The sequence below is a fragment of the Enterococcus sp. DIV1090 genome (assembly GCF_050537975.1).
Classification (GTDB): Bacteria; Bacillota; Bacilli; order Lactobacillales; family Enterococcaceae; genus Enterococcus; species Enterococcus faecalis.
On record NZ_CP172917.1, the window covers coordinates 2740857 to 2852500 of the forward strand.

92 protein-coding genes and 1 riboswitch (2 of these 93 cut by a window edge) are annotated in these 111644 nt (G+C 38.4%); of the genes, 27 read left to right on the forward strand and 65 right to left on the reverse strand.

What is annotated here, in order from left to right; genetic code table 11:
• The 4 genes from IGL48_RS13330 to IGL48_RS13345 form a co-directional block, all read right to left on the reverse strand.
• A protein-coding gene (locus tag IGL48_RS13330) for a MetQ/NlpA family ABC transporter substrate-binding protein (RefSeq protein WP_430601653.1) crosses the window boundary here: on the reverse strand, positions 1-683 show its 5' portion. 136 nt of this gene lie to the left of the window's left edge; only the first 683 of its 819 coding nucleotides appear in the window; its start codon is at positions 681-683; its stop codon lies off the left edge, out of view.
• A gap of 12 nt (positions 684-695) precedes the next feature.
• A complete protein-coding gene (locus IGL48_RS13335) occupies positions 696-1367 on the reverse strand; it encodes a methionine ABC transporter permease (protein WP_002354825.1) in 672 nt (223 codons plus the stop codon).
• Positions 1364-2086 carry a methionine ABC transporter ATP-binding protein gene (locus IGL48_RS13340; protein ID WP_002354824.1) on the reverse strand — a complete coding sequence of 241 codons (723 nt, stop codon included), beginning with the start codon at positions 2084-2086 and terminating at the stop codon, positions 1364-1366. The genes IGL48_RS13335 and IGL48_RS13340 overlap by 4 nt, the downstream gene beginning before the upstream one ends.
• Before the next feature lie 361 nt (positions 2087-2447).
• Entirely contained in the window at positions 2448-2846 is a 399-nt protein-coding gene (locus tag IGL48_RS13345; protein ID WP_048949543.1) for an OsmC family protein, read from the reverse strand.
• 200 nt (positions 2847-3046) lie between these two features.
• Here IGL48_RS13345 and rpsN point away from each other — a divergent pair, with 200 nt between their 5' ends.
• From rpsN to IGL48_RS13370, 5 genes are all read left to right on the forward strand, one after another.
• Positions 3047-3316 (forward strand): 30S ribosomal protein S14, encoded by a 270-nt coding sequence (gene rpsN / locus IGL48_RS13350; RefSeq protein ID WP_010824279.1) that lies wholly within the window; start codon positions 3047-3049, stop codon positions 3314-3316.
• Between the two features lie 110 nt (positions 3317-3426).
• On the forward strand, positions 3427-3576 hold the full coding sequence (gene rpmG / locus IGL48_RS13355; RefSeq protein WP_002354818.1) for a 50S ribosomal protein L33: 150 nt from the start codon (positions 3427-3429) through the stop codon (positions 3574-3576).
• A 15-nt stretch (positions 3577-3591) separates the two neighbouring features.
• A complete protein-coding gene (locus IGL48_RS13360; protein ID WP_010824280.1) occupies positions 3592-4566 on the forward strand; it encodes a CobW family GTP-binding protein in 975 nt (324 codons plus the stop codon).
• A gap of 34 nt (positions 4567-4600) precedes the next feature.
• On the forward strand, positions 4601-4723 hold the full coding sequence (locus tag IGL48_RS13365; RefSeq protein ID WP_002383181.1) for a putative metal homeostasis protein: 123 nt from the start codon (positions 4601-4603) through the stop codon (positions 4721-4723).
• A gap of 20 nt (positions 4724-4743) precedes the next feature.
• Complete coding sequence (locus IGL48_RS13370; protein WP_002389398.1) at positions 4744-6279, forward strand: zinc ABC transporter substrate-binding protein AdcA; 1536 nt, start codon at positions 4744-4746, stop codon at positions 6277-6279.
• 57 nt (positions 6280-6336) lie between these two features.
• On the opposite strand, the gene IGL48_RS13375 is transcribed toward IGL48_RS13370, so the two are convergent.
• The 3 genes from IGL48_RS13375 to IGL48_RS13385 all read right to left on the reverse strand — a co-directional run bounded on the left by IGL48_RS13375 (position 6337) and on the right by IGL48_RS13385 (position 9197).
• A complete protein-coding gene (locus IGL48_RS13375; protein ID WP_002413934.1) occupies positions 6337-7311 on the reverse strand; it encodes a tRNA dihydrouridine synthase in 975 nt (324 codons plus the stop codon).
• 187 nt (positions 7312-7498) lie between these two features.
• The gene (locus IGL48_RS13380) at positions 7499-8269 is read right to left on the reverse strand and encodes an ABC transporter permease (RefSeq protein WP_002354811.1); all 771 of its coding nucleotides are present in this window, start codon (positions 8267-8269) and stop codon (positions 7499-7501) included.
• The gene (locus IGL48_RS13385) at positions 8262-9197 is read right to left on the reverse strand and encodes an ABC transporter ATP-binding protein (protein ID WP_002354809.1); all 936 of its coding nucleotides are present in this window, start codon (positions 9195-9197) and stop codon (positions 8262-8264) included. The genes IGL48_RS13380 and IGL48_RS13385 overlap by 8 nt, the downstream gene beginning before the upstream one ends.
• Before the next feature lie 257 nt (positions 9198-9454).
• Between IGL48_RS13385 and IGL48_RS13390 the strand changes: the two genes are divergently transcribed.
• The 5 genes from IGL48_RS13390 (at position 9455) to IGL48_RS13410 (ending at position 14701) form a co-directional block, all read left to right on the forward strand.
• On the forward strand, positions 9455-9874 hold the full coding sequence (locus IGL48_RS13390; RefSeq protein WP_002354802.1) for a PTS sugar transporter subunit IIA: 420 nt from the start codon (positions 9455-9457) through the stop codon (positions 9872-9874).
• Between the two features lie 12 nt (positions 9875-9886).
• Positions 9887-10378, forward strand: coding sequence for a PTS system mannose/fructose/N-acetylgalactosamine-transporter subunit IIB (locus IGL48_RS13395; protein WP_002354800.1), 492 nt, complete (start codon positions 9887-9889; stop codon positions 10376-10378).
• Between the two features lie 16 nt (positions 10379-10394).
• Positions 10395-11210, forward strand: a complete 816-nt coding sequence (locus tag IGL48_RS13400) for a PTS mannose/fructose/sorbose/N-acetylgalactosamine transporter subunit IIC (protein WP_002365419.1) — start codon at positions 10395-10397, stop codon at positions 11208-11210.
• Positions 11207-12034: a PTS system mannose/fructose/sorbose family transporter subunit IID gene (locus IGL48_RS13405; RefSeq protein WP_002360964.1), complete on the forward strand. Its 828-nt coding sequence runs from the start codon at positions 11207-11209 to the stop codon at positions 12032-12034. Before IGL48_RS13400 ends, IGL48_RS13405 begins: the two co-directional genes overlap by 4 nt.
• A 147-nt stretch (positions 12035-12181) precedes the next feature.
• Positions 12182-14701 (forward strand): sigma 54-interacting transcriptional regulator, encoded by a 2520-nt coding sequence (locus tag IGL48_RS13410; RefSeq protein WP_002396798.1) that lies wholly within the window; start codon positions 12182-12184, stop codon positions 14699-14701.
• 43 nt (positions 14702-14744) lie between these two features.
• On the opposite strand, the gene IGL48_RS13415 is transcribed toward IGL48_RS13410, so the two are convergent.
• The 3 genes from IGL48_RS13415 to IGL48_RS13425 all read right to left on the reverse strand — a co-directional run bounded on the left by IGL48_RS13415 (position 14745) and on the right by IGL48_RS13425 (position 22363).
• A complete protein-coding gene (locus IGL48_RS13415) occupies positions 14745-17621 on the reverse strand; it encodes a DUF3427 domain-containing protein (protein ID WP_162780805.1) in 2877 nt (958 codons plus the stop codon).
• Positions 17614-18030: a (deoxy)nucleoside triphosphate pyrophosphohydrolase gene (locus tag IGL48_RS13420; RefSeq protein ID WP_010830702.1), complete on the reverse strand. Its 417-nt coding sequence runs from the start codon at positions 18028-18030 to the stop codon at positions 17614-17616. The genes IGL48_RS13415 and IGL48_RS13420 overlap by 8 nt, the downstream gene beginning before the upstream one ends.
• A 691-nt stretch (positions 18031-18721) precedes the next feature.
• Entirely contained in the window at positions 18722-22363 is a 3642-nt protein-coding gene (locus IGL48_RS13425; protein WP_010830703.1) for a hypothetical protein, read from the reverse strand.
• 250 nt (positions 22364-22613) lie between these two features.
• On the opposite strand from IGL48_RS13425, the gene IGL48_RS13430 reads away from it, so the two are divergent.
• Positions 22614-23558 carry a helix-turn-helix domain-containing protein gene (locus tag IGL48_RS13430; protein ID WP_010820350.1) on the forward strand — a complete coding sequence of 315 codons (945 nt, stop codon included), beginning with the start codon at positions 22614-22616 and terminating at the stop codon, positions 23556-23558.
• Complete coding sequence (locus IGL48_RS13435) at positions 23558-23728, forward strand: type I toxin-antitoxin system Fst family toxin (protein ID WP_174089884.1); 171 nt, start codon at positions 23558-23560, stop codon at positions 23726-23728. The genes IGL48_RS13430 and IGL48_RS13435 overlap by 1 nt, the downstream gene beginning before the upstream one ends.
• Before the next feature lie 286 nt (positions 23729-24014).
• Here IGL48_RS13435 and IGL48_RS13440 read toward each other — a convergent pair whose 3' ends face one another.
• Positions 24015-24254 (reverse strand): helix-turn-helix domain-containing protein, encoded by a 240-nt coding sequence (locus IGL48_RS13440; protein ID WP_373419330.1) that lies wholly within the window; start codon positions 24252-24254, stop codon positions 24015-24017.
• 100 nt (positions 24255-24354) lie between these two features.
• Here IGL48_RS13440 and IGL48_RS13445 point away from each other — a divergent pair, with 100 nt between their 5' ends.
• On the forward strand, positions 24355-24576 hold the full coding sequence (locus IGL48_RS13445) for a helix-turn-helix transcriptional regulator (RefSeq protein ID WP_002419650.1): 222 nt from the start codon (positions 24355-24357) through the stop codon (positions 24574-24576).
• Between the two features lie 694 nt (positions 24577-25270).
• On the opposite strand, the gene IGL48_RS13450 is transcribed toward IGL48_RS13445, so the two are convergent.
• From IGL48_RS13450 to IGL48_RS13485, 8 genes are all read right to left on the reverse strand, one after another.
• The gene (locus IGL48_RS13450; protein ID WP_048949546.1) at positions 25271-26392 is read right to left on the reverse strand and encodes an Abi family protein; all 1122 of its coding nucleotides are present in this window, start codon (positions 26390-26392) and stop codon (positions 25271-25273) included.
• Positions 26393-26441: 49 nt separating this feature from the next.
• Positions 26442-28058 carry a type I restriction-modification system subunit M gene (locus IGL48_RS13455; protein ID WP_048949547.1) on the reverse strand — a complete coding sequence of 539 codons (1617 nt, stop codon included), beginning with the start codon at positions 28056-28058 and terminating at the stop codon, positions 26442-26444.
• 15 nt (positions 28059-28073) lie between these two features.
• Positions 28074-29267, reverse strand: coding sequence for a restriction endonuclease subunit S (locus tag IGL48_RS13460; protein WP_048949548.1), 1194 nt, complete (start codon positions 29265-29267; stop codon positions 28074-28076).
• A complete protein-coding gene (gene rhuM / locus IGL48_RS13465; RefSeq protein ID WP_048949549.1) occupies positions 29264-30265 on the reverse strand; it encodes a RhuM family protein in 1002 nt (333 codons plus the stop codon). Before rhuM ends, IGL48_RS13460 begins: the two co-directional genes overlap by 4 nt.
• A gap of 6 nt (positions 30266-30271) precedes the next feature.
• Positions 30272-33346, reverse strand: a complete 3075-nt coding sequence (locus IGL48_RS13470) for a type I restriction endonuclease subunit R (protein ID WP_202518466.1) — start codon at positions 33344-33346, stop codon at positions 30272-30274.
• Between the two features lie 3 nt (positions 33347-33349).
• The gene (locus tag IGL48_RS13475) at positions 33350-33928 is read right to left on the reverse strand and encodes a restriction endonuclease subunit S (protein WP_048949550.1); all 579 of its coding nucleotides are present in this window, start codon (positions 33926-33928) and stop codon (positions 33350-33352) included.
• A gap of 184 nt (positions 33929-34112) precedes the next feature.
• The gene (locus tag IGL48_RS13480; RefSeq protein ID WP_048949551.1) at positions 34113-34733 is read right to left on the reverse strand and encodes a hypothetical protein; all 621 of its coding nucleotides are present in this window, start codon (positions 34731-34733) and stop codon (positions 34113-34115) included.
• A 134-nt stretch (positions 34734-34867) separates the two neighbouring features.
• A complete protein-coding gene (locus tag IGL48_RS13485; protein ID WP_002287739.1) occupies positions 34868-35113 on the reverse strand; it encodes a helix-turn-helix domain-containing protein in 246 nt (81 codons plus the stop codon).
• Positions 35114-35217: 104 nt separating this feature from the next.
• Here IGL48_RS13485 and IGL48_RS13490 point away from each other — a divergent pair, with 104 nt between their 5' ends.
• Positions 35218-35991 (forward strand): hypothetical protein, encoded by a 774-nt coding sequence (locus IGL48_RS13490; RefSeq protein ID WP_048949552.1) that lies wholly within the window; start codon positions 35218-35220, stop codon positions 35989-35991.
• A 49-nt stretch (positions 35992-36040) separates the two neighbouring features.
• Here IGL48_RS13490 and IGL48_RS13495 read toward each other — a convergent pair whose 3' ends face one another.
• From IGL48_RS13495 to IGL48_RS13545, 11 genes are all read right to left on the reverse strand, one after another.
• Positions 36041-36355 (reverse strand): hypothetical protein, encoded by a 315-nt coding sequence (locus IGL48_RS13495; protein ID WP_048949553.1) that lies wholly within the window; start codon positions 36353-36355, stop codon positions 36041-36043.
• Positions 36356-36492: 137 nt separating this feature from the next.
• A complete protein-coding gene (locus IGL48_RS13500) occupies positions 36493-36987 on the reverse strand; it encodes a hypothetical protein (protein WP_048949554.1) in 495 nt (164 codons plus the stop codon).
• 17 nt (positions 36988-37004) lie between these two features.
• Entirely contained in the window at positions 37005-37283 is a 279-nt protein-coding gene (locus tag IGL48_RS13505) for a hypothetical protein (RefSeq protein WP_231411023.1), read from the reverse strand.
• A 214-nt stretch (positions 37284-37497) separates the two neighbouring features.
• Positions 37498-38889 carry a relaxase/mobilization nuclease domain-containing protein gene (locus IGL48_RS13510; RefSeq protein WP_048949555.1) on the reverse strand — a complete coding sequence of 464 codons (1392 nt, stop codon included), beginning with the start codon at positions 38887-38889 and terminating at the stop codon, positions 37498-37500.
• Positions 38874-39485, reverse strand: a complete 612-nt coding sequence (locus IGL48_RS13515) for a plasmid mobilization protein (RefSeq protein ID WP_048949556.1) — start codon at positions 39483-39485, stop codon at positions 38874-38876. The genes IGL48_RS13510 and IGL48_RS13515 overlap by 16 nt, the downstream gene beginning before the upstream one ends.
• A gap of 3 nt (positions 39486-39488) precedes the next feature.
• Positions 39489-39683, reverse strand: a complete 195-nt coding sequence (locus tag IGL48_RS13520) for a hypothetical protein (RefSeq protein WP_048949557.1) — start codon at positions 39681-39683, stop codon at positions 39489-39491.
• Between the two features lie 13 nt (positions 39684-39696).
• On the reverse strand, positions 39697-42474 hold the full coding sequence (locus IGL48_RS13525; protein WP_202518467.1) for a pLS20_p028 family conjugation system transmembrane protein: 2778 nt from the start codon (positions 42472-42474) through the stop codon (positions 39697-39699).
• Positions 42461-42679, reverse strand: a complete 219-nt coding sequence (locus IGL48_RS13530) for a hypothetical protein (RefSeq protein WP_002341653.1) — start codon at positions 42677-42679, stop codon at positions 42461-42463. Before IGL48_RS13530 ends, IGL48_RS13525 begins: the two co-directional genes overlap by 14 nt.
• Before the next feature lies 1 nt (position 42680).
• A complete protein-coding gene (locus tag IGL48_RS13535) occupies positions 42681-43685 on the reverse strand; it encodes a replication initiator protein A (RefSeq protein ID WP_048949299.1) in 1005 nt (334 codons plus the stop codon).
• Between the two features lie 158 nt (positions 43686-43843).
• Positions 43844-44122, reverse strand: coding sequence for a hypothetical protein (locus IGL48_RS13540; protein WP_002318019.1), 279 nt, complete (start codon positions 44120-44122; stop codon positions 43844-43846).
• Positions 44123-44173: 51 nt separating this feature from the next.
• Positions 44174-44374, reverse strand: a complete 201-nt coding sequence (locus IGL48_RS13545) for a helix-turn-helix domain-containing protein (RefSeq protein ID WP_048949300.1) — start codon at positions 44372-44374, stop codon at positions 44174-44176.
• Between the two features lie 74 nt (positions 44375-44448).
• Between IGL48_RS13545 and IGL48_RS13550 the strand changes: the two genes are divergently transcribed.
• Positions 44449-45099 carry a helix-turn-helix transcriptional regulator gene (locus tag IGL48_RS13550; RefSeq protein ID WP_048949301.1) on the forward strand — a complete coding sequence of 217 codons (651 nt, stop codon included), beginning with the start codon at positions 44449-44451 and terminating at the stop codon, positions 45097-45099.
• Between the two features lie 54 nt (positions 45100-45153).
• Complete coding sequence (locus IGL48_RS13555) at positions 45154-46323, forward strand: site-specific integrase (protein ID WP_048949302.1); 1170 nt, start codon at positions 45154-45156, stop codon at positions 46321-46323.
• 88 nt (positions 46324-46411) lie between these two features.
• Here the strand turns inward: IGL48_RS13555 and rpsI are convergent, their stop codons facing one another.
• The 5 genes from rpsI to IGL48_RS13580 form a co-directional block, all read right to left on the reverse strand.
• The gene (gene rpsI, locus IGL48_RS13560) at positions 46412-46804 is read right to left on the reverse strand and encodes a 30S ribosomal protein S9 (protein ID WP_002354786.1); all 393 of its coding nucleotides are present in this window, start codon (positions 46802-46804) and stop codon (positions 46412-46414) included.
• Positions 46805-46817: 13 nt separating this feature from the next.
• A complete protein-coding gene (rplM, locus tag IGL48_RS13565) occupies positions 46818-47246 on the reverse strand; it encodes a 50S ribosomal protein L13 (protein ID WP_048670019.1) in 429 nt (142 codons plus the stop codon).
• Positions 47247-47482: 236 nt separating this feature from the next.
• Positions 47483-47950: a Dps family protein gene (locus IGL48_RS13570; RefSeq protein ID WP_002354782.1), complete on the reverse strand. Its 468-nt coding sequence runs from the start codon at positions 47948-47950 to the stop codon at positions 47483-47485.
• 127 nt (positions 47951-48077) lie between these two features.
• Positions 48078-48797: a DUF5105 domain-containing protein gene (locus IGL48_RS13575; RefSeq protein WP_048949303.1), complete on the reverse strand. Its 720-nt coding sequence runs from the start codon at positions 48795-48797 to the stop codon at positions 48078-48080.
• Between the two features lie 83 nt (positions 48798-48880).
• Complete coding sequence (locus tag IGL48_RS13580; protein ID WP_048949304.1) at positions 48881-50401, reverse strand: gluconokinase; 1521 nt, start codon at positions 50399-50401, stop codon at positions 48881-48883.
• 108 nt (positions 50402-50509) lie between these two features.
• Here IGL48_RS13580 and IGL48_RS13585 point away from each other — a divergent pair, with 108 nt between their 5' ends.
• The gene (locus IGL48_RS13585; RefSeq protein WP_048949305.1) at positions 50510-51202 is read left to right on the forward strand and encodes a prepilin peptidase; all 693 of its coding nucleotides are present in this window, start codon (positions 50510-50512) and stop codon (positions 51200-51202) included.
• 48 nt (positions 51203-51250) lie between these two features.
• Here the strand turns inward: IGL48_RS13585 and rpoC are convergent, their stop codons facing one another.
• The 3 genes from rpoC to IGL48_RS13600 all read right to left on the reverse strand — a co-directional run bounded on the left by rpoC (position 51251) and on the right by IGL48_RS13600 (position 59318).
• On the reverse strand, positions 51251-54904 hold the full coding sequence (rpoC, locus tag IGL48_RS13590; protein ID WP_002354777.1) for a DNA-directed RNA polymerase subunit beta': 3654 nt from the start codon (positions 54902-54904) through the stop codon (positions 51251-51253).
• 166 nt (positions 54905-55070) lie between these two features.
• Positions 55071-58685, reverse strand: a complete 3615-nt coding sequence (gene rpoB, locus IGL48_RS13595) for a DNA-directed RNA polymerase subunit beta (RefSeq protein ID WP_010712913.1) — start codon at positions 58683-58685, stop codon at positions 55071-55073.
• A 417-nt stretch (positions 58686-59102) separates the two neighbouring features.
• Positions 59103-59318, reverse strand: coding sequence for a zinc ribbon domain-containing protein (locus IGL48_RS13600; protein WP_002354768.1), 216 nt, complete (start codon positions 59316-59318; stop codon positions 59103-59105).
• 138 nt (positions 59319-59456) lie between these two features.
• Between IGL48_RS13600 and IGL48_RS13605 the strand changes: the two genes are divergently transcribed.
• A complete protein-coding gene (locus tag IGL48_RS13605) occupies positions 59457-60449 on the forward strand; it encodes a biotin--[acetyl-CoA-carboxylase] ligase (protein ID WP_048949306.1) in 993 nt (330 codons plus the stop codon).
• Positions 60450-60712: 263 nt separating this feature from the next.
• Here the strand turns inward: IGL48_RS13605 and IGL48_RS13610 are convergent, their stop codons facing one another.
• Positions 60713-61351 (reverse strand): lytic polysaccharide monooxygenase, encoded by a 639-nt coding sequence (locus IGL48_RS13610; protein ID WP_002375448.1) that lies wholly within the window; start codon positions 61349-61351, stop codon positions 60713-60715.
• A gap of 426 nt (positions 61352-61777) precedes the next feature.
• Positions 61778-61944: riboswitch (M-box (ykoK) riboswitch) on the forward strand.
• A 91-nt stretch (positions 61945-62035) separates the two neighbouring features.
• On the opposite strand from IGL48_RS13610, the gene IGL48_RS13615 reads away from it, so the two are divergent.
• Positions 62036-63652, forward strand: a complete 1617-nt coding sequence (locus tag IGL48_RS13615; protein WP_010824297.1) for a phosphatase PAP2/LCP family protein — start codon at positions 62036-62038, stop codon at positions 63650-63652.
• Between the two features lie 557 nt (positions 63653-64209).
• Positions 64210-64353, forward strand: a complete 144-nt coding sequence (pepG1, locus tag IGL48_RS13620; RefSeq protein ID WP_277813408.1) for a type I toxin-antitoxin system toxin PepG1 — start codon at positions 64210-64212, stop codon at positions 64351-64353.
• 189 nt (positions 64354-64542) lie between these two features.
• On the opposite strand, the gene IGL48_RS13625 is transcribed toward pepG1, so the two are convergent.
• The gene (locus IGL48_RS13625; protein WP_025190648.1) at positions 64543-68511 is read right to left on the reverse strand and encodes a WxL domain-containing protein; all 3969 of its coding nucleotides are present in this window, start codon (positions 68509-68511) and stop codon (positions 64543-64545) included.
• Between the two features lie 384 nt (positions 68512-68895).
• On the opposite strand from IGL48_RS13625, the gene IGL48_RS13630 reads away from it, so the two are divergent.
• Positions 68896-69039 carry a putative holin-like toxin gene (locus IGL48_RS13630; protein ID WP_002396786.1) on the forward strand — a complete coding sequence of 48 codons (144 nt, stop codon included), beginning with the start codon at positions 68896-68898 and terminating at the stop codon, positions 69037-69039.
• 193 nt (positions 69040-69232) lie between these two features.
• On the opposite strand, the gene IGL48_RS13635 is transcribed toward IGL48_RS13630, so the two are convergent.
• From IGL48_RS13635 to pplA, 6 genes are all read right to left on the reverse strand, one after another.
• Positions 69233-72292 (reverse strand): WxL domain-containing protein, encoded by a 3060-nt coding sequence (locus IGL48_RS13635; RefSeq protein WP_048949307.1) that lies wholly within the window; start codon positions 72290-72292, stop codon positions 69233-69235.
• A 211-nt stretch (positions 72293-72503) separates the two neighbouring features.
• Positions 72504-77318: a WxL domain-containing protein gene (locus IGL48_RS13640; protein WP_428831487.1), complete on the reverse strand. Its 4815-nt coding sequence runs from the start codon at positions 77316-77318 to the stop codon at positions 72504-72506.
• The gene (locus tag IGL48_RS13645; protein ID WP_002368511.1) at positions 77305-77667 is read right to left on the reverse strand and encodes an LPXTG cell wall anchor domain-containing protein; all 363 of its coding nucleotides are present in this window, start codon (positions 77665-77667) and stop codon (positions 77305-77307) included. Before IGL48_RS13645 ends, IGL48_RS13640 begins: the two co-directional genes overlap by 14 nt.
• A gap of 387 nt (positions 77668-78054) precedes the next feature.
• A complete protein-coding gene (gene menA / locus IGL48_RS13650) occupies positions 78055-79002 on the reverse strand; it encodes a 1,4-dihydroxy-2-naphthoate polyprenyltransferase (RefSeq protein WP_048949641.1) in 948 nt (315 codons plus the stop codon).
• Between the two features lie 13 nt (positions 79003-79015).
• The gene (locus tag IGL48_RS13655) at positions 79016-80083 is read right to left on the reverse strand and encodes an FAD:protein FMN transferase (protein ID WP_002354751.1); all 1068 of its coding nucleotides are present in this window, start codon (positions 80081-80083) and stop codon (positions 79016-79018) included.
• Positions 80084-80337: 254 nt separating this feature from the next.
• Positions 80338-81267 (reverse strand): extracellular electron transfer flavoprotein PplA, encoded by a 930-nt coding sequence (gene pplA / locus IGL48_RS13660; RefSeq protein ID WP_002368513.1) that lies wholly within the window; start codon positions 81265-81267, stop codon positions 80338-80340.
• A 277-nt stretch (positions 81268-81544) separates the two neighbouring features.
• On the opposite strand from pplA, the gene IGL48_RS13665 reads away from it, so the two are divergent.
• The 5 genes from IGL48_RS13665 to IGL48_RS13685 all read left to right on the forward strand — a co-directional run bounded on the left by IGL48_RS13665 (position 81545) and on the right by IGL48_RS13685 (position 87901).
• Positions 81545-83491: an NAD(P)/FAD-dependent oxidoreductase gene (locus tag IGL48_RS13665; RefSeq protein ID WP_048949642.1), complete on the forward strand. Its 1947-nt coding sequence runs from the start codon at positions 81545-81547 to the stop codon at positions 83489-83491.
• A 581-nt stretch (positions 83492-84072) separates the two neighbouring features.
• A complete protein-coding gene (locus IGL48_RS13670) occupies positions 84073-84495 on the forward strand; it encodes a NusG domain II-containing protein (protein WP_002358956.1) in 423 nt (140 codons plus the stop codon).
• Between the two features lie 11 nt (positions 84496-84506).
• On the forward strand, positions 84507-85064 hold the full coding sequence (locus IGL48_RS13675; protein WP_002354743.1) for a Gx transporter family protein: 558 nt from the start codon (positions 84507-84509) through the stop codon (positions 85062-85064).
• Positions 85065-85101: 37 nt separating this feature from the next.
• A complete protein-coding gene (locus IGL48_RS13680) occupies positions 85102-86088 on the forward strand; it encodes a polyprenyl synthetase family protein (protein WP_048949643.1) in 987 nt (328 codons plus the stop codon).
• Between the two features lie 766 nt (positions 86089-86854).
• Entirely contained in the window at positions 86855-87901 is a 1047-nt protein-coding gene (locus IGL48_RS13685) for a serine hydrolase domain-containing protein (RefSeq protein ID WP_010824306.1), read from the forward strand.
• An 859-nt stretch (positions 87902-88760) separates the two neighbouring features.
• Here IGL48_RS13685 and IGL48_RS13690 read toward each other — a convergent pair.
• The 19 genes from IGL48_RS13690 to IGL48_RS13780 form a co-directional block, all read right to left on the reverse strand.
• Positions 88761-90809 (reverse strand): hypothetical protein, encoded by a 2049-nt coding sequence (locus IGL48_RS13690; RefSeq protein WP_080349200.1) that lies wholly within the window; start codon positions 90807-90809, stop codon positions 88761-88763.
• Positions 90810-91261: 452 nt separating this feature from the next.
• Positions 91262-92053, reverse strand: coding sequence for a dihydropteroate synthase (gene folP / locus IGL48_RS13695; protein WP_010824308.1), 792 nt, complete (start codon positions 92051-92053; stop codon positions 91262-91264).
• The gene (locus IGL48_RS13700) at positions 92046-92639 is read right to left on the reverse strand and encodes a non-canonical purine NTP pyrophosphatase (protein WP_010824309.1); all 594 of its coding nucleotides are present in this window, start codon (positions 92637-92639) and stop codon (positions 92046-92048) included. Before IGL48_RS13700 ends, folP begins: the two co-directional genes overlap by 8 nt.
• A 3-nt stretch (positions 92640-92642) precedes the next feature.
• Entirely contained in the window at positions 92643-93212 is a 570-nt protein-coding gene (folE, locus tag IGL48_RS13705; RefSeq protein ID WP_002383148.1) for a GTP cyclohydrolase I FolE, read from the reverse strand.
• Complete coding sequence (gene folK / locus IGL48_RS13710; RefSeq protein ID WP_002378871.1) at positions 93206-93691, reverse strand: 2-amino-4-hydroxy-6-hydroxymethyldihydropteridine diphosphokinase; 486 nt, start codon at positions 93689-93691, stop codon at positions 93206-93208. Before folK ends, folE begins: the two co-directional genes overlap by 7 nt.
• The gene (gene folB, locus IGL48_RS13715; protein ID WP_010824310.1) at positions 93692-94054 is read right to left on the reverse strand and encodes a dihydroneopterin aldolase; all 363 of its coding nucleotides are present in this window, start codon (positions 94052-94054) and stop codon (positions 93692-93694) included.
• Positions 94055-94250: 196 nt separating this feature from the next.
• On the reverse strand, positions 94251-95600 hold the full coding sequence (gor, locus tag IGL48_RS13720) for a glutathione-disulfide reductase (protein ID WP_002354732.1): 1350 nt from the start codon (positions 95598-95600) through the stop codon (positions 94251-94253).
• Between the two features lie 86 nt (positions 95601-95686).
• A complete protein-coding gene (locus IGL48_RS13725) occupies positions 95687-96085 on the reverse strand; it encodes a hypothetical protein (protein WP_048949419.1) in 399 nt (132 codons plus the stop codon).
• Positions 96086-96159: 74 nt separating this feature from the next.
• The gene (locus tag IGL48_RS13730) at positions 96160-97713 is read right to left on the reverse strand and encodes a hydantoinase/oxoprolinase N-terminal domain-containing protein (RefSeq protein WP_002360919.1); all 1554 of its coding nucleotides are present in this window, start codon (positions 97711-97713) and stop codon (positions 96160-96162) included.
• Complete coding sequence (locus IGL48_RS13735; RefSeq protein ID WP_002354727.1) at positions 97714-98808, reverse strand: DUF917 domain-containing protein; 1095 nt, start codon at positions 98806-98808, stop codon at positions 97714-97716.
• Between the two features lie 19 nt (positions 98809-98827).
• Entirely contained in the window at positions 98828-100102 is a 1275-nt protein-coding gene (locus IGL48_RS13740) for a cytosine permease (RefSeq protein WP_025190651.1), read from the reverse strand.
• A gap of 134 nt (positions 100103-100236) precedes the next feature.
• Positions 100237-101799, reverse strand: coding sequence for a PucR family transcriptional regulator (locus tag IGL48_RS13745; RefSeq protein WP_010824313.1), 1563 nt, complete (start codon positions 101797-101799; stop codon positions 100237-100239).
• A 23-nt stretch (positions 101800-101822) separates the two neighbouring features.
• Complete coding sequence (locus IGL48_RS13750) at positions 101823-103070, reverse strand: peptidase U32 family protein (protein WP_048949418.1); 1248 nt, start codon at positions 103068-103070, stop codon at positions 101823-101825.
• A gap of 27 nt (positions 103071-103097) precedes the next feature.
• The gene (locus IGL48_RS13755; protein WP_048949417.1) at positions 103098-104018 is read right to left on the reverse strand and encodes a peptidase U32 family protein; all 921 of its coding nucleotides are present in this window, start codon (positions 104016-104018) and stop codon (positions 103098-103100) included.
• 181 nt (positions 104019-104199) lie between these two features.
• Complete coding sequence (locus IGL48_RS13760) at positions 104200-105234, reverse strand: FUSC family protein (RefSeq protein WP_002354721.1); 1035 nt, start codon at positions 105232-105234, stop codon at positions 104200-104202.
• Positions 105235-105451: 217 nt separating this feature from the next.
• Positions 105452-107947, reverse strand: coding sequence for an ATP-dependent Clp protease ATP-binding subunit (locus IGL48_RS13765; protein ID WP_002378875.1), 2496 nt, complete (start codon positions 107945-107947; stop codon positions 105452-105454).
• Positions 107948-107949: 2 nt separating this feature from the next.
• Positions 107950-108417: a CtsR family transcriptional regulator gene (locus tag IGL48_RS13770; protein WP_002354715.1), complete on the reverse strand. Its 468-nt coding sequence runs from the start codon at positions 108415-108417 to the stop codon at positions 107950-107952.
• 304 nt (positions 108418-108721) lie between these two features.
• Entirely contained in the window at positions 108722-109951 is a 1230-nt protein-coding gene (locus IGL48_RS13775; RefSeq protein ID WP_048949381.1) for an aminotransferase class I/II-fold pyridoxal phosphate-dependent enzyme, read from the reverse strand.
• Positions 109929-111236 (reverse strand): PTS sugar transporter subunit IIC, encoded by a 1308-nt coding sequence (locus IGL48_RS13780; protein ID WP_010821977.1) that lies wholly within the window; start codon positions 111234-111236, stop codon positions 109929-109931. The genes IGL48_RS13775 and IGL48_RS13780 overlap by 23 nt, the downstream gene beginning before the upstream one ends.
• Before the next feature lie 145 nt (positions 111237-111381).
• Here IGL48_RS13780 and IGL48_RS13785 point away from each other — a divergent pair, with 145 nt between their 5' ends.
• Positions 111382-111644, forward strand: partial view of a MurR/RpiR family transcriptional regulator gene (locus IGL48_RS13785; protein WP_002354705.1) — the 5' portion only. The gene runs 595 nt beyond the window's last position; 263 of the gene's 858 nt are visible here — the first part of the coding sequence; its start codon is at positions 111382-111384; its stop codon lies beyond the right edge, outside the window.

The window sequence follows — 111644 nt, forward strand, 5'->3', positions numbered from 1 at the left end:
TAATGTTTACTTGCTTCTTCATCTTCTAACAAAATCGCATCTTTCGTTGTTAAACCAGCAGGTTCTAAGTAGGCTGGGTAGCAGAACACCATAGCGATGTCTTTTTCATCATAGGCTTTAGCTAAATTCAGTAAATCAATGCTTTCAAAAGTGATGTTTTTAGGATTTTCCACGACATCTGCCACCGTGCCGTTAAAGCCGACACCTTCTTTTAATTTAATCACGCCGTTTGCATTTAAAATTGCTAAAGCACGACCTTCATTGGTTGGATCGCTAGGAATCCCCACTTTGGCATTTTCAGGTAAATCTTTCGCATCTTGGTATTCTTTTGAATAGAAACCACCAGCAAAATAATAAATCGGTTGCACAGCCACTAAATCAGCTTTTTTCTCTTTGTTAAACATTTCCATGAAAGGTTGATGTTGCGCAAAATTAGCATCCGCTTCGTCATGTTGCACGGCATCGTTGTAGGCAACATTGTCGCTCACTTCCATAATGTTAATTTTGTACCCTTTTTTCTCAGCTTCTTTCTTGGCAATCTCCAAGATATCTTTTGAAGATTCCAATTGCACGGCAACGGTAATCTCCTTGTCTTCTTTCTGGTCTGCTTGTTTATTTCCCCCACAGGCAGCTAAAATAACTGTTGCAATAACAGCGAATGTTGCTAAATAAAACTTCTTCATTCTTTTGTCCTCCTACTTTCTTTTGTCTAGTTTTTGGGCAATGAAGTTCCCAAGCATTTGTAAAATGAAGACCAGTGCAATCATAATCACAATGGCAACATACATAATACCGTATTCATACCGTTGATAGCCGACACGAACTGCAAAATCGCCAATCCCGCCGCCACCAACAACACCCATCACCGTGGAATATGAAACCATACTCACTGTCGTGGTTGTGTAAGCAAGGACCAATCCGCTACGTGCTTCCACCAATAAAAAGTGCCAAATGTATTGGACTTTCGAGGTACCTAACGAATTAGCTAAAAAATAAATTTCTTCTGGAACATCCAACAGCACTTGTTCAACCAAGCGAGCAAAAATCGCGATCGCAACAATACTCAATGGCACAGATGAAGGAATTGGGCCAAACGCCTTTCCTAAAACAGAACGAGTAACTGGAATCAACGCAATCACAAATAATAAATAAGGAAACGAGCGAATAACAGTTACAATGAAATTTAAAACCCAGTACAGCCAAGGTTGATGCCCTTTGACTTTCGGATTAGCCAAAAATAGTCCTAAGCCTAAAGGCAAGCCAACAAGCAAACAGATAGCCATCGAAATCGACATCATAATCCCTGTTTCTTTTAAACCAATCAGCATAGATGGCCAATATTCGGCAAAGGTTTCTGAAAAAGTCATGGGCGCAAACTCCTTTCCACTTTTTCTAAATAGGAAAGTGGTTCTTCCTCATATTGCTGAGGATTATTCAGAAATTCGCCAATTAACTGACCTTTTTCCATCACTAAGATACGATTACATAAGCGCTTCACGGTTTCTAATTCGTGACTGACAAAGAAAATAGTCGGTCGGAATTCCTGATGCGTCTTATGTAATAGTCGAACGACACTTTCTGTATTTTCTTCATCTAATGAACTCGTTGCCTCGTCACATAATAACCATTTTGGATTACGGCTCAACGCTCGAGCAATAGAGACACGCTGTTTTTCCCCACCAGAAAGCTGAGCAGGATACGCTTCTGCCTTATGGGCCATATCAACAAACGTTAATAAACGCTCAATTTTTTCAGGCTGTTTCTCTTTTAAAAGTTTCAAAGGCAACGCAACATTATCATAAATTTTCAAATTTTCTAACAAATTGTAATGCTGAAACACCATCCCCATTTGTTGTTGCTGCTGGCGAACTTCTTTTTTAGAGAAGGTTTGAACATTTCTACCATCAATACGAATCTCCCCTTCACTCGGTTGTTCCATTAAATTCAACAAACGTAACAACGTGGACTTGCCAGAGCCACTTTTCCCAACAATCCCAACGATTTCTCCTGGTTGGACAGAAAAGTGAATATTTTTTAACGCGTGTGTCTCTTGATAGACTTTCGACACATTCACTAACTCAATCATGATTACCTCCTAAAGGCCGACAAACAAACTATAACAACTAAAAAAACTGTATAACAATTAAAGTAATTCTGTGAAACGATTTAAAAAAACTATTACGAATTAAAAAATAACACACGTTTCGAAAAACAGCGTTATATCAGAGATGTAACTACTTACATCATCTACTAAAACAGAAAAAAAAGCAACCTTTTTATTTGTGAAAAAAACACTATCTGTTTTTTGTCTGTATTATTTTGTACAAATGAATTAAAAATTTCCTGTTTCTACAGCTATTTCCCCACGCTCCTCTAAAAAAAGACATTCTCAGAAACGAGGCATCCAAAAAAGGAAAAGCGCTCGTAACGATAATGTCTCTAATAGTTTACTTTTGAAAGACAACTGTTTCTTCGACAGTAATTCTTTCAGCCAATGATTGAATCACTGGACAGTTTGGGGAGACAAGCTTCAAACACCGTGTCGCCCGTTCTTGAAAGGCTTCTGGAACAGTCACATAAAAGAGAATCGTCACCTGTTTTAATGGTTGTGCGCGTCTCTCTACTTCTCTTGAATACGTGACTTCTATTTTTTCAAACTCAAAGGGAATGTGCGAATTTTCCAAAACGGATTGATACACGTATCCCCCACAAGCGCCAATTGCCGAAACGAGCATTTGAACTGGCGAATATCCCTCTTCTTTTGCTAACACCCAGCGCGCTGTTTTCGTTTGTAATTCAAATTTTTCCACACCACGAATAATCGTCAAACGTTCTACCATTGCCATCTTCACTCCTTTTTACTCTTTCTTAAAAGATACTACAAAACAGCGCTAAAACAAACATTTCTAACTTCTCAACTTAGCAAGTCCTAAAAAAAACGAAATTCTCACTTGACAAACAACGCAACACCTGATAATATACTTCCGTTCAAATCGTAACCATTACGATTTAGATTTTATAAATCCAAAAAGAAAGGAAGTGCCTTATGGCTAAAAAATCAAAAATTACTAAAGCAAAAAAACAACAAGCAATGATTGCAAAATATGCGCCTATTCGCCAAGCCTTAAAAGAAGCTGGCGATTATGAAGGTCTTAGCAAATTGCCAAAAGATGCTCATCCAAGTCGCTTAAAACTCCGTGATCAAACAGATGGGCGCCCACGTGGCTACATGCGTAAATTTGGCATGTCGCGGATTCGTTTCCGTGAATTGGCTCACCAAGGCTTGATTCCTGGCGTCAAAAAAGCAAGCTGGTAACTCATTATTTCGATAAAGACAACTAGCGAGGACAGTCGCATTTGGGCTGACCTCGCAGCCCCCTTTATCTTTTATACGCAATTAAAAAAATCAAATTGGAGGACGGCACTATGCGCCAAACCATTACGTTAGCTTGCGCTGAAACTGGCGAGCGCCTTTACTTAACAAGTAAAAACAAACGAAATACACCAGAAAAATTACAGCTGAAAAAATATTCACCAAAACTACGGCGCCGCGCACTTTTCACTGAAGTCAAATAACAGGAGGAAAACTTGATGGGCATTCCAATCACCATTGTTTCTGGCTTTTTAGGCGCAGGAAAAACAACCTTAATTAACCATGCGCTTGCGCAGTCACCGTTTCCTAAAGAAGAAATTATTATTATTGAAAATGAATTTGGTCAAACAGGCGTTGACCACGCATTACTTTTACAAACCACGGAACGAATTATTCAATTAAATAACGGTTGCATGTGTTGCAGCTTACGAGGAGATCTTCTTGCCTCTTTATCAGCAATCTTAGAAGTGTACAAAGAAGAACAACAAACCGTTGCCCAAGTCATTTTAGAAACAACGGGCATTGCTGATCCGCAACCAATCATTCAAACAATTTTAACGACCCCGCACATCAAAAATCATTTCTATATAGACAGTCTCTTAACGGTCGTTGATGGGCATCATTGGCAACAGCAACTTCAAGAAGCCGAAGCCATCAAACAACTGGCCTTAGCAGATCGCCTCTTTTTTTCTGTCAAGGAACCAGCAGACAGCACTCAGCTACCAACGTTCCAAGAAACCCTTCGTACCATTAATCCTTTTGCTGATATTTTATCCTTTCAAGCCAACGAGCCTCTTTTGGCTAGTGACTTTTTTCAATTAAATAAGTTTACAGCAACACTTACAGAACACGAAATGACTCATTCCCCGCATGAGCACGCCCACGAGCATCATCACCATACCTTTCACTCCCTCACGCTAACGGCGTCCTCAGCCCTCAACGAACCTCTTTTCACTCGTTGGCTTGATTGGTTAATGTATACGCATCAGGAAAAGTTATACCGTTTCAAAGGGATTCTCGCCTTACAGGAGCATGACTTGGCCATTGCCATGCAAGGCGTCAACCAGCAAGTGGCCTTTCAAATGACGAATCAACCCCCTCAAGAAACGACAATTGTTCTGATTGGCAAAGAATTAGAGACAAAAAAAATTCAAGAAACCTTTCAAACCCTCAACAAAATAGCTACTCCGTAAATTATTTTTTTACGAAATGGAGGTCCTATATATAATGGAAAAAACTGACTTATCTAGCGCTTATCGTCGACTGAAAAGTCCCAACATCAAAACACGAAAACGCGCACTTAAAATCATTAAAGAACATAAGCGCAATAAACAAAAGAAAATTGCGTAATTCACTAAAGGAGCACACCTATGAAAAAATTTACTCTTCCCCTGTTAGCCGCCTTATCGCTAATCCTTTTCGGCGCTTGCGGCAAAACAAACACCTCTGATAAAACCGCTGACGGCAAAGAAAAACTATCCATTGTCACGACTTTTTATCCTATGTACGATTTCACTAAAAATATTGTAGGCGATGAAGGAGACGTCAAATTGTTAATCCCTGCTGGTTCTGAACCTCACGATTATGAACCATCCGCCAAAGATATGGCTACCATCCATGATGCGGATGTTTTCGTTTACCACAATGAAAATATGGAATCTTGGGTACCCAAAGCTGCTAAAGGCTGGAAAAAAGGAGCCCCGAACGTCATTAAAGGTACCGAAAACATGGTCTTACTTCCTGGCAGTGACGAAGACGGACACGACCATGACCACGAACATGGCGAAGAAGGGCACCACCATGAATTAGATCCGCATACTTGGGTTTCGCCCCATCGTGCCATCCAAGAAGTCACAAACATCAAAGAACAATTAGTCAAACTTTACCCTAAAAAAGCCAAAACATTTGAAACAAACGCAGAAAAATACTTAACAAAATTAACAGCCTTAGACAAAGAGTTCCAAACAGCTTTGAAAGACGCTAAGCAAAAAAGTTTTGTTACCCAACATGCTGCATTTGGTTATCTTGCCTTAGATTACGGCTTAAAACAAGTGCCAATAGCTGGTTTAACACCTGAACAAGAGCCAACTGCAGGGCGTTTGGCAGAGTTGAAAAAATATGTCACAGACAATCAAATTCGCTATATTTATTTTGAAAAAAATGCCAACGATAAAATTGCTAAAACGTTAGCTGACGAAGCAAATGTTCAATTGGAAGTCCTAAACCCGCTAGAAAGTTTGACACAAAAACAAATGGACAATGGCGAAGATTATCTTTCTGTAATGAAAGAAAACTTAACTGCTTTGAAAAAAACAACAGATACAGCTGGGAAAGAGGTTCAGCCAGAAACCTCTGAAAAAACAGAAAAAACCGTGGCTAACGGCTATTTCAAAGACAGTGAGGTGGCTGAGAGAACACTGGCAGATTACGCTGGAAATTGGCAATCCGTCTATCCTTTATTAAAAGATGGCACATTAGACCAAGTCTTCGATTACAAAGCGAAACTGAAAAAAGATAAAACACCAGCCGAATACAAAACCTACTATGATGCCGGCTATCAAACCGATGTCGACCACATCAACATCACTGATTCCACCATCGAGTTTCTGGTCGATGGCAAACCACAAAAATTCACCTATAAAGCAGCCGGTTATAAAATTTTAAACTATGCAAAAGGCAACCGTGGCGTCCGTTTCCTTTTTGAAACAGACGATGCCAATGCTGGGCGGTTTAAATACGTCCAATTTAGCGACCACAACATCGCACCAACGAAAGCCGCTCATTTCCACATCTTCTTCGGCGGCGATAGCCAAGAAAGTCTGTTCAATGAAATGGACAACTGGCCAACGTATTATCCAAGCGACTTAAGCAAACAAGAAATTGCCCAAGAAATGATTGCGCATTAAGCATTCAAAAGAGAGGAGATAGCATTAGCTAAAATGCTACCTCCTCTCTTTTTTTATTTAGTCAAGCACACCATGTTCTGCTTCAAACGTCGCTAACAACTGGCGCACTTCATCCGTTGATTTTGTATTCATTAATTGTGCTCTTAAATCACTGGCACCTGGAAAGCCTTTGACATAAATTTTGAAGAAGCGATGCAGCCCAACGATGGAGCGAGGCACCAATTCTGCATACTTGTCTTGCAAATCCAATTGTAAACGTAACAAGCCCAGTAATTCTTGTGGCGTATGTGTTTTGGGTTCTTTTTCAAAGGCATAAGGATTTTTAAAAATCCCCCGACCAATCATGATGCCATCTACACCATATTGTTCTGCTAATTCTAGGCCCTTTTGACGATCGGGAATATCCCCATTAATCGTAATTGTCGTTTGCGGTGCGACACGGTCCCGAATAGCCATAATTTGCGGAATGACCTCCCAATGGGCATCCACTTTACTCATCTCTTTTCGTGTTCGCAAATGAATGGATAGATTCGCAATGTCTTGCTCTAATAAATGCGTGATCCACGCCTCCATTTCCGCCATTTCAGTAAACCCAATGCGTGTTTTGACACTAACAGGTAAGCCACCTGCTTTGGCGGCGTCAATCAATTCAGCCGCGACTTCTGGGCGCAAAATTAATCCGCTGCCTTTTCCACGCTCAGCCACGTTGGGCACAGGACAGCCCATATTTATGTCTAATCCTTGAAAGCCCATCTCCGCTACACCGATACTCATTTCACGGAAAAATTCCGGTTTATCCCCCCAAATATGTGCCACCATTGGCTGTTCATCTTCTGTAAAAACGAGGCGCCCGCGCACACTGTCTTTTCCTTCAGGATGACAATAACTATCTGAATTAGTAAACTCTGTAAAAAACACATCTGGTGCCCCAGCTTCTTTCACGACATGACGAAAGACCACATCAGTGACGTCTTCCATTGGTGCTAAAACAAAAAAGGGCTTTGGCAATGTTGCCCAAAAATTCTTGCTCATCTTCATATACTCCGTTTCTGATTTTTTCTTTATTTTCAACGACAACTTGTCGACATATTCTGGTGCGAAACATTGCTATTATACAGGGAAATACACGAAGAATCAAAAAAGCATACTTAGAAACAAGAAAACTGTCTGAATCTGCTCGCTAGAATGAGTGATTCAGACAGTTTAATCTTTTTACGGCTTAACTACGTAAGCCACGCCCTGTTTCTACAAGGTACCAACAAATGCCATATAAAACGACAATAAATAAGATTAAAATGGTCATAGAAATACCAATTGGCACATCTTGAACCCCTAGGAAACCGTAGCGGAACCCAGAAATCATGTAAACAATCGGATTAACTTTTGAGACAGCTTGCCAAAATGGCGGCAACATGGAAATGGCATAGAAAACCCCACCCAAATAGGTTAAAGGCTGTAACACAAAGGTCGGCACAATCGATACATCATCATAGGATTGCGCAAAAATACCATTTAACAAACCAGCTAAAGAAAAAAGAATCGCTGTCATCAATAAAGTCATGATGACCATCAGCCAAGAAACAACGTGCAATGGCACAAAAAATAGAGAAATGATGGTGACTAACGCACCGACCAAAATACTACGACCAACGCCACCAATCACAAATCCCCAAATAATCACATGAGTGGGAACTGGCGCCACGAGAATTTCTTCGATATTTTTCTGGAATTTTTGTGAGAAAAAGGAAGATGAAACATTGGCGTACGAGCTTGTAATGGCTGACATCATAATTAAACCTGGCACGATAAATTCCATATAAGAAAAACCGCCCATGTCGCCAATTCGCCCGCCAATCATTTTCCCAAAAATCACAAAATACAAGGACGTCGTAATCACTGGCGGTACCAGTGTTTGGACCCAAATCCGTAAATAACGGTTGGTTTCCTTTACAGCTAAACTTTTTAAAGCAGTAAAATACAGACTAAACATGTTGATCCTCCCTTTGGTACGTATCCTCGGTAATCTTCAAGAAGAGCTCTTCCAAACGGTTGGACTTATTCCGCATTGACAATACTTTGATTCCTTGTTGACTTAGCTGTTCAAACAAGTGATTGACTCCTTGGTTTCGTTCCACTTCCACCGCTAACGTTAACTCGTCCTCAAATACGCTTTGATAGCCTTCAATAACTGGCGCCTGCGTATAAGGTGCTAAATCAAAAATAAACGTTTCAAATTGTAATTTTGCTAACAAGTGCTTCATGCTGGTGTTTTCAATCAATTCACCAGACTGAATAATCCCAATGTTGCGACACAACATCTCAGCTTCTTCTAAGTAATGGGTCGTCAAAATAATCGTGGTTCCCTGCGCATTTAACTCTTGTAAAAAGGCCCACATTTCACGACGCAATTCAATATCGACACCTGCAGTCGGTTCATCTAAAATCAATAACTTCGGCTCATGCATCAGCGCGCGAGCAATCATTAACCGACGTTTCATTCCGCCAGAAAGCATCCGAGCCCGCTCGTTCCGTTTTTCCCATAAGTTGGATTGTTTTAAATATTTTTCACTCCGTTTCATGGCTTCTTTACGAGACACCCCATAATAGCCCGCTTGATTGACCACAATCTGTTGGACCGTTTCAAACGGATTGAAGTTAAACTCCTGCGGCACTAACCCAATCTGTTGCTTCGCCCGCACCATTTCCGTATCTAAATCATACCCAAAAATTTTGACTTTCCCCGAAGTCTTATTAACTAACGAGGTCACAATCCCAATCGTCGTTGATTTTCCTGCGCCATTCGGTCCCAAAAGAGCATAAAAATCGCCTTCTTCGACTGTTAAATCAATCCCCCGCAACGCTTCAACACCTGAAGCGTACACTTTGCGTAAATCTTGTATCACAAGAGCATCAGTCATTCGTAACTCTCCTTAATGTATAAATATTCATGAGTATTATTGTAACACTTCTCGATAAAAACGGGGGTTATTTTGATTAAATTTCACAGTTTTGCTTAGCTATTTTTCAACAACAAACTAGCCAACGATTAACGTGTTTATTTTGACTCGAAACTGTTTAAACAGTTTCGAGAGCGTTAAAACCCTTTCAAATAAAGGATTTAGAGTTCTCTTTTTTTGGCATAGAACTTGCTTTATATAAAAGTGAGGTGAAAAGAATGAAAAGAAAATTTTTAATTGCTAGTCACGGAAACTTAGCGAAAGGCTTCCAAAGTTCCTTGGATATTCTCGCAGACAAAGGAAAAGAGCTGGCGGTCATCAATGCCTATGTGACTCCTGAGGACTACACGCCAATTATTCAAACGTTTCTTCAGTCCCTAGGCGCAGAAGAACAAGCTATTATTTTAACAGATTTATATGGTGGTAGTGTCAATCAAAAAATTGTTCAAGAAGTCATGACGACAAAACCAGACAATGTTTTTATCATTTCCAATGCCAACTTAGCCATTGCCTTGTCGCTGATTTTCTTAAAAGAAGGCGAAAAGCTAACCAAAGAAGATATTCAAGCAGCAATTGCTGAAGCACAAATTCAATTCGTTGAATTAAACCCATCAAATGAAGAAGAGAATTTTTTTTAGGAGGAAATTAAAATGATTACACAAGTACGAGTAGACGACAGATTAATTCACGGCCAAGTAGCCGTAGTTTGGACCAAAGAATTGAATGCCCCCTTATTAGTTGTAGCGAATGATGAAGCAGCCAAAAACGAAGTAATGCAAATGACGTTAAAAATGGCGGTCCCTAATGGCATGAAACTATTAATTCGCTCAGTTGATGATGCGATTGATGTCTTCAATGATCCTCGTGGCAAAGACAAACGAATTTTTGTAATTGTGAACAGTGTAGCGGATGCTACTAAAATTGCGAAAAACGTGACAGATATTGAAAGTGTGAATGTTGCCAACGCTGGCCGCTTTGATAAATCAGATCCAGCCACCAAAACAATGGTTTTCCCAAGTGTCCAATTAAACCCTGAAGAGTTAGAAGCTGCCAAAGAATTAGCCAGTTTGACTCACGTGGAAAGCTATAACCAAGTCCTGCCAACCAACTCAAAATTAAGTTTAAAACAAGCCGTCAATTAAAAGGAGGAAATGAACAATGCTTATGCATGCAACAATGGCAGCCTTAGCTGTATTTATCTGTTTTGCTGGGAATTATTTAACTGGTCAAAGTATGATGGAACGTCCCTTAGTCGTTGGATTAGTCACAGGAATTTTAATGGGCGACATGAAAACAGGGGTTCTAATGGGGGCCTCTTTAGAAGCAATTTTCTTAGGAAATGTTAATATCGGTGGTGTTATCGCCGCGGAACCTGTAACTGCGACTACTTTAGCCACAACGTTTGCAATTATTTCAAATGTCGAACAAAAAGCCGCCATGACGTTAGCCGTACCAATTGGGATGTTAGCCGCTTTCGTGGTGATGTTTTTAAAAAATGTCTTTATGAATATCTTTGCTCCTTCTCTTGACAAAGCAGCACGTGAAGGCAACCAAAAAATGGTTGTGACACTGCATTACGGAACGTGGATTATTTATTATTTAATCATCGCTTCGATTTCATTTATCGGAATTTTAGCAGGAAGCGGGCCAGTAAATCTGTTTGTTGAAAGCATTCCACAAAATTTGATGAACGGCTTAAGCGCAGCTGGCGGACTTTTACCTGCCGTTGGGTTTGCTATGTTAATGAAACTATTATGGGATAATAAATTAGCCGTCTTTTACATTTTAGGCTTTGTTTTAACCGCGTACCTACAATTACCAGCCGTTGCGGTGGCGGTCATCGGGACAGTAATTTGTGTCGTGAGTGCCCAACGGGATGTAGAATTCCGCGACATTCTAAAAAGAAAACCTGCGGCGTCTTCTGCGGTTGAAGGCAGCGCGAAAGAAATCGAAGAGGAGGACTTTTTCGCATGAAGTTAAAAGAGAATTTATCTAAAGAAGAGAAAAAAATGATGCGCTCTGTTTTCTGGCGTTCTTGGACGATGAACGCTAGCCGGACAGGAGCTACACAATACCACGCAGTGGGTGTCATGTACACTTTACTCCCAGTTATCAATCGTTTTTATAAAACCAAGGAAGAACGGGCCGAGGCATTGGTGCGTCACACCACTTGGTTCAATGCAACCATGCATATCAATAACTTCATCATGGGGCTCGTCGCTTCGATGGAAAAACAAAACAGTGAAGACGAAAATTTTGATGCTAGCTCTATTACAGCAGTTAAAGCCTCACTAATGGGGCCACTTTCAGGCATCGGTGATTCCTTCTTCTGGGGCATCTTGCGTGTCATTGCTGCTGGGATTGGGATTTCATTAGCCAGCACCGGTTCGCCATTAGGGGCGATTGTCTTCTTACTTTTATACAACGTCCCTGCGTTCTTAATTCACTATTATGCGTTGTATAGCGGCTACTCAATCGGTGAAAGTTTTATCCAAAAAATGTACGAATCAGGCGGAATGAAGATACTCACAAAAGTATCAAGTATGCTAGGCTTAATGATGATGGGCAGTATGACTGCTTCAAATGTAAAATTCAAAACGATTCTTGAAGTTTCCGTTAAAGGAAGCGAAGACGTAGTTAAAATCCAAGACTATTTGGATCAACTATTCGTCGGTATCGTACCATTAGCCGTGACGTTACTTGCTTTCTGGCTATTACGCAAAAAAGTCAATGTTAACGTGGTGATGTTTGGTATCATGTTCTTAGGCATCTTGCTAGGATTACTAGGCATCTGTTAAAATTGAAACAATAAACATTTAATTATTAAACACTTAGAGCCTGAGACAAAAATCCAAAGTGATTTTTATCTCAGGCTTAAAAGCTGATAAACGGCGGGAACAGAAGCAACCCCTGTCCCGACCTCTCTTTTGGAAGGACGATGAATCATGCGCTTGGAGACCTACCAACACTTAGTTGATATTTTAGAAACCAGCAACACCCCGATGAGCACACAAGAAATTGCCACAAAAATTCAATTAAGCCGCTCGGTAACCAGCTTATACTTAAATAAATTATTGGAAAAAGGTGAAGTCCAACAAACGGGAAAAAAACCCGTTTATTGGCAATTAACCCGTGCAACAACCCCCACGACCGATGTGTTTCGACAATACATCGGTAGCCAAGGCAGCGCCAAAAAAGCCATTGAACAATGCAAAGCCGCTATGTTGTATCCCCCATTGGGTATGCCTTTATTAATCCATGGAGCCAGTGGCGTCGGCAAAAGCTTTTTGGCAAAACTGATTTATGAGTATCTGAAAAATGAACAAATCATTGGCCTGGAAAAATTCTATACCTTTAACTGTGCCGATTATGCCAACAATCCCGAATTGCTATCATCCATTCTCTTCGGCCATACCAAAGGCGCATTTACTGGAGCTGAATCAGAAAAGCAAGGACTCTTGGCCCAAGCCAATAATTCTGTACTCTTTTTAGATGAAGTACATCGATTATCCAATGAAAACCAAGAAAAACTCTTTCAGTTTATGGATACAGGGACCTTCCGCCCCATTGGTGAAGAAGGAAAAATGGTCCACTCCAAGGTCCGGCTACTATTTGCGACCACCGAAAACCCGAAAAAAGTCTTATTACCAACCTTTTATCGCCGAATTTCCGTAATCGTCTCACTTCCGAACTTCAAAGAGCGCCCCATTCGAGAACGGATTGCGATTTTAAAAAACTTATTCCACCGAGAAGCGAAACGAATGACCAAAGACATCAACGTGGACGAAGAAATCTTTACGGCATTATTAGAAAATGACGAACCTGGTAACGTGGGAAGTTTATCCAACAAAGTGCAGCTCCTTTGCGCGTCGCAATTACGAAAAACTTTGCCCAATCAACCTGTCGTCATTGGCGATGCGACTCAACCAATGATTGCGATTCCTTTAGACAAAGAAGTGTTGGAAGAAGACACACTTTCTTCCGATATTTTCGCAACATTTGAAGCCTTATTTACAAAAGAAAAAACACTGGCCCACTTAAAAACTGAACTGACACAATTCATTAAATATTGTTTAGACGATGAAATAACCTTGGAAAATGATTACTTTTTACAAAACCTAGTCACGGAAGTCCAAACCAAAAACAAACTAATTATTAACCAACCTGAACAAACTGAAAAACCGATGAAAGATGTTGCCAAATTGCTGAAAATTTTACCGCCAACATTTAACGAAACAGTGCTCCTTCCAGTCCAAACACAGTTAAAAGAACACTATCCGCGAACGGTTTCCCTCGTGAAAAACTTAGTCAGTCCGCTGCCAGAAGAATACCGTTTCTTGACAGAGGTACTCTTATCTGTATTACTTAGCGGAGAAATTTCTGAAACGATTCCTTACCAAGCGCTCCTCGTGGCGCATGGTGAATCGACTGCCACAAGTATTCAAGCCGTTGCCAACAAATTATGTGGTACCTATATTTTCGATGCGATTAACATGCCCTTAACCTCTTCCGTCCGAGATATCGTCGCCGAAGTTAAAGACTGGCTTTCTCAGCGGGACACATCACAAGGCGTCATTATGCTCGTCGATATGGGTTCCCTGACACAACTTTATAAAAGTTTGAAACCGCAAATTCTTGGAGAACTTTTGGTGATCAATAACCTGACCACTGCCTATGCGTTGGAAATTGGTCATCAATTAATGAACGAACAACTTTTCTATGGTATTGCTAAAACCGCTGAAAAAAAATTTAAAACCGATGTACAGTACTTTGAAGGCTTTTCAGTGGAAAAAAATATCATTGTCTCTAGTATTTCAGGTCTGGATATTGCCAAGCAAATCAAACAAATCTGTCAAAAATACCTGTATACTGATATTAAAGTCATTACTCTAAAATACAAAGATTTGGTAAACACGTTAGACATTGCCAACGCCGAAGAAAATTATTTAAAAGAAACCTCGCTCATTTTGACGACGTCTTACTTAGACAACCATACGAATGTTGCTAGCGTGAATCTCTTAGACATGTTAGACGAAGATGCAGGAACACAGTTGATGGAACCTTTCCAAAACTTGATGCATCCCAATAACATTGATAGCATGATTAACGAATTTGTTCACTTCTTCTCGAAAGAAGGCTTGTCAGAAAAACTAGAATTTCTAAATCCTGACGTCATTATTAAACAAGTCGAAAACGTTACAAAAAACATTGAAAAACGCTTCGACCTCACACTCAGCGGCAAAATGAAATTTAACTTAATGATGCACAACGCGCTCATGGTAGAGCGGACAATGCTCGGCGTTGAAGACTATGAAATCCCTGCTAACCTCGAGGAACTAACCATTAACCAAAAACCATTTTTCCAAAATGCTAAAAACATTTTCTATACTCTAGAACAGTTTTATCGAATAGAAATTTCCAACTGGGAACTCTATGTGATTTATGAAATTTTGTCTTCTCGGTGAGAAGGGATGGGAAAAGCCACTTTCCTCTGGAAAGTGGCTTTTTTTAGTTTGTGTTCTGCGTTAAAAATTCATACATATTAGGTTCTACAGGTGTTTCTAAGGTAAAGTCTAGTTTAACGACGCTTTTTTTCTTACCCTCTTTGTCTTGTTTTTCGACTTGTTGGATAGTTTCTTGAAGAGGGGCTACTTCGCCTAGATAATAGAAATCTGTTTCGTTCTCTTTTTGATTATATTTCCGTTTCACAAATAAATGAAATTTATATTCCCCAGGATTCCGCAAAAGTTGAACTTCTGGCGAGCGTAGATTTCTAGGCGCTTTTGTATACCAATGGAATGTTCGTTCATCAATAAATTCATCCTCATAAGCAATACGTGCAGCTTTAAAATCTTTGCCTTTATCCAAAGTTACAAAAATAGCAAAATGATTATTACTGTTTGTATAGCCACCAATACTTTGTTCATTTTGATTAAAGTTCATATTTAATAATCGTAAAACATCTTTACGACGATATTTTTTGTATAAATTTAACGGTTGGGATAAATCATACTCCATAGATTTGTTAATCCCTGTATGGATTACATCTAACATCAAATTGATGAAATAAGAATTCTTTTTAAACTCTCTGAATTTTTCTGTTATTTGTAAACAATTTTCTTTCATCTTAAACATTTGTGATAACAAATAACGTTTTCTAATTGTTGATTCGTAAAAAGATAAATCTAAGACTTTAACAACAGATGCTAGAGTATCTGTCGTATACGTCAGGTTAAACGTATCAAACAGCGCTGTGATTTCCTCTAAAGATAACTGTTCTTTATCTGTCATTAAAAATTCTTCAATAACATAAAGTTCATGCGGGCGAATTCCTGATAGCAATTCTACAGAAACAAATTTTAGTGCACTGTTTTCTTCTTCACTTAATTTAGCTTCTGCTTCCCCAATCCTCTCCAAGAAATTATAGTATGTTTTTTCTTTACCTATAATCAACAATGGATCCACGCCATCTAACACTTGAAAATCATTCAGGTAAGGAACCCTATTCAACCGATTTTTCAACTTAAAATAACTAGCTTTTAGTTCTGACATCGCATCTAATTTAGCTTGATCAATTGATTTAAAGATACGTTCACGAGCAACTTTTTCAAAATTAATTGAAGATAAACCACTGATATACGTCACATCAATTGTATCGCGACGTAAACTATTCTTAGTTTGAGAACTATCTCCAGATAAAGCCATAGGAATCATATAGTTATTTTTATAATTACCAATAAAATCAATTACCGTAACAAATTCTTTTGATGGGTCTTTTCTTAGCCCCCGACCTAATTGCTGAATAAAAATAATACTAGATTGCGTATTTCGCAGCATAATTACTTGATTTACTTTAGGGATATCAATACCTTCATTAAAAATATCAACCGTGAATATATAATGAATCTCTCCCGTATCTAAACGCTTAATTTCCTTTTCTCTTTTATCAAAATTATGGTCACCAGATAAATAAGCACTCGGAATTCCACGATCGTTAAACATCTCTGCTAACTGCCTTGCTTCGTCTTTACGACTACAAAACACCAAGCCTCGAGGACTATCTCCCGAATAACCATAATAGTTAATTTTTTTTATTAAAAAATCAACTCGTTCTTCCTGTAGCAAACGTTTTAAATCGGTTGTTTCATCAATGATTTCACCATCTTTTTCATAATCAGTTACGCCAAAATAATAAAATGGACAAAGCAGTTCTGCTTCTAAAGCGGCTTGCAAACGTATTTCATACGCTACATTATAATCAAATAGCTCAAAGATATTAAAATTATCTGTTCTTTCAGGTGTAGCCGTCATCCCCAATAAAAACTTGGGATTGAAAAATTCAATGGCTTTAATATAAGATTTCGCTCCAGCTTTATGGACTTCATCAATCAAAATATAGTCAAACGCTTCTTTTCCTAAACGCTCTTGATATTCACTTTTAGATACTGTTTGAATTGTTCCAAATAGATATTTTGCATCAAAATTCTTAGAATTCCCTGATAAAACACCATAATCATCATCTTTTCCACCTAAAATCAATTTGAATGATTCTAATGCTTTCATTAAAATTAGCTCACTATGAACAATAAATAATACACGTTTAGGATTGAATTGCTGCACATCAAATGCTGCTAAATACGTTTTCCCTGTACCAGTCGCAGAAACAATCATTCCCTTAGTTGCGCCCGTTTCTCTAAGCGATTTTAAACTTCTAAGCGCTTCTTTCTGCATAGAGTTCGGCAAAATATATTGCGTATCTAAACACTCGTTTTCAGAAACATCTTGTACTAACATCTTTCTATTAACAATAGGATGATAATTTTTTTCAAATGCTTCGACCCATTCTAGGGTTAACGACTGTGCCTCATGCCATTCTTGAATGAGATGCTTTTGAATAGAAGAAACCATCTCGCCATTCTCTCTTGAAGTTAATCTAACATTCCACTCATAGTTAAGTTTCAAAGCAGACATTGTTAGGTTTGAACTACCAATAACGAAGCTTTGATAATCCTCCATCTCAAATAAATATCCTTTTGAATGAAAACCTTCTTTTTTAGAAACTCGTACTTCTACATTTGGAATATTCAACAATGCTCGAAATACGTGTGGATCATTAAAATTTAAGTATGTTGATGTTAAAATTTTTCCAGAGATTCCACGCAAAGCCAGATCAGCCAGTTGTGTTTTTATTGCATTTAAGCCACTAGGTGTTATAAATGCAACGGCTATAAAAAAAGTCTTACAGCTTTTCAAATCTTTACTCAATGTATTCAATAAATAATCATGTTTTTTGGGATTGTTAACAATAAATTTAGGTGTAAGTTCGTCACCTAGAGCTTCCTTATTAATAAATGCCTTTTGTAACGCCAATTCTAAATTATCCATTTTGTTCAGTTCCCACACCTTTTTCTACTAATTTTTCCACAGTAGGAATATCAGCAGGCGCCCACTCAAGTTGGTTTAATTCATTTGGCGTTAGCCATTTAATTTGTAGATGTTCTGTCAACTGAGGTTCACCTGATTCTAAATAACAGATAAATGTAGTTAAATTAACGAAACCAAAATCATACTCATATCGACAAAAAGCATACTCTTCCTTGACGATCGTTACTTCTATTTTTAATTCTTCTTGCAATTCACGTTCAAGCGCTTGAACTTCCGTCTCACCATTCTCGATTTTTCCACCAGGAAATTCCCAAAGATTTGCTAATGCACGTTCAGGTCCTCTTTGACAACACAAAACTTTCCCGTTCTCCACTATGATTGCTCCTACTACGCGAATTTCTTTTTTCATATATTTTAACCCTCTAATCTAATTGATTTTGTTAGTTTTATTATATTTAGGATCGCATAAATAAGCTAGGGTTGCAATATTAGTGGCGTAAATTTCATTTATTATATTTGTTTTTTTTGATTTACTATACTTTAATTACTTAATAACTCTTCAGTTTAAACATACTAATCTCTCCAAAAACCGCAACTTACTCTCTCCAAAACGCAAGAGAGAAAAAGTTAATAAAGAAATATCTCCCAAAAACGTATGATGAATTCAAAGAAAAAAGAAATAGCGGCGATCAAAATGAGGAAATCAACTAAAAAGAAATGTATCATTTGCGTAAGTGCGTTATTCGGAATGAGGATACTTGCTGAAATCGGAATCAATTATTCTCTTGGTAAGCGAACATGTTCGCAACGACTCCAAATAATTAACGTTTTGAGAACTGTGAAGCTTTACGGGCTTTTTTAAGATCTGATTTTGTGACAGAGATTTTGAAATAGTTGAAGAATCCTTTAACAGCAATAGATTAAACAATTTTTCAAAATGAATTTCAGCACATTTTAAGACCATCATACCTCAAGACGAACCCAAAAATATGCGTGAATCAGAACAATAATAAAATAAAAATCAGAAGATATATTTCACGTTTTTATCGTTCATTTTTAGTAACTAAAACAGAGATTTAAAGAGTATCATATCTATATATTTATCTCAAATAGTCCGACAGAAGTTCTTTTTCTTTTTGTTTTCTAAGTGAATCTATCCTTGTTGTAATAACTAAAGCATGTGAAATATATTTTATACCTTCAAAAATATCAAGCAAGCTATTCAAGAAATTAATTTCTTTATCCAATAAAGGAACTAAACTACCTGTCCAACTATGTGTACGCATGGTTAAATATAATTTTTCAAAAAAAGGAGCGTCAATATCTTTATCTTTGAGCAATTCGAATAACTGTAGTAATACCTCATCATCAAATATTTCAAGAGACAGATTGTACAAATTAACCAATCTATTCTCATCCTCAGTATCAAGCACTTCTGCTTTTACAAACTCTAAAGCACGTTCAGTATTTGCTTTGAATATTCCTTCCAAATATGGGTCTACTCCAACATAAATCACACGATTTTCTCGGATTAAAAAGTCTAAATACTTTCTAATCCCATCCTCTGCAACTTCGGATGTCCATATGCGCTCTAATTGAGCATCATATTTGGCAAAACTTAAACTTCCTCTTAAAGCATTTAGTTTCACAAGAAATAAATAAATAAAATTAATATCTTGCTCTTCTAATAAACTCTTGAAAATTTCTCCTGATTTATCAACTTCTTCACTACCTAAAATATCTAAATATATTTCTTTTAAATCTTTGTAGCCCACTATATTTATAATTCTTTTTGCAATATCTTCAAAAACATAATCAGGTATGAAAAATCGTCCCAATATTTTTCCTTCTCCAAGCTTATTCCTTAAAACATCTAAAATAGCTCTATCTTTTTCAATATAATTTTCAAAAGATAAAATATTAAAAGTATTTATTTTCTCATAATTTTTAAGTTCCTTTAAAAATAAGATAAGCTCTTGTATCCTATCTTTATTAATACTTTTACATGTTAACAGATTGGAAAGATACCATCTTTCATCAAGTTCTTTTTCAATGCTACTTAAAATATTTTTACCTTCTTCAAATGATAACTTTTCCATGTAAAAGTTAAAGTTGTAATACGAGAGAACGAAATCACTATTCAATAGAACTGTTAACATTTTCACTTTATCTTCTACGTTCAATTTTAAGTACAATAAAAGTAGTGATTCTTCCAACTCATATTTATTTAGTAATTCATCTGACTGGTATTCCGCAAGTACATTAAACAACCATAACCAGTCATTAGAATGTTCGCCAAAAACTTCACTAAGATTTTTTATTCTTAATTTTTGAATCTTTTCATAGTCAAATTCCTCTGCCATATAATCTAGCCCATTAGATGAAAATATCTCATAAATTTTTTGCCTAATTGATGGTTCATATTCAAAGAATGGCTGAGATTTCAGTTTTAGCTTCTTTGCTTCTGAATTCAATTTGAATACTATCGCTTCTTGTCTAACACCTGGCTTACTCAAATCTTTAAAAAAAAGATTTTCTATACATTTTAAATCCGAACTAACTGTTTCTAAAAAACAGTTCTCCACTTCATAGACTGGATAATTAAATAATAGTTTATCTATATGGTTATTAACTTCTACATATTCCAAATTAAAAATTTCAAAGAGCATATAAAATATTTTTGTATGAAGTTCAATTAGGTAATCTCCATCAACTAATCTGTAGTGCCTAAAGCCCCCTGCTTGACCATAAGAAATTAACTTTTCCCCAGAAAACTCTAAAAATTTTTCAGCAATATTAACAATTAGCAATGCTGTCAACTCATTAATAGTTTCTTGTTTTGAGAAAATTTCAAAAATACAAAATCTTTTTTCTAGATAAGAATTCCGATCCTCTTCAATATCAAAATTCGATTTGATCGCTGAAAAAACTTCATAAACTTTATCCTGTCTCCTTTTTAAGTATTCCATAAGAAGTATACCAGCATCATTAAATCTTTCACCGCTTGACAATGAACAAAGAATCTCAATAATCGGATCATCGACTCGATTATTTCTTTTTTTCTCTTCAAATTCTTTTTGAGATATTTGATACTCACTAGGGTTAGCAGATTGTATCTTCTCGTTAACGTAGGCAAGTGCTTCAATAGGTATTAATACCCCGTATTGTGTTAGAAAACGTTCTTTATCCACATCTATAATACCTTCATTATAGACATACTTTATCTCAGCTGTTAAGTAATCTATCCAGTCATTTGAGGATTTAAAATTATTAACAAGTACAAGCATCTCAACAATCTCTTTTGCATTTTCAGGGAACAAACTGATGAAAAAGTCTCTTACTTTAAAAACTTTGTTATCTGCAATAAAATCTATTATCACAAAATCAGACAAACTTTGGTCACTGATCTTAGCCGCTTTATCTTGAAATATGTCACATAACTCTTTATCGTGTAATTGCCTTATTGCAAGTAAAAAGCTATCAAAATCTATTTTAAAAAATTTCAGCAATTCTCCCAAAGATTCTTTATCAGTCAAATTCAACTTATGTTTAAAACTCAAAATAAACAAACTGATTTTCTCATTTGGAGAAAGAGAATTTTCTTTGATAATTTGATTATAATAACTACCTAATACCTCTTTTTCATTATCAATAAATTCATACTTTTTTTCTTTCGTCATAATAGCTGCAATTACTGCTATTCTAGGATTATTATGAGATAATTTCATTATTTTTCTCAAGTTACTAGTAGAAACTTTATTTATACTGTTGATTAGTAACTCAATCTGTTTATCACTCATTAAAGTCACTTTTTGTATTTTTGTTTTAAAAGACTTTAACTGATTAATAATTCCTGAAAGTGCATAGTCTCTTACAGTAATAATAATTTTCAACTTCTGTTCATACTCTTCTAATCTCAACAAATTAACAATTGCATCGAAATTAGTGATCGTATTGGCATCATCTAAAAATAAGTAATTTACTTTATTGCTATCTAATGCATCCTTAACATCTTGATAAACAGGCATACTATTGCTTTTAACACAAATCACATTACTATTTAAAGGCAATCTTTTGCATATCTCAATAGCTAGCTTCGTTTTTCCCGTTCCAGATACTCCGGATAGTAAAAGAATCTGATAATCATTTAGGCCTTCTACCAATTCTTCAATTGTTTGTGTTTCATCAATATAAGAGGTATTTAGAGGAGCATTAGTTTTACTTTTATCATGAACGGAAATAAATTGTTCTATATTCCAAACTTGCTCCGTTGATTCTATTATTCCAAGAAATTCCTTTGTAATATCTTGATATTTAAACTGAAGAAGGTCGTGGGATAATGTGTCTATACCAATGAGAGTTAGCTCTATTGAACCAGCCAACTCTCTGAGCTCTTTATCTTTTGCTACAGTTAAATTAGAAGAGGTGTGACAACAAATTATTTCTTGAATATCTTTTTTGCTAATTTTTGTTTTTTCAATTGCTTCTTTAATATCTATCTCTAACTTAGCTGTAGAGTCTGCTCTCGTACCATACATAACTAAAACGTATCTATTAATTTGATTATCAAAGAAGTATGTATCAGGTATTCCTTTTGTAGTCTTATCAGTCCCCTCCATAGAACCTAGAGATACGATATTTCCCCAACTTCTTTTACGATAAAGATAACTATCACATAATTTTTGAAATTTCCCTCCCTCTAGTTGTTTGATTTCATTTTGAATTCTATTCAACCTTGACATTTTCCCCCTCCTAATCTATCCACATCAAAACTGCTACTGGAATAGCTCATAGTACTTCGTTTGTAACAACTTTCTATACCATTATATATTTTATTGTGTACTTTCCCTATAAAATATAGTTTATCATATTTTCATTGAACAGAAACCTTATAACATCAACTAAAAATTTGATTCATTTTACAGTTTGCCTACTTAAGTTACAGTTTTAATTTTTTTCTTCTTTTGCTAAACTCATTTTGAGGTGATGAATATGTATAAAAATAGACTGAAAGATTTAATGCTAGAAAGAAATATTAGTAACCACAAACTAGCAAAAGAAACTGCAATATCTCGGCAAGCTATTAGTAAGATTAAAAACAATGAATTTCATGATATTTCCGTTAATGTATTAACTGAGTTGTTAGAATATTTTGACGTATCTTTTGATGAATTTGGAACAATATATACCCGTGAAGAGTGCTTACAAGCATTCCTACCTAATAAAGGTTTTAATCATGAAAATTTGGATCTATTAGAATCTTTACTTTCTAAAAACCTTCATATTTCATGCAAGTATCATCCTTATTCGTCAAAACAATGCTTGAATATTTATTCCAAAGGATATTTCAAAAAGTTTTCTTTTTCAGGAAATATGCGAATCAATACTACTTTATATGGATTAACATTTGAGATAACAGATTTTGATTTATATAAAAAAAGTGAAAATTTTCACTTTGATGATTTCTATAATTTCTATAAAAAATTCATTATTCAACTAGAGAACTATGCTTTAATATTAGGATTTACTCAAATAGTTATAAATATCAACTCTTATACGGACAAAGATTTACAAACATACTTAGAGCCTAGAGCAGTAAATTTAAAAGATTTACAGTTTTTAGTAAATAATTACAAATATTCTAATAGAGAAAATGAATTAATTAAAACATCAATCATTAAGAATCGAGGTTACATAGAACATAGCAGCAATAATTCCTATCAAAAAATAAAATCTGAAAAAGAGAGAATAAACAATTATGTAGACTGCCTAAACCAGTTGACATTTTTTGAAAAAGAACAAAAACGTATTTCTATGTTTTCAGAAGGAAATATATATTCCAACCACGATACAAAAAAATTTATCAAACAACTAAATACAGAAATTATCCCCAAAGAAAAGCTCGAAAAGGATGTCAAAAGACGATGGGGGTGGTGATGTTCTCATTTTCTTTCATCTTTCTCTATGCTATACTAATCTCGGCAACTTGCCCCCAAGGGGGGTGTGTAATATTGGATGAGCTTCTATCGTTAGTCATTGCGCCTATATTTGTAGGTATTGTTATTAAACTTTTTTCTCACTGGTTAGATGAGAACGACAATGACTAAAAGCAGGTTGCCTTCTAACTCACACATTCGTCGTCGCAACGAATGTAAAGAAAAACCACTCTATTCGCCGTAGAGTGGTTTTTGTGTAATATTGATAAAGCGACTATCGTTTCGCACCATCATAGTACCAAAAATAGAGTGAAAAAGCAACAAGCCTATTTCATTAAACGTTTCAATAATATTTTACCATATTCTTTAATATACCTTGGAGGTAAGAAAAACAGCTTGCTACTCTTCTCATTTAATACAAAGCTATAAGTAAATATATTAATATAATCTATATTTTTTAGTCAAGTCTTCGTAATTTTATAACCTTGGATATATCATCAATCTCCAAAGCATCTGCAATACGTTCAATGTGTTCCAAATAGATTCTTTTTCGCTTGCCATTCGCAAGATTACTGAGATTAGATGGTTCAATACCTGATAATCTCGCTAGTTCTCTCAGAGACATATTTCTTTCAGCTAGTAAGTCATTGATCAATACTTCTACTTTAACCGATGTTTTTTCTTGACTCATAGTCATTTTCTCCTTTCTAACTGTTGTCTATATAAACATCGTATAGTAAACTATTTTTATAGCGTTGTTCGTATAGACATGCACTTTATAAAAAAGGAGTGTATTTATGAGTAAAGTAGAAAAAGAAAATTTCGTCAGTTCTATCCATGTATACAGAGCAATTCATCGTATGACTCAACAAGAACTTGCAGAAAAGGTCGGTGTTTCGAGACAAACCATTCTTCAATTAGAAAAAAATCGCTATAATCCTTCTTTATTATTAGCTTTTAGGATTGCTAAATTTTTCCATGTGAGGATTGAGGATATATTCGTTGTTAATGAAAGTTAAATAGAAAAATATATAAGTGAACAAAATTAGAAAATTAACTAAAAAGAAATTTATCCTCTGCATAAGTGTATTTTTAGGAGGCGTATAATTTTGAAATCAGGATCAGTCATTTTATTGGTAATAAGGATAAGTGTGTAATCAGTCTATAAGACTTGTATACTGGTCTATAGCAGAAATAACACTGTAATTACTACAACAAAAAAAGACACTTTCTCGCAACGAGAAAGTGTCTTTCAAAATGATAATTGAGTGGCACTCGATTTCCAAGGAAATCTTCGTCCCAGATTTTTTTCGTAAGCGAACACGTTCGCAACGACTCCAAATAATTAACGTTTTGAGAACTGTGAAGCTTTACGGGCTTTCTTAAGACCTGGTTAAACAAACTTTTGTTTTATAATGTTTTACAGAGAAAGAAATCGTGTAAAATCAGCATTTAATGATTCATATAATTCTACTTAGTTAAATAAAGTTATATCCTGTCATTACCTCAAATCATTACCACAACTTGGCGAGTTGGCTGATTGAAGAATATTCTGTGCCAAATAAAAAAAATGATGCCAAAAATAAGTACACTACTCAATACTTATTTTCAACATCATTAATCCTAAAATAGCTTCGCTTTTACCCGTTACTATCTACCCTTTCGGAAGGGGTATTTCATCTGACTAAAGAATAGCATCCAAGATACCAATAGTCAAGTAATTAATTTACCATACTCCATTACAATTTTTTCAAAAAAGTGGAAAACTTCTACAAGTTCATGATTCTTTTCGTACATTTTACCATTAACTTTTATGCGATCAAGTAAATCAGATAGAGCCTCAAAGTTTGTTGTTTTCAACTTTTGTGTTTGAACATATTTTTCGTGAAGATATATAGTAGCCACAATATCATTCATTTTCATATTGGTGAGTGCTCTGGCGATTAGTTCAGAATCAAGACCCGCATTGGTTGCAAACTGTGTTAATTGAATAACAGGCCTTCTTTTCTTCAAGTTGCTGTCAGCTCTACCAAATTGATAAGGTTCAACAATATTATAAATAAGAGGTCTACTATGTGCAGAGGCATTTCTGACATTCGTAACATATTTTAATAATTTTTGAGCTGTTTTTAATCCTAGATATCCAAAATGTTCTTCTTCAAAATAGAAGGTGATAAATCTCTCTAAATTTCCTAGGGTCATAACTTCTAATAAAGCCCAAATTGAAATCTTATCATGATGATGATTATAAAAATCAAAATCATATCCGAACTTCCCTTTCACTTTATCTAGAATCTTTTCAGAAGCTTGTGTATATTCAGACAAGATTTCTTCGTTTGTTTTAGTATTACCTTTTTTTCTTTGACTATCAATAAATTTATTTTGCATATACATATCGTAATCTTCAACAATTTTATATCCATCTTCGGTTAATGAATTAGTGATTGAACTTATTATCAAAGTTTTCAAAGAATGTTCAAGTTCAAAAATCATTCTACTCAAAATCATTCTTAAATACATATCAATCTTTGCTAAATCAGCTAATTTTACAAATGATAAATCTATATACTTTCCATTTATATCTTTTTCAAAATTCTTACGGTATGCGGTTACCTTAAAATAATACGTTCGATTTAATAAAATATCCTGAACAATACTTTCATCCGATTCAGAAATTTCTATTCCTTTAAATCTAGCATATTTAATTTGATCCGTAATTGAAAAAATTTCCTTGTTTTTAGCTTTTTTACAAAGATCTTTAATTTCTTCTGATAATTCTTCAGAGACTTGATTAACTCTCTCTTCTTCTTCTAACTGCAACTTTAATTTAGCCAATTTGTCGCTTTTAATAAAAACACACCTCCTTTATCTCTTTATTTTTATACTATCTTCCCAACATCTCCATAAACTTCCGCAATTCTTCTTGCGCTTCATCTGTTGTCCCGTGCAATTCACCTAGCATTTCAAATAATTTATCTGTCGATTTTTCTATCTCTTGCTTCACATCTGCTAATTCTTGTGCAAGGTGTGGTAATGGAGTCACTTCTTCTTCCTCAAACGTGTCTACATATCTTGGAATGTTTAGGTTATAATCATTCTCTTTAATTTCGTCTAAAGTTGCTACATGTGCATATTTTTCAACATCTTCACGTTTTTCATAGGTTTCAATAATTTTGTCAATGTTTTCTGGTGATAATTTATTCTGATTTTTCCCTTTGACAAATTCACTAGAAGCATCAATAAATAGAATATCTTTTGTTCTCCTAGATTCTCTTCCTTTGAATACCAACACAGCAGTTGGAATACTTGTCCCATAAAATAGATTTGCCGGCAATCCGATAACAGTGTCTAACAAGTTATTATCAATGATATTTTTCCGGATTCTCCCTTCAGAAGCTCCTCGGAATAGTACACCATGAGGCAATACAATCGCCATCGTTCCAGTTTTATCTAAGTGATACAGGCCATGTAGCACAAACGCATAGTCTGCTTTAGAAGCGGGTGCTACGCCATAACCTTTAAACCGTGTGTCTTTTTCTCGATCCACATTCTTTATATCCCACTTAGCAGAATATGGCGGATTAGCCACTACAGCATCAAATTTTAATGGAATTTGCATACCATCTTTTTCTGCGAATGGCCAGTCTGCATCAAGGGTATCACCACGTTTCAAATTCATATTTCGATAATTAATACCATGCATCATCAGATTCATACGAGCTAAGTTATAGGTTGTCGTATTCAACTCTTGCCCATAGAAATCAACACTGCCTTGCTTATTGCCATCGGGTAGTTCATTTTTCACTGTCAGCAGCAACGAGCCTGATCCCATTGCTGGATCATAAACTCGAAATTGAGTATCATCCGCTTTCGCATCTTTGGTTACAATCTTTGCTAGTACTTGGCTTACTTCATGTGGGGTATAAAATTCTCCACCTTTTTTCCCTGCATTGGCAGCAAATTGACCAATTAAGTATTCATACACATCACCCAGGATATCGTGACCAGAATCATCTTTAAAGGTAAAATCGTTCACCATCAAAACAACATCATTCAAGGCTTTTGCTCGTTCATTCGTATTTGATCCTAACCGAGTATCTCCAAGATTAATGTCCGAAAAAACATTGGCAAAATCATCTTCGGCAACTGGATTCCGTTTCGCATTCAAATTGAACGAATCAAGCATATCCTGAAAGTCACTCGCTTTGATTTGGTGGTTTTCAATCTTTGATACTAACTGTTCCCAAGTATATTCCGGAGCAATCGCATAACCGATTCCTCGACTGATTTCTTCCAAGTAATCTTCTTTTTCTTCAGAGTCAGTGACTTCGTAGTACTCGTCTAACCCATTTTTTTCTAAATACTCGTCTTGATTTTCTGATAAGTAGCGGTAGAACATAAATGGTAAAATATAATTTTTATACTCACTTGCATCCATTGTTCCACGTAATTTATTGGCCATTGCCCATAATTTTGCTGTAATCTCACTTGCATTACTCATTAATTTTCTCTCCTTTTAGACAAACATTTTTTGTAGCAATGTTTTTTTCATTTCTTTTAGTGAATCCAACTCACGCTGATGAAGAGCGATAGCGTTGTCGAGGTGTTTGAAGAAGTTCCCTATTTGAGCTTGCTCTTTTTCATTAGGAAATTTTGCTATGATATTTTTAAACTTTTTTAGTGATAGAACGTGTTGCCCAGTTCCTTCTGCTTGAATAGATAACTGACGTTGAATTCCATTATTAATTCGTTTCAAGAAAAAATCGGGGTTAGCAGATTTCAAAGTAAAAACAGGGTAAAAATAGCTAATAATCCCCTTATCAACAATATCGTTTCGATTAAATACAAAAATATTGTTATCGCTTCGACTACGATAGGTAAAATAACCTCTAGGTAACACAAAATATCCAACATTGTTATCTGTAGTTACCTGTCGATTTGCAAAATAGTCTTCCTGAAAAACTATACCTCTTTGTTGTGAGGAAGTTAGTACGGGAAATTGATTTTGTACAGTAGTTTTTTCAACGTAATCTATTACATAATCACCCAACTTACGCTGTTCCCAAGCGTCAGTAAATCCAGCAAAACGAATTTCTGGTTTATCTTCACCTGTTTTAGGAAACATTTTTTTTAAATAAGTTTGTTTTGTTTGCTCTAACAGATCAAGCTCACGCTGATGAAGGGTGATGGTCGTGTCAAGGCTCTCAAAAAAGGTAGAAATTTGCTTTTGTTCTTCAATACTAGGAACCATTACTTTAACTGATTTTAGCGTTGGAAATTTCAAATTCCATGTATCAGATGTTAAGCCTTGTGAGTTTCTCTTGAACGTTTGAATCATGTCATATCGCTTGAAATCATACGCAAAGAACTTCGAGTCAATATCTTTTTTTGGAATGATAACTGTGTATGCAGGGCTTAGAATGCCATTATAAGGGGAATATCCGCTTGCACCTTGCCACATTCTCATTGAGTTGTATGCAATATCACCAACTTCAACTTTCTTGTAATTTGACTTGTCATCACTGGAATTATCTTTTCTATCAAGTTCGCTTGCCTTTACAACTCCTGAATTAATAGTGACCGAGATAAGCTCTCCTTCGCCACTACGTTCTGACCGTTCAGAGAACACCTCCCCAACCTTACGCTCTTCCCAATCTCCCTCGTATCCGTCAAATCGAATTTCAGGTTCTTTTGTTATTTCATTGCTCATTTTAACTCTCCTTCGATCTTCGTTATCTCCTTATCAAAATCAGAAACGATATGCTGATGTTTATTGAACTCCTTGTACTCATCAACCGCTTTTCTCTTAGCTGCTTTACTGCTAATTTTTCCGTTTCCATCAAGAATTTGATAGCGATTAAATGTTAGAAATTCATCTATGCTTTTGGCAAAATCTTCCATACCTAAAAGTGTTTCATCTTCCAATAATCGCTCAACATAATCAAAATAAGAAGATACGTTCCGTTCAAGACTGCGAATTTGTTTTTCTGATAAATAATTTTTAGCAACTGATACATCTGACTGTAGGATTCTTCCATCTGGAGAGTTTTTCCAAGTCGTCAGTCCCATGTTCTCTTTTGTTTTATCTGCACCATTAAAAACAATCTCCGCAGCTGTTTTTCCAGTAATAGCATAGTGAAATTTATTTTGTACAGTGGCATAAAACTGCTTCGTAATTTCAGAGTTTTTGTCATAATCATAAGAGATTTCTGCAAATACATCAGTAATTTGTTGCCAAATTCTTCGTTCACTGGCACGAATTGAGCGAACCGTTTCTAATAACTCTCGGAAGTAATCCTTTCCAAAAGCATTCTCACCTTGTTTCATTCGCTCTACGTCAATTTTGAAGCCCTTTTGAATATAGTCTTTCAGAATATCTGTTGCCCAGATTCGAAATTTTGTTGCTTTTTGAGAATTAACTCGGTAACCAATAGAAATAATCGCATCGAGATTATAATATTTGACCTTATTTGTTTGTGTTTTTCCATCTATTGCGCCATGTTGAGTGGTATTTTCCAAAATGGAAACAACCACTTCTTCATCTAATTCACCAGACTCAAATATATTTTTTAAATGCTTGCTAATTGCTGGTACCCCAACATCAAAAAGTTGTGAAATCGTCTTTTGCGTCGCCCAAATTGTCTCTTCTCGAATAAGCACTTCGACTTTATCACTATCTTCATAAATTAAAAACTGAATTTCATTCAATAGAACTTACTCCCCTTTCTTAGTCTCGTCCGCCATCTGATAGAAAGCTTTCCGAAATTCAATTCGATACTTAACCCATGAAAGATTCGCCACTTCCGCTGCTGCGATTTCTTTATAATCTGTTCGTGCATCGTTCATCATTGCTGTTAGTTCACCTTGTTTGTCCATATCTTCTTGACCAACTCGATGCCGTGAAATTAATTTGGCTAAATCTTTTGGCTTCACACTATTATCCAATCCCCATGTGCGAACAAATTCTGTATATAGTTTGATATTGCTATCTTTTTGAGATTGTTCCATCGCTTGATTCATTTCTTCAACATCTCTAGGAGCCGGATACTTATCAAAGATGAATTCCTTCGTAAAGATCTTGGAAACAAAATTACGAACTTTCGTAATCTCCTTATCGCTATCCGATTTTGCAATTTCAACATCGATCTCATTTTTTGTCAGCTCAGCTTGATCCATTTTATCTTCATGAACCTCATCTGCCATTCGTGCGATCAATTCAATCAGATAATCATAATTGATCGTCACATCGTGAATATGCGTCATCTCTAAATTGACTTGCGATATATCGATATTTTCGATTTGGGCTCGGCGTTCACGCAACTCGTTAGCAAGTACCGTTGTCAGCATGACCTCTTGATCCTCTGTAATTCCTAAGCGGTCATAGAACAGTTCCGGTTCATCATAAACAGAAACAGGATTTTTTTCATCGTCCTCCGTGAATTGCTTCAGTTGATTTAGTAATCGATTGTACTCCTGTAATCCTTCAAATACTTCCTCTTGCGCTTTTTCACTTGGAGGTAATTGAATAAAATTATCTGTTAGTTCAGCTAATTTCTGAATCACTTCTTTGGTTTCTGATTCGATTTTACTAAATGATTTCGATAAAATCCCCGACTCTTCATTGTCTTTTTTTAATTCATCTAGCGATAGTTGCTCTGCTGCTGAATCTCGATTTGAATAAATAGCAAAAGACTTATTCATTTCGTATTCATTTTGGATGGGCCAACGATAATTAACAATATTTCCTTGTGGCTTTGCATCCCTATCATGGATTCTATTCGTACGTGAATATGCTTGAATTAGATTGCCACCTTTTAACGTACGATCAATGTACAATGTATTAAGCTCCGGTGCATCAAAACCTGTTAATAGTTGATCCACGACAATGACTAGATCCAAATAATTTCCATCGTCAGCTGTTTTGTTCAAACGTCTAGCTAAATCTTCTGTATATGATTTAACTGTCGTCATATCAAAAGCAGTACCAAACAATCTATTATAAGATTGAATTGCTCGGTGAAGATTTTCATTTGTTTTTAGCTGATGACTACTATTTGATGTATCCATCGAAAAACTAATGGCAACTTTTATCTGATCCTCAATTGACCGTTTATTATTTTCTTCCATAAATTTATCAAAATATTCCATTGCTCGAGGAGTACTAGCACGATTTCCCCCTACATGTACTGTAAATAACGCATTGTATTTCCGATTATTAGAGCGTTCTTTCCAGTTATCAAAAATATCTTCAACAACGAGTTCTACATGCTCGGGACTATGATCATACACACTGCCACGAAGATTGTCGTCAATATCTTCTTCTGTAGGATCTGCTGGTGCTTCAATCGTCTCCTTAAACTCCACTTTGAATCCCAAAACGTTTTTATCAGCGATAGCTTCTTTAATCGTATAAGCATGTAATAAGTCACCAAAAATTTCTCGCGTTTCTGGAAACTTAGGTGTACCTGTATAACCAACCCAAGCAGAGTTAGGCAAGGCTTTTCGAATAGATTCTAGCATCCCTTCATTTTTAGTCCCATCACCTGTTGAACGATGTGCTTCATCAACAATAAATAATACATTCTCAGTTAATGGTTGAAAGCTGTCTCTTGTTACATATCGAGACATTTTTTGAATACTTGTTACTATGATGTTTTTATCACTTTTTTTGGTAAGTTTACGGTGCAAGTCAGAAATATTGGCAGTATCACTTACAACACCAGTTTTCCCTTCAAATCCAGCGATTGGATCATATGCTCTATAGGCATCTGCTGTCTGGTTTGTCAATGCAATTCGGTCTACCAAGAAAATAACCTTGTCTACATTTGATAAGCGACTCGCTAACCATGCCGTTTTAAAACTTGTAATCGTTTTTCCTGAACCTGTCGTATGCCAAATATAGCCTAGCTTGCCCTCGTCATGCTTAAAATCAAATTTCCTAACTTTATCAAGGACCCGTTTTGTTGCATAGACTTGATACGGACGCATGACTTTGATACTTTCTTTGTTCTTTGTACCATCCAACACCATATATCGAGTAGATAAATCATGGGCCATGGGAATAGACAATACTTTATCTGCAAACAGTTTCCATGAACGTACTGGATGAGCTGTTTCTTCATCTTGCCAATTGAAAGCAAATGCACGATTGAAATTTTGTAATGTAGTATTTGCCATGTAACGAATATCAAACGGGGTCATCGCAATGAGTATCTGTAAGGTAGAAAAAATCCCACTAAATTGTTTCTCAGCAATATATTGTTCCATTTGATTTAAAGCTTCTGTCGCATTATGTAGCGCCTTTTTCAACTCAATTTGAATAATCGGTAACCCATTAATCAAAAGCGTAATATCAAACCGACGATTGGGCTTACCATCAACAACTTTTGGACGTTGAATTTGATTAACGACTTGATAGACTGTATTTCCGCCGCCAACTTGGGCTTGATCAAAAACGGTCAAAAAAACATGCTTTCCGTTATCAAGATCAACTTCAATTTCTGATACACCATTTACACCATATAAAAATTGTCCAGCTTGATAAGGCGTATTAATATTGGTAATAATTTTTTTCACTTGATTGAACTCTGTTGCAGATAACGGTTCATCTAGCCGAGCTTGATTATTTTGTTCTAGAATTTTTTTGAAGTTATTCCATAATTGTTCTGTTGTTTTAATTTCAGCTTTATATTCCCATTGTTTTACGCCACCGATTCTTGTTAGATAATCCACAACTTCTTGCTCGAACCTTAATTCAGATTGACTTTTTATGCCGAATTGCTTTTTCATAATCTATTCCTCCAAACTTTTTTCTAACATAGAATTTGTAAATTGCTCTAACAAGCGAGTATATATACTTAACTTACTTTGTAATTTCAATGATTCAGTGTAAATTCCCCCTATTTTTCTTTGTTCTTCTATCAGAGGTAGCGGAATAACAAGTTGTTCCAGAGACTGTTTTGTTAACCTTAAAACTGGACCTGTTCCTTGAAGACCTCGATCTTTTTGACGTTGAATATCTTTATGATTGTTAAATAAGTAAAGAAAATAGCGCTTGTCTAGCAAATCGCTTTTAAACTCTACTTTTGTAAAATTTAGAGACAGAACTTTACCAACATTCTGTCCACTTACCATTGTTGCCCGTTGAAGTGAGTTACTAATAACAACATCGCATTTATCTAAAGATACTTCTTGATCAAATAAATAGTTTACTCTTTCCTCTTGAGTCGCTTCATTATAATACTTATGATCTTCTTCAAATGAAGCTTGATCGTAATAATCAATTTCTTGATTGCCAAACTGTTTTTCAGCTCTTGATTGATTAATTCCTTGAACAAAGGTTACAAACTCAGAAAGCTTTCTTATTTCCATATATACTTCCTCCTACAAGATAATTCAGACACTCTTTCATTATTTTTCGAAATAACTTTATATTTCCTTGCGGTTTCTACGTTTTTTATAATAACCCCTGTACAACAGCTTGTCAACGGAAATATTAACATATTACAAAAAATGCTTATTGGAAAACTCCAATAAGCATTACATTTAAAATAAACTAAAATCTATGTGAATAATAATCCATAATAGGAATTTCTTTTTCAATCAGGTAGTTTCCTATGCCGCACTCAATATCACTTCTTGATAATTTTGATGGAATATTTTTCAGAGGAAATATTAGTACGAAACTTTCATCCCATTCCAGCCCCAATTTGTGAGCTAAGATACCTGAAGTGTTATGCTGCCAATGATTTTTATCCGTTACAGCATCATAGTCAGTGCTATTGGGAATTTCAAAATTAATATCGTTACTTACTGCAACAACACCTAATAGTCCTTCTTTTGTAAACTTCATCCATACTATATCACTAACAGACTTTAATTTTGCTTCTTTTTTTATGTCTCGATAAAAAAGGACATTATCAAGATCTCCTTCTTCAAGATATCTCATAGGGTTTTCAATTGGGCTAATCCCAATCTCCTTTAAAAAGCTATTTGTATACTCGATAATCAAATTTAGACATTTTTGTTTGCCTGATAACCCTAGATAACTACTAGAATACATTTCTACCTGTTCTCTAGCTCTGTCTAATCTAAATGAACTATCATAATGTACTGATGATTTTTTTCCTATTAAATTTTGATTATATATACAATTATAAATTTTAGTATCAAACATTTATATTATTTCCTTTCAAAGGTCACACAAGAGTATACCCTATCGTTACATATCCCATTCATTATTATACCAGTATTTCTTCGTGACACATAAGGGTGTACCATAATAATTTCAAACGAAATGACTACAAGTAGTCATTGAAGCAAATCTTCATAAGACACCTGTAGAATATCTTTGATGGCTTTCAATTGATCCAACTTAATGTGTTGGCGGCCACCTTCAATCTTAACCAACGTTTCCCTAGTTATAGCAATTTTACGAAGCTGTAGGTCTCTAATCAGCTCGGTTTGACCAATTCCTTTTTCTAATCGGACTCGTCTAATATTGCTACCGATTACATTTTCTTTATCAATAATTTTTTCCTCTTTCAAGAATAGCACACCTTTTGGACTAAAATTAGTCCTTTTTCTTATTAATCTTAAAGATTCGGTATGCTACAATGGGACTAGTATTAGTCCATATTCAATTTTAAGGAGGAATTTTTTTGAAGAAATTTGCAATCATTCTAACTTGCGCTTTACTCATCGGAACTATAAGCGGGTGTACCACTTCTGACACAAGTTCTACAAGTACGGAAACTAGTACAACAACCTCAGAAAAGAATTACCCAATACATTTTTTTCCGGTTCCAGATGGATTTGAAGCTTATTATCATGATAAAAAACTAGATGTTCCTTTATCAGAAACTGAATCTACTGAAAAGATTTTGCCAATTGAAATTGAAAGAAATCAAGACGATATAAAACTAAAAGCTGATCTTCCCTTACTGAACAGCACACAAATTGATAGACATGAAAATATTAAAGTTAATATTGAAAAAGGAGCGTTAGCACAACTTTATACTGAAAAAGTTGAACAATTTTTTGAGGCTGGTGCCAATAAAGACTTTTCAAAAATAAGCGATTATTCGGATAGCTTTTTTAATGAGACCCAAGATGAAATCACGAACTCAACTTTTATGGCTGAAGATATGTACAATATGAAGTTGAAAAAAATAAAGTCGTATGATCATCCATTAAATCTAACATTAAATAAAGGGATACTCTCTTTTGTATTAGCAGGTTACGTTGACTATGAATATACAGCAGATTATTTGGAGACGCCCCTTCAACACGATAATAACGATATTAATTTTAGATTCGTCTACGATTCAAAAAGTCAAACATGGTTAGTTGATCAATTGAGCACGATAAATACAAGCTTTCAGGAATTACCCAAACCTGAAAATGAAGCTGATTTGGTCATTAAAACATTCTAAAAAAGAAGCGCTGAAAGGATAAATTTTCCTTCAACGCTTCTTTTTTAATTCAATTTGCAATATTACTTGAACGAATAATCTGATTTCTAAAGGATTGAAAAACCTCTTGTGGTTGATAATAGTCTGTATCTATTCCAAATATTTCTGAGAACAAATCATTGAATTTTTCCACTGGAATGATAATGTTACCAGCTTTCTCTTGGCTGTTTTCTTTTATTCCTGCTTCTAATTCAAATAAATCTAGTGACGAACTAAAATCATAAATCGTATCATATTGAACAAAAAAATCATGAAACAGTTGCTCGAATATCTCTTTCTTAATCACGATTGTTTCAATCGGAACCAATTTATTTTCATCAATCATTCTTCAAATTCACTCACTTTCATTTTCAAAAAATCGTAAAATTGATATAGATTCTTTGTCTCTAATCACTCGTGATATTATCTTGACAGTCCTACATCTAATTCGATTAAAGTATAAAGCTACTTTCAAATAAAAGATTACAAAGTAAATGGCAAGCCAACAAAATAACCATCTGCTTCACGTATTACGATTTGATAATTCTGGATTTCGCTCGGAAGTTCATAATAATAATTAACAGTTTCTGCTTTACCACTTTCAATATATTCTGGATTATTCAATATCATAGCATACTCATAAAGCTCTTCACCATTTTTATTTTCAATCGACCATTGTTGTGGACGTATCGGATTTTCTGTATCATTTTTAAGTGTATAGGTCACTTGTAATACACGATCATGTTGCGCAAATTCATTTCTTTTTTCAGTCAATTCAATATTTTTAAATGTTAGTTCAACCCCATCCGCCTGATAAGTTTCACCTAATTTTAAATCTTTTGTTACAATTTTTATTGGTTTTTCTTCTGGAAAATATCTGTCTTTAATTGTTAGATAGCTTCCAAAAAGAATCAACCCTAGTAGCAATAAAAGAATTCCTTTAACGAGCCACTGCAACGGGAAGTACACTTTAAGCATCTTTTTTCTCCTCCGTTTTACATTTGTTTTTTTAGGGAATACGATAACTTTTGATCAATTTCATCCAACTTTCCCACCACAATTGATTCTATTTCTGAAATTTTTTGTTCAATTCCTTTGCTTTCAGGATTACTTAATTTTACATTTGAATGGTTAGCTAGCACTGGTAAATTTGATACCATCACACGAAACATATTGGCTTTTGTTCCGAAAATTCCTTTGTTCTGTTCGTAAAAACTGTCAAAAATTGTTTTAGTTTCCTTTGAACAATACACTTTAATATATGGATCAGACATGTGTTTTTACTCCTTTTCTTTTTTATTTAGGGAGTCTGTAGGGAGCTTGCTCCCTCAGAGGTTTTCCCCATCTAACTTGCCAGAAAGTAGCCCTGCGTAAGCAAGGGCGGATTGACTGGCAAGTAGATGGGTAGCTGGCGTATGCCCTCAAAACCGCCTCTTTCCAACTCCCTACGTATCGATGGGAAACTGGAAAGTCTACTGACGAATTCCTTTAGAAACCCATCTCAAAATCTCGTTGTCTTTTTTGCTGATTTTCAATCATTTGTTGCGTAAATTCATAATCTTTTTTTGCACGATACATTTTCACATCGTCATTTATTATGCGACTAATTTGATAGTGAATCTGTTTAGCAGAAGGTGTATGAGAACAATTTTTAAACCCCTCTGCCGGTAGAAGTAATTCTTTTTGATCTGTCTTTTTAATAGCTATTTTTTTATTTTTAGTACTACGTAAACTTCGAGGATTCACATCAATATGAAGTTTAATCGTATATTCTTGATCATCTTCCAAGCTTATTGTGCTAGCATAATGCTTATCTACTTCCCGTAAGAATTCATCATATTTAATGAATTGTTTATCACCATCACGATTGCTAAATTGCTTTTGTGCAATGTGATCCAATTCAACAAACGGTACATTTAATTCCCCAGTTTTATAATCAACGCCACTAGCTAAAGCCATTATCTGTTCTGTGTCTAGTTCAACAAAATTATTCTGATGTGTTTCTTCTAAATTATTCTCAAGTCGTTCATAAACAGATTCAAATGAATATCTTTTTCCTAATTTTCTCGCACTAAAAGTACGTTCAACATACTGACTTTTTTCTTTTCGAGATTGTTTATCTCTACCCAAACTTATGAGCTCATCTCTACGCTCATAGAAATTTACATCATCTTTGTAAAGAACATATCCAAGCTTGTTATTTGTTTTTGAAAATTGATAAACTTCAATATTGTATTCCTTTGCCAAGTGATCCGAAAAATGTTCAAAAGAATTGACTTCTCGATTTTTCAACGTGGCTTCAATTGCATTTTGCACAAATTCTTGATAATTAATTTTTCCACTTTTCAACTTACTTGGATCATTTGAATAGAGATTCGTTCTCTTTTCTAAATTCTCATAGTACTCATTGTCCACAGGTTCGAGCCCATTTTTAATGAGTACCTCATCGTTAATTTTTCGCAATCGTTCTAAATCTTTAGGGTCAATACGCAATCTTTTATTTGTATCCATATCAAAATTATTTATGACAAGATGGCTGTGAAAATGATCTTTATCATTGTGACTTGCAACAATGATTTGCGAATTTGGAAAAGCTTTTTCTGCAAACTCAATAGATATTTCGTGCATTTTTTCAATACTTAATTCTTTAGAAATGCTCTTATCAAACGAGTGAATGACATGCCAGGCCTGCGCTATATCTTTTGATTTATTCATCTTAGTTCGTACTAAATTCATTTCTTCTAGTGCTTCCTCACTGTCATCACTACAATTTATTCCTGATACTGCAACGCATTTTTCCTTTTTTGAAGGATTTGCTGCATACTGCAACAACGAAGCTAGATTTTTTTTGCGACCTTTCGATGTTATAGTAGCTCCCAAATTTGTTTCACCTCACCTTTTAAGCCTGCAATAATTTGAATCGATTGAATTAAATTCCGGTCAACTTTTTGAAAATACTCTTCTTTAGTATCAGGCCTAGTTTGTTTCCCTACCCAGTATTCAAAATATTCTTTTTCTGCTTCTGATAGTTTCATGTAAGAAATAGCATTGCGATTCGACTCTAAAAAAATGTTATTCGGATTAGTATTTGCAATTTTTTTTGCTATGCTATTTGCAATTTCATCTTTAAAAATGTCATAACGAGTGCTGTCAAAACTAAAACTTACACTCTTTTCTTTTTTGTTTTCAGATTGTTCTTTAAAATATTTCGCAATAATATTTAATGCCTTAACAGCTTGATTCAAATTGTTGCCAACTTGATTTAACTGTTTGTTTAAAGCTACTCTATCATCTTCAGCAAATAGCGGTGGCTCATATTTGAGTCCTTTTAGTCGTTCACGACAAACATCGGATCTAGAAATTCCTCTTTGTTTAGCAATCAATGTCAATTCAAGATAAGTCTTCTTATCAACTCGAAAATTCAAAGCTTCACTATGTTTGCGATTTTTTTCATATACCTTTTGCTTTTCATTCACTGTTTACAACTCCTTTTTTGATAGAGAGCAGTTTTTTAGACTGCTCTCTATTGCACTTTTCAGCTTTAATTCTTCTTGAATCATCAATTCAATATAATTTGCGACAGTGATTTTTTCATTTATTGTGTTGCTGATTGTCTCACACAACTCGTCAAGCATTGAAAAATCATTTGTACTTAGCTGTAGGATTAATTGCAATGCACTCACCTCTTTATTTTTTGAAAAGACTATCGAAAAGTGGGTTCGGTTTATCTGAAATATCCTGAAACAATGGATTATTTTCATAGGTAAATCGTGGCCGTTTTTTCTCTTTCACTTCTTGTTCAATAATCACTTTTTCATTAGGTCTTTCTTTTCGCTCTTCGATAATATTTATTTTTTGTGTTTTATCACTCTGTTTAGCTTCTGTTCTTGTTTCGTATACATCTACTGTTCTCGGTTGACTTACTCCACTACTTTGTACGTTTTCTCGTACATCTATTGTCTTATTTCTACCTTGACTACTTGTAGTATTCTGTAAGTTTTCCCGAACATCTACTGTTCTCGACTGACTTACTCCACTACTTTGTACGTTTTCTCGCACATCAATTGTCTTATTCCCACCTTGACTACTTGTAGTATTCTGTAAGTTTTCCCGAACATCTACTGTTCTCGGCTGACTTACTCCACTACTTTGTACGTTTTCTCGCACATCAATTGTCTTATTCCCACCTTGACTACTTGTAGTATTCTGTAAGTTTTCCCGAACATCTACTGTTCTCGGCTGACTTACTCCACTACTTTGTACGTTTTCTCGTACATCTATTGTCTTGTTTCCACCTTGACTACTTGTAGTATTCTGTAAGTTTTCCCGAACATCTACTGTTCTCGGCTGACTTACTCCACTACTTTGTACGTTTTCTCGCACATCAATTGTCTTGTTTCCACCTTGACTACTTGTAGTATTCTGTAAGTTTTCCCAAACATCTACTGACTTCGTACTGTTCAAACCGCTATTTGAAAGATTCTCACGAACTTGCATATCTTTAAGGCCTGTATTATCGTTTCTACGCCCTTCTGTTCGTTGCTTAATCATTTCCTCACGGCTAAGTGATTCAGGAGTATATTTGGCTTTCTGACGCTTCTGCTGAATAAATTCTTCTCGTGCTTTGTTTGTGTCACCTTCGCTTGCTTTAATAATTCGTTGTTTCAAATCTTGTTGCATTTGAGATTGCATGTTTGAAGCATTTTGTTTCATGCGTTCTGAACTTGAAATGACTCTATCTGTATCAGGCGTTTTTGCACCGTCTTTACGTTGTGATAGTCTCGTTGGAACAGAAGTATCATATCGACCTTTGTCATTTTCATTATCTGAAGCTGATATAGGCTTACTATTTTTCTTGATTGCTGATACCGTACCATCATCTAACCCTTCTTTAAATCCTTTACCGATACCTTCAGCTACACCACGAACACCTTTGAGTGGCTTCGTTGCCGTGTCAGTAGCTTTAGACACTCCGTCAGAAGCAAGACCTGATAATCCTCTCTCACGAGCATATCCAAGCGCTTTACCTGTTTTACTTGCCTGTTGTGAAAGCGACTGACCAAAGTTTCGTTCAAGCTTTCTACCTTCTCCTTCACCTTGATCACTTCCACCATTATTTTTTCCGCCTTTAGCACGATTCATACCTCCTGCTCCTTTTCGGAAGAGCATAGCACCCATGCCAAACGCTGAAGCAAGTTGTCCGTAGCCTTCTTTTAGTCCAATATCAACACCAAAGTATCTCATGACTGTTCCACTACCCTTTATCAGCACAATAACGGCACAAATATAAGCAATTGTTTTTATAAAAATATTTGTTGATATTCCTTCGCCAGCATTTAGAAAATTAATGAACATAGCGAACATTGATAACCCAAACCCTTGAAAACCGACTGTTAAATAGCACTGGAAAATATCCGACAGCACGAGTTTTGAGCGCTGACCCGTTTCTAAGTCTGTAGCAAATACTAAAATCCCAAGCACACGTTTAAATGCCAATTCCAAAATTGCGGTAATAATCACAAAAGCGCTAAAAATATAGGCTATTGCTAAAGCAATAAGTCCGATTGAAATCCCCCACAAATTCGCTTGATAGCGATAATATCCCGACTTTAACCCGTCTGAAAATGTAGATAAGAAGTTATCATCAAATTTCGTTGCAACAAATCCATTATCGGAATTTTCAACTAATTCATAGCGCAAATTATCAGCAGTTGCGTTTTCTTTTTCCATTTTTTTAAGTACATTATCTGTCAATACTTGTGTAAGATCCGTTTTCCAGAAATTTTTCTTTGTTAAATTATTCCGATCATTTGTTTTATCAATTCTTGAATATTGATCTGTCTTATTGATATAAGCTAAATCAGTAACCCCTTGTTCAATCAGCGACCACGGTACTCCCTCATCAGAATTTGTAATCGTAGTCGTATCATTATAAAAAGTTTTAGAAAACTCTATTCCGCTATGAATTAAGGTTGGCATTAAAAGAATCAATGCAATCGACATTACAACATTCATTCCAACTGATTTTAGATCAACCGTTCCTTTACCAGTCACCATTTTATATCCAATGATTATTAGCGAAAGTACCATCAAGCCAATAACAACAGTATTTAATACTGACTGATAAACTTTATTCAATCCGGTACTTTCTACAAAGCTAAACAAATCTAAAACCCCAGGAATCATATTTTGAATGCCATCTACAATTGCAAACATCAATTTTATAACAGACCACCCTATCCAAAATCCAAACTGACTGTAAAAATTTCCGTTATATTTTTTTAAATACGGTTGATAAATAGGATTATTCAAAAATTCAGTTTGACTTTCCGTATCATCGAACCAATTAAAAATGCTTGCATGAGCAACATTACCGATGAAAATAACGATAAACATTAAAGCAAGTAAGCTCAGAGCTAACCAGTTTATTTTCCTACCAGCAATCTTTTTTTTAATTATTTTCATTGTTACCTCCCTCAGCCCATTTTTTTAGGCTCTCAGAAAGCTTCTGAGCCATTTTTTTATTAAGGATGATGTGAGTTATGTAATCATCATTAACAGCCCTTAAATCGAGAACAATAGTATTTGAGCAGATACTCTCGATTAACTCAAGAGTATCTGTGTTTTGATCAAGACAGTGAATCTTATCTACTAGATGATTTTCAATCATTTTAAATTCCCTCTTTTTTTTGTAGCTTGATTAGTTCTAACGCTTTATTTTTTAGAGAAGTAAAGATATAATTATTTTTTTGTTTGATACGATGATCTGTTTTTGCTCTTCGTATCAAGTCACGTAAAGTCATTGCTAGCTGTTCTCTAACATGATCTACAAAATACTTGTTATCACAAATTTCATAGATAATTTTCAGTTGAACTTTTTGTTCTTTTTCAGCAGATTTAATTGCATAATTGAATTTTTTGTACCAGTTGGCGAATTGACGATAATCACTATTGCTAGCCAGTTTTAAGCAATTCACAATACTTTCTCCCCATATTTTTTTAAGAAGATTTTCTTCAATAAATGTTTCAATCAATTCTTCATCTAATTTATTATTTTTAGTTGAAAGTGATTCAAGAAGATCATCATTATGTGATTCTTTAAAATCTTTAAAATCTTTAGAAGAATGATTAAGTTCTTGTAAAAAAATTTCACCTGGAAGCGGGAATGACTTATCAGCAAAGAATGTTGATTTGCCGGTAAGTGTATTTTTTCCACCTGGGCTGCAATGTTGATTTGTCGGTAAGTGTAAATTTTCTTCCATGCACTTTTTTTTGTAGAAATCTCCTTCGCTGAATTCGGGTTTCAATAAATAATAAAAATTTGGATTATTCTTCCCAGTTTTTTTGTTAAATCCATTTTTTTTTATCGTAATTAATTTATATTCCTCTAGCTCTCTCAATGCACTTATTACCGTTTTCTTTGTTAAACAAGATTTTTCAGCTATTTTTTCTATAGCAAAAATCAAAAAAATTCTTCCTTTGCTGTCAACTTTTGAATTCTCTAGAGAATATTCATTTTGCTTTTTCAAATACATATAAACTTTTTTTGTACTTTGTTTCATCTTCTTATATTTTTTATGTTTATCTAAAAAAATCGGATACTTCAAGTATTTTTCAGCATATACGTCATCTTTTGAGTATGCATACTGAGCAATTAACTTATCTATTTCTTCCATTTATTCCTATTCCTCTTCTTTCTAATAAATGTTAAAATGTAGTCAAATAAAGTTTTCTCAGAACTTTATTATTGAGTGTTCCCCCGATCTACAAACTGACGGGAATACTCTTTTTAATTTTGTCTACTTCATTATTATTCAAAAAATCACCTCGTTTTTTAAATTTGATGACTCAATATCCATTTTTTGCATTCTTCTTTTGAAAACAACTCCATTTTTTCTAGTAAAATGACTGGCAATCCCATTCTTTTAAATTTCAAAAAAGTTGTATATGATACATTCAAATATTTAGCCATCTCTTTTCCTTTTAAAAATGGTCTTTCTAATCCAGTATCAATTCTTGCTTGATCAATAGCTTCTTTTGTCATTTCAAAAACATAATTTTTCAATTGATTCGTTTGTTGTTTATCTAACATTACTGTAATTCCTGCATCCATTATTTTTCTCCTCTCAATTTCTATTTCTTCAATCAGCCAAGTTGTATTTATTTAGATTTTCAAATCATCAAGTAACCAATTTACCAACTTTTGATAAGTAGATGCTCTAATACTTTCTTTGCTCCCATTTTCGATTTTGACATATGTTTTCCGATTTATACCTATCAATTTTGCTGCATCGTTTTTATTAAGTATAAGATCGGCTCTATGTCTTCTTAAGCTTCTAATGAATTGATCATTAAGAGTTATCATTCAGCTCCTCCTTTCAAATTATTCACTTTGTGGTTTTTATCTTAAAAAGCACATATTAAACCACGAAACGAGTAATGTCAATAAAAAAATTACTCAATTTGTGGTTTTTATGCTATAATAATTTGGAATTTAATATAGGAGGCGTTACTTTGAATAGAATAAAATTTTATATTGATTCCAGTAAAAAGACCATTAAACAAATTAGTACAGAAACTGGTATTAACTATACAACTCTTACGAACTATTACCGTGGTGAGCGAAACCCTAGAAATACTGAAACATGGAATATCCTTGCTGATTATTTCCATGTTCCTGTAAGTTATTTGATGGGATTAGACGAAACAAATTCCGTAGAGCAACCTAATCTTGATAGAATAAAAACTGATCGTTTAGAAAAAAAGGACAAAATAGTCAAGAATATTGCCAATCTTGACTCAGATTATTTTACTGAATTATCTAATCTATACTTTTCCATGACTTCTTTACTTGAAGTCAAACTTCAAGAAGATGACTCTGACTTTCTTTTTTTAAAAAGTATTCTAGAGGACTCCTTTGAATACACGATTCTATTTGCCAAACAAAAGAAGTTTATTGATAAAGCTTTAAACTTAAATATCGATGAAAGAAAAGAGTTAGAATCTGAGTTATTTGGCAACTTAACCCAAGTACAGGTTAACAATCTAAAAAGAGAGATAACAGCTCGATTAATATCAAAACTTCAATAAAACTAATTATTCAATCAGCCAACTCGCCAAGTTATCAGATTGGAGAGATTAGTTATGTCAATACAAAAGTACACAACAAAAAGCGGTGCACGATATAGTGTCCGCTTGTATGTTCGCAAAGATGAAAATGGAAAGCAAGAATACTATGTAAAAAAAGGGTTTAAAACTGAAAAAGAAGCCAAGTTACACGAAGCAAGGAAAAAGGTCGAGATTGAAGATACCGGCGGCTATCATAAACCTTCTAATGACTTGTTTAGAACAGTTTATGAAGAATGGTTGCCTTCTTATAGGAATCGTGTACAAGAAACGACATATCAACGTACAAAAGACCTTTTTCGCTTGCATATACTACCAAAATTCGGGGATAGGTCCATTTCTAAGATTACTCCTGTTCACTGTCAGAATGCAGTCAATGATTGGGCTGTAAAATTCACGAATATCAAACAGCTTAAGTCCTACAGCTCTCAAATATTTGAGTATGCCATTTTTGCAGAGCTATTACATCGAAATCCTATGGCAAATACAAATCTACCAAAGCGGGAAAAGGAAGAAAATGAAAATTACTTTTCATTAGAAGAACTAAAAGCTTTTTGGGATATTCTCAATAAAGAAGAGCCTTTAAAACATATTTTAATCTTCCAACTTTTGATCACTACTGGTATACGTAAAGGAGAGCTAGCTGCTCTTCATTGGTCTGACATTAATTTTGAAGAACAGCTAATGCATGTTAGAAAGAGCTATGCAACTATTCGAAATGAAGAGAAGAATGCAAGAAGAAAAACTGTCAGGATTCAAAAAAATACAAAAAATATGTCTTCCGAACGAATATTACCAATTGATGCACAAACTATTGAAATGTTAAAACTCTGGAAAAAAGAACAAGCTCGAGAGCTTCTGCGGTTTGGCATAAATACAAATACAAAAAATCAACTTATCTTTACCTATGTAAATGCAGACGGTGACATTAATCAACCTTTGCATGCGGACTATTCAAATAATATATTGAAACGTTTAGAGAAGAAGTATAAATTTAAGCACGTTACTATTCATGGATTACGGCACACTCACGCTACTCTTCTACTAGAAGGTGGAGCAAGTATCAAAGAAACACAAGATCGATTGGGTCATAAAAATGCTGAAACTACCCTTAACACTTATTCTCATGTTACTGAAAAAGCTCAACGAAATGCGTTAGAAAAATTCATTGCTTACACTGGTTTATAATATTGTCATTACCTTTTTCATTACCACAACGAAAAAAAGCACCTTCCAAAAACTTGGAAAGTGCTTGAAATCGTTGATATAACAACGATTAACGTTTTGAGAACTGTGAAGCTTTACGGGCTTTTTTAAGACCTGGTTTTTTACGTTCAACCATACGTGCGTCACGAGTAAGTAACCCAGCGCGTTTTAAAGCAGAACGGAAGTCAGGATCTACTTGTAACAATGCACGAGCGATTCCGTGACGGATAGCTCCTGATTGTCCAGCATAGCCACCACCGTTTACGTTTACGATTACATCGTAAGCGCCTTTTGTTTCAGTTACGCCAAATGGTTGGTTGATAACTTCACGCAAGTCAGCATGTGGAATATATTCTTCTACGTCTTTTTTGTTTACAGTAATTTTACCAGTACCTGGTACTAAGCGTACGCGGGCAACTGCATTTTTACGACGGCCTGTGCCGCTATATTGTACTTGTGCCAATGAATTTCCCTCCTTAAATTAAGTTCGTGATATCTAATACTTCTGGTTGTTGTGCAGCATGTGGATGCTCAGCTCCACCGTATACGTTCAATTTAGTAAATTGTTTACGTCCTAAAGTGTTTTTAGGTAGCATACCTTTTACAGAAGTTTCGATAAGACGGCGAGAGTTTTTGTCGCGTAATTCACCAGCTGTCACTGATTTTAATCCTCCAGGATACATTGAGTGACGGTAGTAAATTTTGTCTGTAGCTTTTTTACCTGTTAATTTTACTTTATCAGCGTTAATTACGATTACGAAATCTCCAGTATCCACATGTGGTGTGAATGTTGGTTTATTTTTACCACGTAGTACAGAAGCAACAACTGCTGATAGACGTCCTAAAGGAACATCTGTTGCATCTACTACGTACCATTTACGTTCTACTTCGCCAGCTTTGGCCATATATGTTGTACGCACGTTTCTTTCCTCCAATTTTGTTTTCGATGTTTGACATACACTTGAGTTTCCGGGGCTCATTGTGGGGCAAACAATACCATTTAATATTTTACCTTCAATCACTGATAAAGTCAATGTTTTTCTGCGCTTTCAGAAAATAGATTTTCACTTATTTTTTTGTGCCTTTTAAACAGAAAAAAACCGCCAACGTCAACGTCAGCGGCTTTGGGAGTTGTTTTAAATTATGCGTCAATACCAGGCGCTTTGCCAAGTTTGGCTTGTAACATCCAAATATTTTTTTCGATGTCTGTTTTGTTTGCGATGAAAATGTCTTGTGTGCAGTCGTCGCCTTCTTCACCAGAAACTTCGATTCCTTTTGCGTAAAGGTCTGCTAAATAACGGTAGCCTGCTACTAATTTTTCCATACGTTCTGGAATGGTGCGGTCCCAGTTACCAATTTCATCTTCAATTTTTGTATTTTCTGCGAATTCACGCAATGTTGAGAATGGAGAGCCGTCCAATGTGATTAAACGTTCTGAAACAACATCTAATTGCTCATTGATTTGATCCATGTATTCATCCATTTGTGGGTGAAGTGTTAAAAATTCAGGTCCACGCATATACCAATGTGTTTGATGAATTACCACGGAAAATTGGCTTAAATCTGCAACGAGTTGGTTCAAAATTTCTTTTGTTTTTTCAAATTTCATTCTTTGTCATCCTCCTAAATATTATTTCTACACTCTTAGTGTAATATGAATTGTGAAAAAAGTACACTGAAAACCTTTCTTTTTTAAAATTATTATCAAATTATAATAATTACAATTAAGAATCTAATTAATTTCCTGAAATCGCTGTTTTTTCATCCGCAGTGACGACTTTTTGTTCCGCTTGAGTGAGGATCGTGTCGAGTGCCTCTGTCAACTCGTCAGTATCTTCTTTTCCTGTGACGAAAGCTAAAAAAAACTGATTCAGTCTCAGTTGCTCCGCTGCTGGCAAGTACCATTGTCCTTCTACTTGCTTAACTGTTAATGGCAGTTCAACTGGCTCATGGCTGACATTGATTTGTTGGATTTCTTTTTTTAAAACGGCTAACGTGTGCTGCATGTCTAGCGCTTGTGTTGCCTGTTGCGTTTGCTGAAGAAGAGCAGTGGTTGTATCTTCAATCGCCGTCACAAAATCTAAGCCCTTAATCTGAAAAGTGATTGTCGCTTGCCTATTCAATTCTTTCGTGGCTACTAGTTGATATGACGCTTTTTTCTTCACTTGAGCCAGTAATTCTGCGCTAAGCTTCTGGGCTTCAGTCTCGGTGACTTCAGCGTTCATTTCTTTTAAGCTATTGAAAAACTGCTTCTGGAACTGTTGACGGCTCGTCTGCAAATGCTCCGCTAAGACTTTCGGTTCACGAAAAGTTTGAGAGAATGTCTCTGGCTTTTCTTGATAAATAAAGTAATCTACCAACTGTTGCGCTGCTTTTTCGCCGGAACGAGACGGTGCACTGCAGCTTGCTAACGCCCCAATGAATAACAGAAATAGTGGTAGTAGCTGCTTCTTCATTCCTCATCCTCATTTCCTCAAGTCTTCGTCTCTCTTCTAGTTAAGCAACTTCTCAGCCATTTGTCAAAGCTATTTACTATCAATTATTTGCGGAATTCTGCTAATTTTTGATAACTTTGTGCTAAAACTTGTTGGGTTTCTTGAAAAACAGGATACAGTTCTTGATAAACTAGCAATTGATCCGCTCGTGGCGTGACCGCTTCATGAATCAGCACCTGTTGCGCCGCTGCTTGTAAATTTGGTAACTGCCCTAAGCCTTGCCAGCCTAGCAAAACAGCGCCTAATGCCGAAGCTTCGGTGCTATCAGTGAACGATAACGTTTCTCCCAGCACATCAGCCATGATTTGACGGAACACAGGGGAATCAGCAAAGCCGCCTGTCGCCCGAATCTCCTGAACGGGTCCACCGAGTTGTTTCAAATCCTCTAAAATAGTTTTTAAATTGAAACAGATGCCTTCCACCACCGCTCGAGCTAAATGTCCGGCATGGTGATTTTTGCGCAAGCCAATAAAACTTGCGCTCGCCTCTGCATTCCACAGCGGTGCTCGTTCACCAAGCAAATAAGGATGAAACAGTAAGCCATTTGCCCCAGCTGGCACGGTTGCAATTTTGGCCATAATTGGGTCATAGAGATTGGTCCCGTTTTGGATACCTTGCTGACGTTCTTCTGCAAAAATCGTTTGGCTCGCCCAATCTAACGCAACTGCACCATTACTACTTGCGCCACCAATCACCCAGTGCTGTTCATCTAGAGCAAAACAAAACGTTTCACCTTGCGGATGCAAAAAAGGTTCCTCGACAATATACCGAAGTGCGCCGCTCGTACCAACGGTCAAAGTCGCTACACCCATTCCTAGCGCTCCCAAACCTAAATTAGACAATGGACCATCCGCGCCACCAAGAACTAAAACCGTTTCCTCCTCAACACCAAGCATCTCTTGCCAAGAAGGCGCTAATGCTGGAAAAATGAACGTTGACGGGGCAACTTTTGGCAACTGTTCCTCCTCAATAGATAAATACGCTAAAATCGACGATTCCCATTGCCGCGTGTGAATATTAAATAAACCCATCCCTGAAGCACTACTATAATCTGTCCAGTATTCGCCAAAGAAACGGTAAAAAATGTAGTCCTTAATCCCAATAAACTTGGCCGCGCTCTGCGCAACGGCTGGCTGATTTTCCTGCAGCCAGCGAATCTTGTACAAAGGCGCCATTGGATGAACTGGCATGCCTGTCAATTGATAAAACAATTGGGCCGCTGGCGTTTCTTTTAACGCTTCCGCATAATCAGATGCTCGTGTGTCAGCCCAAGTAATCACTTGGGTCAATGGGCATCCTTGCGCATCCATGGCAATTAAGCCATGCATCGCTGAAGCAAAAGAAATGAGCCCAATTGGTTGATTCTTCACTTGTTGTGTGACGGTTCGAATACAGTTCACCACAGCTTGGAACAGCGTCTCTGGGTCTTGCTCCGCCATTCCTTCAGTCTCTTGAATTAATGGATAACGCACATAGCTAGAAGCTACAACTGTGCCATTTGCTTGAAAAGCCACTGCTTTGGCTTGCGTAGTGCCAACGTCGACACCAATCGCTAATTTTTCCATTTGATTCCCTCATTTCTTGTTTCTTTTATTATTCCTAACAAAAAAAGATTTGTCTAGTCAAACGAAAAAGTTTAAAAAAAGCGTAGTTTATTTTTAAGGAGGTAACCTATGTTTTTCTTGAGTCTCTTTTTGATTGGTGCCTGTTTCGGTTCTTTTTTATGCTTAGTGGCGGAGCGCTTACCAGTAGGGCGTTCTCTGTGGTGGCCCCCTTCCCACTGTCAAGGTTGCCACCAGCCTCTACAACTCTATGAATTAATTCCAGTTGTTTCGATTTTGCTGCAGCGCTTTCGTTGTCGAAAGTGTCAACAGCCAGTGGCTAAGAGTTATCTTTTAGCAGAACTTGTCATGGGCGGGTTAACCGCAAGCTGTTTTTCAGCTGGCCTGACGATTGATGCTTTGATTCTCTGGTGGTGGCTGACGAGTGCTTTCACATTATCCTTGATTGATTACTGGTATTTAGTGGTTGAACCGAAGATTCTTTATCCGAGTTTTTTTGTGCTTTGCTTGCTGAAAATGGCGGGTCAGCATTCGTTTTACTTACTGACTGGTCTTTTTTGTTTTTGTTTTTTCCGAGCCGTCTTATATTATTTTCCGGAAGCCATGGGGCGGGGGGATCTTTTGTTACTGGGTTTGTGGGGCTGTTTTTTACAGGTACCTCAGTTGCTGATGCTACTATTTTTTGCCAGTAGTTATGGCCTAATCTATGGCTACAGCTGTAAATTTTTGGGGTATCCAGTTGAACAGACACTTCCCTTTGTCCCCTTTTTAAGTTTAGGCTTACTCACAATCAGTTGGTTATAGCAAATAAAAAAAGCCGTAAGGAGCATGCTCCTTACGGCTTTTTAGGGTTTATTTATTGATGTTTTTCATCGCATCTTCAGCAGCCATTTGTGCTTCAATGTCTGAAATACTATAAACGTTTTCGCTAGCTACGCCAACTTCTTTTGGTTCCATGTTACGGTAACGAGCCATACCAGTACCAGCTGGGATGATTTTACCAATGATAACATTTTCTTTCAATCCAAGTAATGGATCTTTTTTGCCACGGATAGCAGCATCTGTTAACACGCGTGTTGTTTCTTGGAAGGATGCAGCAGATAAGAAGCTGTTTGTTTCCAATGACGCTTTGGTAATACCAAGTAAGACTGGACGACTAGTAGCAGGGACGCCACCAGCAACTAATGTGTCGTAGTTACGGTCTTTAAATTCTGCGATGTCCATTAATGTTCCTGGAAGGATTTCAGTGTCACCTGGATCCATTACGCGGATTTTACGTAACATTTGACGAACCATTACTTCGATATGTTTGTCGCCGATTTCTACCCCTTGCATACGGTAAACACGTTGTACTTCACGTAATAGGTAGTTTTCAACAGATAAAACATCACGAACTTGTAATAATTGTTTTGGATCAATTGAACCTTCTGTCAACGGTGCACCACGGTGGATGATGTCGCCTTCAGCAACTTTCATACGTGCAGTGTAAGGGACAGTATAGGTACGTGTATCTGTTTTTCCTTTGATGGTTACTTCTTTTTGACGTGTGGCAGGATCTTCAGAAATATCGATAACTTCACCGGTTACTTCTGTAATCACTGCTTGCCCTTTCGGATTACGTGCTTCAAAGATTTCTTGGATACGAGGTAAACCTTGAGTGATATCGTCACCGGCAACCCCACCGGTATGGAACGTACGCATGGTTAACTGTGTACCAGGTTCCCCGATTGATTGAGCGGCGATTGTACCAACTGCTTCTCCGACTTCAACGTCAGAACCAGTTGCCAAGTTACGTCCGTAACAGTGCTTACATACACCATGTTTTGTGTTACATGTAAAGACAGAACGGATGGTTACTTTTTCAATACCAGCGTCCACGATTTCTCTTGCAAGATCTTCAGTGATTAATTGATCCGCACCAATGATGATTGCACCAGTTTCTGGATGAACAACTGATTTACGTGTATAACGACCTAATAGACGTTCGTCTAATGGTTCGATAATTTCGTTACCTTCACGAATGGCTTCGATTTCAAGACCACGGTCAGTGCCACAGTCGTCTTCACGAATGATTACGTCTTGGGCAACGTCAACTAAACGACGTGTTAAGTAACCTGAATCGGCTGTCTTCAAGGCCGTATCGGTCATCCCTTTACGAGCTCCGTGAGTTGAAATAAACATTTCTAAGACAGAAAGTCCTTCACGGAAGTTTGAGATGATTGGTAATTCCATGATTCGTCCATTCGGAGCGGCCATCAAACCACGCATACCAGCTAACTGTGTAAAGTTGGAGATGTTACCACGGGCTCCAGAGTCAGACATCATGAAGATTGGGTTACGAGCTTCCATACTTTCGATCAGTTTTTGTTGGATTTCATCTTTGGCACCGTTCCAAACGCCGATTACACGTTCATAACGTTCGTCATCAGTAATTAAACCACGACGGAATTGTTTAGTAATTGTTTCAACTTGTTTGTGGGCAGCATCAATGATTGCTTGTTTTTCATGAAGAACCATGATATCGGCAATCCCTACCGTCATCCCAGCATAAGTTGAGTGTTTGTAACCTAAGTCTTTCATGCGGTCAAGCATTTTAGAGGTTTCCGTAATGTGGAATCTCTTGAAGACTTCAGCAATGATATTTCCAAGATTTTTCTTCTTGAATGGTAAAACTAATTCTTGCTCTTTAATGTGTGCAGGAATGTCTGTACCAGCTTCTACGAAGTATTTATCTGGTGTTTGAACAGTTAAGTTATAGTCTGTTGGTTCGTTCAAGTAAGGGAACTCAACAGGCATGATTTCGTTAAAGATGATCTTACCAACTGTGGTGATTAAGATTCGTTCTTTTTGCCAATCAGTAAATGGTTTGTCACCTAAAAGTGTTGTTTGAACCCCAATACGTGAGTGTAAATGCACGTAGCCATTTTGCCATGCTAAAACAGCTTCGTTCATGTCGCGGAAGATCATGCCTTCCCCTTCACGGCCTTCTTCTTCCATTGTTAGGTAGTAGTTACCTAAGACCATATCTTGAGATGGTGTAACAACTGGCTTACCATCTTTCGGGTTCAAGATATTTTGGGCAGCAAGCATTAACATACGAGCTTCTGCTTGTGCTTCTTCATTTAGAGGCACGTGAACCGCCATTTGGTCTCCATCGAAATCGGCATTGTAGGCTTCACACACTAATGGGTGAAGACGAATCGCACGACCTTCAACAAGAACAGGTTCGAAAGCTTGGATCCCTAATCTATGCAACGTAGGTGCCCGGTTAAGTAAAACTGGGTGTTCTTGGATAACTTCTTCTAAGATATCCCAAACTTCATCTTCGCCACGTTCGATTTTACGTTTCGCATTTTTAATGTTTGTCGCAATTTCACGTTGTACTAATTCACGCATTACAAATGGTTTGAATAATTCAATCGCCATTTCTTTTGGTAAACCACATTGGTACATTTTTAAGAACGGACCAACGACGATTACGGAACGACCAGAATAGTCAACACGTTTACCTAGTAAGTTTTGACGGAAACGACCTTGTTTCCCTTTCAACATGTGAGAAAGAGATTTCAATGGACGGTTACCTGGTCCAGTAACTGGACGGCCACGACGACCATTATCGATTAAAGCATCGACCGCTTCTTGTAACATCCGTTTTTCGTTTTGAACGATGATGCTTGGCGCATTTAAGTCTAATAAACGTTTTAGACGGTTGTTACGGTTGATAACACGGCGGTATAAGTCGTTTAAGTCACTTGTTGCAAAACGACCACCTTCCAATTGAACCATCGGACGTAAATCTGGTGGAATAACTGGGATAACATCCATTACCATCCAGCTTGGTTGGTTACCAGAGGCACGGAAGGCTTCTAAGATGTCTAAACGACGGATGGCACGTGTCCGTTTTTGACCAGAAGCTGTTTTCAATTCTTCTTTTAATTGCGCAACTTCGCCATCTAAATCGACGTTATCTAATAATTGTTTCACGGCTTCGGCACCCATAGCAGCTTTGAAGGCTTGGCCATATTGTTCACGTTTTTCACGATATTCGCGTTCCGTTAACAATTGTTTTTTCTCTAATGTTGTGTCACCTGGTTCGATGACAACGTATGAAGCAAAATAAATGACTTCTTCCAATGCACGAGGGCTCATGTCTAAAACAAGACCCATCCGAGATGGAATTCCTTTAAAGTACCAGATATGTGAAACTGGTGCGGCTAATTCAATATGTCCCATACGTTCACGACGTACTTTTGAACGAGTGACTTCAACGCCACAACGGTCACAGACAATACCTTTATAACGGATACGTTTATATTTACCACAAGCACATTCCCAGTCTTTGGTTGGACCAAAAATGCGTTCACAGAATAACCCTTCACGTTCGGGTTTTAATGTACGGTAGTTAATTGTTTCGGGTTTTTTAACTTCCCCATAAGACCAACTTCTGATCTTTTCTGGTGAAGCAAGCCCTATTTGCATACTTTCGAATTTATTTACATCGATCAAAAGGAATTCCCTCCATTTCCTTATTTAGAGAAGCTGAGTCAGCAACTTGTTAGCAAATGGCAAGCATCACTTGAAAGAAGGTCTGACGACACTTGGAACAAGTAATGGCTTGCGCAGTTGCAACAAAGTCGCAGTTGAATCAACTCATCAGAGTGGTAGCGACAAATTAGTCTCTGTCTTCGGCTGTTTCAATTTCTTGAACAACGTCTTGTGCTTCTTCTTTCACGACTGATTCTGCTTCTTTTTCCAGCTGTTTCGCTGATTGTTGTTCCGCAAATTTGGTTAGTGCGTCAACGGTGATTAAATCATCATCGTCATCGTCCATATCGCGTAACTCAATCTCAGCTTCCTCAATGTCCAAGACACGCATGTCTAAACCAAGTGATTGTAATTCTTTCACTAATACTCGGAATGATTCAGGCACACCTGGTTTTGGAATTGGTTCACCTTTAACGATGGCTTCGTATGTTTTCACACGTCCGACAACGTCATCAGATTTGTAAGTTAAGATTTCTTGTAATGTGTAAGCAGCACCGTAAGCTTCCAGTGCCCAAACTTCCATTTCCCCGAAACGTTGTCCACCGAATTGAGCTTTACCACCCAACGGTTGTTGCGTAACAAGAGAGTAAGGTCCGATTGAACGAGCATGCAATTTGTCATCAACCATGTGGGCTAATTTAATCATATACATGACACCAACGGAAATACGGTTATCAAATGGTTCACCTGTACGTCCATCGTAAAGAACTGTTTTAGCATCGCTAGCCATACCAGCTTCACGAACAGTTTCCCAAACGTCTTCATCGGTTGCCCCATCGAAAACAGGTGTTGCGACGTGAATACCTAATTGGCGAGCAGCCATACCTAAGTGTAATTCAAGTACTTGTCCGATATTCATACGAGAAGGTACCCCTAATGGGTTCAACATGATATCAACAGGTGTTCCGTCAGGTAAGAATGGCATATCTTCTTCCGGCATAATACGGGAAACAACCCCTTTATTTCCGTGACGTCCCGCCATTTTATCTCCTTCGTGAATTTTACGTTTTTGAACGATATAGACACGAACTAACATGTTGACACCTGGTGATAATTCATCGCCAGCTTCACGAGTAAAGATTTTCACATCATGAACGATACCGCCGCCACCGTGAGGTACACGGAGAGACGTGTCACGAACTTCGCGGGCTTTTTCCCCGAAGATTGCGTGTAATAAACGTTCTTCTGCAGATAATTCTGTGACCCCTTTAGGTGTGACTTTACCAACTAGTAAGTCGCCATCTTGAACTTCAGCACCAATGCGGATAATCCCCATTTCGTCTAAGTCTTTCAATGCGTCTTCCCCAACGTTTGGAATTTCACGGGTAATTTCTTCAGGTCCTAATTTTGTATCACGTGCTTCTGATTCATATTCTTCAATATGCACAGAAGTGTAAACATCGTCTTTAACTAAACGACGGCTCATGATAATGGCATCCTCGTAGTTGTAACCTTCCCATGTCATGAAGGCAACTAAGACGTTTTGCCCTAAAGCCATTTCGCCTTCTTCCATAGAAGGTCCATCCGCTAAAGTATCGCCTTTTTCAACTTTTTCACCTAAGTGAACAATTGGGCGTTGGTTGTAGCTTGTTCCTGAGTTAGAACGACGGAATTTTGTAACCATATATTTGTCTAATGCGCCATTGTCGCGGCGAACGCGAATTTCTTTTGCATCGACGAATTCTACGACACCGTCATGTTTACATAGTAAAGCAGCACCTGAGTCATGGGCTGATTTATATTCCATCCCTGTACCTACCCACGGAGAGCGTGGTTGAATTAACGGCACCGCTTGACGCTGCATGTTGGCACCCATCAAGGCACGGTTGGAGTCATCGTTTTCTAAGAAAGGAATACATGCTGTTGCGACTGCGACTACTTGTTTTGGTGAAACGTCCATGTAGTCAACTTTGTCTACGGCAACTTCTAAGTTTTCACTTTGTAGACGCGCCATAACAACATCATTGGCAAATGTGCCATCTTCATTTAAAACTGAGTTCGCTTGCGCTACGATATAATGGTCTTCGATGTCTGCTGTTAAGTAATCTACTTGATCAGTAACACGGCCTGTCGCACGATCAACACGGCGATAAGGCGTTTCGATGAAACCAAATTTATTCACTTTCGCATAACTAGATAAGCTATTGATCAACCCGATATTTGGTCCCTCAGGCGTTTCAATTGGACACATACGACCATAGTGAGAGTAGTGAACGTCACGAACTTCATAACCGGCACGGTCACGAGTCAAACCACCAGGCCCTAAGGCTGATAGACGACGTTTATGGGTTAACTCACCTAATGGGTTTGTTTGGTCCATGAACTGTGATAACTGTGAAGAACCAAAGAATTCTTTGATACTTGCTACCACTGGACGGATGTTAATTAATTGTTGTGGTGTCAATGTTTCTGTGTCTTGAATAGACATTCTTTCACGAACCACACGTTCCATACGGGCTAAACCAATACGGAATTGGTTTTGTAATAATTCGCCTACTGAACGAATACGACGATTACCTAAGTGGTCGATGTCATCGACATTACCGATATCTTCCATTAAGTTGAAGAAGTAGCTCATTGAAGCAACGATATCTGCTGGACGAACTGTTTTTACGCTGTCGTCTGGATAGCCGTTACCAATCACATTTACGATACGTTCAGGATCTTTTGGTGAAAGAACTTGAATCACTTGGATTGTCATTGGTTCAGTTACTACCGCATCTTCACTTGGATAGTAAGTTACGCTGTTTAAGCCGTTGTCAATGTATTCGCCTAATGTTTCCATGATTTGGTGTGTTAAAACCGTGCCTTTTTCGACAATGATTTCACCAGTTTCTGGATCAACTAGCGTTTCAGCTAAGGTTAAGTTTAAGAGACGTGTTTTTAAGTCTAATTTTTTGTTAACTTTGTAGCGACCAACGTTTGCCAAATCATAACGTTTTGGATCAAAGAAACGTGCAGTTAACAAGCTACGTGAGCTATCTGCTGTTTTTGGTTCGCCTGGGCGAAGACGTTCATAAATGTCTTTCAAGCCTTCTTCTGTACGAGAATCACTTGCATTTTTGTGTAAATCTTTTTCAATTGTGTTGCGTAAGCTTTCGCTGTCGCCGAAAATTTCGAAGATGGTATCATCTGAACCGAAACCTAAAGCACGAACTAACACAGTTAAAGGAATTTTACGTGTGCGGTCAATCCGAACATAAGAAATGTCTTTCGCATCTGTTTCCATTTCTAACCATGCACCACGGTTAGGAATGACTGTTGAGCCAAAACCTTCTTTGCCGTTTTTGTCCACTTTTCCATGGAAATAAACACCTGGAGAACGAACTAATTGGGAAACGATAACACGTTCTGCCCCGTTGATGATGAAGGTACCCATTTCTGTCATTAATGGGAAATCGCCGAAGAATACTTCTTGGGATTTAATTTCACCTGTTTCACGGTTGGTTAAACGTAATGTTACATGTAATGGCGCAGAATAGTTGGCATCATGTGCGCGGGCTTCTTCTACTGTGTACTTTGGTTCTTTTAATTCATAGTCAACAAATTCTAAGGATAAGTTTCCTTGGAAATCATCAATTGGTAAAATGTCTTCAAACATTTCACGAAGTCCCTCATCTAAAAACCATTGATAAGAGTCTGTTTGGATTTCAATTAAATTTGGTAATTCCAATACTTCACTGATACGTGCGAAACTTCTACGTTCGCGATGCTTTCCGTATTTTACTACGTGTCCAGCCAAGCTCTTCACCCCTCTAGTTATAAGTCTATCAAAACACCGATCCGAAAAATTACATTTACGTTACATATATTAAATATATGTAACAAAAAGCATTTTTTGCAGTTTTTAAGCAAAAAAAAACCAAAAATAGAACATGCTTCCGAAAAATTTTCTGGCGTTTCTACTTTTGTTTTCCTATAAAAAACCGGAACGGACAATATTTCGCTCCTGCTTCGTCACTTTCAGATAGTTTTTGCTCTATAGATTCTACTACCTTTGTCTAGAAAAGTCAAGGGTTTCTTTAAGGTTTTCTTTTTCATAAAAAGGAGTTTTTTTATAAAGGGTTTTAATGAAAAAATGCGTAATAAATAATTACGCATTTTCCCCTATCTTCCTCTTCACACAAAAAAACGAATGCAAAGATGCATTCGTTTTTGACTAACCGCCACCTAATAAAAAGTCTAGGACATTCATGCCGCCGCTTGTTTGACTGCGGTAAAGTTCGGTGTAGCCGCATTGGGTACAGCTAATTGTAATAAATTTTTTATTTTGAACATCAAAAATTTTCGCAAAGTTCCCACCTGTTGCTTGAAATTGGTCCGACACATAGTGCATGTTGCCACATTTCTCACAAACATATTGTTGCTTTTCCATTCCCCTCACTCCTTCTCAATAAAACAAGTATAGCAAACGCCTGCTTCATTTTCCTCCATCCTAAGATGGATTTTTTCACTAGTTGACCAAGCCTTTTCCTTTCCGCTACAATAAGCATAACGAATCGGAGGAAAAAATATGTCGACAAAAAGCCAAGTCCTAACTTTATTGATGAAACAAACGCCCGCATTCCTTTCCGGCGAAGAGATGGCACAACGTCTGTCCTTATCTCGCACAGCTATTTGGAAAGCGATTAATGAATTGAAAAAAGATGGCTATCAAATTACTAGCGTGCAAAATAAGGGGTATCGCCTTGAAAAATCAGATGTCCTTTCTGCAGAAGGCATTCAGTTGGCATTATGGCCACAAACACCGCCTTTAACAATTACCGTCCTAGAAACATCTGAATCTACCATGACCGATGCTAAGCGGGCGATTTTAGACCAGACGCCCGACAATACTTTGATTGTTGCTGACATGCAAGAAATGCCGCGGGGCAGGTTCGGCCGACCATTTTTCGCTACGCCAAGTAAAGGGATTTACATGAGCATGGTGCTTCAACCGAACCAAAATTTTGAAGAAATCGCCCAATATACTGTGATTATGGCCGTAGCGGTCGCTCGAGCAATGGATGCTCTGGCAGGCGTTCAAACAGAAATTAAATGGGTCAACGATCTTTATTTAAACGGCAAAAAAGTTTGCGGGATTTTGTCGGAAGCCATGAGCAATGTGGAAACAGGGCAGATTTCTAATGTTATCATCGGCATGGGGATTAATTTTTCAATTACAGAAACCGAATTTCCTGAGGACATTCGGCAGAAAGTGACTTCCCTTTTTCCAGATGGTGAACCGACGGCGACGCGAAATGAATTAGTCGCCAACATTTGGAATCATTTTTACCAGATTTTAGACGAACGTTCAACGAAAGACTTTTTAGAAGAATACCGTCAACGCTCCTTTGTGATTGGCAAAGACGTCGCTTTTACCCAAAACGGGCAAGACTTCCGCGGCGTTGCGACAACCATTAATGGAAATGGCGAATTGATTGTCCAGTTGCCTGATGGCACGGCCAAAACGTTGTCTTCTGGGGAAATTAGTTTGGACCAGATTGGTGAATGGCGTCGAGGTTAAGTGGGGAAATTTAGAAAAAAGCAAGTGGGACATCAGTCGTTTTGACTGATGTCCCACTTGCTTCTTCTGAAGATAATCAGCTGAACAAAAGCAGCCCCTTCGGAAATAAGCCGAAATTGACTTTCTCACACAAGTGTTCGGCATATCTTAATCCTTCCAAGTGTTGAGAATCACGAAGAACGTAGTGATTCGATGATGAACAGAACCTACTTGGTTCTTGGCGCTAAGCACTTTTGTCTCAGCCACATTATCTTGATACCTGATTATTGAACATTAACATCTATCGCTTGATAAAATGAATTAATCGTGTCATTGATATCCCAAACGGCATAAATAACATGGTATCCTTTCCTATCAGCGGGAATATTTATTCTGTGTGTTTCTGTATCATTGACCATAAATCCTTGACCAGGAGGTAAATCTTGACCGATTGGTTGCCCTACTATGCCAATCAGTTCCATTTCGTCCATCGTTAATGGTGCATTAGGATTCCATCCAGGTTTCGTCATATAGTATCTAAAACGATTGGTCTTATGTTTTGCCGTCATCACCCATTTAAAATTATTCTCTCCTGTTGTTATATTACTTTTTACCCAACGAGTGGCTGTTTGTTCATCTAGTTTGGAATAGCTTGCTAAGCCAGCTGAAGGCAACCTTCCATTTAATTGACCCGTGTCTAATAATTTAGTTGGCGCTTCAATTCCTTGGGGTGTCGTGATAATTTCTGGCTGTGAGCTGTCTTGACCAGGTCCCCATCCAAATCCGTTTGCTTCCGCATTTTTGACTCGACTGACTGGGCTATCAACATAGCCGTGTGCATAACTCTGCTGTGCATCTCCTAAAGCAAAAACACTGATCATCGTTGCGCCTACTGCAATTATAAATAACATCATTTTTTTCATGTATATCGCTCCCTTATAAGCAAAACCCTTCAAAAAACATGTAATCTTAATCAACTGAAACATAAAATCTCCACAACATCATTTTTACTTTTTCGATAGCGACCATCAACTTTGTGCACAATTATTGTCGACATATTTATTTTAAATGAACTAGCAATTCAATAGCAACTGTCCGCCTTTTTTACTGAAAAAAACTTATAGCACTCTTATAAAAAATGTTTGTTTTTTAATTTATCATTATTGAACACCAACTATTTATAGCGGTTAACCGAGAACAGCCTTGTACACTTTTTTAAGAATGCTCAAGTACTGTTTTTTTAACTGCTTCACTTCCCCACACCTTTAAATTTATTTAAAAAACAATAAATTTTCTTAAACTTCATTGTGAGAACCGCTGCATAAATTCTATACTTCTAGCGTTAGATAAAATAACCTTGTTAGGTGAGGCTCCTATCCAAACATAGGCTATTGCGCAGAAATGTCGAAAGACACCAATGTGTAAAACAGGAATGGTCGAATTAAGGCTCTTCTAAAAATAGCTAAGAGAAATCTTTACGTTGGATAGTGCTAAAGCTCAGACGATGAGAACCGATTGGCTTGCTGTGTCCTGTTTAGTCGCAAGCGCTTATTTACAATCGATGCTGGCTTAGTCTACTCTTTCAAGGGAAAAAGAAAGGGATTCTCATGCAAACATCGAATAAAAAATTTCCACTTTATGCCCTAACAACGCTTGGTTTTACTTTCCTCACTTTGTTAGTGGCGGCTAGTCCAAATTGGTTTCAACAAATGGACGAAGCTATCTATCACATCAAATGGCAATTAAATGCCCCACTTTTAACAGCGGTCAATCTGTTAGCAAAAACAGCCACGATTGGACCAATGCTGCTATTCTTCTTATTATTGATGGTATACCTTTTACGCAAAAAAGAAAAAATCCTAGCCTTTTGGGCTGTCAGTAACCTATTAGCTGTCGGCTTTTTAGGGAGCGTTTTTAAACATGTGGTGGGTCGGGCTCGACCAAACCTAGGCGCTTTAGCTGATCGAAGCTCTGCTAGCTTTCCCAGCGGACATTCATTGTTAGCAATGGCGCTGGTCTGTACGATTTTGATCATTTTGGCCTATCTTCATGTCGAAAAAACCAAAGGCATCAAAATTTTCTTACTCACTTATTTAGTTTTGATTGTGTTAGGTCGCTTAATCTTACGCGTTCATTATCCTAGTGATGTCATCGCTGGGATGCTCCTAAGTTATAGCTGGATCAACTTTTCATTTCAAATTGTTCAACGTTATTTGCCGACACCTGAACCAGAGGAAGCAGAAGTACCGACACAACGCCGGCGCCGCCATTCTCGTAAAAGAAAAAGTTTATTCGTGGTCTTCAGTTTAACCCTTTTATTTTTAGGCACACTTTCTGTTTCGGCTTACGGCGTCAGCATGTATCGCAATTTGCAAAAAACGGCGAATACCATGTATAAACCAAGAAAATCTTCCACGAAGAGTCCCGATTTAGCCAAAGGGGAACCGGTTAGTTTCTTAATTATGGGAATTGCGAATGACTCAAAACGCAAAACCGATTACCGCTCCAACGCCCTAATGGTGGTCACAGTGAATAATCAATTACAAAAAACTACCATCACTAGCATCCCACGTGACTACTATGTGGAAATGGCTGGCACCAATGGCGAATACAATAAAATCAATGCGGCCCACGTTTTCGGTGGTGCCGATATGCAAATTAAAACGGTTGAAAATGTCTTGCACATCCCAATCAATCATTACTTTTCAATTGATATGGATGCTATGAAGGACCTTGGCGATGCGGTGGGCGGCGTCACTGTTGACAATGCCTTTGCTTTTGACGCTGAAGGGATTCATTATCCGAAAGGCAAACAGCATTTAGGTGGCTGGGAAGCTTTACAATACGCGCGCATGCGTTACGAAGACCCCGAAGGCGACTATGGTCGTCAACGCCGCCAACGAGAAGTTTTAATCGAATTAACCAACAAGCTACTTTCTTTTAACAGCTTGCTAAAATATCAAGAAATTCTGGACGTAATCGGCGAACATGGTGAAACCGACTTGTCCTTTGACCAAATGATGGCAATGCTAAAAAAATACACCCCCGCACTAAAAACGATTGAAACCGATCAATTAAAAGGCTACGATTACACTGGCGATGGCGTGACAGGTATTGAAGGTATTTCTTATCAACTTGTGGAAGAGAGTGAACGTCAACGTGTCGAAAATGCCATCAAAGAACAAATGAACCTCTCTACGAAAGACACTGAACAATCACAATAACGACTAAAAAACAGCGCCCCTTAATGAAAGGGGCGCTGCTTAACTTTGGCTAGTTAGACGGTCATTTCAAAATGTAAAAATTTTGTCACCGTTAGTAACGGCTCTACATCAGAGAGGTATGTTACAGCATATCTCTCTTTTCATTGCTATTATAGCACAATTACCTAAAAAATATATTGGAAACTAATTATTTTTTGTTTTACATAGTATACTCTAAGCGTAGAGAAGTTATGGCGGCGGCAAGCGCACAGGAACATGCGCTTTGCAACAAGAATCGCAACGTTAATCTTCGGAATCCTAAAAGCTGTTAAAGAAGACAAGAAAAAATAACCGTCTACTTTGACCAAGTACGGTTATTTTTAAATAATCCAAAAGGTCACCGTCTTAAACCGCTCTACACTAGAGAGGTATGTTGGCGCATACCTCTCTTTTCATTATTATTATAGCACACTTTCCTAAAAAAATATATTGTAAACTAATTATTTTTTAGCCCCACATAATGTATGTGTAGAGAAGTTATGGCGGTGGCTATCCAATCTGAAAGAGAGGTGATGCGTATGCACGTATTTCCGAAATTCACAGAAAGGAGAGGCCTTTTGTCAGCATATGAAACAATTCAGACAATTCTTGGGTTTGGTATGTTTACCATTGCTTTGATTGCGCTGATTGTGAAATTGCTTAAAAATGACAAGAAAAAATAACCGTCTACTTTGACCAAGCACGGTTATTTTTAAATAATAAAATTGGTCACCGTCTTAAACGGCTCTACATCAGAGAGATATGTTGGAAGCATATCTCTCTTTTCTTTATCATTATAGCACAACAACCCTAAAAAGACCATCAATAAAAAATGCCTGAGCCTCCTATTTCAAGGCTCGGGCATTTTTATTTTAGGGACCAGTCACCAAATTCCAAGTGACCGCAGCATTGTACTGTTGTCCTTTGGTTCCTTGGTTGGCTGGTACTTCTAATTTAATGTTCTCAAACGTAAAATCCAGTTGGTAGACGTCACTACCTGTGAACTGTTGGTTTGCGACAACACTGGTTGCCACATTATTCGCCGTTAAGCTCAAAGAACTAGTCTTACCAACTGCTTTGATTTGTTCGGTTGCTTCGTTATAATTTGTAAAACTTGAAACATTCGCTGGACCTAACAATAAACGAGTCGCTGTTGGCAGACTATCTGTGGTTGCTTTCGGTTGAGATAGTTGCGCTGTCATCTGCCAATTCGGTTGATTTTTCTTAATTCGCAAGTAAGGATTGCGTGTACCATTTTCGTAGTAATCGGCCGCTTTTTTCAAGCCTGATTGTTGCGTTTTACTAGCAATATTCATTTTTCCAAAATCAAAGGTTGGCACGCTGATAAAGCCTTCTGTTGGTGTAATTGTTCCTTGGGTTGTATCTGTCAGACGTACCGCATCCGCGGCGCTCACTGTCGCAAAATTTCCTGTAACATCAAGGGTTGCCGTCAAGCGTTGGTCTGATGTTCCTGAAATTTTGGTGCCAACAAGCGTCACGTTGGCTGTTTGACCTGCCGGTATTTCAAGACCTGTTAAGCTGATTCCTTCAGACCAAGTAGTCGCCGTTACTGGATAAATTTTCGGTGCTTGTCCGTCCAATTGGACAGAAAGTGACGTCGGCGTACCAATTCCTGCAGGCCAAGTAGTCGCTGATTTCACTGTCAGCGTTTTAAGTGGTGCCAGGCTAGTATTTTTCAGTGTTGCCACCCAATCTACACTATCGTCATTATTCACGACACGGTTGGTGCTGGTCAAAGTTAAAGCAGCAGTCGGCGTTTCTTCTTCATAGACCGCCGTCATATCGTCATTATCATCAAAATCCACCAAATAATTAGGAGTAGCCGTTGTTTTTAAGGTCGTTGGCTTGGTGGTTCCTTTATACCAACCAACAAACTTATAGGTTTTTGCCCCAGCCGCATAAACGCTTGGTAAAGCTTTTGAAGCAGTATAAGTAAAAGGATCACTGGTGACTGTGACTTGATTCCCTTGCGTAAATCCTTGAGGTGGCGTGATTTTTGCGCCAGATTTATCTACAAAGTTTTCAGTCACTCGGCGATTGGTCGCATAGTAATAGATTGGCTTATTAGGATACATTTCTACGCCTGTTGGTGCCACGCTACTTCGAATTAACGTAGCTTTGTACAAACTAGAGAAACTTTGTGTAGGCTCTTCTTTCCAATGAAACTCAATTATTTTGTATTGATTGGCTTTGACTTTCGAAGCAGAAAAGTAAGGTGGTTGTGCCCCCTCAACATACAGATTACCACTAAACATATTCTCAACACGCCCTGCAACTGGATAATCTAGTCCTTGGTAGTTGGCAGGTTTGGTAAAAGAAATTTCTTGGTATTGTCTTGGAATCGTAATCAATGAATTTTTTGTTCCATAGAAATTCATCTGGGGAGTCAATACATATTCCTTTTGCGGGATCGTCAAAGTTTTAACGTTGCCTGTACTGTCGACAGCTGAAACATTACTTAAAACCGTACTCAGCCCATCGATTGTTTCAACAATATCCGTAGTCACCTGAAACCCTGTCGGCTGAAGCAATTGCCCATCTTCCCCAACAAAACCAAATGTCACCGCATTTCCGCCGTATTTAATTTCTTCGTAAACAACGGTTAAATCATCGTTATCATCGAAAGTTGTATCATACTCAGGCGTTCGACTCGTTTCCAATACCTTAGGTTTGGTTTTGCCTTTATACCAGCCTTTAAATCGGTATGCTTTATTGTTTAAAAAATAACTAAACGGCAATTCCTTTGCCAATTTAAAATGATAAGTATCACTGTCAATCACCGTTTGATTCCCTTGCGTGAAGCCTGTAGGCATCGGTACCTCAGCACCTGCTTCATTAACATAGTGTTCAGTGACGCGGCGGTTTTCTAAGAAATAGTACATCGTGTTATCGGTCGTGAAATAAGCTGGATAAATCTCGGTCGTCGCCATGTTTAAAGTTGCACTAAATCCCGTGTTGGTAACGTCAGGTTGCCAACTACTTCTGTACATACGATAGCTATGAGGCGTCGGTAAATTATATAAACTATAGCGAGTGCCATCCGTTGTTATCCGTTCATCTGCCTGACCACTAATATGCCTTAACAGCGTTGTCGCCAAAGGATAGGCGGTCGTTGAGCCAGTGTAGAATGAACCAGGTGTGACTGTTGGAATTTTATAGCGCTTGGGAATAGTCAACCGAAAATCGGTTACCCCAGAAGAAGCAACTTTAATTTTAGGTACATAGGTTAGTGTTTGGCTAGGAACGGTTAACTGTTTTAAATTGCCTACATTAGCGCCTGTAATAGCCCCCACCTTCTGGACCACCTTATCCTCGACAGTTGTTAAGTTCGCCTGAATGTCTACATTCGTTGGCGCAACAAGCGCCCCTTTTTCATCAACAAAGCCAAACTTATAGGTAACTTCTGGAATAGTAGTGGTCATTTCTTTCACTTCATCATAAAAAACATATAAATTGTCGGCACCATCGTAAGTGACATCAAACTCTGGCGTCAATGAGGTTTCTAACTTAACGGCTTTCGGATCCGCTGGTCTTGCAGGCCCTTTATACCAGCCTTTAAACTGGAAATGACGATTCCCAGAACTAAAGAATTCTGGAAAAGCTTTTGGCGCTTTATAGTGAAAATTTTCTGAATCAACTACTGTTTTTGAAAGACTGGCATTATACCCTGGAGGATACGCTGGTAAGCCATTCGGGGTCATGTCATTATAATAAATGTTAACCCGTTTGTTAGGCACATAATAGTAAATGTGATCATCCGTAGTCAGATAAGCTGGTGTGCCGCCTGCAGTAGCCATGTTAAAGCCACGCGCAAACATATTTCCCGCTGGATCATTGTCCCAACTAGCACGAGAAAAGACAAACTGGTTAGGGATACCTGATACAAACATATTCAGCCTCGCGCCTGTGGTTTCCTCATTCGATACTTCTCCTGTAACATTCACCTGTTTCGTCACTGCCATTGGATAGATTTGTCCAGTGTAATTCGCACTGGGCGTGATTTTCGGAACATTATAGAACCGCGGCAAAGTAATCTTTTCATTTTGGATGCCGGAAAAATCATAACTCTTTATGGCTGTATCCCCAGACAAAGCTACTTTCGGCACCGTCAATTGCTTCGTGGTTCCCACATTATTAGTGGCCACGGCCCCGACTTTCGTCAAAGCGCCTTGCATAGTAAACTTCATAATATCCCCAGTAATCGAAACTTTCGCTGGATCAATAAAACGACCACTTTCATCTAAAAACGACATTTTGTACGTCTTCTCTGGAATATCGAATGTCTGCACTGCTCGCTGCGCACGCAGTGATTCTGGTGTATTAACTATTATTGGACTCGTCACTGACGCTTCAACTTGCCCGACTACTTGTTCAGTCTGTTCTGGTAGCTCTTCATCAGCTGGCGGTACGCCTACTTCCGTATCTGCCTCTGGAAAAGAAACGGGCGCCCGTCCTTGAACCCCCTCTGACGGGACTACTGTTTGGCGGTCCTCCCCTTGAACATCTGGGGCCGCCATGGTTTCAGCAATTGCTGGGATGCCATTTAATGAACTGATTAGTAAAGAACCACACAAAGCGATTGCAAATAAACGGTTTCTTTTTTGATTCATGCCATTCTCCTTTTTTATGTAACTTTTTATTGTTATTTTTATTGTCCTATGTATGATTTTTTGTATGATTTTCATTTTATCAAAAAAAGGCCCCACTGAAATTTTAAATTTTGATACGACAACTTGATATTTCCAATGATTCCTTTTATACCAAGGAGGAGCCACTGTTTTTTGGTAAAAAACAGCCTGGAAATCAGTGGAATTCACCATTTTCTCTCTAATTTCCGCTGATTTTTCTTGATATTTATTGAAAAAAACTCAAAATGTTAGTAATCAGAACTAACATTTTGAGCTTTTCTTCTCTATTCTTAACAATTAGGGAACAGGAAAATCTTTTAAAGCTGAAAAATGACAAGAAAAAATAACCGTCTACTTTGACCAAGTACGGTTATTTTTAAATAATAACGGGTCACCGTCTTAAACGGCTCTACACTAGAGAGGTATGTTACAGCATATCTCTCTTTTCATTGCTATTATAGCACAATTACCTAAAAAAACATATTGGAAACTAATTATTTTTTAGCCCTACATGGTATAATAAAATTGTAGAGAAGTTATGGCGGCGGCTATCCAATCTGAAAGGTGGTGGTGCTTATGAATGTAAGTACTAAAATCTATGAAAGGAGAGGCCTTTTGTCTATCGCAGAAGCTTTAGCTCTGATGATTAGTTTCGGTTCTTTTATCGCAACGTTAATCTTCGGAATCCTAGAGGCTGTTAAAGAAGACAATAAAAAATAACCGTCAACTTTAGCGAGCACGGTTATTTTTTATAAATCACTAAAAATCGCTACCGTCTTAAACGGCTCTACACTAGAGAGGTATGTTACAGCATATCTCTCTTTTCAATGCTATTATAGCACAACGACCATCAAAAGACCATCAATAAAAATGCCCGAGCCTTAGAAAAATAAGAGGCTCGGGCATTTTTATTTTAGGGGCCAGTCACTAAATTCCACGTGACGGCGGCTTGGTATTGTTGGCCTGCCATGCCTTGGTTGGCTGGCACTTCTAGTTTGATGTTAGCAAACGTGAAGTCCAGTTGGTAGACGTCACTGCCTGTGAACTGTTGGTTTGCGACCACCGCTGTTGCGGTATTGTCGGCGGTTAAAGTCACGGTGCTGGTCTTGCCAAGTGGTGTCCTGGTTTCTGTTGGTTGGTTGTAATCGGTAAAGCTGGCAGCAGCGGCCGTTCCTAGCAACAAGCGGGTCGTTGTTGGCAAGCTGTCTGTGGCTGATTTTGGTTGCGATAGCTGGGCCGTTAAACTCCAATTGGCTTGGCTAGTATTCAGGCGTAAATAAGGGTTGCGAGTGCCATTGCCGTAGTAATCGGCGGCCTTCTTCAAACCATATTGTTGCTTACTTCCTGAAATTGCTAGTTTACCAAAATCAAATGTTGGCGTACTAATAAAGCCGTCGCCGTCAGGGCTCGTAATTTCTTGGTCTAAGTCTTTAATACGGACCGTATCTTTGGCAGTTAAGCTGCCAAAGTTGCCCGTTACTTCAACATCAGCGGTTAAAACTTGACCAGGTTGACCGGTCACGGTGGTTCCTAATATGTTCATTTTTAATTGACCGCCAGCTGGTAAAGGCTGATCCAACGTGATGGACACTCCTGCACCGGTCGTCCATTGTTCTTTGGTGACAGGAAAAGCTTTGGTGTTTTGACCCGTTCCTTGTACAAATATCGTGTTGGGCGCGCCGATGCCAGCCGCCCAAGTTGCCGTTGGCTTGATTTTAATGGTGGTTAACGGCGCTTCGCCTGTGTTCTTCAGTAGCGCCTCCCAGTAATCCATTGTGGCGCCATTTTCGATTATGTCAACAGCGCCTGTTAACGTTAGTTCCGCGGTGGGAATCGCTTCTTGGTACACAGCAGTCATGTCGTCCTCATCATTAAAAGTTGGTGTAAAACTTGGGGTCGTTGTCGTCTTTAATGTTGCTGGCTTGCTTTTGCCTTTAAACCACCCTTGGAAGATATAGGTTTTTTCACCAGCTTGGTAGATCTTCGGCAAAGCTTTTGTGGCGGTGTAGACATAGTTTTCACTGTCCATCACCAGCTGGTTTCCTTGTGTAAAGCCAGTTGGTGGCGTGATTTTTGCACCACCATCATCTACAAAATGTTCAGTGACCCGCCGATTTTCTAAGTAATAATAAATGGTGCCATCGGGGGTCGATAAATTATAGTTGCCCCCAGCAGTTCCTGAATAGATACTCATTGAGTAAAGTGTCTTCGTGGGGTCCCACGTCCAGTAAGAACGGCGGGCAGTATAGCGCGTAGCACTTTTTTGGGTCAAGTTATACGCAGTGGTTCCCACTAAACTACTAACAATATTGTCGGGGTTTTCGATGCCACGGCGCACTTCATTTGGCACTGGATACTTGGTTTTATCCCCGGTATACGTAGTAGTTGGTTTAATCGAAATCGTCTGGTAATACTTAGGAATTTCAACACTCACTTCTTGCGGGCCATAAGTTACGATTGTCCCATCGTCTGGGCGTGTGTAGACTTTTTGCGGGATGGCTAATTTCTTTAATTGACTTGCTGGCATATCGATTCCATCAATTGTGGGAAAAGTCGTCATTTCCCCTGTGGCTCCGTCACTTTCACCCATGGTCGCACTTAGCTTAAACTTGGCGGGATTAATCAAGTTTCCTTGCTCATCAACATAGCCGAACAAAGCTTCTCTCGCTGGCAACGTATAGGTTTTCATCACTGCTTCTTCATAGACCACATGCAAATCGTCATTGTCATCATAGGTCACCGCATAACTAGGCGTTTTGGTGGTTTCCAACGTGCTAGGTTTCGCATTCCCTTTGTACCAACCTTTAAATAAATACGTCTTCCCATCACTGCCTGTGTAACGCTCAGGCAAGGTGCCTTCTTGGGTAAAAGTAAAATCCTCCCCCGTCACAATGGTTTTCTTATCCTGCGTAAAACCTTCTGGCGCAGGAATCGCCCCGCCTGCGGGATTCTCAAATTTTTCCGTGACACGCCGCTTGGTTAAATAATAATACACAGGACCCGCTGTTCCTCGTCTTTGGTGCGAACTAGTTGGACCGCCGACATCTCCATAAAAATAGGTCAGTGCATACGTAACGCCTCCTGGTGCCGTAGCTACCGTATATTTAAACGTCTTTTTAGGACCAAACGTCAGCTTATTGGGCATTTTTTCATTGGTTAACTCTAATTCCGTCTCCGCATTGGCGCCCACATAGTTCGTCACTTTGCCCCCAACGTTCGCAAAAACCGTTGGCACTGGATATTGCGTAATGTCTCCTGTATAAAACGTACTTGGTCGAATGTCCAGGCTTTGATACTCCTTAGGAATAGTAAACGACACTTCAGAAACGCCATAAATATTACTTGGATTCTGGTTATTTGTATCATATTTAAAAGCTGGTGACGTTGGAATAGACAGTAACTTTCCGCCATTCACAGTGGTAGGCTCAAGGGGGGTTCGTTGTAATTTCTCTTCATAAAACGAAAACGAAGAAAGATTGACCGCCATCGTAATTCGGTCGGGATCAAACAACGTCCCGTCTTCCTCCACAAAGAAAAAGGGAATCTCGCGCCCTTCCACAGAAGAATAACCAATCGCTCGAGAAGCAATTCTTGCCGTTTCCTGCGGCGGCACTGTTTTCGCTTCACTAGCGACCGTTGCCTGTGACTCTTCGGTTGTTTGTGTCGTCTGGCTCGCTTCGTCACTAGACTGAGATGTTGCTACTCCTTGCTCCGTCGCCTCAGTAATCGTTTCCGCTAACACAGTCACACCAACCACTGAATCCATGAACAAAGAACAACTTAACCCAACAACTAGCCATCTTTTCCAATTTACTCGCTTCATCTTGCTCCTTCTTTCTATGTAAAAATTCAATCTATAGTCTCTATAAAGTCCTTTCTTAATCAGTATCCTGTTATTATCGATACTGATAACTAGCATTTTTTTATTTATTTTACCAAAGAACACACCGCTTGAAATTTCAAATTTTGACATATTGAGTGCCGTTTTTTAGTGATTCCTATCCTTTCAAGGCTGAACGCCTCTGTTCCCTTTGAAAACAAGTGTTATTTTAGCGAAAATCAAGGATTTAAACGCTCTTTTGATGAACTCCAACTGATTTTTCCTTAATATTTAAGCAAAAAAGCTCAAAATGTTAGTAATAACCACTAACATTTTGAGCTTTTCTCATGATAACTTAACTATTTTAAGGACCTGTAACTAGGTTCCATGTAACTGCGGCCTTGTATTGTTGCCCTTTAACACCTTGATTGGCTGGCACTTCAAGTTTGACATTATTGAAGGTGAAGTCCAACTGATAAACATTACTACCTGTGAATTGCTTGTTGGCAATAATACTCGTCGCCGTGTTGTTGGCTGTTAAGCTAATGGCACTCGTGGTACCGACCGTATTTTTCAACTCGGTTGGTTGATTGTAATTGGTGAAGCTAGAGACAGGTGCCGCCCCTAATAATAAGCGGGTCGCTGTAGGCAAGCTGTCTGTCGCTGATTTCGGTTGCGACAGTTGCGCCGTTAAGCTCCAATTGGGTTGCGTTTTCTTAATCCGCAGATACGGATTGCGGGTACCGTTACCGTAGTAATCCGCGGCTTGTTTCAAGCTGTGTTGTTGCTTACTTCCTGCAACGCCCACTTGACCGAAATCAAAGGTTGGTACACTGATGAAGCCTTCGGTCGTTGGTGTGACTACTTCTTGATCATTTGGACGAATTCTCACGAAGTTATCCACTGTACTATCTTTAATACCACCAAATACTACAACTTCTGCTTTCAAAACAGTGTTTGGTTTCCCTGTTGCGCGAGTTGTGAAAGCAATTGAAACTTTTTTGCCGATAGGAACGGCATTTGGTAAAGAAACCCCCTCTGTCCAAAGTGTACTATTTACTGGGATTGATTTTGTTGTTTCTCCTTCTGGTGTCACTTCCATGAAGGTTGGGATCGTCAGACCAGCTGACCAATTGGGCCCTTTTTTCAAGGTAAGATTCTGTAAGGGTGCTTTGCTAGTATTCGTGATTGTTGTTGTCCAGATTACATTGGTATTCGAATCGATCACTTCTTTTGGTCGAGTTAATGTGACACTAGCCGTTGGTATTTCTTCCTTATACATGGCGGTCATATCGTCATTGCCATCAAAGGTCGCATTGAACGTTGGTGTTGTGATTTTGTTCAACGTACTTGGCTTGGTTTTCCCTTTGTACCACCCTTGGAAAGTATAGACTTTGCCACCTGTAGTATACGTCGCTGGTAAAGCTTTTGCCGCTGTGTACTTGAAGGTGTTACTGTTCATTGGTACTTGGTTGCCTTGGGTGAAACCTGTTGGTGCAGTGATTTTGGCACCATTGGCATCCACGAAGTTTTCGGTAACTTGTTTCCGTGTGACTTTGTAGACAAGTTTTGACTTATCCGCAGGATTGGCGTTAAAAAGTAACATTATTAAAAGATCGCTACCGTCCGCTGCACCACTATATCCTAAGTGCATGAGAAAAAGTCTATCATTTGCATTAGAAAAATAGGTGCCATCTGACTTAAAATTAAGCAAATTAAGAGATTCTTTGCTAAGGTCAACCCTTAGTGGTGCTACATTTGGGTCGAAGATTAGCGAACTATCTCTCGTGTACGTATATCTGGAAGATTTCAAGTTACTACTTTGTGCTGTGTCTAATTGAATGCTATCAACATATTTTAATTGTTGGTTGATAGTTAATTTATCAACATTAAACTGTAACCTATTGGTGACACTAATTGGATTGCCATTATTATACTTTTTCAATAACTCTTGGGATAATGGGATACTACCGTTGTTAACACTTAGTGTATATTGCCCATTGCCATTATTTTTTGAGGTCACGTCATATAAATTATTAATTACATTGTCACTCGTACTTTGTACATAATACTTACCACTAAAAGTTAACGCCGGTGTGAAAGCACCGCCTTTTTCATTCACAAAGTCCATATTAATTGATGGATACACTGTTGTAACTGTTTCTTCTTCATACACCACATTCAAATCATCATTGTCATCGTAGGTCACTTGATAACTTGGCGCTTTGGTAGTTGTCAATGTGTTGAGTGTGGACTTGCCTTTGTACCAGCCTTTGAACTTGTAGGTCTTACCGCCTGTTGTGTAGGTGTCTGGTAAGGTACCTGCTTGTTTGAAGGTGTATGGGTCACTGGTAATTGCCGTTTGTTTGCCTTGGGTGAAACCTGTTGGCGGTGTGATTTTGGCACCGCTTGTGTCTACGAAGTTTTCGGTGACACGGCGATTTTCTAAGAAGTAGTACATAGTATCATTTGTGGTGTAGTAATTTGGTACGTTTACTTCCGTATTTGCACTAGTTAAAATCGAAGCAAATCGTGTTGCTGTCTTATCCTCGAACCAGTTCGTATAATACAGTTGATACTCGTTAGCTTTTGTGGTGGCATATAAACTGTAATATTTTCCATCTTTTTCTATTCGTGTGTCAGCTAACGTACTGTCTACATAACGCATTCTTCTCGTTGCCACTGGGTAAGCAGTACTAGAGCCTGTATAGTATGTCCCTGGTGTCACTGTTGGTAACTTATATTGTTTCGGAACCGTTAAGCGGAAATTCGTTGCTCCTGAGAAAGCAGGATTAACCGTTGGTGTATATGTTAGTTGTTGGCTCGGAATCGTTAACTGTTTCAAGTTACCATTGTTCACGCCGCTAGCTGTGCCGACTTGTTTCGGCGTGCCATTCATGACAGTTGTTAAATTGGTTGTCATGTTAAAATTCGTTGGTGCGACTAAGGCACCTTTTTCATCGACAAAACCAAATTTATACGTAACGGCTGGAATCGTGGTAGTCTTTTCTTTTGTTTCTTCATACACCACATTCAAATCGTCATTATCATCATAGGTTACCCCATAACTTGGCGCTTTCGTCGTTTTCAAGGGCTCAGTTTTGGTTTTCCCTTTGTACCAACCTTTGAACTTGTAGGTCTTACCGCCTGTTGTGTAGGTGTCTGGTAAGGTACCTGCTTGTTTGAAGGTGTATGGGTCACTGGTAATTGCCGTTTGTTTGCCTTGGGTGAAACCTGTTGGCGGTGTGATTTTGGCACCGCTTGTGTCTACGAAGTTTTCGGTGACACGGCGGTTGGTTAAGTGATAGTATGCTGGGCTTCCAAAAGTGTAATAGTGTGTAACTCCAGACAATATATTAGAACTGTTAATTTCTCTTGATAGCACCCTAACTCTTGTAACTTTACCATTACTCTGGCTATTGACTGATTCTGTTAGCGTAAAGCTTTTATCTGCTCTCTGTGTTAATGTTAAATCACTGATTACTGCTTTTTCAGACCTGTCTACATTTCCAATAGGCATAACCTCAGTTATCACTGGCAATGGATAATTTGGATTGATTTTCCCTGTCTTATCGTAGAGATTTAACGATTGATAATATCTTGGTAGTTTAATTGAAAAATTAGCATAACCATTCCCATTCCATCCTGTTTCAGTAGGACGAGGTATATACGCGGCAGGAAGTGTCACATTTTTTAAGTTGCCTACCGTTGTGGCACTTTGATTGGTTACAATTGTATCTTCAGAAATTGTATCGGTCGGTAATCCGCCCGATCCCCTAAAAGATTGGCTCTTATAATCATACGTAATCTTAATATCAGCAGGGTTCACTAATTGGCCTGCTTCGTTCACAAAACCAAATTGATACGTGACTTCTGGAAAGTTTATTTCCTCATACACCACATTCAAATCATCATTGTCATCATAGGTTACCCCATAACTTGGCGCTTTCGTCGTTTTCAAAGGCTCGGTTTTAGTTTTACCTTTGTACCAGCCTTTGAACTTGTAGGTCTTACCACCTGTTGTGTAGGTGTCAGGTAAGGTGCCTGCTTGTTTGAAAATGTATGGGTCGCTGGTAATCGCCGTCTGTTTGCCTTGCGTGAAACCTGTTGGTGGTGTAATTTTAGCACCGTTTGTGTCTACGAAGTTTTCGGTGACTTTTCTAAAGTCTACTGTTACAGTAGGTAAGCCAGTTGTATGAGGAGTATATGTTGCAACATTAGTAGATGGGGTTGCTCCTCCCGTAACCGTTAGAAAATAATATAACTGGTTTTCACCAACAGTTATCGTTGGATTCTTTGCATTCAACTGATAATGTGTAGCATCTAGTCTCTGCGCTTCTGCTTTATATTGTGTAGCATTTAATACTATTGGAGCTACATTCCATAACATTCTCATCTGACTTGTAGAAAAGTCTACATTGTTAACATACCGAGGAACTTCAAGAATACTATCTTTCAAATAATAAGATTTCGTTCGCACTCGCCCCGCCGTCGTAGATTTTTCTGGAGTAATGGTTACTCCTGGAATATCAATGTTAAATCCATTAGTATGCTTCGATACTAATGGTTGTTTGTCAACATTTTGTTCAGTAACGGGATTGTTGTAATCTTGCTCCCTTAACGCTAGTTTAGCCGATAAATTAAAATCATTTATATTAAGTGGTTCTTTACCACTTGAATTGATCATAATCTCAATTAAGCCACTTGGAAAGGTGATACTAGTTCCCAAAGGATAACTTTTATTGTACGTTAAAGTTAGTAACTGAGGTAATAATTCTGCCAACGGAAGAGATTTCTCTCCAAGCCCACTCACTGGCGTAGGCGCCAATAACGGATTCGGCTGAACCACTTCCGAAGTTGCTGTTTCTGCTTGTTCCACTTCTGCTTGCGGTTCTTCTTTCTGCGCTTCTTTTACTTCTGTTTCTGCTTGTTTCTCTGCGTCTTTCGTTGCTTCTTCCTGACTCGTGTCAGCTGTTACTTGACTATTTTCCGTACTGGCTTTCGTTGTTTCTTCCTTCACGCTACTGGCTGGCGTCTCTTCCTTGGCACTACTTTCGGCGGTCGGACTACTTTCAATCGTCACGGTTTCCGCAACTGCCGTCACACCAGAAAAGGCGTTAATCACTAAAGAACTACACAAGCCAATGGTTGCTAATCGTTGCCACTTAGTTTGCTTCATGTCGTCCCTTCTTTCTATGTACGATTCCCGCCAAGCCAATTAAGGCGAAGCCGAGAATGCTCAAATTTGCCTGACTCTTGCTCCCTGTACGAGGGAGCGTTGAGCCAGTTGTGGTGGTCTGTGTCGAACCACCACTTCGTTGATCTCCTTGCGGAGGACCAGCTGGTTCCTTGGGATCAGCAGCTGGCGCATCTGTTTTCGGTGGGGGATCTTTAGGAGCGGGTGTTCTCGGATTTTGGTAAAATTCAATCCCCACCGAACTAGAACCACCATCAGACGCTTCAACATTTATAAAAAAACTAGGAGAAGATAGTAGACACACAATCATTAAATAACGCTTTTTTTTCATTGAAAAACCTCCTTTTAACTCGCTAGCCTTTCTTGCCCTTTTATACAAGAAAGACAAAACAACCTTTTGTTACTCCTCTATAATAACAAAGAAACCCCCAGCAGAAATTGACGATTTTTTCGCACCCCATGCGAAAATTTTGAAGATTCCTATTCTGACAAGGGTTACAACAGCTGTTATTTAATAATCGGCTCAAAAAAAGGGCGATTTCGGCAATTTTTTACCAAAATCCCCTGACAAAATTTTAAGATTCTGCTCTTTTTAACAAGAAAAGCTCAAAATGTTAGCAACGAATACTAACATTTTGAGCTTTGTTTGATTGTTTTGACGCAGGCCTCTGAAAAAAAACAGTATTTTTTTCGCTCAGCCCGCTATTTTTCCGCAAGACTAACCAAGTAAGGCGCTAATGAATAGCCCTAAGGCATAGGACCCATTGAAAACCAGTAAGTTTTTAATGGAATGGCGGAAACTTTTCGGCTGCGGCAATTCTTGTTTAAACGTTTGAATATTTTTCCAAATGACAGGCAAAGTGGCAAACGTAATTAACACAGGCCATTGATAAATACCACTAATGAAGCCGAATAAAATCACCAGATAACCAGCTAGCGCTAACACTTGAAACAGCACAATCCCTGCTGGGCGCCCGATATAATAGACTAATGTATAACGGTGGTTCTCAATATCCGTGTCTAAGTCCCGTAAATTGTTGGCGAGCATGATGTTAGCAATCGAACAGACCAAGGGCAAGGACGCCACGACAATCGCAAGCACCGCCCAGAGATTGCCGTCTAAGCGAAAGGCGCCGCTAGCAAAATCGACCGTTAAGTAAAAAGGCGGATTGGTGACGACGTTCAAGTAAACGGTTAAGACGAAGATGCCTAAGCCCATCGTGAAGCCACTGAAAATTTCCCCCAAGGGCATGCGGGATAACGGAATCGGTCCATACGTGTAGAAAATACCGATGAAGCAGCAAATTCCTCCTAACACAAGGAAGAGCCAACCGGTTTGAACCGTCAAGTACGCACCCACAACGGCAGTGAAGGCAATCATGGCGAAAATCATGTTGCGAACTAGTTGTGGTGAAACGCCTGATTGTCCGATAATATTTTCTTCATATTTGTAGACGTCCGATTTGGCTTTTTTGAAGTCCATGTAATTATTAATGGCGGTGGTGGCCATATCAAAGACCACCATGCCAATGAAGAAAACCAGCGTGTTGCCCCACTGAACTTCCCCGAAATAGGTCATTGAAAACAAGACCCCGATAATGAAGGGAAAGAGACTGGCAAGCTTCGTCTGAATTTCCACTACTTTTAAAAACACATTTAAAGACATTTTTAGTCGCTCCTTATTTCAAATCGGCCCGATTCCCCATCGTATAGCCAGAGTCTTTGCCGATTTCAAAGTTGCCTTCGATATCTTTGCTGATGTAGACTTTGTCGTCTTTTGTGACGAAAATGGCATCGGTTCCTTTCAGACTTTCGACATATTCTAGTCCTTTTTTGACGCCCATTGAGAAGACGGCTGTTGAGAGACCATCACCATCGATGGATTTGTCGGTGATAATGGTGACACCCGCGATGTCGTTATCAAACGGATAGCCAGTTTCACGATCGAAGAGATGGTGGTAGGTTTTGCCATCGACTTTTAAGTAGCGTTCATAAATTCCTGATGTGACTAAGGTTTTGTTGCTTTCTTTGACTTGACCTAAAACAGTGTTGCGGGCTTTATTCGGATCTTGAATCCCAACTGTCCAGTCCATGTCTTTGCCACGTGGGCTGTGTCCTAAGACGTAAACATTTCCGCCTAAATCGACGATAGCGGTGGTGACACCGTTGTCTTTGAGGACTTTCACGACTTCGTCGGTGATGAAGCCCTTGGCAATTGCGCCTAAATCCAATTGCATGCCTTTTTCTTCAAGGTAAACGGTTTGCTCTTTGTCGTTGAATTTGACTTTCGTGTAATCAACGAGTTTCAAAGCTTGATCAATTTCGGCTTGGCTTGGTTTGCGGGCATCATCGAAGCCAATGTGCCACATAGAGGTGATTGGGCCAATCGCCATGTCGAAGCCGCCGCGGGAGTCTTTGCTGTATTCATAGGCTTTTTTCAACAAAGGATACAGGTCATCTGAGACTTTGACCGGTTTTACGCCTGCTTCTTGGTTGATTTCATCAATTTCTGAACCTGGTTGGTTGACCGTGATTTTATCGCCTAGTTCTTTGACGCGGGCAAAGGCTTTCGGTAAGACGTCTTCTTTGCCATCATCGTAGATGCGAATTTGAACGTAGGTACCAAGCATTGTTTGACGGTCAGAGTATGGTTCTGTATTAATTTTCGCTTCTGGTTTTGAGGAACAAGCAGCTGCCACAAATAGCACTGCTAGAACACTCACCATGAGCAGAAGTTTCTTTTTCATAGGATTCCCTCTTCTTTCCTTCTTTAATTAAAAAATAAGTTCTCTTGCATAGTAGCCTTTTTTGGAAAAAATGAAAAGTCTTTCTCTTGGAAATTCACAAATTTCTGTGAAAAAATTTGTGAAATGATGGACAGAACTAGCGAAGAAAAAGGGGCGGGAAAGTCAGCCAACCGACTTTTTCCCAACCCCTCAATGGTGTCAAGTACTTGCTGAAAAGCATTTCAGGAACTACTTCACGATTCATTTATTATTACTTATTTTGTTACGATGTTGTCAACAACGATTTCAGTTGTATCGCCTTTTTCAGCAGCGTTCACTAATTGTTGTGCGTAGTTGATGAATGAATGTGTGCTGTGTGTTGCACCAGTTACCACTTCAACACCTGCAGGTGAGCCGTCTTCTTCGCCCATTGCTTTAACAAATTCTTTGTTTAATGTTTCGATATATTCTTTTGGTCCAACGCCAGCAACGTCTTTCATTTTGCTTTCGTATTCAGTGTCATCTTTTTTAGATTTGCCGTCAGCGTTCACGTTATCGTAGTTAGATTCAGTCACTTTACCATCTTTCACAGTCATTGAGAATGTTGTGTGGTAGCCGTTTGAGTCATTTTTTTCTTTCAATGAGTACGTACCATCTTTCAATGTTGCGCCATTGTCGATTTCGATTGTGTCTGTGTTACCAGCTTGTGCTGCTTGGATTAATTGTTGTGCGTAGTTTTGGAATGATTCAGATGAATGAGTCGCACCAGTTACTACTTCCACACCGCTTGCGCTTTGTGCTTTAACAAAAGAATCGTTTAATTGTTTGATGTATTCTTTTGGTCCAACACCAGATTTTGCTTTCATGCTTTCTTCATACTTAGTGTCTTCTGTTTTAGATTTGCCGTCAGCATTGATGTTGTCATATTTAGATTCAGTGATTTTGCCGTCTTTTACAGTCATTTCAAAGACTGCACGGTAACCATTTTTTTCATTTTTTTCTTCTAATTTATACGTACCATCTTTTAAATCGCCACCGGCAACTTTTTTCGCTGGTGCTGATGATTCCGTTGATTTTTTCGTTTCTGAAGATGCTGCGCTAGAAGAGTTCGTTGTGTTGTCTTTCTTGTCTGCGCCACAGCCTGCTAATACTAAACTAAATAATGCAATTGCCGCAAAACCTTTAACAAATTTATTCACTTTCATTGATAGTCACCTTTTCTTTCATGATTTTCACAAACATCAAAAGTTTGTGATACATTACACATTATAATGGTTTTAAAAACGTTGTCAAGACCATCCCCTAAAAATATTTACATTTCGGTCTTTTTTTCATCAAAAACTCATCGTTGGAGTAAATTTGTTGACAATTAAAATTTATATTAGACAAATTCGTGAAATACTTATATAATGTTAGTCGATTGTGTACTTATTAATCATTATCACTATTTTACTACTTACAATATTAAGGAGCGGATTGTCAATGACAAAGCAAAATATTGTCGTTGTAGGTGCTGGGTATGCTGGCGTTTCAGCTACTAAATTTCTAGCAAAGAAATTTAAAAAAGATACGGACGTAACAATCACATTGATTGATCGCCATTCTTACCACACTATGATGACCGAATTGCATGAAGTAGCAGGCGGACGTGTTGAACCAGAAGCAATTCAATACGACTTACAACGTTTGTTCTCACGCAAGAAAAACGTAAAATTGGTAACAGATACTGTTACTGGGATCGACAAAGAAAACAAAGTTGTGAAAACTTTAGCAGGTTCTTATCCATTTGACCAGTTAATTCTGGGTATGGGTGGCGAACCAAACGACTTTGGAACACCAGGCGTGAAAGAAAATGGTTTCACCTTATGGTCATTTGATGATGCAGTGAAAATTCGTCATCACATTGAAGCAACCGTTGCTAAAGCAGCCATCGAACCAGATGCTGAAGTACGCAAAGCAATGTTAACATTCGTTGTCTGTGGTTCTGGTTTTACTGGGATCGAAATGGTCGGCGAATTAATCGATTGGAAAGATCGTTTAGCGAAAGATGCCAAAATTGATTCAGACGAAATTACATTAATGGTTGTTGAAGCAATGCCAACCATCTTAAACATGTTATCTCGTAACGATGCTGCCAAAGCAGAACGTTATCTAGAAAAGAAAAATGTTCAATTATTATTGAACTCACCAATCGTTGAAGTTGCAGCAGATCACATTAAATTAAAAGATGGTTCTGAAGTACCAACGCATACATTAATCTGGACAGCTGGTGTGAAAGCAACTTCTGATGCCGCTGACTTTGGTTTAGAAGCAGCACGTGGTAGTCGTTTAGTTGCGAATGAATACATGCAAGCAAAAGGTTACGAAGACAAAAACATTTATATCATTGGTGACTTGGTTTATTACGAAGAAACACCAAATACACCAACTCCTCAAATCGTTCAAGCAGCTGAACAAACAGGTCATACTGCAGCTGCCAACATCGTTGCAGATATTAAAGGCGGCGAAAAACACGCCTTTAAAGGAAACTACCAAGGATTCATGGTTTCCATCGGCGCGAAATGGGGCGTTGCCAACTTATTCGATAAAATTCATTTGAGTGGTTTCTTAGCCATCATTATGAAACATATCGTTAACTTGAAATACTTCTTTGATATTCGTTCTGGTTACTACATGTTCCAATACATTATGCACGAAATCTTCCATATTAAAGATGATCGTTCTGTTGCTCGCGGACATACGTCTCGTTACGGCAATGTCTTGTGGAGTGTTCCGCTACGTGTCTTCTATGGTATGGTTTGGTTAGTCGAATCAATGAAGAAAATTGTCGGCAACGGCGATTACTTGAAACCAAGCACTTGGTTTGGTGACGGTTCTTGGTTCACAGATAAAGTCGTTTTCCCATTCCCTTGGTTACAAGAACAAGTAACAACAGGTGCTTCTCAAGCAACTGAAACAGCAACAACTGCTGCAAGTGGTGCGGCGGATGCGGCGGCAAGCGGTGGTGCCGATGCGGCAACACAAGCAGCGCACTTTGGTTTAAGCTACGCTTACGGCGAAACACCAATGCAAGTGTTTGATCACATGCCTAAATGGTTCGAAAGCGTAATGAAATTTATGATGCCAAACCAAGAAGTTGCTTTGTTCATGCAAAAATTCATGACAATCGTTGAAGTATGTATTGCTTTAGCATTGATTGCTGGTTTATTCACTTGGTTATCAAGTGCTGCTACAATTGGTTTAACAATTGCCTTCTGTTTATCTGGCATGTTCTATTGGGTAAATATCTGGTTTATCTTTGTCGCTTTTGCTTTGATGAACGGTTCAGGCCGTGCTGTCGGTTTAGACCGCTGGGTAATTCCATGGATTCAACGCAAACTTGGTAAAGCGTGGTATGGTACCCCGAAAGCTAGATACGGCGGTAAGTAAGCAATCGATCATCGATTGACAACTACGAGCAAAAGCTGAGACACATGTCTCCAGCTGACTATCATAGGATTTAGTATGTGGGACAGCAGTCAAGCATGACTTTTGTCCCACATATTTTCTTTTATATAATATGGTGGCTCAACTGAGGTCGGGACAGAATCGTTTAGCTCCGAGAACCAAGTAGGTACTGTTCAACATCTATTTGCTTTGCAAATAGTGTTTCTCAGCAATAAGAAGAAATTTCCGAAAATTGTCATAAAACACAACGAGGAACGAGTTGATGTTGCATGATACCTACCCGGTGTTCTTTAATTTTTGGAGACCAAGTAGGTATTGTTCATCATCGAATCACTACGTTCTTCGTGATTCTCAACAATTTCGGCTTATTTCCGAAGGACCTTCAACTCTTAGAGCTTTAGCTCTTAGAAGTTGTTGAGATCGGAGCAACGCGTAGTGTTGGTTCTGTTCCCGCCGTTTATCAGTTTTTGAGCTTGGAACAAAAATTCAAAATAATTTTTGTTCCAAGCTCGTTCACTGTGTTATGATAGACAAGAAAAAAACACCAAAGGAGAGAGAAGAAAATGACGATCAAAGAATTCATTAAGAAGAGTCGCTTGAAAACATGGGACGTTATTATTATTGCTGTTTTAGTTCTTGGTTCTTTTCTGCCCCTTGTTGTTTTTGCCATGCAAAACCGTGGTCAAGAAGCGGCTACGTATCAAGCAGTCTTGAAAGTAGACAACAAAGTAATCAAAGTCTTTGACTTAAAAAAGGACGGCCCGCATTATACATATAAATACGAAGCAAAAGACGGTGATTACAACCTGATTGAAGTAGATGGTGATCGTATCCGCGTGAAGGAAGCCAACTGTGCTGACTTAGTGGATGTTCGACGAGGCTGGATTTCCAAACCTGGTGAAACCCCGATTGCCTGTCTACCCCACAATTTGTTTATCACCGTGGAAGCTTCTGATGGGAGTGAAGACGGTAGCTTAATTTATTAAGCACGACAACTATGAGCAAATTACACAAGAATATTTATATTGCTATGCTCGTTGCCCAAGGGGTCATTATTGGCTTAATCGAAAATATGATTCCTTACCCTTTCGCATTTGCTCCTGGGGCAAAGCTCGGTCTAGCAAATTTAATTACCATTATTGCGATTTTCACCATGCGTAAGCGTGATAGTTTTTTCCTGGTCTGTTTACGTTTGATTTTAACGACATTACTGGGCGGTACACTTTCGACCTTTTTCTATAGTGCCAGTGGTGCCTTATTAAGTTATTTCGGCATGTTGCTTGTCAAGCAGCTGGGGCCAAAACGGGTCAGCATTATTGGGATTAGTGCCGTTGGTGGTTTCTTACACAACGTTGGTCAGTTGCTAACGACCTCTTTCTTTGCTCATTCGTGGGCGCCGATGCTGTACTTACCATTTCTATCTCTGTTTGGGTTACTCTCAGGGATTGCCATTGGGATTGCCGCTAACTATTTACTACAACATGTCCAGACGTTACGAAAATTCCAACTGAATTATGAACAAACAACGAAACATAAGTGGAGTCAATTTTTCTAATTGAAAACCTGTCCGCCACAATTAAAGGAGTCATCTTATGAATATACATCCTATGTGGAATACCTATCCTACGTTATCAAAAGAATTAACAACTACTCTTCGCTTGATGGAACAAGCGGTTCAAATCGATAATCAAGAGATTCAAGCTGCTGTCCATGACATGATTCATTCTGGCGGCAAATTGCTACGTCCAGCCTACCAACTGTTGTTCTCTTATTTTGGTGAGCAGCGGGACCCTAAAAAGGCGACAGCGTTAGCGGCTTCCATTGAATTACTGCATACCGCCACGTTAGTTCACGACGATATTGTCGATGAAGCCGATACGCGTCGTGGCTTGCCAACATTGCGTTCGCGCTTTGGGAATAGCACAGCCGTGTATACAGGCGATTATCTTTTTGTTTGCTGTTTCAAGCTCTTATCTGATTATTCTTCTTCATTAAAAAGCATTCAATTAAATTCGCGCAGTATGGAAAAAGTCCTGACTGGTGAGCTTGGTCAAATGGACAATCGCTATAATTTCGAGGTAACGATTGACCAATATTTAAAAAATATTTCCGGGAAAACTGCGGAACTGTTTGCGCTAAGTTGTTTTGTCGGTGCCTATGAAAGTGGCACCTCCCAACGTTTTGCCAAACGTTGTGGTGAAATCGGCGAAAATATCGGACTGGCTTTTCAAATTATTGATGATATTTTGGACTATACACAAACTGCTGACGCTATCGGCAAACCCGTCTTAGAAGACGTACGTCAAGGCGTGTATTCTTTGCCCTTGATTTATGCACTTGAAGCCAATCGTGAAGTCTTGTTGCCACTTTTAATGAAAAAAGAAACCTTGACCGATGAAGAAACACAGGAAATTTATCATCTTGTCCATGAACTAGGTGGCGTAGAAAAGGCCCAACAATTAGCCACTCATTACACGGAAAAAGCGCTGAAAGAAATCAGCAAACTTCCTGAAACAAAGGGCCAAGCGAAAGAACAATTGTATGAAATTACACAAACGATTTTGACAAGAGAAAATTAAAAAAGCCGCTAAATCCTATTGAGGATTTAGCGGCTAGCTTTTTAGGTGATACCAAACATATATTTTATGATAGAATTTAAAAATATACTTGATTCATTAGTAGAAAGAGGTGCTACTATGACTTTTCTCCAGTGGTATTCTCATACCACGCTCAGCGAAATGTGGGCGTTTTATGAAAAAACAATCACGCATCATCCCTATTACCTTGCCATCTGTCTTAAAGATAAAGAAAATAGTTGTCCAATTGGCTACGTAAAAGCGGAAATGAACGATAGTCACGACTTTGGCACTTCGAAAGGAGTTTCTTCGGTATAAAGGGATTGTGACAGACGCCAGTAAATCATTGGTTTCATTACTGAAAAAAAGAGAGTATCCCCTATATTACAGCCACACATGATGTAGAAAATTATCGCAGTGGAAATGTGATGAAATAAATCGGTATGACGTACTGTTACTAATACAGAGAACAATGGCAACCCAAAAATGTGCTCATTTCTGAATGTACCAGTTAAATTTAGATAATCACGCAGACCGTGTCTATAAAAAATATTGGGATACTTATCCTGACCACTTCATAGAAGACATTTGATGTAAGCTTGTTTCTTCTAAATCCTTTTTGCCGTTTTTATGTATTGAAAGCGTATACTAATAATTGAAAGGACGTGATTTTTTGCGTAAAGATGTACCAACTATGTTCGCTTAATTTAACATTTTTCCCAAGACAAGTAATATCAGCCTTGGAGACTAAAGCGAAAAGAGAGAAAAAATGAATTTACAAGAAATAATCCATAGATTAGAAACTATCTATCAACAGACCGATTACAATGGTAGTTATGCACTTGTAACCGCTGATAAAATTTTAGCTAAGAAAAATTATGGGTTTGCAAAATTTAAGGAAAAACAGTTATTCACAGAAGCAACTCAAAGTTGTATTGGCTCTGTAACGAAGCAATTCACTGGTACCGCCTGCATGATCCTTCATGAACAAGGTAAGTTAAACTTGGAAATGCCAGTAGTAGCCTTTTTTCCAGATTTGCTAATCCCAAAAGCAATCACAGTTAAACATTTATTGACAATGAGTAGTGGTCTACCTGATTATCCAACGGAGCTATTCTTAAATAGTTTGAAAAAAATTAAAGAACAGAGTCCAGAGCTAAACGAAAAACTTCAGGAATTTTATGCTGAATTTGCTACCGCAGAACAAATTTCTTTCAATAAATTGAAAACGATAATTGCTACTAAACCGATGGATTTTCAGGTTGGAACCCGAGTTTCTTATAGTAATACTAATTATTATTTATTAGGTTTGATTATTGAAAAAGTATCTGGACTCTCATTTGAGAAATTTGTAACACAAAAAATCTTGTCTCCTTTATCGATGGTAAAAACTTCCTTTGCCACACAAAATAGCATAGCAAGGAGCTATCGTAACATTGATAATGAACTACATGAATTTCCAAATACTTATCAATTACTATCTGCAGATGGCTGTATGGTCTCGACTATTAACGACTTATCGAAATGGCTACAAGCAGTTCTCAAAGGTGAAATTTTGTCGCCCGAAAGTTGGGATCAAGTTTTCAATCTCTATTTAAAAGAATATAATTGTGGTTGGATGAAGTTAGGAGATTGGTTTTACCATGGCGGTCAATATCTAGGTTTTTACTGCGAAATCTTTCTGCATCGAAAAGCAGGTCTAGGAAAAGTTATGCTTTATAATCGGGAAGCCACTTCTGAATTAGATCAATATTCTATGGATGAACGTTCCAATTGGCGTAATTTAATTCGAGATTGGTCATTTTCTCAAAATTAATAAAAAAGCTCTAATCCTATTGAAAGATTTAGCGGCTAGCTTTTTAGGTGATACCTTGGTATAATAAACACGAAGAGAGCGTACTAGACATACGCTCTCGGGTAGACCGTTTAAGACGGTAGCTTGATTTTAATACGGAAATAAACCCGTCAATCTTCGCTAAAGGTTATGACGGGTTTATTTTTTGTCGTTTTTATTACTGATTTTGACAATTAACGTTGCGAAAGCAATCGCAAGCATCAATGCTTCAAAGACAGTCACTACTATTCCTTTCTAGGGAAAGAGCAAACAAGCAAAAACATTGGCAGTCCCCCTTTTTTGAGAAATTGCCACCGTCATAAACTTCCTACTTGTGTAGTATAACACATTTATACCTTCCTAGAATACGCTTTCTTTTTTATTTACTATTCGACTTTTCCGTTTCAACTTGCTATAATAAACACGAAGAGAGCGTACTAGACATACGCTCTCGGGTAGACCGTTTAAGACGGTAGCTTTAATTGTGGATAAATAAACCCGTCAATCTTCGCTAAAAGTTATGACGGGTTTATTTTTTGTCGTTTTTATTACTGATTTTGACAATTAATGTTGCGAAAGCAATCGCAAGCATCAATGCTTCAAAGACAGTCACTGCTATTCCTTTCTAGGGAAAGAGCAAACAAGCAAAAACATTGGCAGTCCCCCTTTTTTTGAGAAATTGCCACCGTCATAAACTTCCTACTTGTGTAGTATAACACATTTGCACTTTGTTAGAAGGCGCTCTCTTTAAAAAAGTAGGAGCCCCAGAGAGATCTATAAAAAAGTGTCCAATTATCTATTGATAGATCTTTGGACACTTTTTTCTTATTAAACAAAGGGGTTATTCTGGCGCATCTTCCAGAGACCATCGCAATACTCCACTATACCTTCCGACTGGATCAGAAGGAAAAATCGTCAACTGAAGTTGTTTGGTCAAATTAGCGGTAGCGTTGCCGCTTCCTTGCAAAATAGGTTGGCTATCTGCATTAATTAGAACACGCTGATTCTTCTCACCATAACTTATTCTTTTGTCGAGTAACTCACCGCTTTCGTTCTTTAACGGTTGTTCTTCTTTTACTTTAATTGTCCACCGACTTTTATCAAGTTTGCTTGTATCTTCAATGCGGATTTCTTTATTTGTAATAGAAGAAATCATTGTCTCTGTTGCGGGAATTTCATTCACACCAAAATTGATTGTATCAGGTAAAATGAGCTTGGGCCCAGCTTCTTTTTGAAGAGTCCGACTGTCTTTTTCTGACTCTTGATTGTTCTCATCTTTTATATAAAAGAAAACCTCTCGATTCAACCAATGTTCAGGAAAAGTATACGTAACTTTATCAACAACCGATTCTGGCGCATCTACATATTTTTTTAATTCTTTTTCTTCCGTGCCACACTTCGCTATTAAAGTTATATTGGTTGATGGATCATGAGAAAATGAAAAAGTAACTTCTCGCTGATTTGTAAAACGTGAGACCAATAGCGGATTTTCTTCATCCATCAATTTGAATTGTAATAACTTCTTTTCACGATAACGATGAATAATTGTTTGCTCCTCTGGAAGAAACATTCCTTGATCTTGTTGGGTCTTAATTGGTTCATAGCCAGCTATTTTGGGATACTGATTAGACAAGTCAAAAGGCGTGGTTAAAATCCCTTCTTTTGTGACTGGTTCATGAATAGCATTATCTTGTTCATTTAAAAACACAGCCGTTGCTTTCCCCACATAATTCACACTGGATGTAGCAGTCGTTTCCTCTAAATTTTCTCCATCTAAAAGAGTTCTTGCACTAAACGGCAAGTCTAATTTTCCATTTGAAATGAGCGCCGTATCGACTGGATTTTGAGTCCCTTGCCATTTCAAGTAAACTTTATATTGTAATACGGTATCGTAGAGACGACTATCTGACAGATTTTTTGTCATAATTTGGACATTTTCACCATCTGTTTGGCTAGTAAATAAATCCGTTAAATCTTCTCCTTTAAAGTCTGTAACTAAGACTTTGTCAAATTGATATTGCTTTGTTTGATTTACTTGGTTCAGGTTAACGTTTACAACCATTTGACTAGGTTTTGTCCACTGATCAATATTGGGAATGGTCTGTTGCACATTTAAACAAACAGCCGTCTCTGCATTTTCAAAATAAGTATCCATTGCGTAGGCTGGTGGAAATTCTGGTTTTGCCAAAAAATCCGTAAAGTAAACAATGGATGACGGCGTTGTGTCATTGTTGTGGACTACAAACGTAACAGTAGAAATACTTTTGGTCGTCATTTCAAAACGCTGGCGAGGGTCCCGCCAAGGTACCCCTGCAGTAACGTTTTTTAGATATAACCAATAATCATCGTCTCCGCCATCCCACGTATCGTAAAGAATATGTGTAGGATTTTCCGCATATAAGGCATCAATTATCGTTCCAGGGTTTTTATAGCCAACATATTTGTTTGAATTTAACCCATAGTAATTAAACGCTGTTTTTATCGTTAAGGGCTGACCATAATTATCAACAAAATCATAGGTAACCAGCATTTCGCCTTTAATCGTAATTCCTAAAAAATAGCTTTCAGTAAAACTAATTGATCCTCCATCCAAATTACTTTTATTCCGTTGTAATGTAACTAATAAATTAACTGCTTTTCCTTCATAGAACCCCACATTTTTTACTATTGCTTTACTTTTATTTGTCGTTCGACTAACTGCCATGTAGTTTGAATACACTTCGCCTTCAATTGGTTCGACGGATGTATTTTCGCCGTAATGCATAATAAATGTGTTTGCCGCTGGTGTAATCGATTGATTTGCCCAATGGAAATAGCCCAGTTCTGTTAATGGTCTAGGAGCAGCCTCTACTTTTTCAACTCCTAAAAAGATCCCTCCAACTATCCACAATAAAATCAATAAATAGTTATGTTTTTTCAATTGAGATTACAACCTCCTTACTTTTACTTGTAAAAAATAAAATAAATATTAAATAACAATTGATATTATTTGAAGATCCAAAGACAATTGTAATAGAATTTCTATGCTGTATCTACTCTAAAATATTTCTTAAAAATACCTAAAAAACGAAAGCTTATTTAACAATCGACTTTCCCGTTTCAACTTAGCATAATAAACACGATAAACATGAAGAGGTCAGGACAGAACCGATTAGTTCCGAAGGCGTTAGTTCTGTTCCTGCCGTTTATTAGGTTGCGAACGTTTATGACGTCACCTTTAATTATAGTCAACCTTCGGTAAAAGTTATGACGAGTTTATTTTTTATTACTGATTTTAGCAATAGACTAAACAAACCGACCATCTTTTTTAATGGTCGGTCTGTTTAGTCTATTGGTCTACCTTTACTCCTTCTCCGACAATGCTCGCCAGACATCAAATGTTTGTTTTAAGCCTTGGACATTATGAACACGTAAAATTTCTACGCCTTGTTGCGCCGCATACAAGGAAGCAGCGGCTGAACCAAAATCACGGTTGGTTGGTTCTGGTTCGTTCGTTAAAGCGCCAATAGTTCGTTTGCGAGAAACGCCGTACAGTAACGGATAATCTTGGTAGCGAAAGGCGTTAGGATCTTTTAACAGTTGAAGGTTTTCTGCGACAGTTTTATGAAAGCCGATCCCTGGATCGAAACAAATTTTTTCTAAGGAAAGGCCGTATTTTTGGCATTGTTCAATTTTTTCTGTATAAAATTGGTGCAACTCTTCTTTTAAAGAAAGAGGTTGGCGTTTTCTAGAATGCATAATCACAACTTGGATTTCAGGATATTGTGCGAGGACTTCTGCCATCCCCGGAGTGTCTAATCCTTTGATGTCATTAATCATTGTGGCGCCAGCTTGGATCGCGGCTTCCGCTACTTCGGGATAGTAGGTGTCCACAGAAATCGGCGCTAGAGAAGTCTCACGTATTTTTTTAATTAACGGTAATACTCGTTCTGCCTCAACTTGTGGAGAAACTTCTTCGTAGCCAGGACGTGTGGATTGGCCGCCAATGTCTAAAATGTCGGCCCCCGCTTCTAGTAGATGAAGCGCATGTTGATAGGCCACGTCAACCGTTGTGTAGCTACCGCCATCAGAAAAAGAGTCGGGGGTCGTGTTGACAATCCCCATAATTTGGTAATTCTTTTTTAAATCAATCATTATCACATTGCTCCTTTATCTGCTGAATCATCTTTCGTAAAGCCCGCATTCTAGGACTTATCTTCATTCGTTCACTCGTGGACAACTCCGCTAAGGTTTTGCCTCGGTCTGGTAAATAAATAATCGGGTCAAAACCATAACCACCTGTACCGCGCGGTTCAACTAATTCACCAGTCAAAGCGGCTTCCGTTTGCAACAGTTTGTCGTCATCGAGTACATAGACCAACGTGGCTGATAAGGTTAACTCTCGGGTCGACTGTTGCCCTTCAAATAAGTCCAACAGTTCGCGGTTCTGTTCTTCCGGATTGGCTGAATGGAAAAAGCGGCTTGTATAAATACCTAGTAAATCAGGAAAAGCAGTTAACGTTAAGCCGCCATCATCACCTAACACTGGGCGTCCAATTAATTGTTGGAAAAAGCGTGCTTTTAGATAAGCATTTTCAGCATACGTAGTGCCAGTTTCTGCCGGTTGTTCTTGACTGGTTGTATACTTTCGATAAGAGACAAGTTGAATAGCGGGGTCCTTAAGTCCTGATTGCATTTCTTTTAACTTACCTTGGTTATTCGTGCCAACAATGATTTCCATTTTCTAACGTATCTCCATTAAAAATTGATTTTTCCACTCTTGTTCTTTAAATAATCCGGTAAATTGAAATGTTTTGGTGCTACTTTGTGGTGTTTTCACGCCGCGCATCGTCATACACATATGTTCCGCTTCAATGGCTACTGCAATGCCTTTAACGGGAATATTTTCTTGAAGTTTGCGGGCAATTGTCACTGTTAAATCTTCTTGAACTGTGGGACGTTTGGCACAATGTTCTACTAATCTTGGTAACTTGCTTAGTCCCAATACTTTGCCACCTTCTGGCAGATAAGCGACATGTACTTTTCCATAAAATGGCAATAAATGATGTTCACACATTGAATAAAAGGCAATATCTTTTACTAAAACCATTTCGCCTTCATTTAAGCTATCAAATAATTTATAATCATCAAATTCAGGTTCGGTTAATCCACTAAAAACTTCTGCATACATTTTAGCTACGCGTTTGGGTGTATCAATGAGTCCTGCCCGTTGAGTATCTTCCCCCACTGCTTCTAAGATTGTGGTAACTGCCTGCTCAATTTGCGCTTGTTTTTCCTGCTCCATCTCTACCATTCCTTTTCGCTTACTCGCACTTCTTCTTGATTGCCACTGCGCTGAATCCACGTAGCTATTGGCGCGCCCAATAGTTGTTCCTCTGCGTAAACATCACTTAAGGGAATCAAAACAAATGACCGTTTTGTTAATTCTTGATGAGGAACTTGTAAGTGGGGCAACGCGACTGACTGTTCCCCTAATAATAAAATATCAATATCAATAATCCGCGGACCCCAGTGAATTAATTTTTTACGTTTCATTGCTTGCTCAATCCCTTGGGTAACAGCCAATAACTCTTCAGCGGTATAGCTAGTATCAATTTTCAATACGGCGTTCAAAAAATCATCTTGGTCTGTATAGCCGTAAGGATCCGTTTCATAAAGTTTTGAAGAAGCCACGACCTGAATCTGCGGGTCTTCGTTTAAATAATTGCGGGCTTTCACTAAATTTGCGTATGGATCGCCGACGTTACTACCTAATGCTACATAGCCAATCATCTATACTTCTCGCTCCATTTCAATTTCAATATTGTCAAAAAGGCCGGGCATCGGCACACTATATTTTCTAATTTTAATGATAATTTTGTTCAATTGTTCTTGATAATCTGCGGAAATATCATCTAAAATAGCACTCGCTAAACCTTCGATTAAATCGTACGAGTGATTTTTTACTCGTTGGGCAATCAATTCATTCACTTCGGCATAATTGACAGTTTGAGTGACATCATCTGTTCGCCCTGCCTCAGCTAACGACAACTGCATTTCAAGGTCGATTTCTACTTGCTGTCCTAGACGTTTTTCTTCTGCCAAAACACCATTTTTTGTGAAAAATTTCAAGTTGTTGATTCTAATTTTATCCATCCTCTAACTCCCTACCCTCTGTTTTGCTGATTTTTTTAATCATAGCATATTTCTTGGAAAAGTCAGTAGTTAAAAGATGGAAAAGTGGTTATTGGTATGATATAAAAAATTACTTTTTACGAATCAAATAGTATAACTCGTGTATTCAAAAAAGAGCGTGCTGATGCAACGCTCTTTTTTGGGGTTTATTCGCCTTTTATCGCATTGTTACAAATTCTTCTGAGCCTGTTGGATGAATCGCAACAGTATTATCAAAATCAGCTTTGGTCGCGCCCATTTTAATAGCGACTGCAAAGCCTTGTAGCATTTCGTCAACACCGATGCCGATGCCATGCAAACCGACAATTTTTTCTTCTTTGCCGACACAGATTAATTTCATGTCGCATTTTTGACGGTATTCTCCTAAAGCGAAGTACATTGGCGTAAAGCTAGAGCGATAGATTTTCACTTGGTCTTCACCATATTCTTCAAGCGCTGCTTTTTCCGTCAAGCCAATTGTCGCAACTGGTGGATGGGTAAAGACCACCGTTGGTACCAAGTTATAATCCAAATATAAATCGGTTTGTCCGTTAAATAAGCGTTCAGACAGGCGCCGACCAGCGGCAATCGCGACTGGCGTTAAGTCGATTTTCCCAATGACATCGCCAACTGCGTAGATGCCATTTTGCGTGGTATTTTGGAATTTATCTACTTTGACGTAGCCTTTTTCATCAAGGGCTACTTTCGTATTTTCTAAGCCTAATTGATCCGTGTTCGGCTGACGGCCTGTCCCGAAAATCACGGCATCTGTCGTGATTGATTCACCATTTTCAAATGTAATAACGTACTCATTCTGCGCCGTTTTTTCAATTTTAGCTGGTGTTGCATTCGGATGAATTTGCATGCCCATTTCTTGATAGCGTTCTACGACTTTTTCAGAAAGCATGTCATCAAAGCTTCGTAATGGTCGTTCATGACGGAAGGCCCAATGTGTTTCTGCGCCTAAGCCATGTAAGGTTCCTGCTAATTCGGCTGCGATGTAACCCGCACCGACAAAGACCACACGTTTTGGCATTTCTTCTAACGCAAAGAAGCCGTTTGAATCTAAGGCATATTCTTCTCCTGGAATACCCAGTTTTTTCGGACGACCACCTGTCGCGATTAAAATGTGCGGCGCCGTATATTCTGTTCCATTGACTTCAATTGTTTGCTCCCCAGTAAACGTAGCGTAACCATGGATACGTTCAATGTTGTTACTGTCTAAACCACGATTATACGCACCATGTAAGAAGTCGATATATTTTTCACGATTTTCAACTAATTGTTTAAAGCTAAAATTTTTGATTTCAACATCAAACCCATAGCCTGCTGTGTCTCTTTCCATCATTTCCATCATGCTGCTGGCTTGCCACATGACTTTTTTAGGCACACAACCAACGTTGACACAGGTCCCACCAATTTCGTTGCCCTCAATTAAAAGGACGTTAGCTCCGTGCATTCCTGCGCGGTTAGCAGAAGCAATCCCGCCACTACCGCCACCAATAACAATATAATCATAGGTTTTCATTTATTCTGGCTCCCTTTCAATTTGAACTTTCTCCCTTATTATCGCAAAAAATAGCAAAAAAAGACAGTCGTATTACTTACTTTTGTTTAGTTTTCTGCCGCTTCTGTTTCATGGATTCGTTCCGTAAAAGCACTGGGGGAAAGGAATTCAATCGTAGCATTGTCGAAGGGAATTCCTAAATCTTCTTTCGTTACATTTGGATTCATTGTAATGACATAAAGTGTTTTGCCTAAGGAAAGTGCAATCCCAATTTCTAAATAACTTAGTCGGTCAAAGTCACCATTAATAAAAACGTAGGTTGCTTCGTGAAGATACCGTTTTATCACTTCAATATCTGTAAACATTCCGGTTTGAACACAATCTGCTAACCCGAAGCCCGCTGCACCCACACAGCCATGCTCATCTTCAAACAGCTGAGGATCTACCAAAAGGTCCGTTTGAATACGAGGGTTTTGACCAATTTGGTAGGCGAATAATTTGGCCATAGTTATTCCTCCTTCTTTTCCTTTTACTATAGCACAAAAAGGAAACCCTCATATGCCAGAGGATTTCCTTTCTTTTAATACATATTCCCAACCACTTTTACTCGTAAGCGGGTTGCATTTTCTGGATGATAGGCGAGTGGTGTTTCTTCCACCTCGACTAACTCGATTGTGCCAGGGACTGCACCCGCAAGTTCAGCTTGTTGGACGGCTTTTTCTTGGGCATCAGTCAACGCCGCGTCTCGTTGGATTTTTGAATAGACATAAATTTGTTCGTATTGTCCGCTAATCTGAGCGATAGAGGCACCGATGGCATTCGCCACTGCCCCGTTTTCGTTGCGAATTAGCGCTTTAACACCTGTCAATTCTTCGGGGATGATAATACTCCCACCACCAACTAAAACGACCGTCACGTCTGCGGAACTGGTCTTCATGCGATCAATCGCTTCACTGACCAATTCGCCAATTTTTTGGTACACTTTTTCCGCAAACGCTTGGTCTAAATGAGCCACTTTGCTAGGATCACCGACTTGGGCATGGCCTAAGCGAACCGCGATATCAGTGGTCGTTAATTGTGTGCCGCCAAAAACAAGGGCCTCTTGTGTAATACGGTAGCCGACACTATCGGGGCCAACTGTCACAGAACCATCTGGTTGTTCACGCACTAGACTGCCGCCGCCGACACCGATTGACACGATATCTGGCATTCTAAAATTGGTCCGTACCCCGCCAACATCAACGGCCAGTGAAGATTCTCTTGGAAAGCCATCCACTAACACGCCAATGTCGGACGTTGTGCCACCAACATCTAAAACAACCGCATCTTTCAAGCCAGCTAAGTATGAAGCGCCACGAATACTATTGGTTGGTCCACAAGCAATGGTTAAAATAGGAAACTGTTTGGCATACGTTAACGACATTAACGTACCATCATTTTGACATAAGTACACTTGGGCGTGATGAATTTTTTCTTGTTCTAAGGCTTGTTCAAAGCCTTCGCTGGTCACTTTAATTACTTTGTGCAACGCAGCATTCAAAATTGTCGCATTTTCCCGTTCAATTAAACCGACAGACCCAATCATTGAGGAGCAAGATACAGGAACATCTGCGCCTAACACTTCCTTCGCAAGTGCTTGAACAAACAATTCTTGGTCATTTTTTAAAGAAGAAAAAACGCCAATTACTGCGATTGCCTCTACTTCTCCTCGCCAAGAGGCCAAAATCCCACGTAATTCTTCTTCGTCCAGTGCAGTCAATGGTTGTCCATCATATTCGTAGCCGCCATGTGCTAAAGCATACGTTTCTGAAAGAGTGGCCACTAAATCCTTGGGCCAAGCTGTGTAAGGCAAGACCGAAGCGGTTGCTGGATAGCCCAAACGAAGGACCCCAACTTTTGCTAATTTTTTTCGCTCAACAATGGCATTCGTACATTGGGTCGTGCCCAACATTGCATGTGTGACTTTGGTTGGGTCCACTGCTGATTCTGCCAAGACTTTATTTAAGGCACCGGCAATCCCTGTTTGAATATCATCGGTTGTTGGAACTTTCACTGAATGAATCAAGTTTAATTGATGATCTAAAATAACAGCATCTGTATTTGTGCCACCGACATCGATACCAATTTTATACATTTATTTGTCCTCCTTCGCTACTAAGTTTTCTAGTGGTTGATAATCCATTTCGTAGCCGAAATACCGAGGACCCACTGTTTCGATACCTTTTTTCGTTCGCCAAGCGGCATTCGCTTTCAAGCCCATTACTTGGACACGTTTGCCGTATTTCAAGCTTTCTGTTGTCACAGGCGTTAAAGTTTCTAAATCTACCATACAAATCAAATCAGGCGTCATCGCAATCACCTGACCATCTTTCTCGGCAATTAAATTTTCATTTTGAAAATGGACGACTGCTTCTGAACCAGCGTCACTGTTTAAGCCACTCAATTTGACACGTCCCAAATTGAAGCCACCTTTTACTTCTCGTTCTACATCTAGAATTTTTCCTTGGAACAATTCAAAGCCATCCGTAACTTCTACTAATGCTTGGCGTTTTTCTTGTTCATCTGCATAGGTACCTCGAATCACTTTGCCAATTTCTTCTGATAATGTCACGATGTTATGAATACCATAGTCTTGTAATTGTTTGCCTGTCGCGGGATAAATGCTCACTAAAGCACTAGCGCCCATTTCAACCGTTTGAACACGAGCAAGACGTTCTGTCCAAGTATTATCAATCGTTTCCATAATGCCAATATTTCCTTTTTCATCGGTAATTGCCATAGGGGTCGCTGACATCCCATTCAAATGGAACGTTACCATAGGCAATTCTGGAAAGGCCCGCCCCATACCATCACAATCCACCAAGGGAATGCCTAGCTTCGCTGCAACAACAATTGGAATCATTGAATTGACGCCCCCAGCTTCCATTGGAAAGGTTCCCGCAATCGTTTCTTGGTCTAAATATTTTCCTAACTTCTCAAAGACACGGACGAATTCGTCGCCTTTGGGAAATTTTTCAATTGCGACAGATGGGGCACCCATCATTGCGGCGGGTAGGAAAAAATCCTCCGCGGCAATTTCTTCTGGAGAAACCAGTTTGACAGGTCCGTTTTCTTCGATGGCGGACAAAGCCATCATTTTACCAATGTAGGGATCACCGCCACCTCCTGTCCCTAAAAACGCTGCTCCTGTGGCTATATTCTCAATTGCTTCTGCATCTAAATAACGCATTCTCCGACACTCCTCTTCTTCATTCCATTTCTAATGATTCGGTGTTCATCTGTTGACGTTTTGCACCGAAATAATAAATAACAAACGATAAAACAATGCCAATTAGCGGTTGGTTAGGCAATTGAGGGGCATTGGGAAAGAAACTCATAATCACTGGAATGCCCCCCACTGCAGCACCAATTAGCCATGAAAAAACACCTAATTTATTCACGCCAGGCGTTGGCTGCCATTTGGTTCGATCGCCTTTGTTAATCAACCAATAGGCAGCAATCATTACACCAGCCACTGGTGGCACCATCGCAGAAAGGACAGACATAATCGGCGTAAAGTAATTTAAGATCCCCACAACTGCTAATAAGGTTCCAATGGCGCCGGCCGCACCGACAGCGACTTTTTCTTTTTCTTTTGGAATATCAAAGACATTAATCAAGGCCAGTCCGCCAGAAAAAGCATTCACGGCATTCGTGGTCCAAGTTGCTAAAATTAGCGCAATAATTCCTAAAACTGGAAAACCGAGATTCATAAAAACTTCCGTGATATCTGCGGTGTTCGAAGCAATGGTCAAGACCGCACCAACGCCAATCATCAACAAGCCTGTCGGTAAAATCCCTAAGGTGGCCGCTTTAACCACATCTTTACGAGAAGAAACATATTGAGAGTAATCTCCAGCAATTACTGCGCCTAATGCAAAAGAACCGATAGTCATTGAAAGACCTGACATAAAGCTTCCTGCTGTTTGAGGTGTATATTGACTAACAGCTTCCCAACCGTTGTTTCTTAACGAAGCCACCAAGCCATAAAGACAAACCAGAACTAACACAGGAACCGCAAAATAATTCAGAATTTTCAATATTTTTATGCCATAAAGAGCCGAAATAAGCATGATAACTCCCCAGATTAAGGAAGAAAGCGACACAGGTAAATCAATGCCGTAAATTTTTAAAAAGTTTGTGAAGGCGCCACCGCTGACATTGGCTTGCAAACCAAACCAACCTAAGCAAGCAATCGCTAGAATAATGGAAATAATCTTTTGCGAACCTTGAATGCCAAACACTTGAGAAGCGACTTTGACAGAAGGTTCTTGTAAGTCGGAACTTTGAATTCCTTGTAAAATCATTAAAATAACAATAATACCGTAACCAATAAATCCTGTTAACAAAGCTTCCCATAAAGGCATACCTGCAACTAACGTTCCTCCAATAATTAATCCTGGCACGCTAATCATTGCGCCCGCCCAAACAAATGCTAAGCTAAGCCACGATTGTTGTTGCTCGTTTTTTAATTTCATTCTCATTCCTCCTTAATTATTTTTTCAATTATAACGAAAAATCAGTCATAGGTCTTTTTCAAATTAAAAAAAATATCGAGGAAGTTTTGGCTTAAAATAAAAAAGCAGACAAATCGGCTACTGCCGATTGTCTGCTTTTTTCATTCATTCGTGACCAAGCGATATAAGATCATCGCCAAATAGACTTCATAGGCTTCGGCGGCGTTGGTCATATCATAGCCGAGCGCTTCATTAATTTTACTGATACGATATTTGACCGTATTTTTATGAACAAATAGGCGTTCGCCGCATTCTTTAAAATCACTACTTGCATCTAGTAAAAACGTTCCTAATGTCATTAACTGCTCTGATTCTTTTAAGAGAGGTTGGATAACTGCTAAGCGTTGTTGGATTGCTTCTTCTCCTGCTTGGAGACACGTCATCATTTGTTGAACTGTACGAATTTCCGCGATTGATAACACTTTTCTTTGTGGATAGACGCGCTTTAAAAACGGCGCGACTTGATTAGCGGTTTGGTAGCTGACACGCACTTCAGTCGTGTTACGAACTTTCGGACAAAGGATGATTTCACCTAAATAGTCCTGATAGTCTGTGGCTTGCAAGTATTCTTTACTAATCGTGGCTTCAGGCTGCTTGTGTAAATAATTACCTAAGAGAACAATCAGGTAATTTTCTGTTTGCTGGACAATCGTTGTTTGGTAATAGTAACGTAGGAAATCTTTCAAATCTTGCTGAATAGCGTGGATTTCTTGTCCTTGTTGCCAAATAGGCAAAAGCCACATCGTTTCGACAGAAGAAATATCAATCATTAATTTTTTGGCTAATTGGTACATCTTATCACTTTCATCGTTAATGATTGCTTGGACTAAGGCATACTCACTGACTTCGTCATAGTTTTTCCCCCATAAATTCAGAGCCATCTGAACGACTTCCACCGCTTGATTCATCTCAAAAGAGGTTAACTGCTCTTCTTCTCGAATGAAGTAAAGCTTCAATGTTTGTCCATCTTTCTGAGGAAGTTTTTGCGAGGTAATGAAGTAGGTCGTTTCTCCCAGCGCTACTTTCTCTTGTGATTGATAAAGTAACTTGGTTAAGGGCAATTTCGTGCTTCGCGGCCAATTGATGGTGCTGATGATTTCATTGGTATAGGTGGTTAACGCTATATTGACTTTTAAAAAATCGGATAGGATTTTCAAGGTCATTTCCACACTGCGGTTTTGTTCAGGCAAAAGGGAAACTTTTTCCAAGAGGTCCGTTGCAAAAGAAGCCATTTTATTTTTATTGACTAACAATTTCATGACTTCATAAATGACTTCGTTGTAGCGTAATGTGGGATCATTTTTAGGCATTTGGATTAAAATGAAACCTAAAGAATCCGATAATTGAATCACTTCCTCTGCAACTTTCGGTACGATAATCCCAACGTAGTACAAGATTAGGCCTACTTCGCCTAATTCATGGAGATGCCGAATCGTTTCGCATTGCTTCACCACATCATGACGAATGGCACAAAATGAACCAATCAAAATTTCGCCAGCATGGTATTCATTTGTTTTGTGAAGTTTTTCCGAAAACAAAGACATATCAGAGACTTCTAAAAAAGAAAGAGAAGCAACAGATGTGTCCAATTGGTTTTTACCAGAAAGTACCGTTGCTTCTCGCAAAGACGGTAATTTTAATAAATCATTCACACGGACACTCATATTTACTCCTCCTTTTGGCTGGTTTATTTTTTCTTACGAATCATATCGCCGACTGCAACAGGTTGCGTCACTTCCATTGTTAATAACATCATGGGATTAGGTGCCCGATCGATCGCTTCACCGTCTTCATTATACATCTCTTTGACGGTTTGGTGGAAATGGGTAAACCCGGGACCATAAAATTCAATTTCATCGCCGACACTGAAAAGGTTCCGTTGACGAATCGTTGCGACTTGCGTCTTTTCGTTGTACGCAATCACTTCACCAACAAATTTATATTGTGGAATTTTACGACGTTCGCCGAATAATTGTTCATTTTCACTTGGTGTATTGTAATAAAAACCAGTTGCTAATTCACGTTGTGCTACTTTCCATAATTCATCAATCCACTCTTGTTGGCAGACATAGTTTTCAGGGTCTTCCATGTAAGAATCGACGGCTTTTTTATACACATTAGCGACTGTTGAAACATAGTGAATGGATTTCATGCGGCCTTCAATTTTAAAACTATCGACACCATTTTCAATTAATTCTGGAATATGTTCAATCATAGACATATCTACGGCGCTCATTGAAAACTCTTCTTCGACTTCCCCTTCGCTGGTTTTGCTCCGACGTTCTGTCCCAAAAGGCATATCAAATAACTCATATTTCCAACGACAAGATTGAGAGCAACCGCCACGATTGGCATCCCGCATCGACATATGATTGGATAAAGTACAACGACCTGAATATGAAATACACATTGCTCCATGAATAAAGGCTTCAATTTCAATGTCCGTATTTTCACGAATAGTTGCAACTTCCTCCATTGAAACTTCGCGCGCTAAAACCACACGTTCTAAGCCTTCATTTTTCCAAAATTCTAATGTTTCATAGTTGGTTGCTGAAGCTTGTGTCGATAAATGGATGGGTAAACCTGGTGCTTCTGTCGCACAAATTTCGATTAAAGCTGGATCGGAAACAATCACAGCTGAAATTCCGATGTCTCGCAATTCTCTGAAAAACGCTCCTGCCCCTTCCTGGTTTCCTTCATGAGTGACCATATTGGCAGCGACATAAACTTTCGCATTATGTTCGCGGGCAAAGGCTACGCCTTCCGCCATTTCTTCTGGCGTGAAATTTCCTGCGCGGCTACGCAGACCGTAGGCATTCCCTCCGATATAAACGGCATCGGCACCGTAACGAATTGCGACTTTTAGTTTTTCTAGCGTCCCGGCTGGAGCCAACACCTCGGGACGCTTCAATGTTCGTTCTGTCATTACTTTCATGTTCTTCTTCCCCTTAAATGAATCAATTTATTTTATTGCATCGGCACTTAAATCAAAGAAACCATTGTCTAAGCCACGACCTGTTGGATGTAATTTTTCAATTTCAGCTGTTGCATGAGCTGCTTGATCTTCTGACCAAGTTCCCGCTTCAAGTGCTGCTTTCGCTTCAGCAAATAAGCGAGCAATCGCGACAAAATTTTCACCTGGCGTGTAAAGGCCATCGAGCTTCCATGTACAATAGTGATGGTCATACAAGTTTGTTAACTCATTCATCAAGTTCACATCGTTATTGGCAAAAATATGCGTACCATGACTATCTTCATAAATGGAATAGTGGGTTTCTGGTTTTTTGGGTTCAGAAATAAACAGCCCTTCGTCTTTTGTAACCCCTTTGTCGTTCTTTGTGTAATTGTAGTAATTTTGAATTAATGGGCGTTTCGATTGATGAATACACGTCGCCCCATAGACAAGAATTTCAGCTGGAACTGCTAAGTTTTCTTCCATTGCGACCATTTCTTCAAAAGGTACTTCCCGAGCTAGGACAGCTCCGATGGCTCCTCGTTTACTCCAAAAATTGATTTGACGTGAGCTCGTTACCAAGGTTTCGCCATCATAAACGTAAGGAATTTCTAATCCATCTCGTTGCATAATAAACACAATACCTGGATCACCCAAAGTAATTTTATCGACGTTGATTTCTTTTAAAAATGTCAGATACTCTGGGACTAATTTCATTTTTTCAGGGTGCATAATGCCATTTACTGCAACTAGCACTTGTTTGCCCATTTCATGTGCACGTTTCACAATCTCGCGTTGTTCATCTCGTGTAAAAGATACGGGCAAACGCAACCCGAATGTTTCTTCTCCAATATATAATGTATCCACACCTGTTGCGAGTAATTCTACAGCCTGCTCAACAGATTCTGCAGTTGCAATCAGTTCAATCATAAATATAGCCTCCTTCTTTATGACCGTTTAATAGTATCATACGTTCACAAACTTTAAAAGAGCCTATCTGTATTAAACGTACATTTTTCACAATGTTTCCGGAAAAAATTTTGGTAGAGAAGCGCCATCCGCTTACCTACCAAATGCTCTTTTTTTTAATTACTGGTCATCTGTTCTTTGGTCACTCGTTCAAGTGGTATTTTCGTTCATAAAACGTTACTACAACGGTGAATAACCACGCTGCCGCTAAGCCTAACAAGCTGCCTAAAACAATCCCTAAAAAGCGGAATTGAATCAACGTTATCACGTACTGCTGACGAACGAGCAATGAAAGCATCAGAGCCATAGGCGTTGTGAAAAATTGCGCCAATCCATAATTACGACGAATAAAATACTCAACGGTCACAAATAAGATTGTAATCACGACAATCGATTCAAAAGTTGTCAAAGCTAAATTAAGCAGAAAAGCGGAAATAACCAAACCAATCGTTGTGCCAAAAATTCGCTGAATATTTCGCTGCTTAATCGCACGTAAATTGTCTCCTTGTAAAATGGATGCACAGGAAACGACTAACCAATACGGATTCTGTAAATGTAAACTTTCGCTGATATATACAGCAAAAAATAAGACAAAGCTATAATATATGCTATCTAATGGCGCTTCTGGATGCCGATAAATTCGTTCCCGTAATGATCGCTTAGCTAGCGGGGCACTGATTTCCTTCTCTGTAAAATGCAACACTAGTGCAAACAAAATGGAAAAGCCAATGCCTAATAACATACAGCCACTCATGAACGGAATTTTTGCTAACGGAATGCTCGTACTGGCACCCATCGCTGTCACCATCACACCAAAGAAGGCCCCTGGTTTTGAAATATCGTAGACTTCAAAGAAAAAGCGGCCACCAAAACCGACCAGTGCAACAACAATGGGAATGAGCCATGCAATATGGGTCGATAACATGCCTAACAAATTTCCTAAAAAAAGGTAACTGCCGACCACAGATAAACGAGTCATTAACTGTTTTAATGGTAGCGGCTGATAATATAAAAAAGTAAAAATACCTAACGAGCCAAAGCTTGAAATCAATAATTGATGATTGATATAGCCCAAAAAAAGAATGCTGAACATAACCAAGCCAGCAAACACTAGTCGAAAAGGATTATCCTTTGGACGTTGATAATGTAGTAATTCTCGAAAAAAAGATTGTTCCATTCCATCACCCCTCCTTATTAACGTAGCACAGAAAAATCAATCTGGCAATTCTCAAAAAGAAATCGCCACTGGAAAATAGAAAAAGGAGCGTGGGACAAAAATCACTTTGGATTTTTGCTCCACGCTCAAAAACTGATACACGGCGAGAACAGAAGCAACCCCTTCGGCTTATTTCTCGGAGTTAAACACTTCTGTCCCGACCTCCTTTGCATCTCATCTATACAGTTTGTAATTCTTTCGCTTCTGTCTTTGGTGCTTTTGGTGCCCGCACATTTAACGTAATTTTGCCTTTGCTAGCACCTAAGGTTACTTTATCCCCTAACTGAATTTGACCGGAAAGAAGGGCTTCACTTAAACGATCTTCCACTTCTTTTTGCAAGGCCCGACGAATTGGACGTGCGCCATATTCTGGATCAAACCCGACTTTACCAATAACTTCAATTGCAGCTGGTGTGATTTTCACTTTAACCTCTTGTTCGGCCATCCGTTTTACGACAGATTGACTCATAATTTTTACGATTTCATGAATTTCCTCTTGTTTCAAGGAATGGAAGACAACCGTTTCATCAATTCGGTTTAAGAATTCTGGACGGAAGGCTTTTTTCAATTCTTCCATGATTCGTTTTTGCATTAATTCATGATTTTTAGAAATGTCTTTCACATTGAAGCCGACATGTTTTTCTTCACGAATCGCTGTTGCTCCTAAGTTGGAGGTCATGATTAAAATCGTGTTACGGAAATCGACTTTTCGTCCTTTGGCATCCGTTAAATGGCCATCATCTAAGACTTGTAATAAAATATTAAAGACATCTGGATGGGCTTTTTCTACTTCATCTAGCAAAATAACGGAATAAGGACGTTGACGAATTTTTTCAGTTAGTTGGCCGCCTTCTTCGTAGCCGACATAACCTGGAGGAGAACCGATTAAACGGCTAGTGCTGTATTTTTCCATAAACTCAGACATGTCCACGCGAATCAACGCTTCTTCGCTGCCAAACATCGCTTCGGCTAAGGCTTTGGCAAGTTCTGTTTTCCCAACCCCTGTTGGTCCTAAGAACATGAAGGAACCAATCGGTCTTGCTGGGTCTTTCAAGCCACTACGCGCACGACGGATAGCGCGTGAAACAGCTTCAACTGCTTCATTTTGGCCAACGACCCGTTGATGTAAAATGGTTTCTAATTCCATCAATCGTTCGCTTTCTTTCTTCTCTAGCTGCTGCAAAGGAACGCCTGTCCATTGTGAAACGACTCCAGCCACGTCTTCTTCTGTTACTTGCGTACTGTAACCAGACAGACTTTTTTCTTTCACTGCAATCAATTCTTCTAGTTTTTCCATCACTTGTTTTTCTTTTTGACGAATCCGAGCGGCGCTTTCAAATGATTGATTTTGAATGGCCTCTTCTTTTTCCGTAATTAATTGAGAAATTTCGGTACGCAATTCATTAATTTCTGAAGGTTGATCTGCCTTATCTAAACGAACTTTTGCTGCAGATTCGTCCATTAAATCAATTGCTTTATCTGGTAATTGGCGGTCATTTAAATAGCGAATCGATAATTGAACCGCTGCATGTAGAGCTTCATCTGTAATTTCTACGCCATGATGTTTTTCATAGCGTGAACGCAAGCCTTTTAGAATTTCTTCTGCTTCTTCTGGCGTTGGTTCTGCTACTTGAATACGGGCAAAACGACGTTCCAAAGCGGCATCTTTTTCAATATATTTTTGGTATTCATCCAGAGTTGTCGCACCAATTGTTTGCAACTCACCACGTGCTAAAGCAGGTTTTAAAATATTTGAAGCATCGATCGCCCCTTCTGCACCGCCAGCACCGATCAAGGTATGCAATTCGTCAATAAATAAAATGACTTGTCCATCTTGATAAATTTCATCGACAACTTTTTTCAAGCGATCTTCGAACTCACCTCGATATTTGGTTCCAGCAACCAAGGCACCCATGTCTAGCATCATTAAACGTTTGCCTTGCATATCTTCAGGGACTTCCCGGTTGACAATTTTCTGGGCTAAGCCTTCTGCTATCGCTGTTTTCCCAACACCCGGTTCACCGACTAGGACAGGATTGTTTTTGGTACGACGACTCAAAATTTGAATCAAACGACGGACTTCGGTACCGCGACCAACTACTGGATCCAAGCTTTGTTCTCGTGCTAACTTGGTTAAATCTCTTGCTAAAGAATCCAATGTTGGCGTCCCTTGTGGCGCATTTTTATTTTGACCATTCCGACGACGTTGTGCGCCATTGGGTTCGGAAACGCCCATTTTTTTCAATAATAATTGACGCATTTTGGATAGACTTAATCCTAAATTCACTAAAATTCTAGACGCTAAAATTTCTTCGTCTCTTAACAAGCCTAATAATAAATGCTCGGTACCAATCTTTTGAGCCCCTAAGCGCTTCGCTTCATCTCCAGCATAGGCAAAGATTTGTTTGGCTCTTGGTGAATAAGGTAAGTATAAGTTGTTATTCCCCATTGGACTTTGCATGGTGCCATAGCCACTTAAATGCTCAATTTCTTCACGGATGTCTTCTGTGTCAGTATTCAATTGTCGTAATGTTTTTCCGGCAATCCCATTCGGTTCTAAAACGAGTGCTAATAATAAATGCTCAGAACCGACGGATTGATGACGAAAATACTTCGCTTCTTCTTGGGCAATCGCCAGTACGGCTTTCGCACTTTCTGTAAATAGTTCATCCATAGTTATTCCTCCTCATAGCTCAAGCGCTCTAAAAATGAACGCATTATTTGAGCTCTTAGAAAATCTTCGTGATTCCCCAGGCCATTCAATGTGCTTTTACTTAAAGCAGCTAGCATTAAATTGCCTTCCTTTTTCGTAATCACTTCTTCTTCATACAATGTTTGAATAAATGTTAGCGCATCTTTTTCTGTTAAGGTTGCGCCAATCAATTGATCCATTTGTTTTAGTAATTGATCGTTATCTGAAATTTGTACTTTGACAATGCGAATATAGCCGCCTCCACCACGTTTACTTTCAACTGCGTAGCCTCGTTGGATGGTAAAACGTGTATTAATTACATAGTTAATTTGTGAAGGAACGCAATTAAATAAATTAGCCATTTCCGCCCGACGGATTTCAATTTTATTACTTTCTTCTAAAATCTTTTTTAAATAAGCCTCGATTAAATCTGACGTATTTTGATTACTCATAGTCTTCCATCCTTCTTCTCTCTTGACTAATATTGACCATTATTATATCGAACTTTGCCTATTAAATAAAGAGGAACGCTTTGACTTTAATAAAAAAATGCAAAACAGGAGGAGCAACCTCAGTCAAACTGACTTAAGTTCCCCTCCTAAAATTGAAAATATGTTATTGAATTACAGAGGCTGAGACAAAAGTGTTTAGCTCCAAGAAATAAGAAGAAATTTCCGAAAATTGTTCTTTAATTTTTGGAGAATTTCGGCTTATTTCCGAAGGAGTTGCTTTTGTTCAGCTGATTATCTTAATGTCTCACAAAAGCGTTTCTTCGCCGTAGGCTTGATCCAAGGCTTGTTGAATATCTTCGATAATAGATGTTGGCTCTTCCAAACCAACGTACATGCGAATGTGTGCTGGCGACAAGCCTCTTTTCTGAACAGCCGCCAAGTTATTGCCTTTGAATACAGGCAAGGCCAAACTTTCAAAGCCACCCCAACTGACCCCAATTGTGACCAGCGTCAATGCGTTCACAAATGTTTTCAAACGTTCAAAATCGGTATCTTTTAAATCAATCGCAAATAATGAGCCATAACCTGTTAAATATTTTTCTGCTAACGCTTGTTGTTGTTGATTTCCTACAAAAGGATGATATAATCGACTGATTCGCGGATCCTTTTGCAAAGCCGACAGCACCGTTTGGATGGCTTGAGACTGATGCGCCAACCGAACAGGCATGGTACGAATACCTCGTAACGCTAACCAAGAATTGAAGGGACTATTGACTGCGCCTAATGCTTGATGACCATGTTCAAAAATTTGATCTACAAGCGCTGCTTTGCCAATGACAGCCCCTGCTACAATATCCGAATGACCACCAATATATTTGGAACAAGAATGAATCACCAGGTCCACATTATGGCATAAAGGATGCTGAAATAACGGTGACGCCCACGTGTTATCAATGACAGTGTATGCGCCAATTTTTTGTGCTAACGCAGTTATTTTTTCTAAATCTAGCAGTTCAAACTTTTGTGAGGACGGACTTTCAAAGTAAATGACTTTGGTGTTTTCCTGAACAAATTGAAAAAGTTCTTCTGTTTCTGCAACGTCTACTTTGGTCAAGGATACGCCAAATTTCTCTAAATATTGCACAAACGAAACAGATTCTCCATAAATTGTATTGACCATTAAAACATGATCACCTTGTTGGAGCAACGTAAACAGCGTTGCCGAAATAGCGCCCATTCCTGAGGCAAAAACTTTACATTTTTCTCCACGTTCCAAACGAGCAATTTTTTTCTCTAAAATTTCTGTTGTGGGGTTGGTGCCACGTGTGTAAACATAATTATTTTTTTCATCTATACTCGCTGCCATAAATTCTTCGTAAGTTGGAAAACAAAAGGAAGAGGTTTGAACCAACTCGGGCACCATCGGATGATACATTTTTTCCATTCCTTTTTCCACTTCACAGCAAATATTTTCATGATTCTCAACATGCATTTCCTTCACTCCTCTTTCTCTACAATGTTTCTGGTACTTCATGGGCTTCTTCTTTTTGATATTGTCGATCTAAGGCTTTTACAAATGGATAATAAATAACGACACTAGCCGCAACAGCTAAAACTTGCGTCACTGCACCTTGCCATTTTCCCACTAAAAAGCCCGAAAACAGAAAGGGCGTAGCCCATGGTGCTTGAATGTTTGTAAACATTGGCATGAACCCAATTTTCATTGACAGAAAGGCAATCAAGACCGATACAATCGGCGCGACCGCAATCGGAATCAATAATAAAGGGTTAAAAATAACTGGGAGTCCAAAAATCAAGGGTTCATTAATGTTGAAAAATGCTGGAACAAACGAAATTTTCGACATGGCTTTCATTCTAGATGAATGTCCGACGATGGCCATTGCAATAGCCAAGCCAATCGTGCAACCAGCGCCTCCAATTGTAGCAAATTGATCGAGCATTTGGACCGTGCCAAAGTTGCCACTTTGAGCAGTTAATTGTCCTAATTCCGCTAAGCTTTGGTTTTTGTCTGCATTCGCATATAAAATAGGATATAGCATGGAATTGATGACAGTTGGATGAATCCCGAACCACCAGAACAGTCCATTTAAGCCAGCCACAATAATAATTGCAAAAGGGGTTCCGATTAAACCTTGCAGTGGCGCTTGAATCACCGCATAAATTAATTGCGGGAAGGAATCCGCAAACGAAAGCCCAATCCCATTAATCAATAAAGCCACCGCTACCACAAAAATCCCAGGAATCAATGCACTAAAAGCTTGGCTCACCATAGAAGGCACGCTTTCAGGCATTTTGATGACTAATTTTTTCTTAATACAGAAACGAGTCAACTCAACCGAAAGAATTGACATAATAATGGCCGTAATCACCCCTTGCGTTCCTAACCAATCAAACGATAAAACTTTCGTCACAACTTCGCCTGATTCAGTAGTCACCGTTTTCGGTAAAACGACTACGTAAGCAACAATTCCTAAAATTAATGAAGTTAAACGATCCATTTCGTAACTTTCCGCCAATTTATAGGACATCGTCCCAGCAAAAATAATTCCCATCATGTTGAAAGTTGCTCGATAAGCTGGTGAAATCATATCCGCCCAACCTGCACCGAAAATTCCAGCCATAAAATCGCCATACCCTGCTACTGGAAAATCTGTAATCAACATAAAAATCGATCCAATAATTGTTAACGGCATAATTGCAAAAAAACCATTTCTTAAGGCTTGAAAATAACGTAAACTTGTAATCCTTGAAACTTTAGGCACTACGGCTTGCTCCACCCAGTTTGTTAACTTATCCATTTCACTTCTCTCCTTAATCCTTTGTGATATCCTCATCATAAAGAAACCGCTTTCTGATGTAAATACAACTAACTGATTCTGTAACTATGTTTCATAATTCATACGCTTAAGGTATACTGAAAGCGAAACAAAGTACCACAGAGAGGTGAACCCATTGAATCTAATCGAATGTTTAGAACAAAAAGAACGCTATACATATAACGAAGGGCTAATTATTGATTTTATTTTATCTCATACTGAACGAGTCCTGCATATGTCGATTTATGAACTAGCAGAAGCCACCAACTCTTCAACTTCCACGATTGTTCGTTTGTGTAAAAAAACAGAAACTAGCGGTTTCAAAGAATTTAAAATCCGCTTGTCCCGCGACTTAGAAATTCACTACCAAGCAATCCGGAATGTTGATGC

Coding starts and splice junctions, on each gene's coding strand:
- IGL48_RS13335 (WP_002354825.1), bottom strand. CDS start 1,367: ATGACTTTTTCAGAAACCTTTGCCGAATATTGGCCATCTATGCTGATT.
- IGL48_RS13340 (WP_002354824.1), bottom strand. CDS start 2,086: ATGATTGAGTTAGTGAATGTGTCGAAAGTCTATCAAGAGACACACGCG.
- IGL48_RS13345 (WP_048949543.1), bottom strand. CDS start 2,846: ATGGCAATGGTAGAACGTTTGACGATTATTCGTGGTGTGGAAAAATTT.
- rpsN (WP_010824279.1), top strand. CDS start 3,047: ATGGCTAAAAAATCAAAAATTACTAAAGCAAAAAAACAACAAGCAATG.
- rpmG (WP_002354818.1), top strand. CDS start 3,427: ATGCGCCAAACCATTACGTTAGCTTGCGCTGAAACTGGCGAGCGCCTT.
- IGL48_RS13360 (WP_010824280.1), top strand. CDS start 3,592: ATGGGCATTCCAATCACCATTGTTTCTGGCTTTTTAGGCGCAGGAAAA.
- IGL48_RS13365 (WP_002383181.1), top strand. CDS start 4,601: ATGGAAAAAACTGACTTATCTAGCGCTTATCGTCGACTGAAAAGTCCC.
- IGL48_RS13370 (WP_002389398.1), top strand. CDS start 4,744: ATGAAAAAATTTACTCTTCCCCTGTTAGCCGCCTTATCGCTAATCCTT.
- IGL48_RS13375 (WP_002413934.1), bottom strand. CDS start 7,311: ATGAGCAAGAATTTTTGGGCAACATTGCCAAAGCCCTTTTTTGTTTTA.
- IGL48_RS13380 (WP_002354811.1), bottom strand. CDS start 8,269: ATGTTTAGTCTGTATTTTACTGCTTTAAAAAGTTTAGCTGTAAAGGAA.
- IGL48_RS13385 (WP_002354809.1), bottom strand. CDS start 9,197: ATGACTGATGCTCTTGTGATACAAGATTTACGCAAAGTGTACGCTTCA.
- IGL48_RS13390 (WP_002354802.1), top strand. CDS start 9,455: ATGAAAAGAAAATTTTTAATTGCTAGTCACGGAAACTTAGCGAAAGGC.
- IGL48_RS13395 (WP_002354800.1), top strand. CDS start 9,887: ATGATTACACAAGTACGAGTAGACGACAGATTAATTCACGGCCAAGTA.
- IGL48_RS13400 (WP_002365419.1), top strand. CDS start 10,395: ATGCTTATGCATGCAACAATGGCAGCCTTAGCTGTATTTATCTGTTTT.
- IGL48_RS13405 (WP_002360964.1), top strand. CDS start 11,207: ATGAAGTTAAAAGAGAATTTATCTAAAGAAGAGAAAAAAATGATGCGC.
- IGL48_RS13410 (WP_002396798.1), top strand. CDS start 12,182: ATGCGCTTGGAGACCTACCAACACTTAGTTGATATTTTAGAAACCAGC.
- IGL48_RS13415 (WP_162780805.1), bottom strand. CDS start 17,621: ATGGATAATTTAGAATTGGCGTTACAAAAGGCATTTATTAATAAGGAA.
- IGL48_RS13420 (WP_010830702.1), bottom strand. CDS start 18,030: ATGAAAAAAGAAATTCGCGTAGTAGGAGCAATCATAGTGGAGAACGGG.
- IGL48_RS13425 (WP_010830703.1), bottom strand. CDS start 22,363: ATGTCAAGGTTGAATAGAATTCAAAATGAAATCAAACAACTAGAGGGA.
- IGL48_RS13430 (WP_010820350.1), top strand. CDS start 22,614: ATGTATAAAAATAGACTGAAAGATTTAATGCTAGAAAGAAATATTAGT.
- IGL48_RS13435 (WP_174089884.1), top strand. CDS start 23,558: ATGTTCTCATTTTCTTTCATCTTTCTCTATGCTATACTAATCTCGGCA.
- IGL48_RS13440 (WP_373419330.1), bottom strand. CDS start 24,254: ATGACTATGAGTCAAGAAAAAACATCGGTTAAAGTAGAAGTATTGATC.
- IGL48_RS13445 (WP_002419650.1), top strand. CDS start 24,355: ATGAGTAAAGTAGAAAAAGAAAATTTCGTCAGTTCTATCCATGTATAC.
- IGL48_RS13455 (WP_048949547.1), bottom strand. CDS start 28,058: ATGAGTAATGCAAGTGAGATTACAGCAAAATTATGGGCAATGGCCAAT.
- IGL48_RS13460 (WP_048949548.1), bottom strand. CDS start 29,267: ATGAGCAATGAAATAACAAAAGAACCTGAAATTCGATTTGACGGATAC.
- IGL48_RS13470 (WP_202518466.1), bottom strand. CDS start 33,346: ATGAAAAAGCAATTCGGCATAAAAAGTCAATCTGAATTAAGGTTCGAG.
- IGL48_RS13475 (WP_048949550.1), bottom strand. CDS start 33,928: ATGGAAATAAGAAAGCTTTCTGAGTTTGTAACCTTTGTTCAAGGAATT.
- IGL48_RS13480 (WP_048949551.1), bottom strand. CDS start 34,733: ATGTTTGATACTAAAATTTATAATTGTATATATAATCAAAATTTAATA.
- IGL48_RS13495 (WP_048949553.1), bottom strand. CDS start 36,355: ATGATTGATGAAAATAAATTGGTTCCGATTGAAACAATCGTGATTAAG.
- IGL48_RS13500 (WP_048949554.1), bottom strand. CDS start 36,987: ATGCTTAAAGTGTACTTCCCGTTGCAGTGGCTCGTTAAAGGAATTCTT.
- IGL48_RS13505 (WP_231411023.1), bottom strand. CDS start 37,283: ATGTCTGATCCATATATTAAAGTGTATTGTTCAAAGGAAACTAAAACA.
- IGL48_RS13525 (WP_202518467.1), bottom strand. CDS start 42,474: ATGAAAATAATTAAAAAAAAGATTGCTGGTAGGAAAATAAACTGGTTA.
- IGL48_RS13530 (WP_002341653.1), bottom strand. CDS start 42,679: ATGATTGAAAATCATCTAGTAGATAAGATTCACTGTCTTGATCAAAAC.
- IGL48_RS13535 (WP_048949299.1), bottom strand. CDS start 43,685: ATGGAAGAAATAGATAAGTTAATTGCTCAGTATGCATACTCAAAAGAT.
- IGL48_RS13540 (WP_002318019.1), bottom strand. CDS start 44,122: ATGGATGCAGGAATTACAGTAATGTTAGATAAACAACAAACGAATCAA.
- IGL48_RS13545 (WP_048949300.1), bottom strand. CDS start 44,374: ATGATAACTCTTAATGATCAATTCATTAGAAGCTTAAGAAGACATAGA.
- IGL48_RS13550 (WP_048949301.1), top strand. CDS start 44,449: ATGTCAATAAAAAAATTACTCAATTTGTGGTTTTTATGCTATAATAAT.
- IGL48_RS13555 (WP_048949302.1), top strand. CDS start 45,154: ATGTCAATACAAAAGTACACAACAAAAAGCGGTGCACGATATAGTGTC.
- rplM (WP_048670019.1), bottom strand. CDS start 47,246: ATGGCCAAAGCTGGCGAAGTAGAACGTAAATGGTACGTAGTAGATGCA.
- IGL48_RS13570 (WP_002354782.1), bottom strand. CDS start 47,950: ATGAAATTTGAAAAAACAAAAGAAATTTTGAACCAACTCGTTGCAGAT.
- IGL48_RS13575 (WP_048949303.1), bottom strand. CDS start 48,797: ATGAAGAAGCAGCTACTACCACTATTTCTGTTATTCATTGGGGCGTTA.
- IGL48_RS13580 (WP_048949304.1), bottom strand. CDS start 50,401: ATGGAAAAATTAGCGATTGGTGTCGACGTTGGCACTACGCAAGCCAAA.
- IGL48_RS13585 (WP_048949305.1), top strand. CDS start 50,510: ATGTTTTTCTTGAGTCTCTTTTTGATTGGTGCCTGTTTCGGTTCTTTT.
- IGL48_RS13600 (WP_002354768.1), bottom strand. CDS start 59,318: ATGGAAAAGCAACAATATGTTTGTGAGAAATGTGGCAACATGCACTAT.
- IGL48_RS13605 (WP_048949306.1), top strand. CDS start 59,457: ATGTCGACAAAAAGCCAAGTCCTAACTTTATTGATGAAACAAACGCCC.
- IGL48_RS13610 (WP_002375448.1), bottom strand. CDS start 61,351: ATGAAAAAAATGATGTTATTTATAATTGCAGTAGGCGCAACGATGATC.
- IGL48_RS13615 (WP_010824297.1), top strand. CDS start 62,036: ATGCAAACATCGAATAAAAAATTTCCACTTTATGCCCTAACAACGCTT.
- pepG1 (WP_277813408.1), top strand. CDS start 64,210: ATGCACGTATTTCCGAAATTCACAGAAAGGAGAGGCCTTTTGTCAGCA.
- IGL48_RS13625 (WP_025190648.1), bottom strand. CDS start 68,511: ATGGTGAATTCCACTGATTTCCAGGCTGTTTTTTACCAAAAAACAGTG.
- IGL48_RS13630 (WP_002396786.1), top strand. CDS start 68,896: ATGAATGTAAGTACTAAAATCTATGAAAGGAGAGGCCTTTTGTCTATC.
- IGL48_RS13635 (WP_048949307.1), bottom strand. CDS start 72,292: ATGTCAAAATTTGAAATTTCAAGCGGTGTGTTCTTTGGTAAAATAAAT.
- IGL48_RS13640 (WP_428831487.1), bottom strand. CDS start 77,318: ATGAAGCAAACTAAGTGGCAACGATTAGCAACCATTGGCTTGTGTAGT.
- IGL48_RS13645 (WP_002368511.1), bottom strand. CDS start 77,667: ATGAAAAAAAAGCGTTATTTAATGATTGTGTGTCTACTATCTTCTCCT.
- menA (WP_048949641.1), bottom strand. CDS start 79,002: ATGTCTTTAAATGTGTTTTTAAAAGTAGTGGAAATTCAGACGAAGCTT.
- IGL48_RS13655 (WP_002354751.1), bottom strand. CDS start 80,083: ATGAAAAAGAAACTTCTGCTCATGGTGAGTGTTCTAGCAGTGCTATTT.
- pplA (WP_002368513.1), bottom strand. CDS start 81,267: ATGAAAGTGAATAAATTTGTTAAAGGTTTTGCGGCAATTGCATTATTT.
- IGL48_RS13665 (WP_048949642.1), top strand. CDS start 81,545: ATGACAAAGCAAAATATTGTCGTTGTAGGTGCTGGGTATGCTGGCGTT.
- IGL48_RS13670 (WP_002358956.1), top strand. CDS start 84,073: ATGACGATCAAAGAATTCATTAAGAAGAGTCGCTTGAAAACATGGGAC.
- IGL48_RS13675 (WP_002354743.1), top strand. CDS start 84,507: ATGAGCAAATTACACAAGAATATTTATATTGCTATGCTCGTTGCCCAA.
- IGL48_RS13680 (WP_048949643.1), top strand. CDS start 85,102: ATGAATATACATCCTATGTGGAATACCTATCCTACGTTATCAAAAGAA.
- IGL48_RS13685 (WP_010824306.1), top strand. CDS start 86,855: ATGAATTTACAAGAAATAATCCATAGATTAGAAACTATCTATCAACAG.
- folP (WP_010824308.1), bottom strand. CDS start 92,053: ATGATTGATTTAAAAAAGAATTACCAAATTATGGGGATTGTCAACACG.
- IGL48_RS13700 (WP_010824309.1), bottom strand. CDS start 92,639: ATGGAAATCATTGTTGGCACGAATAACCAAGGTAAGTTAAAAGAAATG.
- folE (WP_002383148.1), bottom strand. CDS start 93,212: ATGGTAGAGATGGAGCAGGAAAAACAAGCGCAAATTGAGCAGGCAGTT.
- folK (WP_002378871.1), bottom strand. CDS start 93,691: ATGATTGGCTATGTAGCATTAGGTAGTAACGTCGGCGATCCATACGCA.
- folB (WP_010824310.1), bottom strand. CDS start 94,054: ATGGATAAAATTAGAATCAACAACTTGAAATTTTTCACAAAAAATGGT.
- gor (WP_002354732.1), bottom strand. CDS start 95,600: ATGAAAACCTATGATTATATTGTTATTGGTGGCGGTAGTGGCGGGATT.
- IGL48_RS13725 (WP_048949419.1), bottom strand. CDS start 96,085: ATGGCCAAATTATTCGCCTACCAAATTGGTCAAAACCCTCGTATTCAA.
- IGL48_RS13730 (WP_002360919.1), bottom strand. CDS start 97,713: ATGTATAAAATTGGTATCGATGTCGGTGGCACAAATACAGATGCTGTT.
- IGL48_RS13735 (WP_002354727.1), bottom strand. CDS start 98,808: ATGCGTTATTTAGATGCAGAAGCAATTGAGAATATAGCCACAGGAGCA.
- IGL48_RS13740 (WP_025190651.1), bottom strand. CDS start 100,102: ATGAGAATGAAATTAAAAAACGAGCAACAACAATCGTGGCTTAGCTTA.
- IGL48_RS13745 (WP_010824313.1), bottom strand. CDS start 101,799: ATGAGTGTCCGTGTGAATGATTTATTAAAATTACCGTCTTTGCGAGAA.
- IGL48_RS13750 (WP_048949418.1), bottom strand. CDS start 103,070: ATGAAAGTAATGACAGAACGAACATTGAAGCGTCCCGAGGTGTTGGCT.
- IGL48_RS13755 (WP_048949417.1), bottom strand. CDS start 104,018: ATGATTGAACTGATTGCAACTGCAGAATCTGTTGAGCAGGCTGTAGAA.
- IGL48_RS13760 (WP_002354721.1), bottom strand. CDS start 105,234: ATGGAACAATCTTTTTTTCGAGAATTACTACATTATCAACGTCCAAAG.
- IGL48_RS13765 (WP_002378875.1), bottom strand. CDS start 107,947: ATGGATGAACTATTTACAGAAAGTGCGAAAGCCGTACTGGCGATTGCC.
- IGL48_RS13770 (WP_002354715.1), bottom strand. CDS start 108,417: ATGAGTAATCAAAATACGTCAGATTTAATCGAGGCTTATTTAAAAAAG.
- IGL48_RS13775 (WP_048949381.1), bottom strand. CDS start 109,951: ATGAAGTACCAGAAACATTGTAGAGAAAGAGGAGTGAAGGAAATGCAT.
- IGL48_RS13780 (WP_010821977.1), bottom strand. CDS start 111,236: ATGGATAAGTTAACAAACTGGGTGGAGCAAGCCGTAGTGCCTAAAGTT.